At 72.7% G+C, this 102,226-nt stretch carries 87 protein-coding genes and 1 pseudogene (1 of these 88 cut by a window edge); 57 read left to right on the top strand and 31 right to left on the bottom strand.

The features are described 5' to 3' along the window. The 6 genes from ACIA6C_RS08820 to ACIA6C_RS08795 all read left to right on the top strand — a co-directional run. Window positions 1-2,293 (top strand): serine/threonine-protein kinase (locus tag ACIA6C_RS08820; protein ID WP_399273887.1); only part of this gene is annotated, 2,293 nt, incomplete at its 5' end. A 117-nt stretch (window positions 2,294-2,410) separates the two neighbouring features. Continuing rightward, the gene (locus ACIA6C_RS08815) at window positions 2,411-4,927 is read left to right on the top strand and encodes a protein kinase (RefSeq protein ID WP_399273885.1); all 2,517 of its coding nucleotides are present in this window, start codon (window positions 2,411-2,413) and stop codon (window positions 4,925-4,927) included. Between the two features lie 125 nt (window positions 4,928-5,052). After that, window positions 5,053-6,669, top strand: a complete 1,617-nt coding sequence (locus tag ACIA6C_RS08810; protein ID WP_399273883.1) for a serine/threonine-protein kinase — start codon at window positions 5,053-5,055, stop codon at window positions 6,667-6,669. A gap of 213 nt (window positions 6,670-6,882) precedes the next feature. Then, entirely contained in the window at window positions 6,883-8,514 is a 1,632-nt protein-coding gene (locus ACIA6C_RS08805; RefSeq protein WP_399273881.1) for a succinic semialdehyde dehydrogenase, read from the top strand. Window positions 8,515-8,556: 42 nt separating this feature from the next. Further along, window positions 8,557-10,338: a GMC oxidoreductase gene (locus tag ACIA6C_RS08800; RefSeq protein ID WP_399273879.1), complete on the top strand. Its 1,782-nt coding sequence runs from the start codon at window positions 8,557-8,559 to the stop codon at window positions 10,336-10,338. Window positions 10,339-10,527: 189 nt separating this feature from the next. Further along, window positions 10,528-12,168: a hypothetical protein gene (locus tag ACIA6C_RS08795; protein ID WP_399273877.1), complete on the top strand. Its 1,641-nt coding sequence runs from the start codon at window positions 10,528-10,530 to the stop codon at window positions 12,166-12,168. A 279-nt stretch (window positions 12,169-12,447) separates the two neighbouring features. Here ACIA6C_RS08795 and ACIA6C_RS08790 read toward each other — a convergent pair whose 3' ends face one another. Further along, entirely contained in the window at window positions 12,448-12,711 is a 264-nt protein-coding gene (locus tag ACIA6C_RS08790; protein WP_361129692.1) for a chorismate mutase, read from the bottom strand. A gap of 371 nt (window positions 12,712-13,082) precedes the next feature. Here ACIA6C_RS08790 and guaA point away from each other — a divergent pair, with 371 nt between their 5' ends. From guaA to ACIA6C_RS08770, 4 genes are all read left to right on the top strand, one after another. Further along, window positions 13,083-14,675 carry a glutamine-hydrolyzing GMP synthase gene (guaA, locus tag ACIA6C_RS08785; protein WP_399273875.1) on the top strand — a complete coding sequence of 531 codons (1,593 nt, stop codon included), beginning with the start codon at window positions 13,083-13,085 and terminating at the stop codon, window positions 14,673-14,675. A 157-nt stretch (window positions 14,676-14,832) separates the two neighbouring features. Then, complete coding sequence (locus tag ACIA6C_RS08780; protein ID WP_399273873.1) at window positions 14,833-15,648, top strand: class II aldolase/adducin family protein; 816 nt, start codon at window positions 14,833-14,835, stop codon at window positions 15,646-15,648. 94 nt (window positions 15,649-15,742) lie between these two features. Continuing rightward, window positions 15,743-17,008 (top strand): hypothetical protein, encoded by a 1,266-nt coding sequence (locus tag ACIA6C_RS08775; RefSeq protein ID WP_361129685.1) that lies wholly within the window; start codon window positions 15,743-15,745, stop codon window positions 17,006-17,008. Window positions 17,009-17,026: 18 nt separating this feature from the next. Continuing rightward, a complete protein-coding gene (locus ACIA6C_RS08770; RefSeq protein ID WP_399273871.1) occupies window positions 17,027-17,530 on the top strand; it encodes a DoxX family protein in 504 nt (167 codons plus the stop codon). On the opposite strand, the gene ACIA6C_RS08765 is transcribed toward ACIA6C_RS08770, so the two are convergent. Together ACIA6C_RS08765 and ACIA6C_RS08760 are read right to left on the bottom strand one after the other, a co-directional pair. Beyond that, window positions 17,476-17,700 (bottom strand): hypothetical protein, encoded by a 225-nt coding sequence (locus ACIA6C_RS08765; RefSeq protein ID WP_399273869.1) that lies wholly within the window; start codon window positions 17,698-17,700, stop codon window positions 17,476-17,478. The genes ACIA6C_RS08770 and ACIA6C_RS08765 overlap by 55 nt on opposite strands. Next, window positions 17,687-18,997 carry a PspC domain-containing protein gene (locus tag ACIA6C_RS08760; RefSeq protein WP_399273867.1) on the bottom strand — a complete coding sequence of 437 codons (1,311 nt, stop codon included), beginning with the start codon at window positions 18,995-18,997 and terminating at the stop codon, window positions 17,687-17,689. Before ACIA6C_RS08760 ends, ACIA6C_RS08765 begins: the two co-directional genes overlap by 14 nt. 131 nt (window positions 18,998-19,128) lie before the next feature. On the opposite strand from ACIA6C_RS08760, the gene ACIA6C_RS08755 reads away from it, so the two are divergent. From ACIA6C_RS08755 to ACIA6C_RS08745, 3 genes are all read left to right on the top strand, one after another. Beyond that, window positions 19,129-20,418, top strand: a complete 1,290-nt coding sequence (locus ACIA6C_RS08755) for a PspC domain-containing protein (protein ID WP_399273865.1) — start codon at window positions 19,129-19,131, stop codon at window positions 20,416-20,418. Then, complete coding sequence (locus ACIA6C_RS08750; RefSeq protein ID WP_399273863.1) at window positions 20,415-21,104, top strand: LuxR C-terminal-related transcriptional regulator; 690 nt, start codon at window positions 20,415-20,417, stop codon at window positions 21,102-21,104. The genes ACIA6C_RS08755 and ACIA6C_RS08750 overlap by 4 nt, the downstream gene beginning before the upstream one ends. Window positions 21,105-21,235: 131 nt before the next feature. Further along, window positions 21,236-22,339: an alpha/beta hydrolase-fold protein gene (locus ACIA6C_RS08745; protein ID WP_361129667.1), complete on the top strand. Its 1,104-nt coding sequence runs from the start codon at window positions 21,236-21,238 to the stop codon at window positions 22,337-22,339. Between the two features lie 15 nt (window positions 22,340-22,354). Here ACIA6C_RS08745 and ACIA6C_RS08740 read toward each other — a convergent pair whose 3' ends face one another. Both ACIA6C_RS08740 and ACIA6C_RS08735 read right to left on the bottom strand, forming a co-directional pair. Then, entirely contained in the window at window positions 22,355-23,392 is a 1,038-nt protein-coding gene (locus tag ACIA6C_RS08740) for an NlpC/P60 family protein (protein ID WP_399273860.1), read from the bottom strand. A 98-nt stretch (window positions 23,393-23,490) separates the two neighbouring features. Next, entirely contained in the window at window positions 23,491-23,844 is a 354-nt protein-coding gene (locus ACIA6C_RS08735) for a hypothetical protein (protein WP_399273858.1), read from the bottom strand. A 182-nt stretch (window positions 23,845-24,026) separates the two neighbouring features. On the opposite strand from ACIA6C_RS08735, the gene ACIA6C_RS08730 reads away from it, so the two are divergent. Next, on the top strand, window positions 24,027-24,374 hold the full coding sequence (locus tag ACIA6C_RS08730; protein ID WP_399273856.1) for an ArsR/SmtB family transcription factor: 348 nt from the start codon (window positions 24,027-24,029) through the stop codon (window positions 24,372-24,374). Continuing rightward, on the top strand, window positions 24,358-26,853 hold the full coding sequence (gene pcrA, locus ACIA6C_RS08725; RefSeq protein ID WP_399273854.1) for a DNA helicase PcrA: 2,496 nt from the start codon (window positions 24,358-24,360) through the stop codon (window positions 26,851-26,853). The genes ACIA6C_RS08730 and pcrA overlap by 17 nt, the downstream gene beginning before the upstream one ends. A gap of 57 nt (window positions 26,854-26,910) precedes the next feature. Here the strand turns inward: pcrA and ACIA6C_RS08720 are convergent, their stop codons facing one another. From ACIA6C_RS08720 to ACIA6C_RS08710, 3 genes are all read right to left on the bottom strand, one after another. Further along, window positions 26,911-27,993, bottom strand: coding sequence for a MerR family transcriptional regulator (locus ACIA6C_RS08720; RefSeq protein ID WP_399273852.1), 1,083 nt, complete (start codon window positions 27,991-27,993; stop codon window positions 26,911-26,913). Between the two features lie 115 nt (window positions 27,994-28,108). Continuing rightward, on the bottom strand, window positions 28,109-29,746 hold the full coding sequence (locus ACIA6C_RS08715) for a peptidoglycan DD-metalloendopeptidase family protein (protein ID WP_399273850.1): 1,638 nt from the start codon (window positions 29,744-29,746) through the stop codon (window positions 28,109-28,111). A gap of 229 nt (window positions 29,747-29,975) precedes the next feature. Continuing rightward, on the bottom strand, window positions 29,976-30,803 hold the full coding sequence (locus ACIA6C_RS08710; protein ID WP_399273848.1) for an esterase/lipase family protein: 828 nt from the start codon (window positions 30,801-30,803) through the stop codon (window positions 29,976-29,978). A gap of 258 nt (window positions 30,804-31,061) precedes the next feature. Here ACIA6C_RS08710 and ACIA6C_RS08705 point away from each other — a divergent pair, with 258 nt between their 5' ends. Next, window positions 31,062-31,466 (top strand): cobalamin B12-binding domain-containing protein, encoded by a 405-nt coding sequence (locus ACIA6C_RS08705; protein ID WP_361129643.1) that lies wholly within the window; start codon window positions 31,062-31,064, stop codon window positions 31,464-31,466. A 350-nt stretch (window positions 31,467-31,816) separates the two neighbouring features. On the opposite strand, the gene ACIA6C_RS08700 is transcribed toward ACIA6C_RS08705, so the two are convergent. Both ACIA6C_RS08700 and ACIA6C_RS08695 read right to left on the bottom strand, forming a co-directional pair. Further along, window positions 31,817-33,427 (bottom strand): DUF5691 domain-containing protein, encoded by a 1,611-nt coding sequence (locus ACIA6C_RS08700; RefSeq protein ID WP_399273846.1) that lies wholly within the window; start codon window positions 33,425-33,427, stop codon window positions 31,817-31,819. 242 nt (window positions 33,428-33,669) lie between these two features. Beyond that, on the bottom strand, window positions 33,670-35,007 hold the full coding sequence (locus tag ACIA6C_RS08695) for an SWIM zinc finger family protein (protein WP_399273844.1): 1,338 nt from the start codon (window positions 35,005-35,007) through the stop codon (window positions 33,670-33,672). A 134-nt stretch (window positions 35,008-35,141) separates the two neighbouring features. On the opposite strand from ACIA6C_RS08695, the gene ACIA6C_RS08690 reads away from it, so the two are divergent. The 5 genes from ACIA6C_RS08690 (at window position 35,142) to sucD (ending at window position 42,183) form a co-directional block, all read left to right on the top strand. Beyond that, window positions 35,142-36,248 (top strand): AAA family ATPase, encoded by a 1,107-nt coding sequence (locus ACIA6C_RS08690; protein WP_399273842.1) that lies wholly within the window; start codon window positions 35,142-35,144, stop codon window positions 36,246-36,248. Then, window positions 36,245-38,539, top strand: a complete 2,295-nt coding sequence (locus tag ACIA6C_RS08685; protein ID WP_399273840.1) for a DUF5682 family protein — start codon at window positions 36,245-36,247, stop codon at window positions 38,537-38,539. Before ACIA6C_RS08690 ends, ACIA6C_RS08685 begins: the two co-directional genes overlap by 4 nt. 144 nt (window positions 38,540-38,683) lie before the next feature. Continuing rightward, window positions 38,684-39,793, top strand: coding sequence for a VWA domain-containing protein (locus ACIA6C_RS08680; protein ID WP_399274542.1), 1,110 nt, complete (start codon window positions 38,684-38,686; stop codon window positions 39,791-39,793). A 299-nt stretch (window positions 39,794-40,092) separates the two neighbouring features. Beyond that, the gene (sucC, locus tag ACIA6C_RS08675; RefSeq protein WP_190183066.1) at window positions 40,093-41,271 is read left to right on the top strand and encodes an ADP-forming succinate--CoA ligase subunit beta; all 1,179 of its coding nucleotides are present in this window, start codon (window positions 40,093-40,095) and stop codon (window positions 41,269-41,271) included. A 21-nt stretch (window positions 41,272-41,292) separates the two neighbouring features. Next, complete coding sequence (gene sucD / locus ACIA6C_RS08670) at window positions 41,293-42,183, top strand: succinate--CoA ligase subunit alpha (RefSeq protein ID WP_136213293.1); 891 nt, start codon at window positions 41,293-41,295, stop codon at window positions 42,181-42,183. A gap of 88 nt (window positions 42,184-42,271) precedes the next feature. On the opposite strand, the gene ACIA6C_RS08665 is transcribed toward sucD, so the two are convergent. Then, window positions 42,272-43,834, bottom strand: coding sequence for a helix-turn-helix domain-containing protein (locus tag ACIA6C_RS08665; protein WP_399273838.1), 1,563 nt, complete (start codon window positions 43,832-43,834; stop codon window positions 42,272-42,274). Between the two features lie 119 nt (window positions 43,835-43,953). Here ACIA6C_RS08665 and ACIA6C_RS08660 point away from each other — a divergent pair, with 119 nt between their 5' ends. Continuing rightward, complete coding sequence (locus ACIA6C_RS08660; protein WP_399273836.1) at window positions 43,954-45,540, top strand: DUF6350 family protein; 1,587 nt, start codon at window positions 43,954-43,956, stop codon at window positions 45,538-45,540. A 486-nt stretch (window positions 45,541-46,026) separates the two neighbouring features. Here ACIA6C_RS08660 and ACIA6C_RS08655 read toward each other — a convergent pair whose 3' ends face one another. Then, the gene (locus ACIA6C_RS08655; protein ID WP_399273834.1) at window positions 46,027-46,584 is read right to left on the bottom strand and encodes a hypothetical protein; all 558 of its coding nucleotides are present in this window, start codon (window positions 46,582-46,584) and stop codon (window positions 46,027-46,029) included. 231 nt (window positions 46,585-46,815) lie between these two features. Here ACIA6C_RS08655 and purN point away from each other — a divergent pair, with 231 nt between their 5' ends. Both purN and purH read left to right on the top strand, forming a co-directional pair. Further along, window positions 46,816-47,439 (top strand): phosphoribosylglycinamide formyltransferase, encoded by a 624-nt coding sequence (gene purN / locus ACIA6C_RS08650; protein WP_361129621.1) that lies wholly within the window; start codon window positions 46,816-46,818, stop codon window positions 47,437-47,439. Then, window positions 47,436-49,031: a bifunctional phosphoribosylaminoimidazolecarboxamide formyltransferase/IMP cyclohydrolase gene (purH, locus tag ACIA6C_RS08645; RefSeq protein ID WP_361129618.1), complete on the top strand. Its 1,596-nt coding sequence runs from the start codon at window positions 47,436-47,438 to the stop codon at window positions 49,029-49,031. The genes purN and purH overlap by 4 nt, the downstream gene beginning before the upstream one ends. Before the next feature lie 74 nt (window positions 49,032-49,105). On the opposite strand, the gene ACIA6C_RS08640 is transcribed toward purH, so the two are convergent. Next, a complete protein-coding gene (locus ACIA6C_RS08640; protein ID WP_399273831.1) occupies window positions 49,106-49,858 on the bottom strand; it encodes an RDD family protein in 753 nt (250 codons plus the stop codon). Window positions 49,859-50,128: 270 nt separating this feature from the next. Between ACIA6C_RS08640 and ACIA6C_RS08635 the strand changes: the two genes are divergently transcribed. From ACIA6C_RS08635 to ACIA6C_RS08610, 6 genes are all read left to right on the top strand, one after another. Further along, window positions 50,129-50,989, top strand: coding sequence for a bifunctional methylenetetrahydrofolate dehydrogenase/methenyltetrahydrofolate cyclohydrolase (locus ACIA6C_RS08635; RefSeq protein WP_399273829.1), 861 nt, complete (start codon window positions 50,129-50,131; stop codon window positions 50,987-50,989). Then, window positions 50,979-51,428: a DUF3017 domain-containing protein gene (locus tag ACIA6C_RS08630; protein ID WP_361129609.1), complete on the top strand. Its 450-nt coding sequence runs from the start codon at window positions 50,979-50,981 to the stop codon at window positions 51,426-51,428. The genes ACIA6C_RS08635 and ACIA6C_RS08630 overlap by 11 nt, the downstream gene beginning before the upstream one ends. A 242-nt stretch (window positions 51,429-51,670) precedes the next feature. Continuing rightward, window positions 51,671-52,660: a malate dehydrogenase gene (locus ACIA6C_RS08625; RefSeq protein WP_399273827.1), complete on the top strand. Its 990-nt coding sequence runs from the start codon at window positions 51,671-51,673 to the stop codon at window positions 52,658-52,660. A 152-nt stretch (window positions 52,661-52,812) separates the two neighbouring features. Continuing rightward, window positions 52,813-54,543 (top strand): hypothetical protein, encoded by a 1,731-nt coding sequence (locus ACIA6C_RS08620; RefSeq protein WP_399273825.1) that lies wholly within the window; start codon window positions 52,813-52,815, stop codon window positions 54,541-54,543. After that, window positions 54,533-54,934 (top strand): hypothetical protein, encoded by a 402-nt coding sequence (locus tag ACIA6C_RS08615; RefSeq protein WP_399273823.1) that lies wholly within the window; start codon window positions 54,533-54,535, stop codon window positions 54,932-54,934. The genes ACIA6C_RS08620 and ACIA6C_RS08615 overlap by 11 nt, the downstream gene beginning before the upstream one ends. A 3-nt stretch (window positions 54,935-54,937) precedes the next feature. Then, a complete protein-coding gene (locus ACIA6C_RS08610) occupies window positions 54,938-55,975 on the top strand; it encodes a hypothetical protein (RefSeq protein ID WP_399273821.1) in 1,038 nt (345 codons plus the stop codon). A gap of 36 nt (window positions 55,976-56,011) precedes the next feature. On the opposite strand, the gene ACIA6C_RS08605 is transcribed toward ACIA6C_RS08610, so the two are convergent. Then, window positions 56,012-56,515, bottom strand: a complete 504-nt coding sequence (locus ACIA6C_RS08605; RefSeq protein ID WP_399273819.1) for a carboxymuconolactone decarboxylase family protein — start codon at window positions 56,513-56,515, stop codon at window positions 56,012-56,014. A 46-nt stretch (window positions 56,516-56,561) separates the two neighbouring features. Here ACIA6C_RS08605 and ACIA6C_RS08600 point away from each other — a divergent pair, with 46 nt between their 5' ends. Continuing rightward, window positions 56,562-57,974, top strand: coding sequence for a PLP-dependent aminotransferase family protein (locus ACIA6C_RS08600; protein ID WP_399273817.1), 1,413 nt, complete (start codon window positions 56,562-56,564; stop codon window positions 57,972-57,974). Window positions 57,975-58,172: 198 nt separating this feature from the next. Here ACIA6C_RS08600 and ACIA6C_RS08595 read toward each other — a convergent pair whose 3' ends face one another. Beyond that, window positions 58,173-58,973: a hypothetical protein gene (locus ACIA6C_RS08595; RefSeq protein ID WP_399274540.1), complete on the bottom strand. Its 801-nt coding sequence runs from the start codon at window positions 58,971-58,973 to the stop codon at window positions 58,173-58,175. A 125-nt stretch (window positions 58,974-59,098) separates the two neighbouring features. Here ACIA6C_RS08595 and ACIA6C_RS08590 point away from each other — a divergent pair, with 125 nt between their 5' ends. Continuing rightward, complete coding sequence (locus tag ACIA6C_RS08590; RefSeq protein ID WP_361129591.1) at window positions 59,099-59,395, top strand: hypothetical protein; 297 nt, start codon at window positions 59,099-59,101, stop codon at window positions 59,393-59,395. A 16-nt stretch (window positions 59,396-59,411) separates the two neighbouring features. Beyond that, the gene (locus ACIA6C_RS08585; protein WP_399273815.1) at window positions 59,412-60,602 is read left to right on the top strand and encodes a glutathionylspermidine synthase family protein; all 1,191 of its coding nucleotides are present in this window, start codon (window positions 59,412-59,414) and stop codon (window positions 60,600-60,602) included. Window positions 60,603-60,621: 19 nt separating this feature from the next. Here the strand turns inward: ACIA6C_RS08585 and rocD are convergent, their stop codons facing one another. Then, a complete protein-coding gene (gene rocD / locus ACIA6C_RS08580) occupies window positions 60,622-61,827 on the bottom strand; it encodes an ornithine--oxo-acid transaminase (RefSeq protein ID WP_399273813.1) in 1,206 nt (401 codons plus the stop codon). A gap of 234 nt (window positions 61,828-62,061) precedes the next feature. On the opposite strand from rocD, the gene glyA reads away from it, so the two are divergent. The 4 genes from glyA (at window position 62,062) to ACIA6C_RS08560 (ending at window position 66,372) form a co-directional block, all read left to right on the top strand. Next, complete coding sequence (glyA, locus tag ACIA6C_RS08575; RefSeq protein ID WP_399273811.1) at window positions 62,062-63,330, top strand: serine hydroxymethyltransferase; 1,269 nt, start codon at window positions 62,062-62,064, stop codon at window positions 63,328-63,330. Window positions 63,331-63,591: 261 nt separating this feature from the next. After that, complete coding sequence (trpS, locus tag ACIA6C_RS08570; RefSeq protein WP_361129581.1) at window positions 63,592-64,605, top strand: tryptophan--tRNA ligase; 1,014 nt, start codon at window positions 63,592-63,594, stop codon at window positions 64,603-64,605. 98 nt (window positions 64,606-64,703) lie between these two features. Further along, the gene (locus ACIA6C_RS08565) at window positions 64,704-65,300 is read left to right on the top strand and encodes a 2'-5' RNA ligase family protein (RefSeq protein WP_399273808.1); all 597 of its coding nucleotides are present in this window, start codon (window positions 64,704-64,706) and stop codon (window positions 65,298-65,300) included. 166 nt (window positions 65,301-65,466) lie between these two features. Continuing rightward, window positions 65,467-66,372 (top strand): YihY/virulence factor BrkB family protein, encoded by a 906-nt coding sequence (locus tag ACIA6C_RS08560; protein ID WP_366082707.1) that lies wholly within the window; start codon window positions 65,467-65,469, stop codon window positions 66,370-66,372. Between the two features lie 105 nt (window positions 66,373-66,477). Here the strand turns inward: ACIA6C_RS08560 and ACIA6C_RS08555 are convergent, their stop codons facing one another. Beyond that, window positions 66,478-67,737, bottom strand: coding sequence for a D-alanyl-D-alanine carboxypeptidase family protein (locus ACIA6C_RS08555; protein WP_399273806.1), 1,260 nt, complete (start codon window positions 67,735-67,737; stop codon window positions 66,478-66,480). A 121-nt stretch (window positions 67,738-67,858) separates the two neighbouring features. Here ACIA6C_RS08555 and ACIA6C_RS08550 point away from each other — a divergent pair, with 121 nt between their 5' ends. From ACIA6C_RS08550 to ACIA6C_RS08540, 3 genes are all read left to right on the top strand, one after another. Next, a complete protein-coding gene (locus ACIA6C_RS08550) occupies window positions 67,859-68,104 on the top strand; it encodes an SCO4848 family membrane protein (RefSeq protein ID WP_399273804.1) in 246 nt (81 codons plus the stop codon). Further along, entirely contained in the window at window positions 68,101-69,420 is a 1,320-nt protein-coding gene (locus ACIA6C_RS08545) for a metallophosphoesterase (protein WP_399273802.1), read from the top strand. Before ACIA6C_RS08550 ends, ACIA6C_RS08545 begins: the two co-directional genes overlap by 4 nt. Before the next feature lie 88 nt (window positions 69,421-69,508). After that, window positions 69,509-71,065, top strand: coding sequence for an ABC transporter substrate-binding protein (locus ACIA6C_RS08540; RefSeq protein WP_399273800.1), 1,557 nt, complete (start codon window positions 69,509-69,511; stop codon window positions 71,063-71,065). A 30-nt stretch (window positions 71,066-71,095) separates the two neighbouring features. Here ACIA6C_RS08540 and ACIA6C_RS08535 read toward each other — a convergent pair whose 3' ends face one another. The 8 genes from ACIA6C_RS08535 to ACIA6C_RS08500 all read right to left on the bottom strand — a co-directional run bounded on the left by ACIA6C_RS08535 (window position 71,096) and on the right by ACIA6C_RS08500 (window position 77,266). Next, the gene (locus tag ACIA6C_RS08535; RefSeq protein ID WP_361129562.1) at window positions 71,096-71,830 is read right to left on the bottom strand and encodes a TetR family transcriptional regulator; all 735 of its coding nucleotides are present in this window, start codon (window positions 71,828-71,830) and stop codon (window positions 71,096-71,098) included. An 11-nt stretch (window positions 71,831-71,841) separates the two neighbouring features. After that, the gene (locus ACIA6C_RS08530; protein ID WP_399273798.1) at window positions 71,842-72,273 is read right to left on the bottom strand and encodes a thiol-disulfide oxidoreductase DCC family protein; all 432 of its coding nucleotides are present in this window, start codon (window positions 72,271-72,273) and stop codon (window positions 71,842-71,844) included. Between the two features lie 7 nt (window positions 72,274-72,280). After that, entirely contained in the window at window positions 72,281-72,685 is a 405-nt protein-coding gene (locus ACIA6C_RS08525) for a hypothetical protein (protein WP_366082566.1), read from the bottom strand. 318 nt (window positions 72,686-73,003) lie between these two features. Further along, the gene (locus ACIA6C_RS08520) at window positions 73,004-73,771 is read right to left on the bottom strand and encodes a succinate dehydrogenase iron-sulfur subunit (protein WP_190183098.1); all 768 of its coding nucleotides are present in this window, start codon (window positions 73,769-73,771) and stop codon (window positions 73,004-73,006) included. Beyond that, window positions 73,771-75,525 (bottom strand): succinate dehydrogenase flavoprotein subunit, encoded by a 1,755-nt coding sequence (gene sdhA, locus ACIA6C_RS08515; protein ID WP_366082567.1) that lies wholly within the window; start codon window positions 75,523-75,525, stop codon window positions 73,771-73,773. Before sdhA ends, ACIA6C_RS08520 begins: the two co-directional genes overlap by 1 nt. A gap of 24 nt (window positions 75,526-75,549) precedes the next feature. Continuing rightward, on the bottom strand, window positions 75,550-76,032 hold the full coding sequence (locus ACIA6C_RS08510) for a succinate dehydrogenase hydrophobic membrane anchor subunit (RefSeq protein ID WP_190183100.1): 483 nt from the start codon (window positions 76,030-76,032) through the stop codon (window positions 75,550-75,552). A gap of 5 nt (window positions 76,033-76,037) precedes the next feature. Continuing rightward, window positions 76,038-76,418 carry a succinate dehydrogenase, cytochrome b556 subunit gene (gene sdhC, locus ACIA6C_RS08505; protein WP_329197694.1) on the bottom strand — a complete coding sequence of 127 codons (381 nt, stop codon included), beginning with the start codon at window positions 76,416-76,418 and terminating at the stop codon, window positions 76,038-76,040. Window positions 76,419-76,570: 152 nt separating this feature from the next. Beyond that, window positions 76,571-77,266, bottom strand: coding sequence for a 2-oxo-4-hydroxy-4-carboxy-5-ureidoimidazoline decarboxylase (locus tag ACIA6C_RS08500; RefSeq protein ID WP_399273794.1), 696 nt, complete (start codon window positions 77,264-77,266; stop codon window positions 76,571-76,573). Between the two features lie 329 nt (window positions 77,267-77,595). Here ACIA6C_RS08500 and ACIA6C_RS08495 point away from each other — a divergent pair, with 329 nt between their 5' ends. Together ACIA6C_RS08495 and ACIA6C_RS08490 are read left to right on the top strand one after the other, a co-directional pair. Next, window positions 77,596-78,363, top strand: a complete 768-nt coding sequence (locus tag ACIA6C_RS08495) for an RNA polymerase sigma factor (RefSeq protein WP_399274538.1) — start codon at window positions 77,596-77,598, stop codon at window positions 78,361-78,363. Further along, window positions 78,363-79,385, top strand: coding sequence for a hypothetical protein (locus ACIA6C_RS08490; protein WP_399273792.1), 1,023 nt, complete (start codon window positions 78,363-78,365; stop codon window positions 79,383-79,385). The genes ACIA6C_RS08495 and ACIA6C_RS08490 overlap by 1 nt, the downstream gene beginning before the upstream one ends. Window positions 79,386-79,598: 213 nt before the next feature. On the opposite strand, the gene ACIA6C_RS08485 is transcribed toward ACIA6C_RS08490, so the two are convergent. Next, on the bottom strand, window positions 79,599-80,477 hold the full coding sequence (locus tag ACIA6C_RS08485) for a peptidoglycan-binding protein (RefSeq protein ID WP_399273790.1): 879 nt from the start codon (window positions 80,475-80,477) through the stop codon (window positions 79,599-79,601). Between the two features lie 158 nt (window positions 80,478-80,635). On the opposite strand from ACIA6C_RS08485, the gene ACIA6C_RS08480 reads away from it, so the two are divergent. Further along, the gene (locus ACIA6C_RS08480; protein WP_399273788.1) at window positions 80,636-82,228 is read left to right on the top strand and encodes a methylmalonyl-CoA mutase; all 1,593 of its coding nucleotides are present in this window, start codon (window positions 80,636-80,638) and stop codon (window positions 82,226-82,228) included. 97 nt (window positions 82,229-82,325) lie between these two features. Further along, on the top strand, window positions 82,326-82,970 hold the full coding sequence (leuE, locus tag ACIA6C_RS08475) for a leucine efflux protein LeuE (RefSeq protein ID WP_366082572.1): 645 nt from the start codon (window positions 82,326-82,328) through the stop codon (window positions 82,968-82,970). An 88-nt stretch (window positions 82,971-83,058) separates the two neighbouring features. On the opposite strand, the gene ACIA6C_RS08470 is transcribed toward leuE, so the two are convergent. Further along, window positions 83,059-84,366, bottom strand: a complete 1,308-nt coding sequence (locus ACIA6C_RS08470) for a polysialyltransferase family glycosyltransferase (protein ID WP_399273786.1) — start codon at window positions 84,364-84,366, stop codon at window positions 83,059-83,061. Then, window positions 84,363-85,340 carry a glycosyltransferase family 2 protein gene (locus ACIA6C_RS08465; RefSeq protein WP_399273784.1) on the bottom strand — a complete coding sequence of 326 codons (978 nt, stop codon included), beginning with the start codon at window positions 85,338-85,340 and terminating at the stop codon, window positions 84,363-84,365. Before ACIA6C_RS08465 ends, ACIA6C_RS08470 begins: the two co-directional genes overlap by 4 nt. Window positions 85,341-85,516: 176 nt before the next feature. On the opposite strand from ACIA6C_RS08465, the gene ACIA6C_RS08460 reads away from it, so the two are divergent. The 12 genes and pseudogenes from ACIA6C_RS08460 (at window position 85,517) to ACIA6C_RS08405 (ending at window position 98,862) form a co-directional block, all read left to right on the top strand. Continuing rightward, complete coding sequence (locus tag ACIA6C_RS08460; protein ID WP_399273782.1) at window positions 85,517-86,848, top strand: DUF6716 putative glycosyltransferase; 1,332 nt, start codon at window positions 85,517-85,519, stop codon at window positions 86,846-86,848. Further along, window positions 86,845-87,288: pseudogene (locus ACIA6C_RS08455) on the top strand (cytidylyltransferase domain-containing protein); the annotation flags it as partial. The gene ACIA6C_RS08460 and the pseudogene ACIA6C_RS08455, both read left to right, overlap by 4 nt. 366 nt (window positions 87,289-87,654) lie before the next feature. Further along, complete coding sequence (locus ACIA6C_RS08450) at window positions 87,655-88,560, top strand: N-acetylneuraminate synthase family protein (protein ID WP_399274536.1); 906 nt, start codon at window positions 87,655-87,657, stop codon at window positions 88,558-88,560. A 29-nt stretch (window positions 88,561-88,589) separates the two neighbouring features. Continuing rightward, window positions 88,590-89,735 (top strand): hypothetical protein, encoded by a 1,146-nt coding sequence (locus ACIA6C_RS08445; RefSeq protein WP_399274535.1) that lies wholly within the window; start codon window positions 88,590-88,592, stop codon window positions 89,733-89,735. Window positions 89,736-89,872: 137 nt separating this feature from the next. Continuing rightward, a complete protein-coding gene (locus ACIA6C_RS08440) occupies window positions 89,873-91,117 on the top strand; it encodes an amidohydrolase (protein ID WP_366082488.1) in 1,245 nt (414 codons plus the stop codon). Window positions 91,118-91,346: 229 nt separating this feature from the next. After that, window positions 91,347-92,408 carry a BMP family ABC transporter substrate-binding protein gene (locus ACIA6C_RS08435; RefSeq protein ID WP_366082482.1) on the top strand — a complete coding sequence of 354 codons (1,062 nt, stop codon included), beginning with the start codon at window positions 91,347-91,349 and terminating at the stop codon, window positions 92,406-92,408. Between the two features lie 235 nt (window positions 92,409-92,643). After that, complete coding sequence (locus tag ACIA6C_RS08430; RefSeq protein WP_399274533.1) at window positions 92,644-94,215, top strand: ABC transporter ATP-binding protein; 1,572 nt, start codon at window positions 92,644-92,646, stop codon at window positions 94,213-94,215. Beyond that, window positions 94,212-95,327 carry an ABC transporter permease gene (locus ACIA6C_RS08425; RefSeq protein ID WP_366082483.1) on the top strand — a complete coding sequence of 372 codons (1,116 nt, stop codon included), beginning with the start codon at window positions 94,212-94,214 and terminating at the stop codon, window positions 95,325-95,327. Before ACIA6C_RS08430 ends, ACIA6C_RS08425 begins: the two co-directional genes overlap by 4 nt. Beyond that, on the top strand, window positions 95,324-96,589 hold the full coding sequence (locus ACIA6C_RS08420) for an ABC transporter permease (RefSeq protein WP_399273779.1): 1,266 nt from the start codon (window positions 95,324-95,326) through the stop codon (window positions 96,587-96,589). The genes ACIA6C_RS08425 and ACIA6C_RS08420 overlap by 4 nt, the downstream gene beginning before the upstream one ends. Beyond that, a complete protein-coding gene (locus tag ACIA6C_RS08415) occupies window positions 96,586-96,984 on the top strand; it encodes a cytidine deaminase (RefSeq protein WP_366082485.1) in 399 nt (132 codons plus the stop codon). The genes ACIA6C_RS08420 and ACIA6C_RS08415 overlap by 4 nt, the downstream gene beginning before the upstream one ends. Before the next feature lie 101 nt (window positions 96,985-97,085). Further along, window positions 97,086-98,363 carry a thymidine phosphorylase gene (locus ACIA6C_RS08410; protein WP_399273777.1) on the top strand — a complete coding sequence of 426 codons (1,278 nt, stop codon included), beginning with the start codon at window positions 97,086-97,088 and terminating at the stop codon, window positions 98,361-98,363. A 130-nt stretch (window positions 98,364-98,493) separates the two neighbouring features. Further along, entirely contained in the window at window positions 98,494-98,862 is a 369-nt protein-coding gene (locus ACIA6C_RS08405) for a hypothetical protein (RefSeq protein ID WP_399273775.1), read from the top strand. Here ACIA6C_RS08405 and ACIA6C_RS08400 read toward each other — a convergent pair. From ACIA6C_RS08400 to ACIA6C_RS08390, 3 genes are all read right to left on the bottom strand, one after another. Next, a complete protein-coding gene (locus tag ACIA6C_RS08400) occupies window positions 98,749-99,756 on the bottom strand; it encodes a sigma-70 family RNA polymerase sigma factor (protein WP_399273772.1) in 1,008 nt (335 codons plus the stop codon). The genes ACIA6C_RS08405 and ACIA6C_RS08400 overlap by 114 nt on opposite strands. A gap of 116 nt (window positions 99,757-99,872) precedes the next feature. After that, window positions 99,873-100,532, bottom strand: coding sequence for a L,D-transpeptidase family protein (locus ACIA6C_RS08395; protein WP_399274531.1), 660 nt, complete (start codon window positions 100,530-100,532; stop codon window positions 99,873-99,875). A 180-nt stretch (window positions 100,533-100,712) separates the two neighbouring features. Continuing rightward, window positions 100,713-101,993 (bottom strand): MFS transporter, encoded by a 1,281-nt coding sequence (locus ACIA6C_RS08390; RefSeq protein ID WP_361129499.1) that lies wholly within the window; start codon window positions 101,991-101,993, stop codon window positions 100,713-100,715. 99 nt (window positions 101,994-102,092) lie between these two features. On the opposite strand from ACIA6C_RS08390, the gene ACIA6C_RS08385 reads away from it, so the two are divergent. Then, on the top strand, window positions 102,093-102,226 hold the start of the coding sequence (locus ACIA6C_RS08385; RefSeq protein WP_361129496.1) for a LysR family transcriptional regulator. The gene runs 793 nt beyond the window's last position; the window shows 134 of its 927 coding nt (coding positions 1-134); it begins with the start codon at window positions 102,093-102,095; its stop codon lies off the right edge, out of view.

Below are 102,226 nucleotides of genomic sequence, written 5' to 3'. Positions count from 1 at the left end.
GGCGAAGCCGGGCGTTGGTGGGGCGGCTGAGGCCGACCTGAGCAAGGCGGCCGCAGGGGCGGGCAAGGCGGCGGCCGGGAAGTCGGCTGACGCCGAGTCGGCGGAGGCCGGGGCCAAGCAGGCTGCGCCTGAGGACGCTGTGGCGAAGCCGGGCGTTGGTGGGGCGGCTGAGGCCGACCTGAGCAAGGCGGCCGCAGGGGCGGGCAAGGCGGCGGCCGGGAAGTCGGCTGACGCCGACTCGGCGGAGGCCGGGGCCAAGCAGGCTGCGCCTGAGGACGCTGTGGCGAAGCCGGGCGCTGGTGGGGCGGCTAAGGCCGACCTGGGCAAGGTGGCGCCCGCGGCCGGGAAGCCGGCTGACGCCGAGTCGGGGCGGGCGAAGCCGGGCGTTGGTGGGGTGGCGAAGGTCGATTCGAGCAAGGAGGCGGGCGACCGGGGGCGGTTGTTGGCCGGGCGGTACCGGCTGGGGGCCGTGCTCGGGAAGGGCGGGATGGGGACCGTGTGGCGCGCCGAGGACGAGGTCCTCGGCCGGACGGTCGCCGTCAAGGAACTCCGCTTCGGCAACGGCGTCGACGAGGACGAGAAGCGCCGCCTCATCACCCGCACCCTCCGCGAGGCAAAGGCCATCGCCCGCATCCGCAGCGGCGGCGCCGTCACCGTCTACGACGTCGTGGACGAGGACGCCCGCCCGTGGATCGTCATGGAGCTCATCGAGGGACCCTCGCTCGCGGAGTTCATACGCGAGCACGGCACCCTGACCCCGCGTCGCGCGGCCGAGGTCGGGCTCGCCGTGCTCGACGTGCTGCGCGCCGCCCACCGCCAGGGCATCCTGCACCGCGACGTGAAGCCCTCCAACGTGCTCATGGCGGCCAACGGCCGCGTCGTCCTCACCGACTTCGGCATCGCCCAGGTCGAGGGCGACCCGTCCATCACCTCCACCGGTATGCTCGTCGGCGCCCCCTCCTACATCTCCCCCGAGCGCGCACGCGGCTACAAGCCCGGGCCGCCCGCCGACATGTGGTCGCTCGGCGGTCTGCTGTACGCCTGCGTCGAGGGAGTGCCCCCGTACGACAAGGGCTCCGCGCTCGCCACCCTCACCGCCGTGATGACCGAGCAGGTCGACCCGCCGAAGAACGCCGGGCCGCTGACCGAGGTGATCTACGGACTGCTGGCCAAGGACCCCGCCCAGCGGCTGGACGACGCCGGGGCGCGCGCCATGCTCACCGCCGTCATCAACGCCCCGGATCCCGCGCCCGTCGCGGAGGCGCTGCCCCCGGCCGTCGAGCGGACGCGCGCCATATCCCTGGCCGACACCAAGGTCGCGGCGGAGAAGGCGGACAAGGCCGCCGCCGAGAAGGCGGAGAGGGCGGCGAAGGCGGAGAAGAAGGAACGCGAGCGCGAGCAGCGCGAGCGGGCCCGCGCCGCGCTGAGGTCCGCCCGCAAGGCGGCTGCGGCCGCCGCGGCCGCCGAGGCGCCGCCGGCCCGGCCCGCGAAGGCCGTGGCGCCGCTGACCGATGTGATGCCGCGCCGCACCATAGCCCTGGCGATAGCCGGGCTGGTGGTGGTGCTGGCACTGGTCGGCTCCCTCATCGCCTACGCGTTCAGCGGTGACGACGCGGCCGCGCACAAGAACGAGGGCAAGGGCGGTCCCCAGCCGTCGGCGTCCAAGTCCCCCTCGCCCCACGGCTCCGCCAACGGTTCTGCGGCCACCAGCCCGTCCCCGGCGCCCACCCCGACGCCCACCCCGACCCCCACTCCGAGTGCTCCCGCGAACAACCCGGGCCAGGGTCAGGGTCAGGGCCAGGGGGCCACCCCGGGATCGCCGGGCGGCGGCACCCTCCCGGCCGGCTACGCGCAGGTGACGGACGTCCGGTTCCACTTCTCCATGGCCATGCCCGACGGCTTCCACCAGACCGGTATCGCGGGCGAGGACTCCGGCGTCATCTACAGCCGCGACGGCGGCTTCCCGCGCGTCCAGGTCGACTTCACCAACCGCCCCGGCAAGGACGCCCGCGCCGCCTGGGTCGAGATGGCTTCCGGCGTCGCGTCCAGCAGCAAGGGCTACCGCATGCTGCGCCTCGAAACCGTCGACTACCGCGGCTACCCGACCGTCGCCGACTACGAGTTCGAACGGGAGCAGCAGGGCACGCGGGTCCGCGTGCTCGACCGGGGTTTCCGGGCCGACGCCAACCACGGCTTCGCCATCATGATCAGCTGCGCCGCCGACCAGTGGGACGGGCCGGAGTGCACCCAGCTGCGCAACACGGCGTTCCAGACCTTCCAGGCTCTGGGCTGACCCCGGGCGTTCCCCCGGCGGGGGCGGGCCTCGTCAGGCCCGGGACGCGGGCGGCTCGGGCGACGTATCGTGTCCACGGGTACCAAAGGGGCCCGGTGCGCACTCGGGGGAGGCGGAGTGGAGGACTACGCGGGGCGGATCCTGGCCGACCGCTACCGTCTGCCGCTACCGCCGTCGGACGAGTACGAGCTGGTCGAGACGCGGGCCTTCGACACGCGCAGCGGACAGGAAGTCCTCGTACGGCAGGTGCCGTTGCCGGAGGTCGTGGACGCGGAACTGCTCGACGGGACGCGCGGGCCGGTGGCCGGCCGGCGCCCGTCGGGAGAACTGCCCGCCGTGCGCCGAGCGATCGCGGCGGCGCAGGCGGCGGCCTCGGTGCCGGACCATCCGCGGCTGGACCAGGTCTTCGACGTGTTCGCGGAGGACGGGTCGCTGTGGATAGTGAGCGAGCTGGTCCCGGCGAGGCCGCTGGCCGCGCTGATCGCCGATGAGCCGCTGAGCCCGTACAGGGCGGCGGAGGTGGCCTCCGACGTGCTGACCGCCCTGCGGGTGCTGCACGCCCACGGCTGGACCCACCGGAACATCACCGTGCGGACCGTGTTGATATGCGAGGACGGCCGGGTCGTCCTGACGGGCCTGGCGGCCGGCGCCGCCGAGGAGGCCCTGTGCGGCTACGACCCGGTACCGGAGGATCCGGGCGGCGGCGTCGCGGAGTGGGAGGCCCCGGGCGCCGGGGCACCCGCCGACGAGCCGTACGCGCCCGGGGCGGAGCCGTACGCGCCCGCGACCGGGGGCGAGCCGTACGCCTTCGAGACCGAGACCGAGACCGAGGCCGAGACCGGGGCCGGGGCCGAGACAGGGGCCGAGCCGTACGCGGCCGCCCAAGGAGCCGAGCCGTACGCGCCCGTCTACGCGCCGCTGGTGGCGCCTGGGTACGACACCGGGCCGCGGTACTCCGACCACATCCGCCCCGGCGCCCGGACCCGGGACGGGGACGACCGGGAGGCCGCCGCGCGGGCCGGGACCATCGCCGCCTACCGGGCCGGGGCGCGGGCCGCCGCCGCCCGGGTCGTCGAGGAACGCCGCGCCGCGGCCGCGGGCCTGCCCGAAGCGCTGCCGGAAGCCCGGCCGGAGGACCCGGCCGAGGCCCCGCCCGAGGGGTCGAGCCTGCCGCAGGGGTACTCGTACCCGTACGGCGGCCCGGACACCGCCACCGCGTCCTGGCACGGCGCCACCCCGCGCGCCGCCGGCCCCCGGCCGGGTCCCGCCGAGCTGTCCGCGCCCCGGCCCACGCCCGCGCTGCCCGCGCAACTCGCCCTGCCGCAGGGCTACCGCCAGGCCGAAGCCTCCGACCCCGACCTCCGCCCCGACCACCGGCCCGACCACCGGCCCGACCTCCGCCCCGAGGCCGCCCCCGCCCCGCGGGCCGCCGCCAACGGCTGGGCCGGCGGCCCCCGCACCGGCCTCGACGCCGAGCGCGCGCGGCAGACCCGGATGGCCGTCGTGGGGGCCGTCACCGAGCGGTGGGCGCCCGAACAGGCCGGCCCCGTGCACGGACACTGGCAGCTCGCCCCGCCCGTCGGCCCCGCCACCGACCTGTGGGCGCTCGGCGCGCTGCTGTACCGCGCCGTCCAGGGCCACGCCCCGTACCCCGAGGACAGCGTCGCCGAGCTGGTCGAGATGGTGTGCGCGGAGCCGCCCGCCTTCGCCGAGGAGTGCGGCCCGCTGCGGCCCGTCGTGGAGTCTCTGCTGCGCCAGGACCCCACCGAGCGGCCCGACTTCGAGGAGCTGCGCGGCTGGCTGCGTTCCCTGATCCGCTCCGCCCCCGAGCCCGACGCCGGTTTCGGGGTGCTGCCGATGGCGGAGCCGGATCCGGCGCGGCTGCCCGTCGTACGCAGGCGCGGTGACCTGCACGGCCGCCACCGCAGCGCGGACACCTCGCGTGCGCCGCGCTCCCTCGGTCGGACCCTGCTGGTCGGGATCCTCGCCCTCCTCGCCGCGGCGGTGGCGTACGCGATGCTGTTCATGCCGCGCTCCGCCGATCCGGGGGCGGCCAAGCCCCCGCAGGCCGCCACCGACGCGCCCACGACGGCCCCGCCGGGCCAGGCCCCGCCCGCGGCGAGCGCCGGCACGCCCTCGGGAAGCCCGGAGTCCAAGCCGGCTCCGCAGACCAACGCCCCGGCTCCGCCCGGGTACACGACGCAGCAGGATCCCGAGCACTTCCAGATCGCCGTCCCCGAGGGCTGGGAGCGGCGCGGCATCAACGAGGCGGGCCAGGTCCGCTACACCGACGGCCAGTTCACGCTGACCGTCGTGCCGGGCCGGGACAAGGTGGAGGGCAGTCCCGACCCGGCGACGTACCAGAAGGACAAGGAGCCCGAGCTGTCCCCGTACCGCTCCTCCACCTGGGCGAGCGGCGGCGACGTCAAGACCACCAGGGTCGGCAACCAGCTGCGCGCCACCGGCCGGTACACGTGGATCGACGCCACCGGCAGGTCCGTCGTCGCGCGCAACTTCGTCGTCGCGCTCGGCGGCAGCTACCACGTGGTGCTGGTGACGGGCCCGCAGGACGAAGAGGGCAAGGTGACCGAGGTCTTCGACAAGGCCACGGCGAGTTACCGTACCGGCGGTTGACCGGTGATTGACGGACAGTCAGTACGGCGATTGCGTCACAGTGCTGTCTCACCGCCCCCGCGTGGTGGGAGCATCGGCCGGGTGCTCCGTAATCTGGCCCGAGGTGCACAGAGTGGCGGGGTTTCGTGGAACAGCAGACAGGTGCGGGCGCGGTGCTCGCGAGTCGGTACCGGCTCGTCGAGCCGATCGGCAGCGGCGGCATGGGCAAGGTGTGGCGCGCGCATGACGAGCTGCTGCACCGGACGGTGGCCGTCAAGGAACTGACGGCCGGTCTGTACGTCGCGCAGGCGGACCGCGAGGTCCTGCACGCGCGGACGCAGAAGGAGGCCCGGGCGGCGGCCCGGATCCAGCATCCGGCGGTGGTCACCGTCCATGACGTGCTGGAGCACGACGACCGGCCCTGGATCGTCATGGAGTACATCGACGGCCCCTCGCTGGCCGACGCCGCCAAGGCGGCGGGCCGGATCGAGCCCCGTGAGGCGGCCCGGATCGGGCTGCACGTGCTGGGCGCACTGCGCGCCGCGCACGCGGTCGGCGTGCTGCACCGGGACGTGAAGCCGGGCAACGTGCTGCTCGCCAAGGACGGCCGGGTGCTGCTCACCGACTTCGGGATCGCGGCCATCGAGGGGGACACCTCGATCACCCGCACCGGCGAACTGGTCGGCTCCATCGACTACCTGGCCCCCGAGCGGGTCACGGGCGGGGCCCCGGACCCGGCGTCCGACCTGTGGTCGCTGGGCGCGACCTTGTACACGGCCGTCGAGGCCCGTTCGCCGTTCCGCCGCACGTCGCCGATCTCCAGTCTCCAGGCCGTCGTCAACGACGAGCCGCCCGCGCTGCGCCAGGCCGGCGCGCTGGGCCCGGTCATCACCGCCCTGCTGCGCAAGGACCCCGCCGAGCGGCCCTCGGCCCAGGAGGCCGAGCGGATGCTGCTGGAGGCGATGGAGGGCCGGGAGCCGAAGGCGGCGCAGGCGTACGTACCCACCCGCGCGCTCTCCTCCGAGGAGCTCGCCCCGGCGCAGGAGGCGCGCACGGAGCGGGCGCCCGAGACGCGGACGGCCCAGCTCGACGAACAGCCGGGTCCGGCCCCGCTGCCCGCGAACCCGGCGGGCGGCCGGGTCCGGCGTGCCGCGATCGTCGCCCTGGTGGCGGCGCTGCTCGGCGGCGGCGGGGTCTTCGGCGTGCTCAAGCTCACGGGGGACACCCAGGAGGGCGGCGGCTCCGACAAGAACGTGAGCGCTCCGGACGGGCAGCCGGAGACGGGTGACAACGATGCCGTCGTCCCGCCGTCCGGCTGGAAGAAGGCCGTCGATCCGGTCGGCTTCTCGCTGTTCGTACCGAACGACTGGTCGCGCCGGATGGACGGCGACCAGATCGACTACACGCCGGACGGCGGCAAGCACTTCATCCGGATCGCCGTCGACAAGAGCCCCGGCTTCGACAACCCGTACATGCACCTGCTCGACCTGGAGAAGCAGCTGAGCCAGCGGACCGACTACAAGCGCCACGACCTGCACGGGAACACCTTCCGGAACACGACGCAGGCGGCCCTGTGGGAGTTCAGCTGGACCGAGAAGGGCGCCCAGGCCGGGCCGCGCCGGGCCATCGAGCAGATGTACCGGACGCCTGACAACACCGAATACGCGGTGTACATGTCGGGGCCCGCGGCCGACTGGGCGACGACCCGCCAGCAGTTCGACACGGTCCTCAGCGGCTGGCAGCCCGCCCCGGACGGGGGCTGAACCCGCACCGGCCGGGGGCTGAACCCGCCCCGGACGGGGGCTGAACCCGCACCGGCCGGTCGTCGGCCCCGGCACCGGCCGGTCGTCGGGCCGCGACGGGAGGTCGCCGGAGGGGCGTCGGCCGGTCATCCTGCCAGCGGACACTGGCATACATGGCAAAATCCGGTTACCCACGGGTACCCAAAGCCCCCGGGGCGGCATACGCTCACCGCCATGACGGACTCGCAGGCCCCCGCCGCCCCCCTCCGCTCCGCACCCCAGCCCACCAACCCGGTGGCCGCCGCCCCGGCCGGCGCCCGCACCGCGGCCGACGTGGTGACCCCCGACCTGGTCGTCCGGCTGACCCGTGGCGTGATCGGCTCCGGCCGTACCGCCAACCACTCGCCCTTCACCGGGGCCGAGCTCGCGGACCTGCCCGAGGCCACCCCCGAGGACGTGGCCACGGCCTTCGAGCGGGCCCGGGCCGCACAGGGCGCCTGGGCGGCCGTCCCCGTACGCCGGCGCGCGGCCGTCCTGCTCCGCTTCCACGACCTGGTCCTGGAGCGGCAGGCCGAGGTGCTCGACCTGATCCAGCTGGAGACCGGCAAGGCCCGTCTGCACGCGCACGAAGAGGTCCAAGCCGTCGCCGTCGGTGCCCGCCACTACGGCCGCAAGGCCGCCTCCTACCTGCGGCCCAAGGGCCACACGGGGGCGATGCCCACGCTGACCAAGGTCACCGAGCTGCGCCAGCCGCGCGGTGTCGTCGGCCAGATAGCCCCGTGGAACTACCCCCTCGAACTGTCCGTCGGCGACGCGCTGCCCGCCTTCGTCGCCGGCAACGCGGTCGTGATGAAGCCCGACACGGAGACCGCGCTCACCGCCCTGTGGGCCCGTGACCTGCTGATCGAGGCGGGACTGCCCGCCGAGGTGTTCCAGATCGTGCTCGGCGAGGGCCCCGTCGTCGGCCCGGAGGTGGTCCGGCACGCCGACTACGTCTCCTTCACCGGCTCGACCCGTACCGGCCGCGAGGTCGCCCAAGGGGCGGCCGCCCGCCTGGTCGGCGTCAGCCTGGAGCTCGGCGGCAAGAACGCCATGCTCGTCCTGCACGACGCCGACGTGGAGAAGGCCGCCGCGGGCGCCGTCCGCGCCTGCTTCTCCTCCGCGGGCCAGCTGTGCATCTCCATCGAGCGGATCTACGTCCACGCCTCCGTCGCGGACGCGTTCGTCGAGCGCTTCGCCGCCCGCACGAAGGCCATGCGGCTCGGCAACTCCCTCGCCTACGGGGCCGACATGGGCTCCCTGGTCGGCGAGCGCCAGCTGGAGACCGTACGGCGGCACGTGGACGAGGCGGTCGCCAAGGGCGCCACCCTGGTCGCGGGCGGCGTCGCCCGCCCCGACATCGGCCCGCTCTTCTACGAGCCGACCATCCTCGACGGCGTCGACGCCCCGATGGCGGTGTGCGGGGAGGAGACCTTCGGACCCGTCGTCTCCGTCTACCGGTTCACCGACGAGGACGAGGCCGTCGCCCTGGCCAACGCGACCCCGTACGGGCTCAACTCCAGCGTGTGGACCAAGGACGCCCGCCGCGGCCACGCCGTCGCCGCGCGCCTGCGCACCGGCACCGTCAACATCAACGAGGGTTACGCGCCGGCCTACGGCAGCGCCCAGTCGCCGATGGGCGGCATGAAGGAGTCCGGTCTCGGCCGCAGGCACGGCTCCGAGGGCATCCTCAAGTACACCGAGGCGCAGACCGTCGCCCACCAGCGGCTGCTGCCGATGGCGCCCTCGCTGGGCATGGACGACGAGAAGTACGCCGCGTTCATGACCCGCAGCCTCAAGGTCATGAAGGCCCTCCGCCTCCGCTAGAGGCTCCGTCCGCACGGGCACCACCGACTGGGAGGCACGGCAGTGTCGTACGACTACGACGTCATCGTCATCGGATCGGGCTTCGGGGGGTCGGTCTCGGCACTGCGGCTCACCGAGAAGGGGTACCGGGTCGGCGTCCTGGAGGCAGGACGCCGCTTCACCCGCGAGAGCCTGCCCCGCACCAGCTGGGACCTGCGCAACTACCTGTGGGCCCCGGCGCTCGGGCTGTACGGGATCCAGCGCATCCACCTGCTCGGCAACGTGATGGTGCTCGCGGGCGCCGGGGTGGGCGGCGGCTCCCTCAACTACGCCAACACCCTGTACGTGCCGCCCACCGCCTTCTTCGAGGACCGGCAGTGGGCTGCCATCACCGACTGGCGCGAGGAACTCGCCCCGTACTACGACCAGGCCAAGCGGATGCTCGGCGTACGGCTCAACCCGACGATGACCCCCTCCGACGTCCACCTCAAGGCCGTCGCGGAGAAGATGGGCGTCGGGGACTCCTTCCACATGGCCCCGGTCGGCGTCTTCTTCGGGGACGGCGAGGACGCCGGCGGGCACCGCAAGGCCCGGCCCGGCGAGGAGGTGCCCGACCCGTACTTCGGCGGCGCCGGGCCCGCCCGCAAAGCCTGTACCGAATGCGGCGAGTGCATGACCGGCTGCCGGCACGGCGCCAAGAACACCCTCGCCGAGAACTACCTCCACCTCGCGGAACGCGCGGGAGCCGTCATCCACCCCATGACCACCGTCACCGCCCTGTCCGAACACCCCGACGGCGGCCACCGCGTGCGCACCGTGCCCACCGGCAACCGGCGCAGGGGTGCGGCCAAGGTGCTCCGCGCCCGGTACGTGGTCGTCGCCGCGGGTACGTACGGCACCCAGACCCTGCTGCACGCGATGAAGGACCGCGGCGAACTGCCCCGCATCTCGGACCGGCTCGGCGACCTCACCCGCACCAACTCCGAGGGCCTGGTCGGAGCCCAGACCGACGACCGCCGCTACCGCAGGCGGCACGGCGCCGCCGCCCGGGCCGACTTCACCAAAGGCGTGGCCATCACCTCGTCGGTGCACCCCAACGCGGACACCCACATCGAGCCCGTCCGCTACGGCAAGGGCTCCAACGCCATGGGGTTCCTGACCATCCTCCAAGTCCCGCACCACAAGCACCGGGTCCGGGCCTGGTTCGCCCGGACCGCCACCCACCCGGTGCAGTTGCTGCGCTCGCTCTCCAACCGCCGCTGGTCGGAGCGGACCATCATCGGCCTCGTCATGCAGTCGCTGGACAACTCCCTGACGACGTACCGCAAGCCCGGTGGCCTGGGCAAGGGCCTGCTGACCGCCCGCCAGGGCCACGGCGCCCCCAACCCGGTGCAGATCGCGGAGGCCACCCAAGCCGCCACCCTGCTCGCCGAGGAGATCAACGGCTTCCCCGGCAGCAACGTGGGCGAGCTGATGGGCACCCCGCTGACCGCGCACTTCCTCGGCGGCTGCCCGATCGGCGCCTCCCGCGAGGAAGGCGTCGTGGACCCCTACCACCGGCTGTACGGGCACCCGGGCATCTCGGTGGTCGACGGTGCGGCCGTCTCCGCGAACCTCGGGGTCAATCCGTCGCTGACGATCACGGCGCAGGCGGAGCGGGCGATGTCGTACTGGCCCAACAACGGCGAGCCCGACCCGCGCCCCGAGCAGGGCGCCGGATACGTCCGTCTCGCCGCGGTGGAACCGGTCGCCCCGGCCGTCCCGAAGGAGGCCTTCGGCGCGTTGCGGCTGCCGTTCCTCGCTGTACCGCAGGTTCCGCCGCGGCAAACGGAACCGGGGAACTGACGCCTCGGGGACCCCGGTACGGCAGCGGCGGGTACCGCGCTCCCCCTCCGAGCGCGGTACCCGCCGATCACACATGAGTGACCGGTGGCCGACGTAGAAGGTTGTAGCGGAATCCCCACGAGGGGGCTGTGGTGTCCATCACACGGTGGGGCGGGCAACTGGACCGGACGTTCGGGGGTCAAGGGGGACATGAGAAAGCGCATCTCCCTGCTGGCCGCGTGCGGCCTGGTGGCCGTGGGGACGGCCACCATTCCCGCGAACGCCGCGGACTCCGTCTTTCCCCTCGTCGGTCCCTCCGCCCTGGAACTCCCGCTGCCCGTGGACGGCGCCGGCGCCAGGGAGCAGCGGCTGAGCATCACCCTGGACCACCCCGCCACCGGCGCCCCGTTCGCCGGACTGTTCACGGTCGACCTGCGCAAGGTGGCCGGCGTCGCGACCGTCAGGGACCACGCGAGTGACTCCTCGCACCAGTGCGACGAGAAGGACGGCGAGCTGGTCTGCGCGTACAAGGGCCTGCCGGTCAGCCTCGAACTGGACGTCGCCGCCGCCAAGGGGGCGGCGAAGGGCGCGACGGGCGAGATCACGGTGACGGGCAAGGTCCCCGGCGCCACCGTAACCCCCCTCACCACCAAGGTCAGCGTCGGCGGCCCCGACCTGGTGATGCGGGAGATGAACCTCAAGAAGGACCTCAAGCCGGGCGAAAGCCAGCCCCTGCCCCTCGTGTTCGCGAACGTGGGCACGCAGGCGGCGAAGGGCGTCGTCCTGGAGCTGGGCACCACGCGCGGCATGGAGCTCGTCGAGACGTACGACAACTGCCGCACCCGCACCGCCGGTGACCTGACCACCGTCCTGTGCACCGTCGAGGGCGACTTCGTCCCCGGCGCGGTCTACGAGCTGGCCGGCGACAGCCCGCTCCACGTCAAGGCAACGCAGCGCGCCTACGACGACGTCCTGCGGTACGGCATCTACCCGGCCGGCGACGAGCCGAAGGCCGCGGCGTCGAGCAGCAAGGCCCGGGCGGGCCGGAAGCTGGGCGTGAGCCCCGTCAAGAGCGCCCCGGCAGCGCCCGCGCTGCGCGCCTTGGACCTGAACCCCGGGGACAACCGGCGCGAGTTCGCCTTCCACACCGAGAACACCGCCGACTTCACGACGAGCCCGGTGTCCCTCAAGGGCAAGGCCGGCGACGCCCTCTCCACCGCGTTCGTGTTCGAGAACAAGGGGCCGGCCTGGATCCACGCCGCGGACCCGGCCGGCTCGCTGGCCCGTACGGTCGTCGTCGTCCCCGAGGGCGCGAAGGTCACCGCGAAGCCGCAGGAGTGCCTCGCCGTCGACGCGGACGGCACCAAGCGCGCCGAGCAGCTCGGCGCGCCGCGCTACGAGTGCGCGCTCGGCAACCGGGTGGGTGAGAACGAGAAGGTGGTCTACCCCTTCGACTTGAAGATCGAGAAGGTGGTGGAGGACGCGAAGGGCTCCGTCACCGTCGGCGACTGGGGTACGGGCGCGCCGCGCCCGCACGCCTTCGACCCGAACGCGGCGGACAACACGGCGGCCGTCGTCATCAACGCCAAGGGCGGCACGGGCACCGGCCCGAGCCCCAGCCCCTCGACGAGCACCAGCCCGTCCCCGACGCCCAGCGCGAGCGTGAGCGCGTCGGCGAGCGCTTCGCCCACGGCGAAGGCGTCCTCCACCGGTACGGGAACCACCGCGCAGGGCGGCAACCTGGCCTCCACCGGCAGCACGGTCGGCCCGATCGCGGTCGGCGCCGCGGCGCTGGTCGCGGCGGGCGGCGCGCTGTACGTGGCCGTCCGCCGGCGGGGCGTGCGCGGCTAGTGCTGTGACATGAGAGCGGCCGGTCCGGGGCGTCCCCCGGGCCGGCCGTCCTTTACGGGTGACCGGGCTGCTGTCCCCTGCCGTCCGGTCACGCGCGGGAGCGAGGTCCCACGACGCACGCCCGCCGGGCGGTGCGTCTCATCGCTCCCGTGGAGCCACGCGTGGTGGTGCCGACCCGCGCCTGGCTGGCGCGGTCACCGGCATCAACGAAGACCCGCGGGGCCGGTCACGCGCCGGACGGGTGAAGAACAGCCGCCCACCGGGCCGCCGACCGGGGCCTCAGACGCGGCCGCGGCACAGCTCCAGCAGGGTCATGGCGAGCGAGGTGCCGGGCTTCCCGAGGGCGTCGCTCCAATGGGAGAGCACCTCCATCTCGCGCGACAGGTGCACCCGTCGGCCGCCGGAGGCGATCCGTGCCTCCTGGATGACCGTCGAGACGGCCATCCGCTCCTGGATCAGGCCGATGATCCGGTCGTCGATCGCGTCGATGCGCTCGCGGGAGTCGGCGATCAGCTGCTCGGGGGTGGTGGTGATCGTGGTCATGGCGGTTCTCCTGGGGTGTGGGTCGAGCCGACAGGAGCGGAAACGCGGAGCGCCCCGGTCCTGTCGGACCGGGGCGCTCTGGGAAGTCAGCGGCTCAAGCGAGCATCACGAGGACCCATGGCGACCGGACCGGCCGGTGCCATAGGTAAAGAGGAAGCTCAGCTGCTTGCGCATGGGACGGATTATTACCCTCCGTACCACTCGCGGCCAACCCGGCCCGGATGGTGAGACGACTTCGCGCCGCTTTCGGTGACCGGGAAGTCGCCGTACGTCACGGCCGCGGGCCTTCGGACGGTACGACGAACCAGGGGGTGCCACCGCCGTTAGAATCGACAAAACAGCCACCTCTTCTCCGCCGGAAGGCCGCCCCCGTGCCAGAAGCACCCTCCGCCGCCCACGACAACGCCCCGGACACCGTTCTCGTCGTCGACTTCGGCGCGCAGTACGCCCAGCTCATCGCCCGCCGCGTCCGCGAGGCACGGGTCTACAGCGAGATCGTGCCCAGCACCATGCCCGTGGCCGAGATGCTGGCCAAGGACCCCAAGGCGATCATCCTCTCCGGCGGCCCGTCGTCCGTGTACGAAGAGGGCGCCCCGCAGCTCGACCGCGCCATCTTCGAGGCCGGCGTCCCCGTCTTCGGCATGTGCTACGGCTTCCAGCTGATGGCGACCACCCTCGGCGGGCAGGTCGACAACACCGGCGCCCGCGAGTACGGCCGCACCCCGCTCGCCGTCTCCAAGTCCGGCTCCACCCTCTTCGAGGGCACCCCCGAGAACCAGTCGGTGTGGATGTCGCACGGTGACGCCTGCTCCGCCGCGCCCGAGGGCTTCGCCGTCACCGCCTCGACCGACGTCGTGCCCGTCGCCGCGTTCGAGAACGACGAGAAGAAGCTGTACGGCGTGCAGTACCACCCCGAGGTCATGCACTCCACGCACGGCCAGCAGGTGCTGGAGCACTTCCTCTACCGCGGCGCGAACCTCAAGCCCACCTGGACCACCGGCAACATCGTCGAGGAGCAGGTCGAGGCGATCCGCGAGCAGGTCGGCGACAAGCGCGCCATCTGCGGCCTCTCCGGCGGCGTGGACTCGGCCGTCGCCGCGGCCCTCGTCCAGAAGGCCATCGGCTCGCAGCTGACCTGCGTGTACGTCGACCACGGCCTGATGCGCAAGGGTGAGACCGAGCAGGTCGAGAAGGACTTCGTCGCCGCGACCGGCGTCCAGCTCAAGGTCGTCGACGCGCAGGAGCGCTTCCTGAACGCGCTCGCCGGCGTCTCCGACCCGGAGACCAAGCGGAAGATCATCGGCCGCGAGTTCATCCGCGTCTTCGAGCAGGCCCAGGCCGAGATCATCGCGGAGGCCGAGGGAGGCCCGGCCGTGGCCTTCCTGGTCCAGGGCACCCTGTACCCGGACGTCGTGGAGTCCGGCGGCGGCACCGGCACCGCCAACATCAAGTCCCACCACAACGTGGGCGGCCTCCCCGACGACATCGAGTTCGAGCTCGTCGAGCCGCTCCGCCAGCTGTTCAAGGACGAGGTCCGGATGGTCGGCCAGGAGCTCGGCCTGCCGGACGAGATCGTCCACCGCCAGCCCTTCCCGGGCCCCGGCCTCGGCATCCGCATCGTCGGCGAGGTCACCAAGGAGCGCCTGGACCTGCTGCGCGAGGCCGACGCCATCGCCCGCGAGGAGCTCACCGCGGCCGGCCTGGACCGGGAGATCTGGCAGTGCCCGGTCGTCCTGCTCGCCGACGTGCGCAGCGTGGGCGTCCAGGGTGACGGCCGCACCTACGGCCACCCGATCGTGCTGCGCCCCGTTTCGTCCGAGGACGCGATGACCGCGGACTGGACGCGCATGCCGTACGAGGTACTCGCGAAGATCTCCACCCGCATCACCAACGAGGTGGCGGACGTGAACCGCGTGGTCCTGGACTGCACCAGCAAGCCGCCGGGCACCATCGAGTGGGAGTAAGCCCGCCACCGGGCGGGAGCAGCCCCTGCGGCGGCCCCTCCCGAAGCGCCTGACGAAGCCGCCGTTCCCTCCCGGGAGCGGCGGCTTCGCCGCGTGTATGGCCTCTTCGGGCGGGCGCCGGTACCTTGCGCCGCGATCCCGAGACGAAGGAGGGGCCGTGGCCGAACGCCCCGTACCCGTGCCCGCGGAGCGGCTCGGCTTCGCGATGCCGCCCGTCTTCGACACCGCCGCGGAGACCCGGGCGCACCGCAAGGAGCGGCTCGCCGAAGGGCTGCGGCTGCTGGGGCGGCTGGGGTACGAGGACGCGGTGGCCGGTCAGGTCTCCGTACGGGACCCGGAGTTCGAGGACTGCTACTGGGTGAACCCCTTCGGGCGGGCCTTCGGCGCGCTCACCCCGGACGAACTGCTGCTGGTCGACGGGGAGGGCCGGGTACTGCGGGGGGAGCGGCGCGTGAACCAGCTGGCCTTCGCCGTGCACGCCGCCGTCCACCGGGAGCGGCCCGGCGTGGTGGCCGTCGTGCGCACGCAGGGCCCGTACGGCAGGGCGCTGGCCTGCCTCGGTGAACTGCTCGCCCCGGTCACCGAGGAGGCCTGTGCCTTCTACGAGGACCACGCGCTGCTGGACGCGTTCGCGGGCGCGGACGACCCGGCGCGGATCGGGCGCGCGCTCGGCCCGTACAAGGCGCTGATCCTGCGCAACCGGGGCCTGCTGACGGTCGGGGACTCGGTGGAGGCGGCCCTGTGGTGGTTCGTCGCCGCCGAGCGGGCAGCGCAGGTGCAGCTGATCGCGCGGGCGGCCGGGAAACCGGTGCCCATCGACCACCGCGCGGCAGTGGCGACGCGGGAGCGGTTCGGGACGGACCTGGCCGCCTGGGTGAGCTACCAGCCGCTGCGCCAGACGGTCGCGGACGGGCCCCGGCCGCAGGGCGCGGAGGGCAGCCGGACGGGTGACGTCAACATCATGAACGGTTAATCACCTGCTCTGACATCGTGCGCAATCCGGAGCACTGCCGCAGTGGTGCACAATTCGCTGGCATTGCACCGAAGTTCAGAGAGGCGGCAGGCACGTGGCTGTCCAAGAGATCCCCCGAAGCACCCACGGCGGCACCTGCACCTGCGACGACTGCCCGCACGGAGCACGGGAGGGCCACCGCCGCGCGGTGGCCGCGTTCCTGGAGAAGCGGGAGGAGTTCGCCGCCGGACAGGGCCTGCCGGCCGCGGTGGCCCGCTCCGCCGGGGCGTCGCGGCAGTGGGTCTCCGACGAGCTGACCCTGTCCGCGCGCACCGTCGCCGACCGGGGCCGCGAGGCCGGCCACTCCTGGCTGTACCTGCTCTCCAGGCGGGCCGTCCTCACCCTGTGGATCGCCGCCGGAGTGCTGCTGGTGGTCCAGATCGGCACCGCGCTCGGCACCGGCTGGTCCACCGCCCGCACCGCCGGGCTGCTGGCGGCGCTGGTGCTGGCCGGGCTCCTGACCGTCGCCGCACGCGCGCAGTCGCTGCGCGGCGGGCTGCTCGCCCCGCTGGTCGGCGAGGACAACCGGCTGTCCACCTCGAAGGCGGTCCCGGTCGCCTGGCTGGTGCTGACCGCCTTCGCCGCACTGCTGCCCGCGCTGCGCCTGGCAGCCTCCCCGCCGGGACCGGAACGCCAGGCCCTGTACGAGGGGCTGGCGCTCGGGCGGGCGCTGCCGCTGCTGGCGGTGCTCGCGCTGACCTCCGGCGTGGCGGTGCTGGTGCGCCGGGTGGTGTGCGTACGCATCATGGGCCAGCGGCTCCAGAAGCTGCCCGCGGACCAGCCCAGCGGCGCCGACCTGCTGACCGACGACGCCGGGCGGGGCAGCTTCCCCGACGCCCAGTACGTGCTGGTCTCCACGGTGGTGCTGGCCTTCGCGGCCGTGTCGCTGGCCCGCTTCCCCGACCGGCTGCCCCGGCTGCCCTGGGCGCTGACCGTGCTGGTGGCGCTGTCGGCGGCGGTTTACCTCGCGGCGAAGTACGCGGAGGGCAGCCGTCCGCTGGTGCTGTCGGTGGTGCGCAGACGGGAGCCCGGGGACCTGGACGCGGCCGTCCGGCCCGGCGACGACATCGAGATCCGGGGCGTGGGATTCGTGCCGCCCGGGGCGCAGACACCGCAGATGCTGGCCCGGCTGGTGGTGCGGATCGGGGCCGTGCACGTACACGTGCCGCTGGTACCGGTGGCGGGCGGCTTCGCCAACCCGTCGGACACGGTCCTCACCGTGCCGGTCCCCGCGGAAGTGGAACCCGGGCGCATCGAGGTCCAAGTGGTCACCGCCGCCGGAGTGGAATCCAACCGTTGCACCATCGACGTGGCCGAGTGAAGCGGGTACACATGGGGCGTGACCCGAACTGATGTTGCTCCCGCGGCCCCTGCCGGCCTGCGGGACCGCGCCGCCCGGTACGCGCTCCTCCCGCTGCGGATCTTCCTCGGCGCGACCTTCGTCTACGCGGGTCTGGACAAGCTGACCGACTCCGCGTTCCTGTCCGCCTCCGGCCCCGGTTCCATCGGCGAGCTGATGCACGGCGTACGGGACACCTCCGCGGTCCCCGCCCTGGTGGACCTGGCCCTCACGGCCCCCGTCGGCTTCGCCGCGGCCATCGGCGTCGGCGAACTGCTCGTCGGCCTCGGCGTCCTCGCGGGCCTGCTGACCCGGCTCGCGGCCACCGGCGGCGCGCTGATCTCGCTCAGCCTCTGGCTCACGGTCTCCTGGGCCGTCTCCCCGTACTACTACGGCAACGACCTGGCCTACCTGATGGCCTGGCTGCCCCTGGTCCTCGCCGGGGCGCCCTACTGGTCGCTGGACGCGCTGCTGCGGTCGCGCCGGTCGCGGCGCACGGCGTAGGTCACCAGCCCGGCCAGGGCCGCGAGGACGAAACCGCCGATCGTCAGCGGGACGACGGCGTACCAGGGCGCGTCGGTCTTGCCGGTCGCGTCGAGCAGGTAGAGCACACCGCCCGCGAGCAGCACCAGGCCCGCGATCAGCCGTCCCGGCTGGAACTCATGACGCCGCACGGGCCACCTCCACCTGTCCCACACCCGCATCCAGGTGCAGCTCGATCGTCCCGCCGGCCTCGGTGCCGGCGGCCGGCGGCAGGGTCGCCTGCCGTGTCTCCCCACCGCTCTTGATCCGCACGTCCCGGCTCGTCTCGCCGGGCAGCTGGATGTCGCCCACCCGGATCGAGATGTCGGTCTTCGCGGTGACCTCGCGCGGCACGACCACCTTCAGCCGGCCGGCCTCGATCGACGCCCGGATGCTGAGGGTGCTGCCCTTCGCCACGTCCAGGCGGCTCAGGTCCAAGGTGGCGAGCCCGGTCCCCGAGGAGTACTCCGGCCGGACGTCGGCCACCGCGGCCGGCCGCCAGTGCACGTCGTGCCAGTCCGTACCGACGTCGCGGGGCAGCGCGGCCGCCCCCGCCAGCAGCCCGGCGGTGATCAAGGACAGCAGGATCGTGCCGAACCCGGTGCGGCCCTTGAGGGAGCTCACCGCGAGGCCCAGCCCGAAGACGGCCAGCGCCGCGGCCAGCCCGACCTGGAGGGCGTGCGAGAGGGTGCTGCCCTGCCACACCGCCGCGCAGGAACTCCCGCCCGCCAGCACCGCCAGGAGGAAGATCCTGCCGCCGATCCCGCCCGAGGGGAGCGCCGCCCGGGGTGCGGGCGCGGCAGCCGCCGGGGCCGGGCCGCCCGCGGCGGCGCTGTCGTCCGGCCCCCACAGGTAGCCCGTGGAGCCGACGGGGCCGGTGGTGCCGTCCTTCACCAGCGGATCCCGCCACCAGGAAGGACTGCCGGGCACGGGCGGCGCCTGGGTCTCGGGCGGCGGAACCGGCCGGTGCGCGGCCGCCGACCGCTGGGCCTCGGGCGTCGCCGGCTCCGGCGCGGCGGAGGAGCGGTGGCGCCGTGACCAGTAGGCGGCTCCGCCGAGCGCCAGCACCACCAGGATCGAGAAGATCCCGAGGCCGCCGTTGTCCAGCATCGACAGGAACAGCGCACACCCCACCAGCGCCGCGAACAGAGCCGCGAGCGTCGCCCCTTCGACCCGGCCCGTGAGCAGCTTCTTCGCCTCGGAGTCCTCCTCGCCGTCCAGCGGGAGGAGCAGCCAGGCGAACCCGTAGAAGATCAGGCCGACGCCTCCGGTGACCGCGAGCACACCGAGCACGATGCGGAAGACCACCGGGTCCAGGTCGAAATACCGGCCGAGACCGCCGCACACGCCCGCGAGGACCTTGTCGCGTTTGCTGCGGCGCAGCGCGGGACGCCCGTCGGGGGCGGCGGCCCCGGCATCCCGCGTCGAGGAGTCGTGTACTTCGGTCATGGGTCCATGGTGACGGGCCGCCGCGGGCCCCGACATCCGGTCCGACCCTGGGACAACCCTGATATCCCCCGGGTTGAACTGGGGGAATGCCCTGATGACCCCGGGCCCCCGGGCATGTGACCATCGGTGACATGCCCGTAGCCGCCGCCCCCCGCATCCCGAACGCGCCGAAGGACCCCGAGGACGCCCCGCACCGCAAGCTCTACCGCAGCGCCGACGGCCGGATGCTCGGTGGGGTCGCGCGCGGACTCGCCGGACACCTCGGACTGCCCGTGATCTGGGTCCGGCTCGTGTTCCTCGCCATGTTCATGTGGGGGGACGGCCTCGGCGTGCTGCTGTACGCCGCGTTCTGGGTCTTCGTACCGCTCGGCGTGGGCGGCCGCACTGGCCACCGCTCCTACTTCGAGATCCTCCCCGACGGCACCCGGCGGCTGCGCAAGCCCGACAAGGGCCAGGTCACCGCCCTGGTCGCGCTGTGCGCCGGAGCCGGAATCTACTTCTCCCAGCTGCGGGTCGGCGGCTCCAACGGCCGCTACATCTGGCCGACGCTGCTGGTCGGCGCTGGGGTCGTGCTGGTGTGGCGGCAGGCCGACAACGCCCGCCGCGCCCACTGGAGCGCCGCCGAGGGCCGCCAGAAGCGCCTGCTCCAGGCCGGCCGGGCGCTCGCTGGGGTCGCGCTGGTCGGAGTGGGCCTGACCGTCTTCATCGTCGTCCGGGGCTCCGCCGCTCAGCTGGGCAACGTACTCACCGCCACGCTCGCCGTCCTCGTCGGGGTGGCCCTGCTCGCCGGGCCCTGGCTGATACGGATGACCCAGGACCTCTCCGAGGAGCGCCTGATGCGCATCCGCGCCCAGGAACGCGCCGAAGTCGCCGCCCACGTCCACGACTCGGTGCTGCACACCCTCACGCTGATCCAGCGCAACGCCGAGGACGTCGGCGAGGTGCGCCGCCTCGCCCGCGCCCAGGAACGAGAGCTGCGGAACTGGCTGTACAAGCCCGAGGGCACCGGCAAGGAAGAGGCCGAGGAACCCGCCACCCTCGCGGAGGCCGTGAAGAAGACCGCCGCCGAGGTGGAGGACCACCACGGCGTCCCCATCGAGGTCGTCGTCGTCGGCGACTGCCCGCTCGACGAGAAGCTGGCCGCCCAGATCCAGGCCGCGCGCGAGGCGATGGTCAACGCCGCCAAGTACGGTGGCGAGGGCGGGCCGGTACAGGTCTACGCGGAAGTCGAGGGCCGCACGGTGTTCGTTTCCGTACGCGACCGGGGACCGGGCTTCGACGTCGACGCGGTACCGGACGACCGCATGGGCGTACGAGAATCGATCATCGGCCGGATGCGGCGCAACGGCGGGACCGCACGGCTGCGGTCCGCGCCCGACGGCGGCACGGAAGTCGAGCTGGAGATGGAGAGGGCGGCATGACCGAGGACAGCGGGGCGCAGCAGACCAGGAACGTCCGGGTGGTGCTCGTCGACGACCACCGGATGTTCCGCACCGGCGTACAGGCCGAGATCGGCGACACCGCGCGGACCGGCGTCGAGGTCGTCGGCGAGGCGGCCGACGTGGACCAGGCCGTCACCGTCATCACCGCCACCCGCCCCGAGGTGGTGCTCCTCGACGTGCACCTGCCCGGCGGCGGCGGAGTGGAGGTGCTGCGGCGCTGCGCCCCGCTGATGGCGGCCGCCGAGAACCCGGTGCGGTTCCTGGCGCTGTCCGTGTCGGACGCCGCCGAGGACGTCATCGGGGTCATCCGCGGCGGTGCTCGCGGCTACGTCACCAAGACCATCACCGGCACCGACCTGATCGAGTCCGTCTTCCGTGTGCAGGACGGCGACGCGGTGTTCTCGCCTCGCCTGGCCGGCTTCGTGCTCGACGCGTTCGCCTCGACGGACGCCCCGCCGGTGGACGAGGACCTGGACCGGCTCACCCAGCGCGAGCGCGAGGTGCTGCGGCTGATCGCGCGCGGCTACGCGTACAAGGAGATCGCCAAGCAGCTGTTCATCTCCGTCAAGACGGTCGAATCGCACGTCTCCGCGGTCCTGCGCAAACTCCAGCTCTCCAACCGGCACGAGCTGACGCGCTGGGCGACGGCCCGCCGCCTGGTGTGAGGGTCTTCCCGCCGGGCAGCCTCCCGCCGAGGGGCTTCCCGCCGGGCGGCCTCCCGCCGCGGCGGCTGTGATCGACGACGCACCGGGGAACGGGAACCCCGGTGCGTCCCCCGCGCCTCTTGGCAGGCGTGATGAGCTTGACCGGAACCCCCCTGTTCGCCACGGCGATCGCCCTGACCGTGCTCGCCGTGCTGCTGCCGCTGCTGCTGTGGAGCAGGGCGCGCGGGCCGGTCGTCGTACGCGTCGCGACGCGCTGCCTGATGGTGGCCTTCGCCCAGGTCACCGCCGTCGCGCTGGTGTTCGTCGCGGTGAACCGGCAGGAGACCTTCTACGCCTCCTGGAGCGACCTGCTGGGCACCGGCAGCTACGTCACCGCCGCCCCCGACCTCGGTTCGGACGGGCTCGGCGGCAAGAAGGTCGAGGCGGAGCCGAAGGTGCGCCAGGACTTCCAGCCGGTCGAGGGCCTCGGCGGCCGCGTCAGGAAGACCGAGCTCGACGGCAAGGTCTCCGGGGTCAAGGGCGACGTGATGGTGTGGCTGCCGCCCCAGTACGACGACCCCGCCTTCAAGGACAAGAAGTTCCCCGTGGTCGAGCTGATCCCGGGCATACCGGGAACGGGCAAGTCCTGGTTCCAGGGCCTCAAGGCCCACGAGGTGCTGGAACCGCTGATGAAGAGCGGCAAGGTGCAGCCGTTCGTCCTGGTCTCGCCGCGCGCCATGCTGCTCGGGAACGCCGACACCGGCTGCGCGAACATCCCAGGCAAGGTCAACGCCGACAGCTGGTTCAGCGTCGACGTCCGCAAGATGGTCACCGACAACTTCCGGGTGTCGGCGGAGGCCCGCACCTGGGGCGTCGCCGGGTACTCGGCCGGCGCGTACTGCGCCGCCAAGCTGGCGATCAACCACCCCGACCGGTACAGCGCGGCCGTCTCCCTGTCCGGCTACAACGACCCCGGCCAGGAGCCGTCGTCGCTGGTCGCCAAGGACCCGGAGCTGCGCCGCACCCACAACCTCAAGAACGTTCTGACGGCCGCGCCCGCGCCGCCGGCGGTCTCGCTGTGGATGTCGGGGGCCGAGCAGGACGGCTACCTGTCCGGCATGGACCTCAAGGCGATCGCGAAGAGCCCGACCACCGTGCACGCGGAGAGGGTGACCGGGGGCCACAACCTCGAATCGTGGTCCAAGCAGATCCCGCAGACCTTCGACTGGCTGAGCAAGACGGTCAAGGCGCCGTAGGGCCCGGCCGTCCGGCTACGCGGGGCGGGCCGCGCCGGCCCAGGGCATCGAGTCGACGGGGGCGACACGGACCGTCGCGCCGGGGTGCGGGGCGTGGATCATCTTGCCGTCGCCCACGTACAGCCCCACGTGCGTGATCCCGGAGTAGAAGAACACCAGGTCGCCGGGGGCCAGCCGGTCGCGGGAGACGCGCTGCCCGGCGTTGATCTGCGTGTAGGTGGTGCGGGGCAGCGAGACCCCGGCCGCGCCCCAGGCCGCCTGGGTCAGGCCCGAGCAGTCGAAGGAAGCCGGTCCGATGGCGCCCCACACGTACGGCTTGCCGATGGCCCCGTACGCGTACGCCACCGCGCGGGCGGCGCGGCTCCCGTCGCCCACCGGGACGGACAACGGGGCCTGCGGGCCGGCGGCGGGCGCGGACTGCGCCTCGTAGGCGGCCCGTTCCTCGGCGGTGAGCCTGTCCAGCAGCTGCTTGGCGGCGTTCAGCTTGCCCTCGACGGCGGTCTTGGCCGCGGCCAGCTCGCCCTGGCGCGCCCGCAGGTCCGCGAGCCGCGTGGCCGCCTGGTCGCGCAACCGGTCGGCCTCGTCCATCCCGCGGCGTACCGAGGCCACCTCCGCGGCGGTGCGGTCCCCGGTCCGGGTGAGGAAAGCGGCCCGGTCGAGGTACTCCTGCGGATTCCCGGACATCGCCAGCTGGACGGTGGGCCCGAGGCCTCCGCTGCGATACTGGCCCGCGGCGAGCGCGCCGAGCGCCCTGCGGGCCGCGTTCAGGCGGTCGGCCTTGCGGGCGGCCTCGTCGCGCAGGCCGGACAGTGCCCGCTCGGCCTCGTCGGCCTTCACCTTCGCCCCGTTGTACTGCTCGGTGGCCGCTTCGGCGTCCTGGTAGAGCCGGTCCACTTCCGCCTTGACCTGGGTGGGCGTCTGGCGGGGGTCGGCCTGCGAGGTGCCTTCGAAGGCGGTGGCGGTGGCAGCGCCCGCGAGGGCGAGGGTGGTGGCCGCGGTCCGTACGGGGCCGCCGGAGAGCGGGCGCTGCCTGGGCTTTCGATGACTGGCCACGGGGGCGTCACGTCCTTCCGTTGGTCTTGGGGGAGGACGCTAAGCCCGGAGGTAACGGAGGGATGACGGGATGCTCCGAACTGACCGTTGTTGAACGGTCAGTGCCAGAGGACGGCGATAAAGATATTGGCCATGGTCAGACCGCCGACCGCGCCGAACAGCGCCTTCTCCACCCGCTCCTCGTCGCGCTTGACGTAGACCAGCGCCAGGACGACGAACAGGACCGCCAGCTTCACACCTATCTTGATGTTGTCGACGGTGCCGCCGTCCATCTCGTGCAGGCCCACCAGCAGCACGCCGGTGACCAGCATCGTCAGCGCGCCGTGCAGCATGGCGGGCACGAAGCGGGCGGTGCCCGCGCCCATCGCCTTCATCTGGGTGAGGAAACCGCCGAGGAGCGAGGCGATGCCGATGATGTGCAGACCGAGGAAAACGCTGATCAGTACGTCCATGGCAGTCGAGCGTACGGGGGCTGCCGGTCACCCCCGGAAGCGGGTCGGCTCCTCTTCCACGGCCGCGGTGGCCGCGGTGGCCGCGGTGGATGCGGCGGTCGAGGTGGCCGCGGTGGAGGCGGCAGTACGAGACGTCCGTACGGTCCGGCGATGTCCTTACGAGATCTGCGTACAGTTGCGGTATGGCTGCCGCTGACGAGCTGACCCACCCCGCCGCCGAGGACCTCGAACTCGCCGAGGTCCTGGCGGCCCTCGGGCACCCCGTCCGGCTGGAGATCGTCCGCATGCTCGCCTCCGGCGGGGAGGCGTCCTGCGGCGAGGTGGCCCCCGACCTGCCCCGGTCGAGCGTCACGCACCACCTCAAGACGCTCCGCGAGAGCGGCGTGATCTGCCGGCGCGCGCAGGGCCGCAAGCTCTACCTCGCGCTGCGCCGGGCGGATCTGGACCTGCGTTTCCCCGGTCTGCTGGAACTCGTACTGGCCTGTCGGTCCCGGCCTCTAGACTCGGAAAGCGATGAGCAGCCTCTTTGACGACAGTTTCCTGGCGGACCTCACCCCCTCCGACGAGGTCCCCCCGCCACCCGAGGACCACCCCGCCCCCGAGCCGGGCGCGGACGACCTCTTCGGGGGCCGGTTCGACGTACCCATGACCGGGGACGCCTACTACCGCAACGGGGCGCCCAAGCCGGTCATCGACCCGGCGGCGCTGCTGGAGGGGCTGAACGCGGAGCAGCGCGCCGCCGTGGTGCACGCGGGCTCCCCGCTGCTCATCGTGGCCGGCGCCGGCTCCGGCAAGACCCGGGTGCTGACCCACCGCATCGGGCACCTGCTGGCCGCCCGCGGCGTCCACCCCGGCCAGATCCTGGCGATCACCTTCACCAACAAGGCCGCCGGCGAGATGAAGGAGCGCGTCGAAGGCCTCGTCGGCCCCCGCGCGAACGCCATGTGGGTCTCCACCTTCCACAGCGCGTGCGTGCGCATCCTGCGCCGCGAGTCGAAGCGGCTCGGCTTCACCTCCTCGTTCTCGATCTACGACGCGGCCGACTCCAAGCGCCTGATGGCGCTCGTCTGCCGGGACCTGGACCTCGACCCGAAGAAGTTCCCGCCGAAGGCGTTCAACGCCAAGGTCTCGAACCTGAAGAACGAGCTCATCGACGAAGAGGCCTTCGCCGACCAGGCGACCGACGGTTTCGAGAAGACCCTCGCCCAGGCGTACGCGATGTACCAGGGGCGGCTGCGCGAGGCCAACGCGCTCGACTTCGACGACATCATCATGACCACCGTCCACCTCCTCCAGGCGTTCCCGGACGTCGCCGAGCACTACCGGCGCCGATTCCGCCACGTGCTGGTGGACGAGTACCAGGACACCAACCACGCCCAGTACACGCTGGTGCGCGAGCTGGTGGGCACCGGATACCCGGACCTGCCGCCCGCCGAGCTGTGCGTCGTGGGTGACGCCGACCAGTCGATCTACGCCTTCCGCGGCGCGACCATCCGCAACATCCTCCAGTTCGAGGAGGACTACCCGAACGCGACGACGATCCTGCTGGAGCAGAACTACCGCTCCACCCAGACGATCCTCTCCGCCGCCAACGCGGTCATCGAACGCAACGAGAACCGCCGGGCGAAGAACCTGTGGACCGAGGCCGGCACCGGCGCCGTGATCACCGGCTACGTCGCGGACACCGAGCACGACGAGGCCCAGTTCGTCGCCGACGAGATCGACCGGCTGACGGACGCGGGCGATGCCAAGGCGGGCGACGTCGCGATCTTCTACCGGACCAACGCGCAGTCCCGTGTGTTCGAGGAGATCTTCATCCGCGTCGGCCTCCCCTACAAGGTCGTCGGCGGCGTCCGCTTCTACGAGCGCAAGGAGGTCCGCGACGTCCTCGCGTACCTGCGCGTGCTGGCGAACCCCGAGGACAACGTCCCGCTCCGCCGCATCCTCAACGTCCCCAAGCGCGGCATCGGCGAGCGGGCGGAGGCGATGATCGACGCCCTCGCGATGCGCGAGAAGATCACCTTCCCGCAGGCGCTGCGGCGGGTGGACGAGGCCTTCGGCATGGCCGCGCGCTCCACCAACGCCGTCAAGCGGTTCAACGCGCTGATGGAGGAACTGCGCACGATCGTCGAGTCCGGCGCGGGCCCCGCGGTGGTACTGGAAGCGGTGCTGGAGCGTACGGGCTACCTCGCCGAACTCCAGGCGTCGACCGACCCGCAGGACGAGACGCGGATCGAGAACCTCCAGGAACTGGCGGCGGTGGCACTCGAATTCGAGCAGGCCCGTGAGGGCGACGACACCGCCGGAGCAGCGGCGGCCGGTGCTTCGGGCGGCACGCTCGCCGAGTTCCTGGAGCAGGTCGCGCTCGTCGCCGACTCCGACCAGATCCCGGACGAGGACGAGGACGGTTCGGGCGTCATCACGCTGATGACCCTGCACACGGCGAAGGGCCTGGAGTTCCCGGTGGTCTTCCTGACCGGCATGGAGGACGGGGTCTTCCCGCACATGCGCGCGCTCGGCCAGACCAAGGAACTGGAGGAGGAGCGGCGCCTCGCGTACGTGGGCATCACCCGGGCGCGCGAGCGGCTCTACCTGACCCGCTCCTCGATGCGCAGCGCATGGGGGACGCCCTCGTACAACCCGCCGTCGCGCTTCCTGGAGGAGATCCCGCCCGAGTACCTGCAGTGGAAGCGGACGGGCGCGTCCCAGAAGCCGGCCGGCCCCCTGCGCGGTTCCGGCGGCGGCAAGGCCTCGTTCGGGACCTCGCCCGAGGCGTTCTTGTCCTCGTCGCGTACGAAGGCGGGCCCGTCGGGGTTCGCGACGCGACGCGCCGCCGACAAGCCGGTCATCGCGCTGACCGTCGGAGACCGGGTCACGCACGACCAGTTCGGTCTGGGCACCGTCATGGAGGTCCGGGGAGCGGGCGCCGACGCGCAGGCGACGATCGACTTCGGGGACGACAAGCCGAAGCGACTGCTGCTGCGCTACGCGCCGGTGCAGAAGCTGTAGCGGCCCGGGGGAACCCACCGGGGCCCGGTCCTGCGGGACCGGAACCCGGGGCCCCGGTCAGTTGTCCAGGCGGACGGGCATCAACAGCGAGAACGCGTCCCCGCCGTCGCTCCGGCGGATCGCCAGGGGCGCCGTGGGGCCGCCGAAGTCCAGGACCAGCCGGTCGCGGGCTCCGGCGGCGAGGGCGTCCAGCAGGAACCCTCGGTTGACGGCGACCTGGTCCCCGTCGTCGTCACCGTCCTCGCACACGGTCACCACGCCGTCGGCCGCCACCTTGAGCACGCTGAGGTCACAGGACGCGCCGTCCTGCTCCCGCACCACGCCCGAGCGGACGGGGCCGCTCTCCACCGCCTCCCGGAAGGCCGGCACGTCGACGAGGGCCCGGCGCCCCGCCGGCAGGCGAACGAGGCGACGGTAGTCCGGGAAGCCGTGGCCGAGGCACTGGCCGGCCGCCTCACGGCCCTCCGTCTCCAGGGCCACGCGGTCACCGTCCACGGTGAGCCCGGCGGATGCGACCCCGCCCAGCAGCGCCCTCATCGCGTCGGCGAGCGGGGACGGCACGACGACCTGCGCACGGGGCCCGCCATGGCCGGCGGTGCGGGCCGTCGCGACGGCCATCCGGTACCGGTCGGTGGCCACGACGACGAGTTCGTCGCCCTCGATGTCGAACAGGACACCGCCGAGCACCGGAAGTTCCGGGTCGGTGCCGGCGGCGAACCGGACCGCGTCCAGCGCGGCGGCCAGTTCGGGCGCGGAGACGGTCAGCCGGATCGGGGCGGTGCGGAGCGAAGCCATCGGGTTCTCCCTGTTGTCGAGTAGCGCTCGGATCGTGGAGAACTCGCTGCGGGCGTCGGAAAGCCCCAGTTCGAGACGGCGCAGATGCGCCCGGAGCAGTTGCCGCACCAAGTCGTCGTCCCGGCCGGACCATCCGGCCAGGACGAGCCGGATGTCGGCCAACGGCATGCCGGTGCGCCGCAGTCGGGCCAGCAACCGGGACTCTTCGAGCTGCTCCGGGCCGTACCAGCGGTAGCCGGTCACCGGGTCCACCCGGGCCGGGACCAGTACGCCGGCGCCGTCGTAGAACCGCAGGGCGCTCACGCCCAGTCCGCTGTCCCGGGCCATCTCGCCGATACTGCGCATCTCGTTCTCCACACCTGCAACCCTGGTCCCTCCACCAAGTCGAGGGTCAACAGCGGGCTCGGGAGCGGAGTTGCCCGGGTACAGGGGAGCCGGGGGACGGCCTCGGACCCGGGGCCTACGTCGGGTCGAGGCCGTGGCTGCGCAGCCACGCCTGGGGATCGATCGGGGACCCGGCGCCGGGGCGCACCTCGAAGTGGAGGTGCGGGCCGGTGGAGTTGCCGGAGTTGCCGGAGTACGCGATGACGTCGCCGGCCTTGACCTTGCCGGACCGGATCTTCGTGCTGCTGAGGTGGCAGTACCAGGTCTCGGTGCCGTCGGGCGAGGTCACTATGGCCATGTTCCCGTACGCGCTGTTCCACTGCGTGCGGACGGTGCCGTCGGTGGCGGCCATGACCGGAGTGCCGTAGGAGACCGGGAAGTCGATGCCGGTGTGCACGGACATCCACATGCCGCCGGCCTGACCGAACCCGGCGCTCAGGCCGTGCTGGGTGACGGGAAGGGCGAACTTGGGGCGGGCGGCCTCCTTGGCCGCGGCCTCCTCGGCCCGCTTCTTCTTCTCCTCTTCCTGGCGCTGTCTCAGGTCGAGGCGTTCCTGGGTGCGGCTCGCGCGGTCCGCGAAGTCGCCGGCGTCCGCGCTGAGGGCGGTGAGCTGGGTGTCGAGCTTGTTGTTCGCCGCGACGGGCTTCACCGAGGCCGGGTCGGCCGCGGCCATCGTGGTGGTGTCCTGAGCGGGCTTGTCGGTGCCGGTCAGGCCGCCGACCGAGGCGGCCGCGACTCCCGCGACCCCCATGACGCAGGCCGAGGGAACGGCGACGGTCAGGAGGGCGGAACGCTTCGCCGGGGTGCGGCGACGGCTACTGCCGCCGGCCGCCTTGGCGTTGGCGGACTTCACACCGCCCGTTTTCGCGCCGTTCGTTTTCGTGCCGCCGGTCTTCGCGTTGCCGCTCTTCGCGCTCCCGGCCCGGCGTGAGGCGCGGGACTCCGTCGTCGCGCCGGGTGTGACCGGCATCGTCTGCGTGGCCATGGCGTGCACGGCGGCCGACGGCTCCGGGGCGTCGTCGTCGGAGAGGGCCTCGAAGACGGCGGTCTCGGCGGCGTGGATGTCGAGGGCGTGGATGTCGGGGGCGTGGATGTCGGCGGCGTGGATGTCGGCGGCGTCCGAGGGGAGGTCTTCCGTCATGATCACGGGGACGACGCTGGTCGCCTCGTAGGCGTAGGTCTCGTAGCCGTTGTGCGCCGCGCTGTTCGAGGTGTCGTCGTATCCGCCCTCGTCGTATCCGCTGTCGCCATGGCCGTTGTCGCCGTATCCGCCGTCGCCGTGACCGGTGTTCCAGGCGGTGGCGTCGTACGTGCCGGTGTCCTGCTGCCCGTACGCGGTGAAGGTGTTCCACTGCGCGGTCTGCTCGGGGGACTGCTCGGAGCCCGCCGACTCGTAACCGAAGGAAGTCGGCTGGTATTCGGCGGTGTTCGCGCCGTTCCAGGCAGCGGCGTCCCACTGGCCCGTGGTGTCCTCGGGCACGGCCTGGCCGGGGACGGAGAGGTAACTCTCCTGTCCCGTCCAGGCGGTGGCGTCGTAGGTGCCGGTCGACTGGTACGCGCCGTAGGCGTCATACGCCGCAGAAGCACCGTAGTTGTAGCCCTGGCCCTGCGTTTCGTAGGAAACGTAGGCCTGGTCACCAGCGAAAGTGGTGGTGGAGAGGCCGTCGTACCCGTTTTCGGGGTACTGGCCCGACGAGGGGCGGTCGTTCACCAACTTCTCTTTCGCCTCGGCAGTGGGGGCCTGGGTGGCCGGGGAATGAGAGGTTCCCCGGAGGAGAGCAGTGGCGCGACTGTACCCGGCGGTTACTGGCGACGACAATCTTCGCCGGGTTTCGGCCTCACGGGAACCGGGCATTCGGCTGTCTTTCGGTCGACTGAACACCGAGCCTTGGCCTTGAGTTCGATATCCGTTCGACTGCACGCCGCGGGGTGTTGGCCCTACCTCAGATGGCGATGCGGCGCACTTCGGAGCCGTCGGTGCCGGCCGAAGCGCCGGCGAGCGGGCCGTCCAGGGTGCGCCTGATCGCGTTGATGACCGTGGGGTGGACCGGGAGCGCCAGGTGGCCGATGCCCGTGACCAGCACGTTTTCCGTGATCAGGTCGGGGTGGTCGAGGCGGGCCGTCCCGGGCGGCGACATCAGCCCGTCGAACTCGCTCCAGAAGGCCACGCAGCGGGTCCGGCAGCCCGGAGCCGGCGCGCCCAGCTCCGTCATGACCTCGGAACCCGGCCGCATCTGGCGGACCAGTGGGTGGGCGTCCATGAAGGGCGCCACGATCGTGCCGGCGTGCGGGGTGCCGAGCGTGACGAGGGTGCGCACACGGGCGTCGCCGCCGAGCCGCTGGATGTAGTACCGGGCGACCAGGCCGCCGAGGCTGTGGCCGACCAGGTCGATCCGCTCCTGCCCGGTGCGCTCGCACAGCTCCTCGACGCGACGGGCCAGCTGCCGGGCGGTGTCGCGGAGGTCGCGTGTGAACGGGGAGTAGTTGTACGTCTCCACCCGCCGCAGGCCGTCCGCCGCGAGGGCGCGGCGCAGCAGGACGAAGACGGAGCGGTTGTCGGTGAAGCCGTGCAGCAGCAGCACCGGCGGGCGCTGCCCGGCGGCCCCCGCCGCCGTGTCGGCGGCGAGCCGTTCCGCGAGCACCCCGGTGGGGTACAGGAGCAGGTGCCCGCTCAGCACCACCGCCTCCAGGACTGCTGCCCGAAGGGCCGCCGGCGACCGGAAGGCGGCGAGCGGTAAGGGTACGGATATCGGCGTGATCGACAGCCCCATGGCGGCCTCCGGGCCTCTTGGGTACTGGGCCGTACCGCCGACGGCCCGCCTCCGTGCCGTGCGGCTGTCGGCACGGAGGCGGGACGACGCGGTGCGGCTCCACCGTGGCGTATCCGTCGGCATGAACCGGTTGTGGGGGCGGTGAACCAGTGGCAGTGGCTCCACGCTCCCACGTGTGATTTCCCCCTCCTGCTTGACTGCGAAACGGGCTGGTGCGCGATGCTGTACTTAACGTTCGTTCACTCGGGAGGCAGTGCGATGGGTGTGACCGGTCCGATCCGTGTGGTGGTGGCCAAGCCGGGTCTCGACGGCCACGACCGCGGGGCCAAGGTGATCGCGCGTGCGCTGCGGGACGCGGGTATGGAAGTCATTTACACGGGCCTGCACCAGACCCCCGAGCAGATCGTGGACACCGCGATCCAGGAGGACGCCGACGCGATCGGCCTCTCGATCCTCTCGGGCGCCCACAACACGCTGTTCGTGCGGGTGCTGGAGCTGTTGAAGGAGCGCGACGCCGACGACATCAAGGTCTTCGGCGGCGGGATCATCCCCGAGGACGACATCGCCCCCCTCAAGGAGAAGGGCGTCGCGGAGATCTTCACTCCGGGCGCCACCACCACCGCGATCGTGGACTGGGTCAACGCGAACGTCCGCCAGCACTGACCCCGGCGTCACCGAGCCGACCGCCGCCGGGCTCGTTCTTGGCCACCGCTGGCCCGGGCTGCTGTGGAGCCCACCGCCGTCCGTGCCGGTTCGGTCCTGGGGCGCGGTGGGGCCGATCCGGTTTTGGGCCCGCCGTTGTCGGGGTCGGGGCTGGTCCTGAGCCGCAGTGGCGCCGGGCCGGTCCTGAGCCCGCCGCCGCCAGCCCCGGGTAGCGGTGGGCCGCCTGGTCCTCAGCCCGCGCTGTCGGGGTCGGGGCTGGTCCTGGGGCGCGGTGGGGCCGGGCCGGTGCTGAGCCCGCCGCTGTCCGTGTCGGGCCGGTTCTGAGCCGCGGCGGCCGACCCCGGGTCGGCTCAGGACGGCGGTATGAGCTCCGCCAGCATGGTCGCGCGGAGGTGGAGGGTGGAGGCCAGGCGTTGGAAGGCCTCCTCCCAGTACGCCGCCGCGCCCGGGGAAGCCTCGGCGGGGTCCGCGGGCGCTCTGGTCAGGGCCTCCAGCCGTGCGGCGCCCGCAGGGTCGAGGCAGCGTTCGGCCAGGCCCATCACCCCGCTGAAGCTCCAGGGGTAGCTGCCCGCCTCCCGGGCCGCGTCGAGCGCGTCCACCACGGCCCGGCCCAGCGCCCCCGCCCACGGCACCACACACACCCCGAGCAGCTGGAACGCCTCCGAGAGCCCGTGCGCCCCTACGAACTCCGCCACCCACTCGGCCCGCTCCCCGTCCGGCAGGACCGACAGCAGCTTCGCCCGTTCCGCCAGCGATGCCGTGCCCGGGCCGGCCGCGGGCGGGGCCGAGGCCGAGCCGAGCAGCGCCTTCGACCACTGCGGGTCACGCTGGCGCACCGCCGCCCGGCACCACGCCGCATGCAGTTCCTCCGCCCAGCCGTCGCCCACGGGCAGGGCCACTATCGCCGCCGGGTCGAGCCCCCCGAACCGCTCCCGCCAGCGGGACAGCGGAGCCGCCTCCACCAGCTGGCCCAGCCACCAGGCCTGCTCCCCGCGCCCCGCGGGCGGCCGCTTGACCACGCCGTCCCGCAGCATCCCCGCGTCGCACTCCGCCGGGGGTTCGATCCCCTCCGGCCCCACGCAGGCCAGCGCCCGCTCCGCCATCCGCGCCGCCAGTGCGGAACCCGTCAGCGCCGACAGCAGCTCGGCCGCCGTCGCCCGGACGTTGCGGCTGCGGTCGCCCAGGGCCGCCTCCAGGAACGGCTCGTCGAGGTCGGACAGCCCCACCCTCAGCGAGTCCAGGAACATCAGCCGGTCCTCGGCCCGTTCGGTGGCCCAGGTGGTGGAGAGGAGCGCGGTCGCGGCGACCGGGTCGTGCGCCCGTACGGCGCCCAGGAGAGCCACCCGCTCGGCGAACAGGCCTTCCTGCCACAGCCGTTCGACCCCCTCGCGGTCTTCCGGGCCGGGCAGCTCCGGCGTGCCGGCCGCGCCGCCGCGCAGCGCGAACCGCCAGTCCGGATTCAACCGGGCCAGCCACAGCCCCCGGCTCCCGGCCAGGGCCAGCGCGTGCGGCCGCAGGTCGGTACGGGCCCTGGCCGCCTCCAGCAGCGCCGGGACCAGCGCCGCCGGAGCGCGGTAGCCGTGCCGCACGGCGGCGGTCAGCCACTGCGGCAGCAGCTCCGTCAGATCCGGGGCGGCCCCCCGCCGCCCGCCCGAGCCGCCCGCGCCGCGGCCCGCCAGCAGCTGCGCGAGCCGGCGCCGGGCCGCTTCCGGCGGTTCGGGGCGCGGATCCCGCGGCGCCGGCTCGGGGCGCTCCCACGCCCGCGCGGGCCGCAGCCCGGCCCGGCGCCGCAGTGTCAGGACCGCCGCCTCGTCCAGCAGCGCCCGGGGCGAGCCGCCCCGGCGCCTTTCGGTGCCGAGCAGCGCCGCACCGACCAGCCCGTCCCAGTCGCCGTACGCCCCCTGTCCCTCGTGCCCCGTGTGCGCCGTGCCTCCGGCGCGCTCCGCCCCAGCCGTCTTCATCGGACCCCTCCCTCGTGGTGTGCCGTGCCGTGCTCCGGTCCCGCCCCCTCCGCGGGACCGGAGCGCTATGGTGAAATGTCGGCTCAAATCGCGCGTCAGCTGGCGTGGTTGTCGTTCATCGAAGCCCCCCGGCTCTTCTCGGTCCTGCACGACGGCGCCCCCGCGCCGCCGCTCCCTCCCCGGCGCCGACGCTCCCCCGCGTCGATCGCCTCCTGCCGTTCCCGCGCCCGCCGGCCGGTGCGTCAGACCAGCGCCACCGGTTGCGGCGAATCCGGCTGCCAGACCGTCAGGGGCCTGAACCCCCGGTGGCCGACCTCCCCGAACACCGTCACCGGGCCCCCGCCGGAGACCGCGGCGAGCTGCCACAGTCCCGAGCGGGATCCGCCGCCCGGCCCCGCGAGCGGAACTGGCAGCGCCGACGTCCCTTCCAGGTCCGCCAACTGCCAGCCCGGCTCACCCGGTACGGGAACCACCGGACCCAGCACCACCGGCCACGACTCCAGCCAGGGGTCCTCTCGCAGTGCGGCGCCGTACGCCTCCAGCGCCGCCTGCGCGCTCACCCCGGCCGGTGCCCGCCCGCCCGGCGCCGCCGCCGCGCACCGTTCCCCCAGGTCCGCCCGCAGCCCGGCCGAACCGGGCCGGAAGCGCGCCTCCGCCTCCAGTACCAGCCCGACCGGCAGTGCCAGCCCCGGAGGCCGCCCGGGCGGTCCGAAGTCCAGCACCAGCGCCGGCCGCCCGCTCGCCAGCCCGCGCAGCCATATCCGGCGGGTGGTGAGCCGGCCGTCCGGGGACGCCGTGTCGTACTGCGACAGCACGAGCCAGCGGTCCCGTACGGCGTCGCCCTCCGCCGAAGGCGCGAGCCCCACCCGGGTCCTCACCGTCGCGGCCAGCTGCTCCGGCAGCCCGGTCACCCCCAGCCAGGCCTGGTCGAGCAGGTGCAGCAGCGCGAACTCCTCAAGCATCCGGGCGGGCCAGCCGGGGCCGCAACCGGGTATTGTCCCCAACTCCCGTACCCGGGTGGCCAGTCCGGGGGCCTGAGCGTCGACCATCCGGGCCGCCGTCTCCTCCCACGCCCCGTACCCCGCCTGCTCCTGGCCGGCCAGGCCGCCCCGCAGCAGATCCGCGAGCCGCTGGTCCAGCTCCATCACCCCCGCCCCGATCCGGGCCGCCCTCCGCGCGGCCCGCTTCCTCGCCGCCTCCTCGTCCACGGGCTTGGAGACCGCCGGCCGGGCCGCCTTGGCCGCCCGCTCCGCCAGCCACTCGCCGGCCCACTCCGGCTCCCGTGCCGGATCGCCCACCCCCTCCGCCGCCCAGAGCAACAGCAGTCCGAGCGCGTGCTTGCACGGGAACTTCCGGCTCGGGCACGAGCACTTGTACGCCGGGCCCGTCAGATCCACGACCGTCCGGTAGGGCGTCCTGCCGCTGCCCTTGCACAACCCCCACACCGCACCGGAAGCGGAACCTCCGGTCTGCGACCACGGACCCGCCCCACCCAGCTTGCCCCCCGCCTTGCGCGACGCGTCGTCAGGAGCCAGAGCCAGTACCTGTTCCGCTGTCCAGCGGACCCCCTGCTCAGTCATGTGTCCCACCGTAGAGACCCCCACTGACAATCGCTCTGACCTGCAACAACGCCTCGAACAAGGGTCGTTGTCAGTGGGGTGGTGCACCGTGGTGTCAGCAGCCGGAAGCGGCTGCCGAGCCTTGGAGGGGGACCATGAGCACGCCCGAGACCGAACACCGCGCTGAGGCACTGCGACCGCACGCCGAAGACGCCTTCGCACACGAACTGAAAGCCCTGGCGGCCGCCGACGACCGGCCCCGCCCGACCCGCTGGAAGCTCTCCCCGTGGGCCGTCGCCACCTACCTGCTCGGCGGCACACTGGACGACGGCACCGTGATCACGCCCAAGTACGTCGGACCCCGTCGCATCGTCGAAGTCGCCGTCACCACGCTCGCCACCGACCGCGCGCTGCTCCTGCTCGGGGTCCCCGGCACCGCCAAGACCTGGGTGTCCGAGCACCTCGCCGCCGCCGTCAGCGGGGACTCCACCCTCCTCGTGCAAGGCACCGCCGGCACTCCCGAGGAAGCCATCCGCTACGGCTGGAACTACGCCCGCCTCCTGGCCCACGGCCCGAGCCGCGAAGCCCTCGTCCCCAGCCCCGTCATGCGGGCCATGGCCGACGGCATGACCGCCCGCGTCGAGGAACTCACCCGCATCCCCGCCGACGTCCAGGACACCCTCATCACCATCCTGTCCGAGAAGACGCTCCCCATACCGGAGCTCGGACAGGAGGTGCAGGCCGTGCGCGGCTTCAACCTCATCGCCACCGCCAACGACCGCGACCGCGGGGTCAACGAGCTCTCCAGCGCGCTGCGCCGCCGCTTCAACACCGTGGTGCTGCCCCTGCCCGCCACCGCCGACGCCGAGGTCGACATCGTCGCCCGCCGCGTCGACCAGATGGGCCGCGCCCTGGACCTGCCGGCGGCGCCGGAGGGCCTGGAGGAGATCCGCCGTGTCGTCACCGTCTTCCGCGAGCTGCGCGACGGGGTCACCGGCGACGGCCGTACCAAGGTCAAGTCGCCCAGCGGCACCCTGTCCACCGCCGAGGCCATCTCCGTGGTCACCGGAGGCCTGGCCCTGGCCGCGCACTTCGGAGACGGCGTCCTGCGCCCCTCCGACGTGGCGGCGGGGATCCTCGGCGCCGTCGTCCGCGACCCGGCCGCGGACCGGGTGGTCTGGCAGGAGTACCTCGAAGCCGTCGTCCGCGAGCGGGACGGCTGGAAGGACTTCTACCGCGCCTGCCGGGAGGTGACGGCATGAACCCGCGGAACCCGCGTGCCGGCGGGCCCCTCCTGCTGGGGGTCCGCCACCACGGGCCGGGCTCCGCCCGCGCGGTGCGGGCCGCTCTGGACGAAGCCAGGCCGACGGCGGTGCTCATAGAGGGGCCGCCGGAGGGGGACGCGCTGCTGCCGCTCGCCGCCGACCCGCAGATGCGGCCGCCCGTGGCCCTGCTCGCCCACGCCGCGGACGATCCCGGCCGGGCCGCGTTCTGGCCGATGGCCGGGTTCTCTCCCGAATGGGCCGCCATCCGCTGGGCCCAGGCGCGGGACGTGCCCGTCCGGTTCATCGACCTCCCCGCCGCGCACTCGCTGGCCGTGTCCGAAGACCAGCAGGAGCAGCCCGACTCCGTACGGATCGACCCGCTCGCGGTGCTGGCCGAAAGCGCCGGGTACGACGACCCCGAGCGCTGGTGGGAGGACGTCGTCGAGCACCGGGACGCCGTACGGGAAGACCCGCTGGCCGCGTTCGAGGCCCTCGGCGAAGCAATGGGCGCGCTGCGCGAGGCGTACGGCTGCGGCGGCAACCCGCGCGACCTGGTGCGGGAGGCGTACATGCGCCGGCAGATGCGGGCCGCGCGCCGCGAATTCGGCGACGCCTACGCCGTGGTCTGCGGGGCCTGGCACGTCCCGGCCCTGAGCGCCCCGGCCACGGCTGCCGCCGACAGGGCCCTGCTGACCGGGCTGCCCAAGATCAAGGTGGAGACCACCTGGGTTCCCTGGACCCACCGCCGGCTCGCCCGCGCCGGTGGATACGGCGCCGGCATCACCTCACCCGGCTGGTACGCGCACCTCTTCACCGCCCGGGACCGGCCCGTCGAGCGCTGGCTGACCAAAGTCGCGGGCCTGCTCCGGGAGGAGGACCGGCAGGTCTCCTCCGCCCATGTCATCGAGGCGGTCCGGCTCGCCCGGACCCTCGCCGCCGTGCGGGGGCGGCCGGTCCCCGGGCTCACCGAAACCCTCGAAGCGGTCCGGGCGGTCATGTGCGACGGCTCCGACATACCGCTCGCCCTGATCGAGGACCGCCTGGTGGTCGGGGACGTACTGGGCGAAGTCCCCGACGCGGCGCCCGTCGTACCACTCCAGCGGGACCTCACCCGCAGACAGCGATCCCTGCGCCTCAAGGCGGAGGCGCAGGAGCGCGAGCTGGAACTGGACCTGCGCAAGGACACCGACGCGGCCAAGTCCCTGCTGCTGCACCGGCTGCGGCTGCTCGGCATCGACTGGGGCATACCCACCGCGTCCCGCGGCAGCACCGGCACCTTCCGGGAGACATGGCGGCTGCGCTGGGAGCCCGAGCTGGCGGTGCGGGTCGCGGAGGCGGGCATCTGGGGCACGAACGTCCTGGGTGCGGCCACCGCCCGGGCCGAGGCGCTCGCGGCGGACGCCGCGGAACTGGGCGAGGTCACCGCCCTGGCGGAACGGTGCCTGCTGGCCGGGCTTTCCGAGGCACTGCCCGCCGTACTGCGGGCCCTCGCGGACCGGGCGGCGCTCGACACCGATGTGGCACGCCTCGCCAAGGCACTGCCCGCGCTGGCCCGCTCGCTGCGATACGGGGACGTACGGGGCACCGACGCGCAGGCGCTCGCCACCGTCGCCGCCGGGCTCGCGGAGCGGATATGCGTGGCCCTGCCACCCGCCTGCGCGGCCGGGCTGGACGCCGACGGCGCGGCGGAGCTGCGCGGGCACGTCGACGCCGTCCACGGGGCGATCGCCCTGCTGGCCGACGCCGACGAGGGGCTGCGCGGGCGCTGGGCGGCGGTGCTGCGGACGCTGGCGGGCCGGGACACCGTGCCCGGGCCGATCAGGGGCCGGGCCGCACGGCTGCTCCTGGACGACGGCCGGCTGCCGCCCGAGGAGACGGCGCGGCTGATGGGGCTCGCGCTGTCCCCGGCGGCCGCCCCGGCCGACGCCGCGGGCTGGATCGAGGGCTTCGCCGGCGGCAGCGCGGGCGGCGGCACCCTGCTGGTCCACGACGAGCGGCTGCTCGGCCTGATCGACACCTGGCTGGTGTCGGTGCCGGCGGGCGCCTTCATCGACGTACTGCCCCTGCTGCGGCGGACGTTCGGGGCGTACGAGCCGGGTGTGAAGCGGGCCCTGGGCGAACTGGTCCGGCGTGGGCCGGCCGCCCGGGCGCGCACCTCGGGGCCCGGCCCGGCGCCCGAGGGCTTCGGCCCGGAGCTGGACCCCGTCCGCGCGGACGCGGTGGCGGACGTGGTCCGCATGCTGCTCGCCGGGGCGGCGGGCGCGGGGTTGACGGCGGGCGCGCGCTGACGGGGGGCGCCGCGGACGAGAAGGCGCGGCGAAGGCGCCGCCGGCGAGGGCCGGCGGCTCAGGACACAGGACGAGGGGGACGGACAGGTGGAGATCAGCACGGGACGGCCGGCGGACGCGGGGGAGCGGCTGCGGCGGTGGCGGATGGTGCTCGGCGGCGGCGAGGGCGACGGCACCGGCTGCCCGCTCTCCGGCCGCGACGCGGAGATGGACGCCGCGCTCACCGCGCTGTACGGCCGCAGCGGCGGCGACTCGCGCAAGAGGGCGGGGGAGCGGTCGGCCGGGCTCGGCGGGTCCGCGCCGCAGGTGGCCCGCTGGCTCGGGGACATCAGGACCTACTTCCCCGCCTCCGTGGTGCAGGTCATGCAGCGGGACGCCATCGAGCGGCTCGGCCTGTCCTCCCTGCTGCTGGAGCCGGAGATGCTGGAGGCGGTGGAACCGGACGTCCACCTCGTCGGCACCCTGCTCTCCCTCAACAAGGCCATGCCGGAGACGACCCGCGAGACCGCCCGCGCGGTGGTCGCCAAGGTGGTCCAGCAGTTGGAGAAGCGCCTCGCGAGCCGTACCCGCGCCACCCTGACCGGCGCCCTCGACCGGTCCGCCCGCATCAGCCGCCCCCGCCACCGGGACATCGACTGGGACCGGACGATCCGCGCCAACCTCAAGAACTACCTCCCCGAGTACCGCACCGTCGTCCCGGAGCGGCTGGTCGGATACGGCCGGGCGGCGCAGTCCGTGAAGAAGGAGGTCGTCCTCTGCATCGACCAGTCGGGTTCGATGGCGGCCTCCGTCGTCTACGCCTCCGTCTTCGGGGCGGTGCTCGCCTCGATGCGGGCGATCGCCACCCGGCTGGTGGTGTTCGACACCGCCGTCGTGGACCTCACGGACCAGCTCGACGATCCCGTCGACGTGCTCTTCGGCACGCAGCTCGGCGGTGGCACCGACATCAACCGGGCCCTCGCCTACTGCCAGTCCAAGATCACCCGACCGGCCGACACCGTCGTGGTCCTGATCAGTGATCTCTACGAGGGCGGCATACGCGACGGGATGCTCAAGCGGGTCGCCGCGATGAAGGCCGCCGGAGTGGAGTTCGTGACCCTGCTCGCGCTGTCCGACGAAGGGGCTCCCGCCTACGACCGCGAGCACGCCGCGGCCCTCGCCGCGCTCGGCGCGCCCGCCTTCGCCTGCACCCCCGACCTCTTCCCCGACGTGATGGCCGCCGCGCTGGAGAAGCGGCCGCTGCCCGTCCCCTGAACGGCCCCGCCGCGCCCGGTGTCCGGGCCCCGCGCCCCCTCCCGTCAGTCGGCGGATCGTACGAACGCGCAGCTCAACCGTGAGGCGATCTGTGACAGGTATCACCGCTCCGGTGCGACCTGTGATTTAGGGACCCACGTCCCACGGGGATAACCTGCGAGACGGACATGCCGCGTCCACGGTCACCGTGTGCGCCTTCCTTGTGACAGCGCCGTCACGTTGCCCTCCGCGGCACGCCCACGCAGATAGCAGACAACCGCGAATCACTGCGAATCTTTGAAGACAAGGGACGGACGCGCGTGGACCTGTTCGAGTACCAGGCGAGGGACCTCTTCGCCAAGCACGGTGTACCGGTGCTGGCCGGTGAAGTGATCGACACGCCTGAGGCGGCTCGCGAGGCCACCGAGCGGCTGGGCGGCAAGTCGGTCGTCAAGGCGCAGGTGAAGGTCGGTGGCCGAGGCAAGGCCGGCGGCGTCAAGCTCGCCGCCACCCCGGACGAGGCCGTCGCCCGGGCGACGGACATCCTCGGCATGGACATCAAGGGCCACACGGTCCACAAGGTGATGATCGCCGAGACCGCTCCCGAGATCCTCGAGGAGTACTACGTCTCGTACCTCCTCGACCGCACCAACCGCACCTTCCTGGCCATGGCCTCGGTGCAGGGCGGCATGGACATCGAGGAGGTCGCGGAGAAGACCCCCGAGGCCCTCGCGAAGGTGCCGGTCAACGCCAACGAGGGCGTGACCATCGAGAAGGCCCGCGAGATCGTCGCGCAGGCGAAGTTCCCGGCCGAGGTCGCCGAGAAGGTCGCCGAGGTCCTCGTGACCCTGTGGCAGACCTTCATCGCCGAGGACGCGCTCCTCGTCGAGGTCAACCCGCTCGCGAAGGTCGCCAACGGTGACGTCATCGCGCTCGACGGCAAGGTCTCGCTCGACGAGAACGCCGAGTTCCGCCAGCCGGGCCACGAGGAGTTCGTGGACCACGCGGCCGCGAACCCGCTGGAGGCCGCCGCCAAGGCGAAGAACCTCAACTACGTCAAGCTCGACGGTGAGGTCGGCATCATCGGCAACGGCGCGGGTCTCGTCATGAGCACCCTCGACGTCGTCGCCTACGCCGGTGAGAACCACGGCGGCGTCAAGCCCGCCAACTTCCTGGACATCGGCGGTGGCGCCTCCGCCGCCGTCATGGCCAACGGCCTTGAGATCATCCTCGGCGACCCGGACGTCAAGTCCGTCTTCGTCAACGTCTTCGGTGGCATCACCGCCTGTGACGAGGTCGCCAACGGCATCGTCCAGGCGCTGGCACTGCTGGAGGAGAAGGGCGAGGCGGTCACCAAGCCGCTCGTCGTCCGTCTCGACGGCAACAACGCCGAGCTGGGTCGCAAGATCCTCTCGGACGCCAACCACCCGCTGGTGCAGCGCGTGGACACCATGGACGGCGCGGCCGACAAGGCCGCCGAGCTCGCGGCTGCGAAGTAAGGGCAGAGGTCACAGACTCACATGGCTATCTTCCTCAACAAGGACAGCAAGGTCATCGTCCAGGGCATGACCGGTGCCACGGGCATGAAGCACACCAAGCTGATGCTGGCTGACGGCACCAACATCGTCGGCGGCGTGAACCCGCGCAAGGCCGGCACCACCGTCGACTTCGACGGCACCGAGGTCCCGGTCTTCGGCTCGGTCGCCGAGGCGATGGAGAAGACGGGCGCCAACGTCTCCGTCCTCTTCGTCCCGCCGGCCTTCGCCAAGGCCGCCGTCGTCGAGGCCATCGACGCCGAGATCCCGCTGGCCGTCGTCATCACCGAGGGCATCGCGGTGCACGACTCCGCCGCCTTCTGGGCGTACGCGACCGCCAAGGGCAACAAGACCCGGATCATCGGCCCGAACTGCCCGGGTCTGATCACCCCCGGCCAGTCCAACGCCGGCATCATCCCGGGCGACATCACCAAGCCCGGCCGCATCGGTCTCGTGTCGAAGTCCGGCACGCTGACCTACCAGATGATGTACGAGCTCCGTGACATCGGCTTCTCCTCCGCCGTCGGCATCGGTGGCGACCCGGTCATCGGCACCACGCACATCGACGCCCTCGCGGCGTTCGAGGCGGACCCCGAGACCGACCTCATCGTCATGATCGGCGAGATCGGCGGCGACGCCGAGGAGCGTGCGGCGGACTTCATCGCGAAGAACGTCACCAAGCCGGTCGTCGGCTACGTCGCGGGCTTCACCGCCCCCGAGGGCAAGACCATGGGTCACGCCGGCGCCATCGTCTCCGGTTCTTCTGGCACCGCACAGGCCAAGAAGGAGGCCCTCGAGGCCGCGGGCGTCAAGGTCGGCAAGACGCCGACCGAGACGGCCAAGCTGGCGCGCGAGATCCTGAACGCCGCTCAGTAAGCGGACTCGGCAAGCAGCCGTCGTACGTGCGTACGGGCGTGGCCCGCACCCCTCAGGGGTGCGGGCCACGCCCGTTTCTCGTGCGCGCTCACTCGACCTTCGGGGCGAGGCGGGCCGGGCCGGAAGCCGGGTCGGAGCTGAGCCTGTCGTGCAGCTCCTTGCTCTGCTCGGTGAACCGCTGGGGCCCGCTGAGCGGGGGGACCCCGGAGACGCTCGAACCCGGTGCCAGCGGCGGGACGTACTGGGTGGGCGCCGTGGTCGCCGTGTACGCCGTCGCCACCGCGATCACCGCGGTCAGCCCGAGCGCCGCCCGGCTCAGCGCGCGGGAGCGGCGCTCGCAGGAGGTGCGTACGTCGGCTGCCGGGCGCGGTTCGAGGGAGACGGCCGGACGGACCGAGCCCATGCGTTCGCGCAGCCGGGCGGACCGCTGCGCGGGCGGCAGACCGGCCAGCTCGGGGATCCGGGCGACGAGCGCGGCGTGCGCGTTCAGCAGGCGCAGGCCCGCGGTGGGCGTCGACGCCTCGATCTCGGCGGCCGTGTCGGGGAGGTCGAGGCCGACGCCGTCGTACAGCAGGACCGCGCGGCGGTACGCGGTCGGCAGCGCGAGCAGGGCGTCCATCGTGATCCGGTCGGCGGCTTCGGCCGGGGCCTTGTCGGGGTGGCGGAAGGCCCGGCGGAACCGGTGCCAGGGGGAGAGGGCGTACTCGTACGAGGCCGCGCGCACCCACCCCACCGGGTCCGGGTCGGTGGCGACCTCCGGCCAGCGCGCCCAGGCCTGGAGGAACGCCTTCTCGACGGCCTCCAGGGCGAGGGAGCGGCGGCCGGTGAGGAGGTAGGCCTGGCGGACGAGGGCCGGGGCGGCGTAGGTGTACAGGGCGTCGTACACCTGGGCGGGGGTCAGGGGCCCGTTGTCGACGGGGGCTTCGGGCTCGTCAACGGCGTCGGGCTCCGCCGTGGCGGTGGGCGTGTCGGGCTCGCGGGCGGGGGCGGGCCCCGGTGCGGGGGCGGGGTCGGTCCGGGCCTCCGGCGCGGGGTGCGGCTCGGGGCCGGGCCGGGGCTGCGGGGGCTCCGGGGGGAGCGGGGAGTGGTCGCTTCCGGGAGCCTTGACGGGGGTCTTGGAGTCGTGACGCGCCGCGCCGGTCGGCGGCTTCGGGGCCCGCTTCACCGCCGCCTTGGGCCGTTTGCGGGAGCTGATGGGCCGCGCCGGGGCCGGGTGGACCCGTACGGCACCGGGGCCGCCGGCCTTGGAGGCGTCGGGAGCGCCGGCCGTGAAGGCTTGGGCGCCGGAGGCCGCGGGGGCGGAGGCCTCGGCGGCGGGTGCCGGGGCGGCGGGGGCCTCGGTGCCTGGGGCCGGGGCGGCGGGGGCCTCGGTGCCGGGGGGTGCGGCGTCGGGAGCGGGGGCGTCCGGTCCGGCGGGGGAGGCGGACGTCGCGAGGCGGGTGAGGAACCGGGCGTAGGCCTTGCGTTTTCGGCCGCGCGGCTGTGTCCGTCCGTTCTCCCACGAACGGACCGTGGAGGGGCTGACCCCGATGTCCGCCGCCACCTCACGGTGCGTCAGTTCGGCGGATTCGCGCAGCCTTCGGCGTTCCTGGGGGGAGGGGAGGTCGGCCTCTTCTCCTGAGGCGGAGGTCGTTCCGACGCCTTGTGTCATGCCACTCTCCCCGCGACCCGGTAGCTCTGCGCGAAAAAGTACATAAACGTATATTGAGCGACACCACGGACATTCGCCTGTTACCCACCCATAGCGCGTGTCGTTGGCACCATGGCGGGGTGACCCAAGTGACCGAACGCGGTACCTCGTTGCCGGCGGCCCCGCAGACCGCCGTGCGGCGCCGCTCGCCGGCGGCCGCCGCGTGCGTGCTGGGCGGCGCCGTGGCCGCAGGACTGGGGCTCGGCTTCCTGGCCGTGCTCGTGATCGTCCTGTGGATCAGCTCCCCCTACCCCGACAGCGGCCCCGGCGGCGCGCTGCACCTCGCGGCCGGGTTGTGGCTGCTCGCCCACGGGACCGAACTCGTCCGCTACGAAACCCTGTCGGGGGTGCCCGCACCCGTCGGGGTGACGCCGTTGCTGCTGGTGGCGCTGCCGGTGCTGCTGATGCGGCGGGCCGCGAGGCTGGGCAGCGCCTCGGGCGACGGCCCGGCGGGCGGCCCGGGCGACGACGAGGTGCTGCCGGCCGGTGTCGTGTTCTCGGCGGTGACCTGCGGGTACCTCGGCGTCGGGGCGCTGGCGACGGTCTACGCCTCGGTCGGCCCCATGCCGGCCGACCCGCTGAGCGCGGCGTGGCACGTGCCGCTGGTGGCCGTACTGGCCGCGGCCAGCGGGGTGTGGGCGGCGCGGGGCAGGCCCCTCGGCGAGTTCCCGGGCTGGGTGCCGGGCTGGGTGGCGGGGGGCGTGCGGAGGGCCATCGCGCGCCCCCGTTACGAGCTTGCGCTGCGCTCGGGCGCGGCGGGGGCCCTGGTGCTGGCGGGCGGTGGCGTGCTGCTGGTCGGGGCGTCGCTGGTGTGGCACGGGGCGGAGGTGCGGGGGTCGTTCCTGGGGCTGACCGGGGTGTGGTCGGGGCGGTTCGCGGTGCTGCTGCTGGCGGTGACGCTGATCCCGAACGCGATGGTGTGGGGCGCGGCCTACGGTCTGGGGCCGGGCTTCGCGCTGGGCACGGGGGCGACGGCGACACCGTTCGGCACGGTGGGATCGCATGCGGCGCTGCCGAGGTTCCCGCTGCTGGCGGCGCTGCCGGCGGTTGGGGCGGGGAGCCCGCTGACGTGGGCGGCGTTCGCCGTGCCGGTGGTGGCGGGGCTGGCGGTGGGGTGGTTCGCGGTGCGGCGGGCGCGGGAGGTCTCGTACGGGGAGACGGCGTGGACGGCGGTGCTGGGGGCGCTGGTGTGCGGGGTGCTGATGGCGGGGCTCGCGGCGGTGGCGGCCGGGCCGTTGGGGTCGCGGGAGCTGGTGCGGTTCGGGCCGGTGTGGTGGCAGGTGGGGGGCGCGGCGGTGGTGTGGGCGGTGGTGCTGGCCGTGCCGGTGGCTGTGGCGGTGCACGGGTGGCGGGTGCGGCCGGTGAGGGGGGCGGGAGTGGTGGAAGCGGCCGACGAGTGGCACGACTCGGGGGTGCGGGAGTTGAGGTGGGCGGCGCTGCGGGAAGCGGCCGTGCCGATGGTGGCGCCGGCGGTGGCCGATCCGCCGCCGTCGGCGGTCGAGGGCGGTGACGTGCCGTCGGAAGAGAGCGTGCCGTTGCCGGTTGCGGCGGCGGTCGAGGGCGGTGACGTGCCGTCGGAAGAGAGCGTGCCTTTGCCGGTTGCGGCGGCGGAGTTGGTGCCGGGGGTTTCCGGGGCGCGGGTGCTGTCCCGGCGACCGACGGCCTGACGCCGCCGCCGTTAGCCGGCCCCCGCCCGCGCCTCGAACTCCCCAGACTCCGTCCGGGGGGACCCTCATTGGCGGGGCTGGGTCTGCCCCGGGCCGGGAGGTGCCGCAGGGCAGGGCAGTGCCGATGGGGTGCGGCTGCGCCGGGCTTCCGGGGCCCGCCCCAGACCCCGCGCCTCCAACGCCGGGGGGGCTGGGTCTGCCCCGGGCCGGGAGGTGCCCCCTGCAGGGAAGTGGCGGCGGGGTGCGGCTGCGCCGGGCTCCTGGCGCTTGGCCCGCGCCTCGAACTCCCCAGACTCCATCCGGGGGCCCGTGTGGGGCTGGCTCTGCCCGGGCCGGGAGGTGCCCCCAGGGCGGCACAGTGCCCGCGCGGGGGGCGGCTGCGCCGGGTCTCCCGGGGCTCCGCCCCGGCGCCGCGCCTCAGGCGCCGGCAAGGCAGTGCCCCCCGGCCCAGACTCCGTCCGGGGCGGGGAGGGGTGGGCGCAGGGGTTAGTTGCGGACCTTGAGGACTTTGCCCACCAGGTTGTCCGGGAGGAGGGTGTTGCATTGGAGTTCGGCCGTGCGCGTCAGGGCGTCGTCGCGGCAGACGTAGAAGTCCTTGTACGCCAGCTGGACCGCGTACGAGCTCGCCGCCAGCAGTAGGGCGAGCGTCGCCGTGACCAGGCCGCTGACCGCCGCCGTGCGCTGGGGGCGGGCCGCCGGGCCGAGGTCGGCGACGCCGGCGCGCAGGGCGCTGACGCCCCAGTACAGCGCGAGCGCGCCCAGCAGGAGGCCCACCGACGGGATCCCGAAGACGCCGAAGAAGAACCCCCACATGCCCGCGAACAGCGCGTAGCGGGCGCGGCGCTGGAGCGGGTCGGTCGGGTCCCAGCGGGCCGGGCCCTCGGGGGCCGGCTCCTGACCGGGACCACCGGGACCACCGGGACCACCGGGGCCGGTGTGACCGGGGCCGCCGCGCGGCTGCCACGGCTCGTCGGGCCTGCCCTCGGGGGGCGCCGCGAAGGGGTTGTCGTCGGTCGAAGAGTCGGGCTGACGGCGGTCCGGCATCGAGTGCGTTACTTCCCCTGTGTCGTGGGCGTGGCGTCGGCGCGGCGGCGTGAGCCACGTCGCGTCGCCTCACGCTACCGCCCGGCCGTGCCCCCGTCCCCCGGGGGCGGTCCCGTGTGCCGGTATCGTTGCAGGCGGTCCGCCGCTTCGTATGGTTCCCCGTATATCGGGGACCCGGAGTTTCGTATGACCGTACAAGTGCAAGTGATGCCCCCCAAGAAAGGGCCTCCCATGGCCGCCTCCCGCCTGGTCGTGCTGGTCTCTGGTTCCGGCACCAACCTCCAGGCCCTGCTCGACGCCATCGACGCCCACCCCGACGGCCCCGAGGGCTTCGGCGCCCGGGTCGTCGCCGTCGGCGCCGACCGCGACGGCATCGTCGGCCTGGAGCGCGCGCAGAAGGCGGGGATCCCCACCTTCGTGTGCCCGGTCAAGGCGTACGCCACCCGCGCGGAGTGGGACGCCGCGCTCACCGCGGCCACCGCCGCCCACGAGCCGGACCTGGTGGTCTCCGCCGGGTTCATGAAGATCGTCGGACCGGAGTTCCTGGACCGCTTCGGCGGCCGGTTCATCAACACCCACCCCGCCCTGCTGCCCGCCTTCCCGGGCGCGCACGGCGTCCGCGACGCCCTCGCCTACGGCGCCAAGGTCACCGGCTGCACCGTCCACTTCGTGGACAGCGGCGTGGACACCGGCCCCATCATCGCCCAGGGTGTCGTCGAGATCCGGGACGGGGAAGACGAAGCCGCTCTCCATGAGCGCATCAAGGAAGTCGAGCGCACGCTGCTCGTCGACGTCGTGGGGCGCCTGGCCCGGCACGGCTACCGCATTGAGGGACGAAAGGTAACAATCCAGTGACCGCCGTAGAGACCGCAGACAGCAGCAACGACCCGACCACGACCCAGCGGCCGATCCGTCGTGCGCTGATCAGCGTCTACGACAAGACGGGACTGGAAGAGCTGGCCCGCGGCCTGCACGAGGCGGGCGTCGCGCTCGTCTCCACCGGCTCCACCGCCTCCAAGATCGCCGCGGCCGGGGTGCCCGTCACCAAGGTCGAGGAGCTGACCGGTTTCCCCGAGTGCCTGGACGGCCGGGTCAAGACCCTGCACCCGCGCGTGCACGCGGGCATCCTTGCCGACCTGCGCCTGGAGGACCACCGGCGCCAGCTGGCCGAGCTGGGCGTGGAGCCCTTCGACCTGGTCGTCGTCAACCTCTACCCCTTCCTGGCCACCGTCCAGTCCGGTGCCACGCCCGACGAGTGCGTCGAGCAGATCGACATCGGCGGCCCCTCGATGGTCCGCGCGGCCGCCAAGAACCACCCCTCGGTCGCCGTCGTGACCAGCCCCGAGCGGTACGCCGACGTCCTGACCGCGGCCCGGGGCGGCGGCTTCGACCTGACCGCCCGCAAGCGGCTCGCCGCCGAGGCCTTCCAGCACACCGCCGCCTACGACGTGGCCGTCGCCTCCTGGTTCACCAACGGGTACGCCCCCGAGCCCGAGGCCGTCCTGCCCGAGTTCCTGGCCGGCGCCTGGCAGCGCAAGTCCACCCTCCGTTACGGCGAGAACCCCCACCAGGCGGCCGCCCTCTACACGGACGGGCAGCCGGGCGGGATCGCGAACGCCGAGCAGCTGCACGGCAAGGAGATGTCCTTCAACAACTACGTGGACACCGAGGCGGCCCGCCGCGCCGCCTACGACCACGAAGAGCCCTGTGTCGCGATCATCAAGCACGCCAACCCGTGCGGGATCGCCGTGGGCGCGGACGTCGCCGCCGCCCACCGCAAGGCCCACGCCTGTGACCCGCTCTCGGCGTTCGGCGGCGTCATCGCCGTCAACCGCCCGGTGACCGTCGAGCTCGCCGAGCAGGTCGCGGAGATCTTCACCGAGGTCATCGCCGCCCCGGGCTACGAGGACGGCGCGGTCGAGATCCTGGCCAAGAAGAAGAACATCCGCGTCCTGAAGGTCGACGGCACCCCGCACCAGCCGGGTGACCTCAAGCCCGTCTCGGGCGGCGCGCTGCTCCAGCAGTCGGACGTGTTCCAGGCCGAGGGCGACGACCCGGAGAACTGGACCCTCGCGACCGGCGAGGCCCTGTCCGCCGACGAGCTCGCCGAGCTCGCCTTCGCCTGGAAGGCCTGCCGGGCCGTCAAGTCCAACGCGATCCTGCTCGCCAAGGACGGTGCCTCGGTCGGTGTCGGCATGGGCCAGGTCAACCGGGTCGACTCCGCGAAGCTCGCGGTCGAGCGGGCCGGCGCCGAGCGCGCGCAGGGCTCGTACGCGGCCTCCGACGCCTTCTTCCCGTTCCCGGACGGGCTGGAGATCCTCACGGCGGCCGGCATCAAGGCCGTCGTGCAGCCGGGCGGTTCGGTCCGTGACGAGCTGGTCATCGAGGCCGCGAAGGCGGCGGGCGTGACGATGTACTTCACCGGTACCCGCCACTTCTTCCACTGATCGCACCCCGCACACGGCGAAGGCCGCGCCCCCGTCCGGGGGCGCGGCCTTCGCCGTCTTGCGGGCGGTACCGCTTACTTCTTCACGACGATCGTGCCGGCGGCACGGTCGTGCCAGCCCTGCAGCTTGCCGGAGTTGTCGAAGAAGGGGGAGAGGTAGACCAGGAGCTGGCCGATGCCGCAGAGGAACGCGCCGACCATCGGGATGATCCAGCGGACGAAGCCGCCGCCGATGCCCGGGACCTGGCCCGTGTTCTCCTTGACGACCTTCAGGCCCAGGGCCAGCTTGCCGACCGTCGCGCCCACGAACGCGATCATCAGCCATTCGTAGAGCAGGGTGGCGACGAAGAAGACGAGGATGACGCCGAAGAAGGTGGCGATGATGCCGCCGGCGGCCTCGGCCTGGTCGTTGACGCAGCTCTGGTACGCGGAAGACGCGTAGTCCAGGCCGGTGCAGTCCTGGATGCTCTTCGACGCGCCGAAGGCGCTCGCGACACCGATCGCGCTGAGGATCGAGTACAGGACACCGATGACCAGGCCGTCGATCAGACGGGCGCCGAAGCGGCGGCCCATCGTGGCGACCTCGACGGTGCCGAGGCCGGCCACGTTGATGTAGCCGTTGTTCGCCTGGAGCGTGCCGGGGGCCGGGGGCATCGCGCCGTACGGCGGCTGACCCGGCTGCTGCGGGTAGCCGTAGCCGGGCTGGCCCTGCGGGGGGACGCCCTGCGGCGGGATGCCCTGGGGGGCCTGCTGCGGGTAACCGTAGCCGGGCTGGCCCTGCGGCGGCTGCTGCTGTCCGTACGGGTTGTTCGGGTCGCCGAAGCTCATCTTTGGGTTGTTCCTCCGTGGAAGTGCGGGGACGCACGGCACTTTCGGAGGAAACACTGCGTTTTGCGGTCCACCCCCCGGCACTGCCCGCGGCACTCATTGCCCGTCATCGTGGTCCCGGCGCAGGGGGATTGTCCAGCCGGTTCGCGCGGCGGCCGGGACTTGTTGTGCAAGTGCAATGAAATGACCAAGAGGGTCCGGGGGCGCCGCCGGAGGCCTGCCGGGAGCCTTGAGTGGAACCGGGGCCGCTCCATCCGGGAGGATGGGAGCATGACCGCCCAGATTCTCGATGGCAAGGCCACCGCAGCCGCGATCAAGTCCGAACTGACGGCCCGCGTGTCGGCGCTGAAAGCCCGGGGTGTCACCCCCGGCCTCGGCACCCTGCTGGTCGGTGACGATCCGGGCAGCCGCTGGTACGTCAACGGCAAGCACAAGGACTGCGCGGAGGTCGGCATCGCCTCCATCCAGCGCGAACTCCCGGCCACCGCCTCCCAGGAGGACATCGAGGCGGTCGTGCGGGAACTCAACGAGAACCCGCAGTGCACGGGTTACATCGTGCAACTCCCGCTCCCCAAGGGCATCGACACCAACCGCGTCCTGGAGCTGATGGATCCGCTCAAGGACGCCGACGGGCTGCACCCCATGTCCCTCGGCCGGCTGGTGCTCAACGAGCCCGGCCCGCTGCCCTGCACCCCGTACGGGATCGTGACGCTGCTGCGCCACCACGGCGTGGAGATCAACGGCGCGCACGTGGTGGTCCTGGGCCGCGGGGTCACCGTCGGGCGCTCCATCGGGCTGCTCCTGACCCGCAAGTCCGAGAACGCCACCGTCACCCTGTGCCACACCGGTACCCGCGACCTGCCGCGCCTGCTGCGCCAGGCGGACGTCATCGTCGCGGCCGCCGGGGTCCCGCACCTGGTCAAGCCGGAGGACGTGAAGCCGGGCGCGGCGGTGCTCGACGTCGGCGTCAGCCGCGACGAGAGCGGGAAGATCGTCGGCGACGTGCACCCGGGTGTGGCGGAGGTGGCGGGCTGGCTGTCCCCGAACCCCGGCGGTGTCGGCCCGATGACCCGCGCCCAGCTGCTCGTCAATGTCGTCGAGGCGGCGGAACGGATCACCAGTGCGGGTTGAGCACACCACCGGCCCGGCCGGCGGGGAAGGCGACCGGGGGCCTGCCGAGGCGCCCAAGTCCCGCCGGTTCCCGTCCGTCACCCGGGACACCGCCCGCCCCGAGGGCGGGGGCCGGGCCGCTCCCGGGGACGCCCCGGCGCCCGCCCGGCAGTGGCCGATGCTCAGCGTGCTCGCCGCCACGGCGGCCGGGCTGCTGACGACGGCGACGGGTCACCCCCGGGTGGGCTGCCTGATCATCGGGATCGCCCTGATCGCGGCTGCCGTGATGCGGCGCGTACTGCCCTCGGTGGGGATGCTCGCGGTCCGCTCCCGGTTCACGGACCTCGTGACCTACGGGGTGCTCGGCGTGGCCATCACCTTGCTCGCGCTGGTGATGGAGCCCAAGCCCGTGCTGCACGTCCCCTTCCTGGAGACGGCGGTCCGCTTCACCGTCCGCTAGCCCCTGTCCGCAGGGCCCGGGCGCGTTCCCGGGGCGGGATGGGGGCTCGGGCGGCCGTCCGGCCTTCGAACATCCGGGTCCGTGTGCCACGCACCACACGGGCCTGTGGGTTAGCCGCCCCCGGGGTCGGATAGCCTGACCGCGGATGTCTCTTCACGTCAAGATTTAGAGGACAGGGGAGCGGCGTCCTCCAGCACATGGGGCAGGGACGCCCCACCGCCAGCTGTCTAACGGAGAAGGCCATGACCCGCACTCCCGTGAATGTCACCGTCACCGGCGCCGCCGGCCAGATCGGCTACGCGCTGCTCTTCCGCATCGCGTCCGGTCACCTCCTCGGCGCGGACGTGCCGGTCAAGCTCCGGCTCCTCGAGATCCCCCAGGGCATGAAGGCTGCCGAGGGAACCGCCATGGAGCTCGACGACTGCGCCTTCCCGCTGCTCCGCGGCATCGACATCTTCGACGACCCGAACAAGGGCTTCGAGGGTGCCAACGTCGCGCTGCTCGTCGGCGCCCGCCCGCGCACCAAGGGTATGGAGCGCGGTGACCTGCTCTCCGCCAACGGCGGCATCTTCAAGCCGCAGGGCGCCGCGATCAACGCGCACGCCGCGGACGACATCAAGGTCCTGGTCGTGGGCAACCCGGCCAACACCAACGCGCTCATCGCCCAGGCCGCCGCCCCGGACGTACCGGCCGAGCGGTTCACCGCGATGACCCGCCTGGACCACAACCGCGCGATCTCGCAGCTGGCCGCCCGTACCGGCGCCGCCGTCTCCGACATCAAGCGCCTCACCATCTGGGGCAACCACTCGGCGACCCAGTACCCGGACATCTTCCACGCGGAGATCGCCGGCAAGAACGCCGCCGAGGTCGTCAACGACGAGCAGTGGCTGGCCGAGACCTTCATCCCGACCGTCGCCAAGCGCGGCGCCGCGATCATCGAGGCCCGTGGCGCGTCCTCGGCCGCCTCCGCCGCCAACGCCGCCATCGACCACGTCCACACGTGGGTCAACGGCACCGCCGCCGGCGACTGGACCTCGATGGGTGTCCCGTCGGACGGCTCCTACGGTGTCCCCGAGGGCATCATCTCCTCGTTCCCCGTCACCACCAAGGACGGCAAGTACGAGATCGTCCAGGGCCTGGACATCAACGAGTTCTCCCGTGCGCGCATCGACGCGTCCGTGGCGGAGCTCGTCGAGGAGCGCGACGCGGTCCGTGAGCTCGGGCTGATCTGACCGGTCCGATCCGACCGGCCGGACCGGGCCTCTGAGCGGCCCCGGCCCGTTCGAACCAGTACGAACGACGAAACGCCCCGGCCAAACCTGGTCGGGGCGTTTTGGCGTGATTCGGCCTATCGCCTGATGTAGGGGGAACCTAAGGTCGGTCGGTGACCGAGACCCCGATTCCCCGCCAGCCGACCGGTCCGGCCGACTGGGGCGATCCCCGCGCCGGCCGCCCGCCGGTGCACCCCTCGCTCAGCGAGGCCGGCCGGTTCCTCTGCGCGGGTACCTACCTCGACGCCGGATTCCGCGACCGGGTCATCGACGAGCTCTACGTCCACGAAGAGCGCATCGTCGCCCCCTCCTACGGCTTCGACGCCTCCCGGGTGCTCGCCCACGCCCTGCGCGCCCGCCGCACCGAACTCGGCTGGGCGGCCGGGGTGCTCGGCGCCTGGTTCGTCGGCTCCCTCCTCACCGGCGGCGCCCTCATGCTGCTGCTCTTCCCCTTCCTCCTGCTGAGCTTCGCCGACTGGCTGCGCGGCCGGAACACGCCGCTGCTGCGGGCGCTGGCCGTGATCCTGCGCGTCTACGTCTTCGCGATGCTCGCCCTCACCCTGCTCTTCCTCGCCTTCGGCGGATTCGCCCTGATGAGCCTGCTCGGCGACCCGGGCGGGCCCGGCGCCCTGTTCTTCTCCCCGTCCTTCGGGGACACCGCGGCGGCCACCGCCGTCTTCTGGTGGGTGCCCGTGGTCTTCGCCGCCGTGGTCGCCGTCGTCGGCCTCCAGCGCGGCCACGTCTTCCGGACCATCGCCACCGACCTCAACGAGCGCCGCTACGCGGACCACGCCGGCGACCCCGCCGAAGCGGCCCCGGGCGTGCGCTTCCAGCGCGTCCGCGCCCGCATCCGGGCCGAGCAGCACGCGCCGGTGATCACGTACGACGTCAACGACCCGTTCTGCGGCGCAGGCGACCCCTACCGGCCCTGGCAGCTCTCCGTCGAACTGCGCCCGCGCGAGGACCTCGGCCCCGACCGCAAGCCGACGCCCGTCACCAACGCCCACCTCGTCTCCAGGATCGTGCCGCTGCTGGAGCGGCTGCGGGTGCCTTCGCCGCACGGCTCCCTGGAGGCCGAGGCGGCCGTCGGTGACCGGCTGCGGGAACTGGTCGTCGACGAGTGCGTGTTCCTGCCGGCCAACGGGCTGCCGCACCGGGACGCCGCCCAGGCGATCCACGCCCAGTACGCGCAGCAGCGGGCCGCGGCCATCGAGGAGGGCGGCGAGCGCCGCAGGCACTTCCTGCGCGTGCGGGTGGGCGGATGGGACGAGAACCTCGTCGTCACCGTCTTCGTACGGGTCCACACCCAGGGCGGCATGATGATGCTGGAAGTGGCCCCGCACGTGCTGCTCCCCGTGGCGGTCGCCTTCCACAACGCGGACGCCGACGCCCAGCGCTACCGCAACAACAACGCCTTCGGGAAGGCCGTCTGGGCCCTGCGGCAGACCCCCGGTTCCCTCGCGGCCTCCGCCACCACCCTGGGCCGCGGCCTCGCGAGCTGGTGGCGGATCGTGACCGGCGGCCACGGCGGGGCCCGGCCCGAGGGACCGCGCCTGTCGGTGCGCGAACTGGCCTCCGAGGACAACGGATCGCTGTTCCACCTGATGGATCTCGACCGCTTCCTGAAAACGGTTCAGGACCGCGTCGTCGGCGGCGTTATCGTCGCCTTGCACGAAGCGGGCTGGCACACCGAGGAGTTCGCGAAGCGCGCCGTCAACGTCGCCGAGGGCGGGGTGTTCATCCAGTCGGTGAACGGCAGCGCGTTCAGCGTCGGCGGCAGCAACAACACCAACACCGGTCACCACAACAGCGGCAAGGGCAGGGGGAGCAGCGGTGGCAACTGACGGGAGCAACACGGGCACGGGAGGCGGCGGCCCGGCGGAGCCGTCCGTGACCTTCGGCGACATCACCGGCAGCGCGTTCAGCGTCGGCGGCAGCAACAACACCAACACCGTCCGGCACGGGGGCGCAGCCGTCGAGGCGCCCACGCCGCAGGTGCTGCTCGACGCCGTACTGGAACTGCGCGCCGCCCTCGTCCGGCTGCCGCGGGGCGAGGACCGGTCGGCGCTGGACGCCGAACTGGACGGGGCGGCCGAGGAGCTGGAGACGGCGCGGGAGATCCGGCCCGGGCTCGCCGCCCGGCTGCGCGGCGCGCTGGAGCGCTGGGCCCCGCTGGTGGAGTCCGTCAGTGCGGCGACCGCGCTGGGCGAGTTGCTGATCACGCTGGGGGGCTGAACCGTGGCCCCGCAGCCGCAGGGCGCACCCCGCTGGGACGCGCGGACGCAGCGCTGGGTGTGGGACGCCCCCGCCGACACCCCGGCCCCGGGACCCGCTTCCGGCCCCGCCGCGACGCCGCAGGCACCGCCGGCGTACGACCCGCTGGCGCCGACCGCGCCGCAGGCCTACGACGCGGGTGCGTCGCCCGCGCCGCAGGCCCAAGACGGGAGCCGGCCGCCGCTGTACGACGGGGGGCGGCCGCCGCTGTACGACGGGGGCCTGCCGCCGGTGCCGCCGCCGTACGACCCGCACCTGCCGCCCGGCCCGCCGCCACCCCCGCCCGTACCGCCGGGGCCCCCGCGCCCCGACGGGCCGGGCGGGCGGCGGTGGCTGACGCCGACCACGGCCGGCATCGCGGTGGCCGCCCTCGCGATCGGGGCGGCCGCCGTCTGGTTCGTCGAGCGCGGCTCCGGGCAGCCGTCCCCGCACGCGGGGGCGTCGGCGTCGAGCGCCCCGGTGGACGGCGGCGGGTCCGGGTCGCGGCCGCCGCTCGCAGAGTCGTCCGGGAGTCCCTCCGAGAGCCCCTCGGGGAGCCCGTCCGCGAGCACCGGCCCCAGTACGGACGCGGCGCACGAGACGGTCCGGGACCCGAAGGGGTTCACCATCGCCGTGCCGTCCGGCTGGCTCCGGGAGGAGGCCGAGAGCGGCGTCTTCTACCGCTCACCCGACCGGACTTCCCTGCTCCAGGTCTTCCGGGTCAGCGAAGCGGACCTCAGCCCGCTCGGGGCCGTCCAAGGCGCCTCCGCCGACCTGCGCGCCCGCACCTCGGGCTACGAGGAGATCCGCGTCGGGCAGGTGCCGGGTTCCGCCGACGCAGCGGAGCTGGTCTACGAGTACGACAGCGTGGAGTCCCACGGGCGGCGCCGGGGCGTGGAGCGCGTCTCGCGCACCCAGGACGGCGCCAAGTGGGCCGTCCTGACCGCCGGCCCGGCCGCCGACTGGACGGTCACCCTCGGGCACCACTCGGCGGCGCTGGAGGCCTTCCGGCCGGGCGGCTGAGGCGGTGCTCTTGCGGGACCGCCCCCGACGGGGCGTTCAGTGCGCCAGCGAGCCCGGCTTGTAGTGGCCCGGGACCAGCCGGCAGGTGACGCCGAACCGGTTCCAGGCGTTGATCGTGGTGATCACGGCGATCAGCTGGACCAGCTCGGCGTCCTCGAAGTGCCCGGCCGCGGTCGCGTAGACCTCGTCGGGAACGAAGCCGTCCGTCAGGACGGTCACCGACTCCGTCAGTTCGAGCGCCGCCAGCTCCTTCTCGGTGTAGAAGTGCCGCGACTCGCGCCAGGCGGAGAGCTGGACGAGGCGTTCGACGCGCTCGCCCGCCGCCAGGGCGTCCTTGGCGTGCATGTCCAGGCAGAAGGCGCAGTTGTTGAGCTGCGAGGCCCGGGTCTTGACCAGCTCGACCAGGACCGGGTCGAGGCCCTTCTTGGACGCGATCTCCAGGGCGACCATCGCCTTGTAGACCTCGGGTGCGTGCTTGTACCAGTTCAGGCGGGCCGGCTCTTCGGGGGCGTATCCGGTGGTTTCGTTCGTCGTCGTCATGCCCCTACCGTAGGAGGCGGGCAGCCCGCCGATATGGTCCACATCCATGATGGAATCCTGGGCCACTTTCGGCGCCGACCTGCACCTCGACCTCGCCGGCGGAAAGGGCCTGCGGGCCGGGCTGACCGAGGCCCTGCGCGAGGCGGCGCGCAGCGGGCGGCTGGCCCCCGGGACGCGGCTGCCGTCCTCGCGGTCCCTCGCGGCGGACCTGGCCATCGCCCGCAACACGGTCGCCGAGGCGTACGCGGAACTCGTCGCCGAGGGCTGGCTGACGGCCCGCCAGGGCTCCGGCACCCGGGTCGCGGAGCGGGCCAGAGCGCGCCGCAGCGCTCCGGCGCCCGCCGCCCGGGTGCGTCCCCCCGCGCGCCGGGGGCCCGCGTACAGCCTGCTCTCCGGCTCGCCGGACCTGGCCGGCTTCCCCCGCGCGGCCTGGGCGGCGGCGACCCGGCGGGCGCTCGCCGGCGCCCCGAACGAGGCGTTCGGCTACGCGGTGGACGTACGGGGCCGGGTGGAGTTGCGGGAGGCGCTGGCCGGGTACCTGGCGCGGGCGCGCGGCGTGTACGCGGACCCCGAACGGATCGTGCTGTGCGCGGGGTTCGCGCACGGGCTGATGCTGCTGTCGAAGGTGCTGCGGGGGCGGCGGGTACGGGACGTGGCGGTGGAGGGGTACGGGCTCGGCGTACACCGGGAGCTGCTCACGGAGGCCGGGCTGCGGACGCACCCGCTGCGGCTTGACGGGGCCGGGGCGCGGACGGACGAACTGCCCGGCAAGGCGGTGGGCGCGGTCCTGCTCACCCCGGCGCACCAGTTCCCGACGGGCGTCGCGCTGACGCCCGAGCGGCGGACGGCGGCGATCGACTGGGCGCGCACCACGGGCGGCCTGATCCTGGAGGACGACTACGACGGGGAGTTCCGCTACGACCGCCAGCCGGTCGGCGCCCTCCAGGGGCTGGACCCGGACCGCGTGGTGTATCTGGGGACGGCGAGCAAGTCCCTGGCGCCGGGGCTTCGGATGGGCTGGATGGTGGTGCCGGACGCGCTGCTGGAGGAGGTGCTCGCGGCGAAGGGCCGGATCGACTGGACCTCGGGCGCGGTGGAGCACCTGACGCTGGCCGAGTTCATCCGGTCCGGGGCGTACGACCGGCACGTGCGGGGGATGCGGACGCGGTACCGCAGACGCCGGGACGCGGTGGTCGAGGCGGTGTCCGGCAGGGCGTCGGTGACGGGGGTCGCCGGAATCGCGGCGGGGCTGTACGTGGTCCTGGACCTCGCCCGGGGCACGGAGCGGCCGGTGCTCCAGGCGGCGGCCGGGCAGGGGCTGGCCCTGGAGGGCCTGTCGGCCTTCCGCCACCCCCTGTCCGACCTCCCGCCGAGGGAGGCGGTGGTGGTCGGCTACGGCAACCCGCCGGACAGCGCCTGGTCCCCCACCCTGTCGGCCCTCCTTTCGGCCCTCCCCTGAGGAGCGCCCCGCCGGCCCGGCGAAGCGGTCCCGACTCCGCCCGGCCACCACCCCGCCCCCCGCGGCAACCCCCGCCGACACCGGCGCGCCCCGCCGGGGCGGCGCCGCCGGTCCGGCTGACCCCGGCCGTCCCCTCGGCCCGGGCGGGGGCACCGGGCGGACACCCGGGCGGGCCCGGCGGGTGGAGACGCGGTCGGGTCACGGTTCGCCGAAGCGGGCCAGGGCCAGCGAGCCTGCGACCGCCACCGCGAAGCCGAGGACGGCCAGCCAGGTCAGGCCCTCGCGGGTGCGGTCCCCGAGCCAGGCCACGCCCACCGCCGCCGGGCCGACCGTCTCGCCCAGGACCATCCCCGCCGTCGCCGCCGTCACCGAACCCCGCTGGAGCGCCGACGTGAGCAGCAGGAACGCCGCGCCCCCGCCCAACAGCAGGGCGTACAGCGTCGGGTTGGCGAGGTCCGGGCCGTCGATGAGGCGGACCGCCACCTCCACCACCCCGAAGCCGGTCCCCGCCGCCAGGCCCAGCGCCAGGGCCCGGGCGCGGCCGGGGAGCCGGCCCGCCGCCGCCCCGGCGAGCAGCACCACCGCCGCGACCCCCAGCAGCGCCGGCCTCAGCCCGGGCGGGCCCGTCTCCGTGCCCTCCTCGCCCGAGGCCAGCCCCAGCATCACGAGCCCCCCGCACACCACCGCGACGGCCCCCCACTCCGCCCGGCTCAGCCGTACCCGCAGCAGCCGCGCCGCGACCACCGCCGTCACCGCCAGGCTCGCCGCGAGCGCGGCCCCCACCACGTAGATGGGGATGTGCCGCAGCGCCACGATCTGCAGGACGAACCCGATCGCGTCCAGGCCCAGCCCCGCCACGTACCGCCACTGCCGCACCGCCCGCAGCAGCAGGGCCGCGTCCACCCCCGACCCCGTCCCCGGCTCCGCCGCCCGCGCGGCCACCGCCTGCAGGACCGACGCCGTCCCGAAACAGACCGCCGCACCCAGCGCGCAAACCATCCCAATCAGCACGAACAGACTGTAGGTCACCGTCGTGACCAGCGTGTGACGACGGCCGGATTCCATCCCCCGCCACCCCGCTCTAGGCTGTCGGGCAACGCAACCCAGGGGGAGCGAACCCGTACATGGACACCACCGACGCCACCACCCGCCGCCGCATGCGCTCGGGCGCCGTCGCCCTCGGCGGCATGGGCCTGCTCGCCGCCACCCTCGTGGCCTGCGGCAGCAGCGAGCCCGACAAGCGCTGTGCCGACCGCGCCACCTTGCAGAAGCTGAACGAGAAGGAGTGCAAGAGCGGCGGCCGCGGCGCGTACTACTACGGCGGCACCACCAGCAGCGGCAAGGTCAAGGGCGGCAGCTTCGACAAGTCCGCCGTCACCCGCGGCGGCATCGGCGGCCACAGCGGCTCCAGCGGCGGCTGAGGAAAGGTCCGGCCACGTGAAGCGGCACACTATCGAGCCCCGCCCCGACTGGCAGAGGACCGTCGAGGAACAGGGCCTGATCTACCCCCTGACCCGCTACCCCGACGACTCCCTGCGCCCCTACTGGGACGAGAGCGCGTACTACTCCTTCTCCCTCCCCGAGGTCGAGGCGCTGGAGAACGTCGTCGAGGAACTGCACGCCATGTGCCTCGCCGCGGCCGCCCACATCGTCGAGCACGACCGCTTCGAAGACCTCGGCATCAACGATCCCCGACTCGCCGCCCGCATCGCCGAGTCCTGGCGGCGCCGCGCGGAACAGCCGTCCCTGTACGGCCGTTTCGACCTGCGCTACGACGACTCCGGAGCCCCGGCCAAGCTGCTGGAGTACAACGCGGACACCCCCACCTCCCTGGTCGAGGCGGCGAGCCCGCAGTGGTTCTGGATGGAGGAACGCTTCCCCGGCGCCGACCAGTGGAACTCCCTGCACGAGCGCCTCGTCGAGGCGTGGCGCCGGCAGGCGGAACTGCTGCCGCCCGGGCCCGTCCACTTCGCGCACTCCGAGACCGACGAGCTCGGCGAGGACCTGATGACGGTCGCCTACCTCCAGGAGACCGCCGAGCAGGCGGGTCTGGCCACGCACGCCCTGTCCGTGGAACAGATCGGCTGGGACAGCCTGTCCGGCCGCTTCGTGGACGACCGGCTCCGGTTCATCCGCAGCTGCTTCAAGCTCTACCCGTGGGAGTGGCTGGCCGAGGACGCGTTCGGCCCGCAGGTGCTCGACACGTACGACCACGGCGGCGGCTCCGGCAGCACCTGCTGGATCGAGCCGCTGTGGAAGATGCTCCTCGCCAACAAGGCGCTGCTGGCGATCCTGTGGGAGATGTTCCCCGAGCACCCCAATCTGCTGCCCGCCTATCTCGACGGGCCGCGCGAGCTCGCGGACACCACCGGGTTCGCGGCCAAGCCGCTGCTGGGCCGCGAGGGGGCGGGGGTCACCCTGCACCCGGTGGGCGGGGAGCCGTTCACGCCGGAGGAGGACGAGACGTACGTCTTCCAGGCCCTGTCCCCGCTGCCGGACTTCGACGGCAACCGGGTGGTGCTCGGCGCGTGGGTCGTCGAGGAGGAGGCGGCGGGGCTGGGCATCCGGGAATCGGCGGGGCCGGTCACGGACGAGTACGCCCGCTTCCTGCCCCACGTCATCCTCTAGGCCCTCGCAGACGGTCCCGTCAGACCGCCAGCACCGTCCGCAGCTGGTCCAGGCCCCAGTCCAGGTCCTCCTTGCTGATCACCAGCGGCGGGGCGATCCGGATGGTCGAGCCGTGGGTGTCCTTCACCAGCACCCCCAGCTCCATCAGCTTCTCGGAGATCTCCCGGCCCGTGCCGTGCGCCGGGTCGATGTCGACGCCCGCCCACAGGCCGCGCCCCCGTACGGCCGTCACGGCGCCGCCGCCCACCAGCAGGTTCAGCTCCCGGTGCAGGTGGTCGCCGAGTTCGGTGGCGCGCTGCTGGTACTCGCCGGTCCGCAGCATCGCGATCACCTCCAGGGCGACGGCGCAGGCCAGCGGGTTCCCGCCGAAGGTGGACCCGTGCTCGCCGGGCCGGAACACCCCGAGCACGTCCCGGTCGGCGACCACGGCGGAGACGGGGACGACGCCGCCGCCCAGCGCCTTGCCGAGGATGTACACGTCCGGCACGACCCCCTCGTGCGCGCACGCGAAGGTCTCGCCGGTACGGCCGAGGCCCGACTGGATCTCGTCCGCCATGAACAGGACGTTCCGCTCGCGCGTGAGGTCCCGTACGCCCTGGAGGTAGCCGGCCGGGGGGACGAGGACGCCCGCCTCGCCCTGGACCGGCTCCAGCAGCACGGCCACGGTGTTCGAGGTCAAGGCGTGGGAGAGCGCGGTGAGGTCGCCGTACGGGACGATCTCGAAGCCGGGGGTGTACGGCCCGAAGTGGTCGCGGGCCTCGTGGTCGGTCGAGAAGGACACGATGGTGGTGGTCCGGCCGTGGAAGTTGTCGGCCGCCACGACGATCTTGGCGTGGCCGTCCGGCACGCCCTTGACCTCGTACCCCCACTTGCGGGCCGTCTTGACCGCCGTCTCCACGGCCTCCGCGCCCGTGTTCATCGGCAGCACCATCTCCTTACCGCACAGGGCGGCGAGTTCGGTGCAGAAGTCCGCGAAGCGGTCGTGGTGGAAGGCGCGGGAGGTGAGCGTGACCCGCTCCAGCTGCGCGCGGGCGGCGTCGATCAGACGGCGGTTGCCGTGGCCGAAGTTGAGCGCCGAGTAGCCGGCGAGCATGTCGAGGTACCTGCGGCCCTCCACGTCGGTCATCCACGCGCCCTCCGCCGAGGCGACGACGATCGGGAGCGGGTGGTAGTTGTGCGCGCTGTGCGCGTCGGCGGAGCGGATGGCATCAGCAGTCTTCGACACGGGGTCTCCGATCGTCCGTCAGGCAGTCGACGAGGGTGGCGTCACTTTCCATGTTCGCTCGTATACCGGACGGAGAAACCTTTCTCGTGGCGTGCCCGCTAAGGTGGGCCGTACGCACGGCGACTGGCGCACGGGGAAACGACTCCGGGGGAGTCGTGCGGGCAGGACCGCACACAGGGCCGCTCGCCTGGGCCTCGCGGGGACGAGACCAGACATCGACCCCGGAGGACCGCCATGACAGCGCGCCGCCATCCCGCCCTTTCCGCGACCGACCCCGAGCTGGCGTCGTTCGTCGCGGCCGAGGAGACCCTCCAGGCGGAGACGCTCCGCCTCATCCCGAGCGAGAACTACGTGTCGGCGGCGGTGCTGGAGGCCTCCGGCACCGTCCTGCAGAACAAGTACAGCGAGGGCTACCCGGGCCGCCGCTACTACGAGGGCCAGCAGAACATCGACCGGATCGAGGCCCTCGCGATCGAGCGGGCCAAGGGCCTGTTCGGCGTGGACCACGCGAACGTGCAGCCGTACTCCGGCTCCCCGGCGAACCTGGCCGTGTACCTGGCCTTCGCCCGGCCGGGCGACACGGTGATGGGCATGGCGCTGCCGATGGGCGGGCACCTCACGCACGGCTGGGGCGTCTCGGCGACGGGCTCCTGGTTCCGGGGCGTGCAGTACGGGGTCCGCGCCGACACCGGGCTCATCGACTACGACGCGGTCCGCGACCTCGCCCTCGCCGAGCGGCCGAAGATCATGTTCTGCGGCGGTACCGCACTGCCGCGCACGATCGACTTCGGGGCCTTCGCGTCGATCGCCAAGGAGGCCGGCTCCCTCCTGGTCGCGGACGTGGCGCACATCGCGGGCCTGATCGCGGGAGGGGCGCACCCCAGCCCGGCGGGCCACGTGGACGTCATCTCCACGACCACCCACAAGACCCTGCGCGGGCCGCGCGGCGCGATGCTGATGTGCCGGGAGGAGCACGCGAAGGCCATCGACAAGGCGGTCTTCCCGGGCCTCCAGGGCGGCCCGCACAACCAGACGACCGCGGGCATCGCGGTGGCCCTGCACGAGGCGGCGCAGCCGGCGTTCGTCACGTACGCGCACGCGGTCGTCGCCAACGCGAAGGCGCTGGCCGCGTCGTTGCTGGAGCGGGGCTTCGACCTGGTGTCCGGGGGTACGGACAACCACCTGATCCTGCTGGACCTGACCTCGCGGGGGGTGCCGGGGAAGGTGGCGGCGAAGGCGCTGGACCGGGCGGGGATCGTCGTGAACTACAACACGGTGCCGTTCGATCCGCGCAAGCCGTTCGACCCGTCGGGGATCCGGATCGGGACGCCGTCGCTGACGTCGCGGGGGTTGTCGGTGGAGCACATGCCGGTGGTGGCGGACTGGATCTCCCGGGCGGTGGACGCCGCCGCTCGCGCGGACGAGCGGGCGCTGGCCGCGATCCGTGCGGAGGTCTCGTCCCTCCTGTCCGCCTTCCCGGCCCCGGGCCTGCCCCTCTCCTGACGCCGATCAGCCCGGGGCGCCGCCCCGGACCCCGCGCCTCGAACGCCGACGGGCCCGCAGAGGGACGCCGGGGCCGGTCCGAGGCGGCGGGGGCCGGGAGGCGGCCCAGCGGCGCAAAAGCGGTCGCTCGGCCTGGGCGGGATCCGGTCGGGGCGCTACCGGTCGGTACCGGGGCCGCCCCGGCGGGTGGGAGGTCGCGACCCGGAGGGTTCCGGCCAGCGGCGGGCCCGAGCCCGCCCCCGCACCTGAGAGAATGAACCCATGGCTTCTGATCGTCCTCGCGCGCTCTCCGGCATCCAGCCCACCTCCGGCTCGTTCCACCTCGGGAACTACCTCGGAGCCATCCGCCAGTACGTCGCCCTGCAGGAAACGCACGACGCCTTCTACATGGTCGTCGACCTGCACGCGATCACCATGCCCCAGGATCCGAAGGACCTCCGCGCGAACACCCGGCTCTCCGCCGCGCAGCTGCTCGCCGCCGGCCTGGACCCCGAGCGCTGCACGCTCTTCATCCAGAGCCACGTCCCCGAGCACGCGCAGCTCGGCTGGGTCATGAACTGCATCACCGGCTTCGGCGAGGCCAGCCGGATGACCCAGTTCAAGGACAAGTCCGCCAAGGGCGGCGTCAACAACGCCACCGTCGGCCTGTTCACGTACCCGATCCTCCAGGTCGCCGACATCCTGCTCTACCAGGCCAACGCCGTCCCCGTCGGCGAGGACCAGCGCCAGCACATCGAGCTCACCCGCGACCTGGCCGAGCGCTTCAACCAGCGGTTCGGCCCGACCTTCACGCTGCCCGCCGCGCACATCGTCAAGGAGGTCGCGAAGATCTACGACCTCCAGGACCCGGCCAGCAAGATGTCGAAGTCGGCGTCGTCCCCCAAGGGCCTGATCAACCTCCTCGACGAGCCCAAGGTCACCGAGAAGAAGATCAAGAGCGCGGTCACCGACACCGAGGCCGAGATCCGCTTCGACACGGTGAACAAGCCCGGCGTCAGCAACCTGCTCACGATCTACTCCACCCTCACGGGCGAGTCGATCCCGGCCCTGGAGGCCTCGTACGAGGGCAAGGGCTACGGCGCGCTCAAGACGGACCTCGCCGGCGTGATGGTCGACTTCGTCACACCGTTCCGTCAGCGCACCCAGGAATACCTGGACGACCCGGAGACGCTGGACTCCATCCTGGCCAAGGGTGCGGAGAAGGCCCGCGCGGTCGCCGCCGAGACCCTGGCCCAGGCGTACGACCGGCTCGGTTTCCTGCCCGCCAAGCACTGACCGACGAGAGCCCTGGCGGTCCGGGGGGTGGTGGCGCCACACTGAGGCGGCACCACCCGATCGGGGACAGACAGAAGCGACAGACGGAGGAGACACACGTGGGGACCGTAACGCTCGGCGTTTCGATCGCGGTCCCGGAGCCGTACGGCAGCAGCCTCCAGGAGCTGCGCGCCGGCTTCGGGGACGCCGCCGCGCACGGCATCCCCACGCACGTCACCCTGGTCCCGCCCACCGAGGTCGACGCCGGCCGGCTCCCGGCGATCCGGGCCCACCTCGCCGAGGTCGCGGCGGACTTCCGCGCGTTCGCGATGCGGCTGGAGGGCACGGGAACCTTCCGCCCCCTCTCGCCGGTCGTGTTCGTCAAGGTGGTGGAGGGCGGCTCCGGCTGCACCCGCCTCCAGGGCCGGCTCCGCGACCCCGAGGGGCCGCTGGAGCGCGAGCTGGCGTTCCCGTACCACCCGCACGTCACCGTCGCCCACGGGATCTCCGAGGAAGCGATGGACGTGGCGTTCGCTACGCTCGCCGACTACTGCGCCGAGTGGCTGTGCGAGGGCTTCGCGCTCTACGAGCAGGGCTCGGACGGCGTCTGGCGGAAGCTGCGCGAGTACCCTTTCGGCCCCGGCCCGGCGGGCCTCCCGACGCAGTCGGGTTCCCCGGCGAACGAGGCGGCCGGGGCGGTCATACGGCGCTCCTGACGGAGGGGCCGCAGGGCCTGGAGCGTGCGGAACCTGAGCCTCCGTAGGACCAGGGCGTGAAACGGCCGCCCCATCGAGTGCGCTTGGTGAAAAGTCACAATCGACGACCGTAGTCCCAAAGCAGTGCAATCCCGGCTATTTCCGGCATCCCATTTACGGTGACCCCATGGACTGGCTGACGAAGATCCCGGTGATCGGGCCGCTGGTGGCCGCCTTGATGCGTACGCACGCCTGGCATGCGTACGAGAGGCTCGACCGCGTGCACTGGTCCCGGCTCGCCGCCGCGATCACCTTCATCAGCTTCCTCGCGCTGTTCCCGCTGATCACGGTGGCCGCCGCCATCGGCGCGGGACTCCTCAGCCAGGAGCAGCTGGACCGGCTCCAGAAGAACCTCGCCCACCAGGTCCCCGGCATCTCCGACCAGCTCGACATCAACGGACTCGTCGCCAACGCGGGCACCGTCGGACTCGTGGCGGGCGCCCTGCTGCTCTTCACCGGCATCGGCTGGGTCGGCTCGATGCGCGACTGCCTGCGCGCCGTCTGGGAGAAGGACGACGAGGACCAGGGCAACCCCGTCGTCCGCAAGGGCAAGGACGCTCTGGTGCTGCTCGGCCTCGGCGGCGCCGGCCTGGCCTCGGCCGCCGCCTCGATCGTCGGGGCCAGCGCGGTCGGCAAGTTCGGCGACCTGCTCGGCGTCCCCCAGCACGGCGTGGGCGGCGTGGTCCTGCGTACGGGGGCCTTCCTCGTCGGGGTCCTCGCCGCCTTCCTGCTGCTGCTCTACCTGCTGACGCTGCTCCCCGGCGTGCAACCGCCGCGCGGGCGCCTGATACAGGCGGCCCTCATCGGCGCGGCCGGCTTCGAGCTGCTGAAACTGCTGCTCAGCGGCTACATCCGGGAGGTCGCCGGGAAGAGCATGTACGGGGCCTTCGGCGTGCCGATCGCCCTGCTGCTCTGGATCAACTTCACGGCCAAGCTGCTGCTGTTCTGCGCCGCCTGGACGGCCACCCGGGACGACGAGCGCGCCGGGCAGCCGGGCGGCCCGCGCGACGAGCCCGGGGCGGAGCGGGCCTGAGGGCCCGGCCCCCTGCCCGCGGGCCTGTGGGCCTGTGGGCCTGGGGGCCTGCGACCTGGGTTTATGCCACCCGGGCTGCGACCCGGGCTGCTGCGAACCGGGCCCCTACACCAGGTCCTCGTCCGCCGGCCGGCGCCCGCGCCGGCCGAGCGGCCACCGCCGGTTGAAGGCGAACGCGCCGCCCGCCAGCGCGGCCAGCGCCCCGCCCGTGATGCCCAGCGCGGTACCCAGCCCGCTGTCGCCGGGGTCACCGCCGGCCGCCGCCTGGCTCTGCTGGTGCGACCGGGCGGGCGCCCCCTTCGACTTGGTGTCCGCGCTCTTCGGCGGCACCAGCTCACCGACCGGCTTGACCTTCCCGACCGCCGCGAAGCCCCAGTCGAAGAGGTCCGCGGTCTCCTCGTACACCGAGTTGATCCCACCGGCGCCCGGGTCCATCACCGTGACCAGCAGGCTCTTCTCGCCGCGCTTCGCCATGCCGGTGAAGGTGGAACCGGCCATGCTGGTGTTGCCGTTCTTCACCCCGGCGATGCCCTTGTACGGGGTGATGCCGCCCGCGCCCGTCATCAGCCGGTTGGTGTTCTGGATCTCGAAGGAGTCGCGCGCCTTGCCCAGCTGCCGGCCCCCGGGGAACTGCGCGCTCGCCGTGCCGCAGTACTCCCGGAAGTCCTTCTTCTGGAGTCCCGAGCGGGCGATGAGGGTGAGGTCGTAGGCGCTCGACACCTGGCCGGGGGCGTCGTACCCGTCCGGGGAGACCACATGGGTGTCGAGGGCCTGGAGCTCCTCGGCGTGCGCCTGCATGTCCTTGACGGTCTTCTCGATGCCGCCGTTCATCGCCGACAGCACGTGCACCGCGTCGTTGCCCGAACGGAGGAAGACCCCGAGCCACAGGTCGTGGACGGTGTACTCGGCGTCCTCCTTGACCCCGACGAGGCTGCTGCCCGCGCCGACGTCGGCCATCTCCCCCTCCGTCACCTTGTGCACCTGGTCCTTGGGCAGGGTCGGCAGCACGGTGTCCGCGAACAGCATCTTCATCGTGGAGGCCGGCGGGAGCCGCCAGTGCGCGTTGTGCGCGGCCAGCACCTCGCCGGTGTCGGCGTCCGCCACGATCCAGGACCGCCCCGTGAGGTTCGCCGGCAGGGCCGGCGCCCCGGGCAGCAGGTTCACCTGGGTGCCGGGCTGCCCCAGTGCGGCGCCGCCGACGCTGGACATCGACGAGGGCGGTGCGGCAGATCTGGGAAGCCTGCCCTTCCCGTCCGTCGGCGGCGCCGACGGCACCGCCGGACGGGCGTGCGCGGGGGCCGAGAGCATCGCGGGGACCAGGAGCGCGGCGGAAAGGACCGTCAGCGCGGTCTTCTTGGCAGACACGCAGGTGAAAGTACATCCCGATGGGCTGACGGCAGCCGCGGAGAGGCCGAACCGCCGCAACCGACGCCGGTACAGCCCACCCCGGCGCGTCCGTCCTGGCGACGAAACCGATACTGAGGGCATGAAACTCAGCCGCGCCTCCTCCTGGTTCCTGCTCGCTTTCGGAGTGTGGAGCTGGTTCATCTGGGTGACCTTCGTCCGGAATTTGTGGAAGAACGGAAGCGGCCTGTCCTTCGACGCGGCCGGTGACCCTACGGCGTACTTCTGGGTCCACCTTCTCCTCGCGGTCACGTCCTTTCTCCTGGGGACGGCCGTTGGGGTGATCGGGTTGCGCGGCGTGCGTGCGCTGCGGCGCGCGTCACGATGACCGTATTCGTCTTCGCGGTGGTCGCGCTCGCGGTACTGCTCCTGTTGGCCCTGGTGCACCGGTGGCTGTGGGCCCGGCTGGTCCGTGACACCACCCGGCCGGGCGGTGTCGCGCGCAGGGCGGGGACCGTGCTCGCGTTCGCCCTTCCGGTGCTCGCGGTCGCGGCGCTGGTGGCGGGGCACGCGGGCGCGCCGTTCTGGCTCCAGCGGGCGGTGGCCTGGCCGGGGTTCATGTGGCTGGCGGTGCTGCTGTACCTGACGATGGCGATGCTGGTGGCCGAGCCGGTGCGCCGGCTGTGGCTGCGCCGGATCGCGGCGCGGAAGCCCGCGCCCGCGCCGGAGCCCGTACCGGCCGCCGCTTCCCCGGAGCCGCGGCCCTTCCCCGCCCCGGCACCGGCTCCCGCTCGGGCACCGGCACCGGCACCGGAGCCCGAGCCCGAGCCGGGCCCGGAGCCCAGGGCGGAGCCCGCCCCCGCCCCCGCCCCCGCCGAGATCACCCGGCGGCGGTTCGTCGCCCGAACCGTCGGCGGGGCCGCTGCGGCCGCGGCCCTCGCCACCGTCGGCGCCGGGACGTACGGGGTGCTGCGCGGCCCCCGCGTCAAGCGCGTGCAGGTGCCCCTCGCCAAGCTGCCCCGCGCGGCGCACGGCTTCCGGATCGCGGTCGTGAGCGACGTCCACCTCGGCCCGATCCTCGGCCGGGCCCACACCGCCCGCATCGTGGAGACCGTCAACCGCACCCAGCCCGACCTCATTGCCGTCGTCGGCGACCTCGTGGACGGCACCGTGCACGACCTCGGCCCGGCCGCCGAACCGCTGCGCGGACTCAGGGCCCGGCACGGCTCCTTCTTCGTCACCGGCAACCACGAGTACTTCTCCGGCGCCGAGCAGTGGATCGGCCACGTGCGCGAGCTCGGCCTCCAGCCGCTGGAGAACGCCCGCCGCGCCCTGCCGTACTTCGACCTCGCCGGGGTCAACGACGTCCAGGGCAAGAGCGAGGGCCACGGCCCCGACTTCCAGGCGGCGCTCGGCGACCGCGACCGCAGCCGGACCGCCGTGCTCCTCGCCCACCAGCCGATCGTGATCCACGACGCCGTCCGGCACGGCGTCGACCTCCAGCTCTCCGGCCACACCCACGGGGGCCAGCTCTGGCCGGGCAACTACATCGCCGAACTCGCCAATCCCACCGTCGCCGGACTCGAACGCTACGGGGACACACAGCTGTACGTGTCGCGCGGCGCGGGTGCCTGGGGGCCGCCCGTCCGGGTGGGCGCTCCGTCGGACATCACTGTGGTCGAACTCGCCTCATACCAGGCCTGAGCAGGCATCGCGGGCCTTCCGGTGGCTGATATTCCGTGATTGGGTGACCGATAATCGGAGCGCCTAGTCTGAACAGCGGGGTCAGGGGATGGGGTCTGTCAGACCTAAGATCATCGCGGCCGGTCTCGTCCTCGCGGCGGCCGGCGGCATCGCGGCGTGGCAGCTGCTGCCCGACGGCGAGGGCCGCGGCGCCATCAGGGTCGGTACCAGCGACTCCGTCTCCAGCCTCGACCCGGCCGGGGCGTACGACGCCGGGTCGTGGGCCCTGTTCAGCAACGTCTACCAGTCGCTGCTGACCATCAAGTCCGGCTCGGACACGCCGGTGCCGGATGCGGCCTCCGAGTGCGCGTTCGCCGGGCAGCAACTCACCACGTACCGGTGCCGCCTCCGCCCGGACGTGAAGTTCTCCAACGGGCGCGCCGTCACCGCCGAGGACGTGAAGTACTCCTTCGACCGGATCAAGGCGATCAACGCCGACCAGGGTCCGGCCTCGCTCTTCGACACCCTGGCGTCGGTCAAGGCCGACGGCGCCACCGTCACCTTCACCCTCAAGGCCCCCGACGCCACCTTCCCCTTCAAGATCGCGACGGGCGCCGCCTCGATCGTGGACAAGGACCTGTACCCCGCCAAGGCGCTGCGGGAGGGCGAAAAGGTCGACGGCTCGGGCCCCTTCACCCTCGCCGGCTACGAGGCCGGCACGAGCGCCGAGCTGAGGCCCAACCCGACGTACAAGGGGCAGGCCAAGCCGGCCCTCGCGCCGGTCACCGTCAAGTACTTCAAGGGCGCCGCCGAACTCAACAAGGCCTGGACGGACCGGAAGATCGACGTCGCCCACCGCGACATGCCGCCCGAGGTGCTCGCGGGCCTGGGCCCGGGGCTGCAGGACACCCGCTACCAGGTCTCCGGCGGTACCGAGACCCGCATCATGATCTTCAACGTGCGGCCCGGATCGACCACCGCCCGGCCCGCCGTGCGCCAGGCGATCGCCGCCCTGCTGGACCGCTCGAAGCTGGCCGCCGACGTCCACAAGGGCACGGTCACCCCGCTCTACTCCCTCGTACCGGCCGGAGTCGCGGGACACAGCACGCCGTTCTTCGACACCTACCCCACGCCCGACGAGGCGACGGCCAAGAAGATCCTCAAGGACGCCGGGATCACCACGCCCGTCTCGTTGACCCTGGGGGTCAACGATCGGGGCGCCAACGTCGAGGAAGCCGACGCGATCGCCAAGCAGCTGTCGGCGACCGGCCTGTTCCAGCTGAAGATCAAGGCGGTCGCCGCGTTCCAGGACTACCAGAAGGAGTACGCGGCCGGCGACTTCGACGCCTACACCCTGGGGTGGATCGCCGACTTCCCGGACGCGGACAACTTCCTCGCCCCCCTCGTCGCCACCGGCTCCAGCATGAACAACGGCTACTCCGACAAGGCCGTCGACGACCTGATCGCCCGCACCCGGGGCCACTCGGTCCGGGGCGAGGCGTCCGCCGACTTCCGCGAGCTCCAGAAGCTCGTCTCCCAGCAGGTCCCGATCCTGCCGATCTGGCAGAAGAAGGACTACGTGATGTACCGCGAGGCGGTCGGCGGAGCGCAGTACCTGTCCGACGGCACGGGCGTGTGGCGCCTGTCGGAACTCAACTGGCTCTAGGCGGAGGGGGCCGAGGCCCTGTCCCGCGGGCTAGGACTTCTCCTCGGGGTAGGGGTCGGAGGCGCGCTTCTTGCGGGAGACCGCCGTCTGGGCCATGCCCGGCAGGAAGTCCGCGAACAGTTCGTGCACCTCCCGCACCAGCGGCCGCAGCACCCGGAACCGGGCGAGGACGATGCCCCGCGTCGTCAGCTGCGCGCCGCGCTCGGCGAGCCGGCGGGTCTTCTCGCTGTCCGGCGAGCGGTCGAAGACCCAGTACAGGACCAGCCCCATCTGCGAGAGCCACATCAGCTCGGGCAGTACGTCGGCCAGTTCCTCCGGCACCTTCGTCTTCGCGCCCGCCAGCACCTCGCGGTGCATGTCGATCGCCGCCTTGCGGGCGGGCTCCGATTCGGGCGAGAAGGGGCTGAGCGGGCTCTCCGGGTCGGCGGCGTTCTTGAAGAACTGCGACGCGAACTCGTGGTACGGAGCCGCGATGTCCAGCCAGCTCGTCAGGACGCCCGCCAGCCGCTTCTGCAAGTCGCTCTCGTTGTCCAGGATCGGCCGGACCGCCGCCTGGTGTGCGGCGCCGATCCGGTCGTAGAACCCCTGGACCAGGTGTTCCTTCGAAGCGAAGTAGTAGTACGCGTTGCCGACCGAGACCCCTGCCTCCTTGGCGATGACCCGCATCGTCGTCTTGTCGAACCCGCGCTCCTGGAACAGGCGGAGGGCGGTTTCGAGGATGAGGGTGCGGGTCTGTTCGCTCTTCGGAGCCTTCTGGTCGGTCACGGTATACGACCCTATCGGGGTACGGCGCAGTGGTCGTCACAGGCCGGTTCTTCCTGCATAGGCCCCGCCCCGCCGTCGGTACGGACCGCGGCCCGCCAGGCGGAGGCGGTGTACATCGCGGCGCGGGCGAAGGGGCGGCCGGCGGGGGTGGCCAGCCAGTTGGCCCTCGGCCGGTGTTCGGCCAGGGCCCACAGGCACACGATGAAGGCGTCGGTGTCCGTCCAGACCTGGCCGGTGTCCCCGACCACGGTGATCCGGCGCAGCGTCGCCGCGTGGTCCAGGCCGGGGAACCGCTGCCGTGCCTCGTACGATCCGGCGGGGACCAGCCGCAGCGGCACGAGCCACCGCTGCCCGAGGAGCCAGTGCCGGATGTGGACGCACAGCGGGCAGTTCGCGTCGTAGAGGACGGTCAGGTGCCGGATCGGCGCGGGCGCGGTGGCCACGGTGGCCTCAGACCCCGGCCGGGGCGGTCCACCCCTGGGGGGCGACCGGCGGCGTCTGCTGGCGCTCCATGATCCCGCGGCGGCGCATCTTGTTGAGCACCCACACGTTGCCGAGGTGCATCACGCCGAGCACGAGCAGGACGACGCCGAGCTTCACCGAGAGCGCCTCGAACAGCCCGCGGGCCTCCTGGATGGTGTCGGCCGAGCGTAGGTAGAGGGTCACGAAGCCGATGTTCACCAGGTAGAACCCGACGACCAGCAGGTGGTTCACGGCGTCGGCGAGCTTCTCGTTGCCCTGGAGTACATCGGCGATGAAGATCCGTCCGTTGCGCGTCAGGGTTCGGGCGACCCAGACGGTGAGCCCGATGCTGATGACCAGATAGATGACGTACGCAACCACGGTGAGGTCCATGCCCCAGCCCCTTTGAACGCGTTCAACTGCTGACGTCGATGACTCTAGCCCTCTTTTTGAACAGGTTCAAGCGTTCGGCCCGGGCCGATTTGGCGGCGCAGTCCCAGCCCTCCCGCTCCGGCTCGGCGGCCCGGGGCGCTCCCTCCACCTGATCGGGCGGGGGAGCGTGCGCGCCGGGCTCCGGCAGGGGAAACGGCAAAGGCCCGCACCCCCAAGGGGGTACGGGCCTCGGCCGGGACCGCCGGACGGAGTCCGGCGCGGCACCTCGCAGTCCGCGGGGCCCTCCGGGGCCGAGCGGTGCAAGAGGTGCGGCAAGGACTAGAAGCGGCGCGTGATCAGGGCGCGCTTGACTTCCTGGATGGCCTTCGTGACCTCGATGCCACGCGGGCACGCGTCGGTGCAGTTGAAGGTCGTGCGGCAGCGCCACACGCCGTCCTTGTCGTTCAGGATCTCCAGCCGCTGCTCGCCGGCCTCGTCACGCGAGTCGAAGATGAAGCGGTGCGCGTTGACGATCGCCGCCGGGCCGAAGTACTGGCCGTCGTTCCAGAACACCGGGCACGAGGACGTGCACGCGGCGCACAGGATGCACTTGGTGGTGTCGTCGAAGCGCTCGCGGTCCTCGGCGGACTGCAGGCGCTCGCGCGTCGGCTCGTTGCCCGTCGTGACCAGGAACGGCATCACGTCGCGGTAGGCCTGGAAGAAGGGTTCCATGTCGACCACGAGGTCCTTCATCACCGTGAGGCCCTTGATGGCCTCGATGGTGATGGGCTTCTCCGGGTTGATGTCCTTGATCAGCGTCTTGCAGGCGAGCCTGTTCTTGCCGTTGATCCGCATCGCGTCGGAGCCGCAGATGCCGTGCGCGCACGAGCGGCGGAAGGTCAGCGTGCCGTCCAGGTCCCACTTGATCTTGTGGAGACCGTCGAGCACGCGCTCCTTCGGGTCGATCTCGATCTGGAAGTCCTGCCACTGCGCCTCGTCCGAGATCTCGGGGTTGAAGCGGCGGATCCGGAACGTGACCGTGATGAAGGGCGAGGCCGCGGCCGCGGCCTCCATCGCGTCCGTCTTGGACAGGGTCGGGGTGGCCATCAGTACTTACGCTCCATCGGCTGGTAGCGGGTGACGACGACGGGCTTGTAGTCCAGCCGGACGCTGTCCTTACCGTCGTCGCCGACCTCGCGGTACGCCATGGTGTGGCGCATGAAGTTGACGTCGTCGCGGTTCGGGTAGTCCTCGCGGTAGTGACCGCCGCGGGACTCCTTGCGCGCCAGCGCGGACACGGCCATGACCTCGGCCAGGTCGAGCAGGTTGCCCAGCTCGATGGCTTCCAGCAGGTCCGTGTTGAAGCGCTTGCCCTTGTCCTGGACGGACACGTTCTTGTAGCGCTCGCGCAGCTCCGCGATCTTCTCGACCGCGGTCTTGATGGTCTGCTCCGTACGGAACACCATCACGCACGCGTCCATCGTCTCCTGGAGCTCCAGGCGCAGGTCCGCGACCCGCTCGGTGCCCGTGGAGGAACGCAGCTGCTCGACCAGGTCGACGACCTGCTGCGCCGGGTTCTCGGGCAGCGCGACGTAGTCGTTCGCGTGCGCGTACGCGGCCGCGGCGATGCCGGAGCGCTTGCCGAAGACGTTGATGTCCAGCAGCGAGTTGGTGCCCAGACGGTTCGCGCCGTGCACGGAGACGCAGGCGACCTCGCCGGCCGCGTACAGACCCGGGACGACGGTGGTGTTGTCCGCCAGGACCTCACCCTCGACGTTGGTCGGGATGCCGCCCATGGCGTAGTGCGCGGTGGGCTGGATCGGGATCGGGTCCGTGTAGGGCTCGATGCCGAGGTACGTGCGCGCGAACTCGGTGATGTCCGGGAGCTTCGCGTCGAGCTGCTCCGGCGGAAGGTGCGTCAGGTCCAGGTACACGTGGTCACCGGCCGGACCGCAGCCGCGGCCCTCGCGGATCTCGGTGTAGATGGAGCGCGAGACGACGTCACGGGACGCGAGGTCCTTCATGACCGGCGCGTACTTCTCCATGAAGCGCTCGCCGTCCTTGTTGCGGAGGATGCCGCCCTCACCACGGGCGCCCTCCGTCAGCAGGATGCCCATGCGCCAGATGCCCGTCGGGTGGAACTGGAAGAACTCCATGTCCTCCAGCGGCAGGCCCCGGCGGTAGCAGGCCGCCTGGCCGTCACCCGTCAGGGTGTGCGCGTTGGAGGTCACCTTGAAGAACTTGCCGGTGCCGCCGGAGGCGTAGATGACGGACTTCGCGTGGAACACGTGGATCTCGCCGGTGGCGAGCTCGTACGCGACCACGCCGGCCGACTTCTTGACGCCGTCCTCCTCGACCAGGATCTGGTCCAGGACGTAGAACTCGTTGAAGAACTCCACGCCCTCCTTGACGCAGTTCTGGTACAGCGTCTGGAGGATCATGTGGCCGGTGCGGTCCGCGGCGTAGCAGGACCGGCGGACCGGCGCCTCGCCGTGGTTGCGGGAGTGGCCGCCGAAGCGGCGCTGGTCGATGGTGCCGTCCGGGGTGCGGTTGAACGGCAGGCCCATCTTCTCCAGGTCGAGGACCGCGTCGATGGCCTCCTTCGCCAGGATCTCGGCGGCGTCCTGGTCGACCAGGTAGTCACCGCCCTTGACCGTGTCGAAGGTGTGCCACTCCCAGTTGTCGTCCTCCACGTTGGCGAGCGCGGCGGCCATGCCGCCCTGCGCGGCGCCCGTGTGGGAGCGGGTGGGGTAGAGCTTCGTCAGCACGGCGGTGCGGCTGCGCTTCGTCGCCTCGATGGCGGCGCGCATGCCGGCGCCACCGGCGCCGACGATGACGGTGTCGTACTTGTGGATCTTCATGAGTCGATTCGCCTCAGCCCGTGCCTAGCGGATGTTCGGGTCGAAGGTGAAGATCACCAGCGTGCCCAGAAGGATGGTGAACACCGTGGCGGTGTAGAGCAGGCCCTTCAGCCACAGCCGCGTGCCCGGACGTTCCGCGTAGTCGTTGATGACCGTACGCAGACCGTTCGAGCCGTGCAGCATGGCCAGCCACAGCATCAGCAGGTCCCAGACCTGCCAGAACGGGGACGCCCAGCGGCCCGCGACGAAGGCGAAGCCGATCTTGGTGACGCCGCCGTCCAGCACCAGCTGGATGAGCAGGTGGCCGATGACCAGCACCACCAGGACGATGCCCGACAGGCGCATGAAGAGCCATGCGGCCATCTCGAAGTTGCCGCGGGTCGAGCGCGGCGTCTTGCCGGTGCGCTTGCGCGGGGCCTCGATGTACGGCGCCGGGTTCTCGACGTCGTAGAGGGAGACGCCCTCTACGGCGCCGATGGCCTGGGCGGAAGAAGTGTCAGAAGACATGCGTGTCACTTCCCGAACAGTTCGAGGTAGGCGTGGTGCAGGACCGGGTAGACAGCTCCGGCCATCAGCACGATCCAGATGCCCCCGACCCACCAGAACATCGTCTTCTGGTAACGGGGGCCCTTGGACCAGAAGTCCACGGCGATCACACGCAGACCGTTGAGCGCGTGGAAGAGGATGGCGGCCACGAGGCCGTACTCCAGCAGCGCGACGATCGGAGTCTTGTAGGTAGCCACGACATCGTCGTACGCCTCGGGGGAGACGCGTACGAGAGCGGTGTCGAGGACGTGTACGAACAGGAAGAAGAAGATGAGGACGCCGGTGACTCGATGAGCCACCCAGGACCACATTCCTTCCCGGCCGCGGTACAACGTTCCAGCCGGCACGGAAAACCCTCCGGAAGCGGGGCGGGGGCCAGCCGGCTTCTTTGTCGGTCGGGCCCGGCCGGGTACGGTCCACCGGCCCCGGACATCGTAGCGACGCTTTGTCGGTTCCCTTGCGCCGGGTCCATCGGTGTGATCAAACAGGCACGGACGGGCTATCCCACAGGGGCAAATAGCCCGAAATCGGCCGCCGACGGGCCGTCGGGCGGGAGCGGCCCGGTCATGAGGTCCGGCAGCCGGTCCAGCAGCCGCACGAGCCGGGCCTGCGCGAGGCGCCGCAGCTCGTCCGCCGAGATCGCCCGCTCCTCGTCCGTCTCGTGGGCCATCCGCCGCCGGATCGCCGCCAGCAGGACGTCCGCCCGCTCTTCCGGCGGGTATCCGTCCAGGCAGATCACGAAGGCGTGACCGAAGGTCCGCTCGTACTCCGCCCGCGCCGCGTCCAGCGCGAGGAGCGCGGCGTACGGGGCTCCGTGCGCCAGTTCCGCCGAGCACTCGCGGGCCAGCGCGCCCGTCAGGTCGCTCTGGGACAGGTCGTAGGAGGCCTCGTCCGCCGCGGCCAGCAGCGCGGCGCGGTCGGGATAGGGGCGGTGGGTGGCCAGCCGGTGCGCCCAGCGCCCGCTGCCGCAGCAGTGCAGCAGGGCCGCCCGGGCCGTGTCGTGCGGCAGGGAGTTGAACCGAGCGAGCCCGCAACCGTGGTCGCCGGCGGGTACCGGAACGCCGGAGCTTCCCCGAGACTTCTCCCCCGGGCTCCCTCCGGGAGGGGCCCCCGAGGAGGTGCTCCCTTTGGCCTGTGCCGGAAAGTGGCTGGACAGCGGGGGGCTCCTCGGGGCGCGGCGCGGGTGTACCGCCACGCTAGCGATGCCGGGCAGCCTGTGGCGTGCCGATTCGCGGATTTCACCCGGAAGTGAGCCGAAAGGATGACGCCTGGCATGCATGACCAGGACGAACAGGGGAAGACGACCGAGGCCGCCACCCCCCACAGGAGAGGCCCCGGTCGCCGTCCGACACGGGCTCGTGCGACAAGCCCGTACTCATGTCAGCGCCCCCGATGCGTTTTCTGTCACACCCCGCTCCGCACAGGGTTGGTTGCTGGTTGTACAACGCGTGGACGAGACGTACTTGAAGGCCGTAACGTGCGGATTTGCGCCACACGTACAGGACAGTGAACGGGTTGGGGACTTTGCTGGGGGACGACGCGGAGCTGACCGCCGCGGTGCTCGCGGCACAAGACGGCGACGAGAACGCGTTCCGTACTGTGTACCGCGCCGTGCACCCGCGCCTGCTCGGATACGTACGCACGCTCGTCGGCGACGGCGACGCGGAGGACGTCACGTCCGAGGCCTGGCTGCAGATCGCCCGCGACCTCGACTCCTTCACCGGCGACGCCGACCGGTTCCGGGGCTGGGCCGCCCGGATCGCCCGCAACCGGGCCCTCGACCACATCCGCATGCGCGGCCGCCGCCCCGCGATCGGCGGGGACGACAGCGAGCTCACCGGCCACGCCGCCGACAGCGACACCGCTGTCGCGGCGATGGAGTCGCTCTCCACCAGCTCGACCATGGCGCTGATAGCGCAGCTGCCGCAGGACCAGGCCGAGGCGGTCGTCCTGCGCGTCGTCGTCGGCCTGGACGCGAAGAGCGCCGCCGAGACGCTCGGCAAGCGGCCCGGCGCCGTGCGCACCGCGGCCCATCGGGGACTCAAGAAACTGGCGGAACTGCTGGGCGCGGAACTCGTGGCCGCCGCGGACGGGAGCGGCGGCGGAACCGGCCGGGACACGGCGGACATCGAGGCGGCCCTCCCTCTCGGTCATAATGCCGGGAGCCCGTCACGGGGCGGCGCGGGCGTGCGCGATCTCGACGCCGTACCGGCGCAGCGCGGCCGGGGCGCGGGTCTCGTGGAACAAACCGGTGTGACGCATTCACGTTGGCGGACGCAGAAGGACATGTGATGGCCGACGAGCGCAACAGGTGGCTGGACAGAGCCGCGGCGGAACGACTGCTGCGCGGCGAACCGCCGGTCGGGCCGGACGCCGACCAGCAGACCCGGGCCGACGCCGCACGGCTGCGCGCTGCCCTCGCGGCACTGGCCCCGGCGTCCGCCGGGCGGGAGCTGCCCGGCGAGGCCGCCGCGCTGGCCGCCTTCCGCACGTCCCACGCCACCCCCTCGCGGCTCGCGGAGCCGGACCCGCACGCCGCGGCCGACGCCCGCGAACCCCTCGTCGACCTGTCGCCTGCACCGCTCGTACGGATTCCCGCGCAGCGACGCCGGCCCGCCCCGCTGCGGCTCGGTCTCGCCGCCGCACTGGCGAGCGTCGCGGTCGGCGGCCTGGCGGCGGCGGCCAGCGGCCTGCTGGACGGATCCACCCACGATTCCGCGGCTCCGGGGCCGGCCGTCTCGGTCAGCGCCGACGCGGATCCGACGCCCTCCGGCGACGTTTCCGGCCCCACGCCCGGCCCGCAGCCGCAGCCGACCCCGCTGCGGGAGGGTGAGGGCTACGCACCTTCGCCCGGCGCCTCGCACCTCCCGGGCACGGAGGGGCGCAAGGACCCCGGCGTCCCCGCCTCCACCCTGGGCCCGGCGGGCACCGGCACCGCCGGCACGGGCACGGGCGGCTCCGGCGGCCGCAACGACGTCACCGGCGGTACGGCCGGCTCGCCCGACGGCAGTTCCACCGACGGCGCCGACAAGGACAAGAAGGACGGGGAGCTGCGGCTCCAGGGGAAGGACCTGTGCGGCGACTACCGCGCGGGCCGGCTCACCGGCGACCGCCGGGAGAAGCTGATCAAGCTCGCCAAGACCGTGGCGCAGATCCCGCACTACTGCGCGGACCTGCTCGACGGACCCGCCGGCACCACCAAGAGCGGCTCGGCCGGCCCCGGCGCGGCCACCCCCGGCGGTGACAGGGGAGGCGTCCTCCCGGCCCCGACCCTGCTCCCGGGCGGGGCGCTGCGCTTTCGCACGCCGGCCTGACGGACACCGCACACCCGGCTGTAACACTTTTCGACCCGGCGGCGCAGTACATAACGAGCCGACTGGTCATCGGCCGCGCATGAGCCGGGGTTCCCCCCGTACCCCTGGGCTCTGCGCAACCGGCGCGGGCGGGGCACGTTCCCCCGGCCCCGCCCGCGCCCTCTATCCAGACCCCGGCCGAGGCCGGCCGGCCCCGGCCCGAGCCCGCCGGACTCACCAGTAGACGACGACCTTGTCGCCGACCTGGACCTGGTCGAACAGGGACGACAGCTTCGCCTTGTCCCGGACGTTCACACAGCCGTGCGAGGCCCCGGCGTAACCGCGGGCGGCGAAGTCCGACGAGTAGTGCACCGCCTGGCCCTGGCTGAAGAACATCGAGTAGGGCATCGGCGTGTGGTAGATCGTCGACACCCAGTCCTTGGCCTTCCACTCCACCTTGAACTCGCCCTCGCGCGTCGGAGTGTTCTCCGACCCGAAGCGCACGTCCATCGTGGAGACGATCTTGCCGTCGATCATCCAGGCGAGGGTGCGGCTCTCCTTGCTGATGCACATGACCCGGCCCTGCATGCAGCGCGGGTCCGGCGCGTCGACCTCGTTGGTGGTCGGCGGACGAAGTTCGTCCTCGGTCGGCTTCTTGCTGGCCGCCTCGATCTTCTTCCAGGTCGCCCCGTCCACCGAACCCGTCGCCGGCAGGCCGTGCCCGGACTGGAAGGTACGGACGGCGGCGGTCGTCTTCGAACCGTAGAAGCCGGTCGGCGCCACCGACATCAGCTTGAGCTGGCGCAGCCGTGCCTGGAGTTCGCGGATCTGGTCGCTCTCGTCGCCATTGGCCATGATCGGCTTGACGGCGGGCGACTGCGAGGCCGACGCGGAGGGGGAAGCGGACGTCGAAGAGGAGGCCGACGCCGACGGAGAGGCGGCCTTGCCGTCGTCGGTGGCGGACTGCGTGGGGGAAGCAACCGCCGTGGGCGCGGACGCGGCCGAGGACGGGGAGCCCGAGGCCCCCGACTTCTGCGGCCCGCAAGCGGTCGCGGCGAGCGCGACGGCGGTGGCGATTCCCAGCGTGCGGACTATGACTCTCTGGCGGTTCATGGCTTCCCCCGGTTGTTCTCCGTTGTTATGTAGGTGATGCCTGACGGGCGTGGACAGTTGCGGACGCCCCCGCGATGTTGCGCCATTGTGACCAGCGGCCGTCGCGGCGGGGTCCGGGCGGTGACCCCCGGCCGGCCGGCACCCCTAAGGAGCGGGTCATGGTTCGTCCCCCAGCACGCACCGAAAGCGGCATCCCCATCGAGCCGGTCTACGGCCCCGAGACCCTGGCGGACTGGGATCCGGCCACGAGCCTCGGCGTACCGGGGGACTACCCCTACACCCGAGGGGTCTATCCCACGATGTACACCGGACGGCCCTGGACGATGCGCCAGTACGCGGGCTTCGGCACCGCCGCCGAGTCCAACGCCCGCTACCGCGCCCTGATCGAGGGCGGTGGCACCGGCCTGTCGGTGGCCTTCGACCTGCCGACCCAGATGGGACACGACTCCGACGCACCGCTCGCCCACGGCGAGGTCGGCAAGGTCGGCGTCGCCGTCGACTCCGTCGAGGACATGCGGCTGCTCTTCCACGGGATCCCCCTGGACCGGGTCTCGACCTCCATGACCATCAACGCCCCGGCGGCGCTGCTGCTGCTGATGTACCAGCTCGTGGCCGAAGAGGAGGGCATCGCGGCCGACCGGCTCACCGGGACGATCCAGAACGACGTACTCAAGGAGTACGTCGCGCGCGGGACGTACATCTTCCCGCCCGGCCCCTCCCTGCGGCTGACGGCGGACATCTTCCGTTACTGCCGGGCCGAGATCCCGAAGTGGAACACCATCTCGATCTCGGGCTACCACATGGCGGAGGCCGGGGCCTCGCCCGCGCAGGAGATCGCCTTCACCCTGGCCGACGCGATCGAGTACGTCCGTACCGCCCTGGCCGCGGGCATGCCGGTCGACGACTTCGCCCCCCGGCTGTCCTTCTTCTTCGTCGCCCGGACCACCCTGCTGGAGGAGGTCGCCAAGTTCCGTGCCGCCCGGCGGATCTGGGCACGGGTGATGCGCGAGGAGTTCGGGGCCCGGGATCCGAAGTCGCTGATGCTGCGCTTCCACACCCAGACCGCCGGGGTCCAGCTGACCGCGCAGCAGCCCGAGCTGAACCTCGTGCGGGTGGCCGTCCAGGCGCTGGCCGCGATCCTGGGCGGCACGCAGTCCCTGCACACCAACGCCTTCGACGAGGCGATCGCGCTGCCCACGGAGAAGTCGGCGCGGCTCGCGCTGCGCACCCAGCAGGTGATCGCCCACGAGACGGACGTGCCGCACACGGCGGACCCCTTCGCGGGGTCGTACGCGGTGGAGCGGATGACGGACGAGCTGGAGGCGGCCGTACTCGCGCTCATGCGGCGCGTGGAGGACCTGGGCGGGGCGGTGGCCGCGATCGAGGCCGGGTTCCAGAAGGGCGAGATCGAGCGGAACGCGTACCGCCTCGCGCGGGAGCAGGAGGCGGGCGAACGGGTCGTCGTCGGCGTCAACCGGTTCGCGCTCGCGGAGGAGGAGCGGTACGAGCCGCTGCGGGTCGACCCGGCGATCGAGGCGCGCCAGTGCGAGGCGCTGGCGCGGTTGCGCGCGGAGCGCGACGGGGTGGCGGTGTCGGCGGCGCTGGACGCGCTCCGGGCGGCGGCGTCCGACGCCTCGGCGAACGTGCTCTACCCGATGAAGGAGGCGCTGCGGGCCCGGGCCACGGTGGGGGAGGTGTGCGGAGCGTTGCGCGAGGTGTGGGGCACCTACGTCCCGGCGGACGCCTTCTGACCTGGTGGCCCCGCCCGGTCACCTCGTCCTGTGACCTTGCTTCCAGGGGCCGCAGGACGTGTACCGGCCGGCCGGATGGCGTGAAACACTCCCTCCCATGCTGGGTGTCACCGATCTGCCGACCTATCTCGCCGGCCTCGTCCTCATCGTCCTCCTGCCGGGGCCGAACTCCCTCTACGTGCTGTCCGTCGCCGGGCGCAAGGGGGTCCGCGAGGGGTACAAGGCGGCCTGCGGGGTGTTCACCGGTGACACCGTCCTCATGGTCCTCACCGCCGCCGGGGCGGGGGCGGTGCTCAAGGCCAGCCCGGTGGTGTTCACACTGGTCAAGTTCCTCGGCGCCGGATACCTGGCGTGGCTCGCGTTCGGCATGATGCGGGCGGCGTGGGGCATGTGGCGCGACCGGGCGGCCCGGCAGGCGGAGGCCCTGGCCGAGCCGGAGGTGCCGGGCGAGCGCCCGTACCGCCGGGCGCTGGTGGTGAGCCTGTTCAACCCGAAGGCGATCTTGTTCCTGCTCTCGTTCTTCGTGCAGTTCGTGGACCCGGGGTACGCCTACCCGGCGCTGTCGTTCCTGCTGCTGGGGGCGCTGTCGCAGCTGGCGAGCTTCCTCTACCTGTCGACGCTGATATTCACCGGGACCCGGCTGTCGGCGGCCTTCCGCCGCCGCAAGCGGCTCTCGGCCGGGGCCACCTCGGCGGCGGGCGTCCTCTTCCTCGGCTTCGCCGCCAAGCTCGCCACCGGCTGACGGTCTGAAACGGGGTCCGGGCCCGTTCCTCCCGGGGCCGGTCGCCCCGCACGCCCTCGCCCGGGGCCGGTCGTCCCCGCGACGCCGGTCAGCGCAGGCGGCGCAGCACGCGGTGGGCCGCCCGGCGCAGCCGCGGGCTGCGCGACAGGAAGGCCGGCCGCGCCGGCACACCACCCGGCAGCCCCAGCACCGTCAGACGGCGGCACGTGAAGTACCGCCGGGTCCGCGGGGTCAGGGAGCCCGAGAGGTACGCCCGCGCGTCCTCGCGCCGCGCCGCGAGGACGCGCGGCTGCATCGTGAAGCCGACCGCCGCGACGAGGGCGGCCACGTCCGCCACGGCCGGGGACTCGGCCCCCGACAGCTCCGGCAGCAGCGCGTCCACCAGCGTCAGCGGGATCCGGTTGCTGTTCTGGTACGGCTCCAGGCGGGCCAGCACGGCCTGCGTCCCCGTCCGTGCGACCGGGATCCCGTACAGCGTCGCCGCCGTGAGCAGCGCCGTCGAGAAGCACCCCACCACCAGCGCCGGCCGCAGCCGCTCGTACAGCGTCTCCGCCAGTACCGGCTCCCCGATCACCGTCAGCCGCGCGCCCAGCCGCCGCGCCTCCTCCTGCGCCCGCAGCCAGTACCGCGCCGGGGCGCTCGGATGCGGCTTGAAGACCAGGTCCCGGTGGCCCCGCGCGTGCGCCCCGCGCACCATCTCCACGTGCAGGTCCTCCTCCTCGGCCGCCGACATCAGCTCCAGCGCCGACAGGTACTGCCCGAGCAGCAGCGCCGGGGCCTCGCCGACGGCCGGCACCGGCTGTGCGTACGGGGCGAGTTCGGCCATCACCTTCAAGAAGTGGGCGGTGGGCACCAGTTCCCCGGGGACCCCGAACTCCGTCAGCAGCAGCGGCTCCAGCCCGGGCACCAGGTCCAGGTGCAGCACCCGCCGCACCCGCCTTCCGATCTGCGGGTCGAGCCGGAAGCGCGTGGGCCCGTAGCTCATCAGCCCGTCGGCGTAGACGTCGACGGCGGCGCCGGGGAACAGCCGGCACAGGCTCTGCGCGGGAGGGACCTGCAGTGACTCCACGACGAGTTCGACCCGGTCCTCCCCGAGCCCCCACAGCGCGCGCAACTGCCGCTCCCAGATCGGGACGTCCTCCTCGCGCGGGGCCCAGACGCCCGGGTGCTGCGGCGCGATGACGGCGTTCCAGTCCGTCACCTCGTCGAAGCGGGCGCGCAGCGCGGCGAAGCCGGGCAGGGCGGCGAGCCCCGGGGTGACCTCGGCGGTGGGGGAGTGGTTGCTGGTCAGCAGGATGCGGCGGGCGGCCGGCGGGAAGCGCTCCGCGTCGAGGGCCGCAGCGAGGGTGGCCGTCCCGTAGGGGGTGGAGGCGAGGAAGACCTGGGTGACGCTCACGCGGCGGCCCCCGGTGCTGCGGCGCGGCGCCGCAGCCGCCGCAGCAGGGCCGAGCGGTCGGCGTCCATCGAGTCCAGTGCCTGCTCCAGCAGCGCGCCGGGCATGCGCGTCAGCGCGGCGGCGCTCAGCGAGCGGAGTTTTCGGGCCACGGCCGGTTCGAACCTCTCGATGGATCCGATCTGATGGGCGATGATCGCGCAATACGTTCGGACGGCTTTCGGGAGAAGCAGGGATGATTCCCGGTCCTTGGCCGTTTCCGACAAGACTTGATCGAATGCGCGAATGAAATCGAGCTGACGCTCGTCCCCGATCCGGGTCAGCGAGGTGGGAATGCCGCGCCGGTAGAAGATTCCGGCTTCCCCGACCGCGGCGAAGGATTTCGCCTCCCGGTGCAGCCGCCAGATCCACGGCCGGTCCTCCGCCGTCCGCAGCCCGTCGGTGAAATGCAGCAATCCACCGTCCAGCAACCGCCGGTGGTACATTCCCGCCCAGGCGTACGGATAGTCGACCGCCGTCGCCCGCGAGGCGGGCAGGATCGCCGAGCGCGGGTCGGCCACGACGCCCTGCGGCCCGAACGGCACCCGCTGCACGCTGCGCGCCCGGCCCGTGACCTGCACGTGGTCGGTCCGCACGAAGTCGCAGCCGAACGCCTCGACCGCGGCCAGCGTGCGGGCCAGATGACCCGGCGCGAGCCAGTCGTCCCCGTCCAGGAAGGCGATGTACTCCCCGCGCGCCGCGTCCAGACCGGTGTTGCGCGCCGTGGCGAGCCCCCCGTTCCCCTCCCGCGCGAGGAGTACGGCGCCGGGCAGCCGGTCCGCCGCCCGCTCCAGCAGGGCGGCCGTCCCGTCCGTCGAACAGTCGTCCACGAGCAGGAACTCGAAATCCTCCCGGGCGTTCAGTTCGAGACTCCGCAGGACGTCCGGCGCGTATGTCTGCACGTTGTAGAACGGCACGACGACAGAGAGCTTGGGCACCCGCGTGAGGTTAGGGCGCCGCCCGGCATTCACCGTGGCCCGTACGAGGACTGTGTGTGAACGACGCGGGGCGGTCGTGTTAACCCGTGCGCTTTCGCATGGCTTCGACGGGTTGTTAACCAGCTGTTGTGCGGTCGTTGGGCCGGTCAGCGGAAATGCGGAATAGCTTCTGCCGGGTGCCAGCCACCAGCAATCGTGGCGATCTCCGCATCGCCGTTCTCGCCGATTCCGATACGCGATGGAAATGGGGCGCGCTCACCGCCCGGCGCCTCGCGCCCGACCACCGGCCCACCGGATTCCTGCTGCGCGGCCGAGCCACGCCGACCGCACGCCAGCTCGGCGAGGTCGGCATCGGGACGGGCCCGGCCGGGCCGGCCGAGGTGACCTGCGCGCAGTTCCTGGCCGAGATCGGGCGGGCACGCGGCGCCGAGCGCTACGACGTGATCGTCCTGGCCCTCGTCGGCGGCGCCGTCCAGGCCGTGCTGCACGGCGTGCGCGCCCTGTGGCCCGAGCCGGCGACCCGCCCCGTCCTCGTCACCGGGTACGTCGGCGTGGTCTACGAGAAGCTCACCGACGGGCTGCTGCTGCGGCACGGAGCCGACCTGGTCCTCGCGAACTCCCCCTACGACGCGGCCCGCTTCCGCGCCGTGTACGACGGGGTGGGCGCCGCGTCGGACTCCGTCACCGAGACCGCGCTGCCCTTCCTGGAAGGCGCCCCGCACGAACCGGGCGCGGGCGCACGCACCGTCGTCTTCGCCGTGCAGCCCTCCGTACCCGAGAGCCGCGCCGACCGTACGTACCTGCTCGCGCGGGCCGCCGCCCACGCCCGGCTCCACCCCGGCCGCGAGGTACTGGTCAAGCTGCGCAGCCGGCCCGGGGAACACACCACGCACCTGGAGGAGCACCCGTACCAGCGGCTGGCGGAGCGGCTGCCCGGCGGGCTGCCACCCAACTGCCGGCTGGTGTACGGGAACATGGGCGCGGTACTGGACGGCGCCGACCTGCTGGTCACGGTCTCGTCCACCGCCGCCCTGGAGGCCATGGCCCGGGGCGTCCCGACCGCCGTCCTGACCGACCTCGGCATCCGCGAGGCGCTCGGCAACCACCACTTCCTCGGCTCCGGTTGCCTCGCCTCCTGGGACCGGCTGGACGAGGGCTTCCTGCCCGAGGCCGACCCGGCCTGGCTCGCCCGGCAGGGCGTGACCCCGGCCGGGGAGCCCTTCGCCGCCGCCCGGACCCGCCTCGCGGAGCTGCTCGCGCGGGATCAACTCCCGCCCGTCGCCCCGTACTACACCCTGGCCACCGCGCCCGGATACCTGCCCGGGATCCTCGCCCGCCACCACCTCGCCCCCGACGGGACTCCGCAGCCCGGCGCCATGCGGCGCGGCTCCGGGGAGTCCCGGGCCGGCCGCTGGCTCCGGGGCCGGCTGCGCGAGGCCGCGCGGGGGGCGTACCGGCACGGGGTCCAGCGGGTGGCCCCGGTGATCCGCCGCCTGGGGGAGCTGTGAGCCGCCGCCCGGGGTCCGGGCCGCGGCCCGGGCGGGGGTCCGAACCGCGGCCCGCCGCCCCCGCCGTCCCCCGGGTGCTCGCCGTGATCCCGGCCCGGGGCGGGTCCAAGGGGGTGCCCGGCAAGAACCTCGCCGAGGTCGGGGGGATCCCGCTCGTGGCCCGCGCCGTGCGGGCCTGCCGGGCGGCGCCAGCCGTCACCGACGTGGTCGTCTCCACCGACTCCGAGGCCATCGCCGCCGCCGCCCGGGCCGCCGGGGCGGTCGCCCTGCGCCGGCCCGCCGCCATCGCGGGCGACACCGCGAGCAGCGAAGCCGCCCTGCTCCACGCGCTGGACTCCTTCGAGGAGCTGCGCTCCGTCACCGTCGACGTGGTCCTCCTGGTCCAGTGCACCAGCCCCTTCCTGACCCCGTCGGACGTCGAATCCGTTGCCGCGGCCGTCGCTTCCGGCGCCGCCGACTCCGCCCTGACCGTGGCCCCGTTCCACGGCTTCCTCTGGCGGACGGGGCCCGACGGCGCCGGAGCCGGTGTCAACCACGAGGCCGCGTACCGGCCCCGCCGCCAGGACCGCCCCGAGGACCTGCTGGAGACCGGCGCCGCCTACGCCATGGCCGCCGACGGCTTCCGCGCCGCCCGGCACCGCTTCTTCGGGCGGACCCGTCCCGTCGTCACCGACCCGGCCCGCGTCCTGGAGATCGACGACCCCCACGACCTGGCCCGCGCCCGCCTCCTCGCCCCCCTGCTCGACACCCCCTCGCCCGACACCCCCCTCAGGCTCCCGCCCCCGGTACGAAGGACGTCACCCACCATGAGCCCCACCACCCGTCTGCGCGGTTTCGGCGAGCGCCTCGCCGGCCCCGGTCAGCCCGTCTACGTCGTCGGCGAGATCGGCATCAACCACAACGGCGACCTCGGCAACGCCTTCGCCCTGATCGACGCCGCCGCAGACGCCGGCTGCGACGCCGTGAAGTTCCAAAAGCGCACCCCGGAGATCTGCACCCCCCGCGACCAGTGGCACATAGAGCGCGACACGCCCTGGGGCCGGATGACCTACATCGACTACCGCCACCGCGTCGAGTTCGACGAGGACGCCTACCGCGCCATCGACGCGCACTGTGCCGAGCGCGGCATCGCCTGGTTCGCCTCCCCCTGGGACACCGAGGCGCTCGCCTTCCTGGAGAAGTTCGACCTCCCCGCGCACAAGGTGGCCTCCGCCTGCCTCACCGACGACGAGCTGCTGCGCTCCCTGCGCGCCACCGGCCGGACCGTCGTGCTGTCCACCGGCATGTCCACCCCGAAGCAGATCCGGCACGCCGTCGAGGTGCTCGGCAGCGACAGCATCCTCCTCTGCCACGCCACTTCGACGTACCCCGCCAAGGCGGAGGAGCTCAACCTGCGGGTGATCAACACCCTGCGGGAGGAGTACCCCAACGTCCCGATCGGCTACTCGGGCCACGAGACGGGCCTGCAGACCACGCTGGCCGCCGTCGCCCTCGGCGCCGCGTTCGTCGAGCGGCACATCACCCTCGACCGCGCGATGTGGGGCTCCGACCAGGCCGCCTCCGTGGAGCCCGGCGGCCTCGCCCGCCTGGTGCGCGACATCCGCACCATCGAGACCGCCCTCGGGGACGGCGTCAAGCGCGTCTACGACTCCGAGCTGGCCCCGATGAAGAAGCTCCGCCGCTTCCGCGGCCAGGTGCCCGCCGCCGTCTGATCCCGCCCGCCTCTGAGGAGGAGTACGTGGTGACCCCCTCCCCCGCACCCGCTTCGACCCTGGCCTTCGCAGAGAGCCCGGTCCAGCTGCTCAACGTCCTGGAATGGGCCCACGCCGAGAACAGCCCCGGCGGGGTCCCGCTCCTCGGCGCCGTGCCCCGTCAGCCCACCGCCGCCTCCCGCGGCGCGGCCGGCCGGGCGCACAGCCCGCTGATCACCGTCCTGCCTCCCACCGACCCCATGTCGCGCGGCCAGCTGCGCCGCGTCGCCGCCATGGCCCGCGACGAGGGGTTCGCCGTCCGCTGGCAGGAGGCGCGCGGCGGCGCGGGCGCCCCGCTGCGGGCGCTGGCGGCGCTCGCCGGCGAAGTGCGCCGGGCCGAGCGGATCGTGGTCGGCGACCCCTTCTCCCGCTTCGTCCAGCTCCTGCTCGCCCCGGCGGCCCGCACCGCCGAACTGGTCGTCGTCGACGACGGCACCGCCACCATGGAGTTCGTCGCGCAGCTCGGCCGCGGCGAACGGCTGCGCCGCTGGCACCGCACCGGCGGCGGCGCCGCGTCCCGGGTGCGGGAGCTCGCGTACGCCCCGGTGTCCGGGACGGCGCGGCGCCGCCTCACCCCGGGCGGGCGCCGCCGGGTACGGGTGTTCACCTCGATGCCGGTCACCGCGCTGCCCGGGATGGAGCTGAAGGTCAACGACTTCGCCTGGACCCGCTCCCGCTTCGGCCCGCCCCGGCTGACCAGGAGCACCGACCTGGTCGGCACCTCCCTCGTGGAGACCGGCGTGGTGGACCCGGCCCGCTACCTCGACGCCGTGTGCGCGCTGACCCGGGACCACGGCGCGACGCGGTACTTCGCGCACCGGCGGGAGTCACCGGAGAAGCTGCGGACGCTGAGCGAGGCGGCCGGGCTGGAGATCGTACGGCCGGACCTGCCCCTGGAGCTGATCGCCCGGCGGGGGCCGGTGGGCCGGACCATCGTCAGCTTCCCGTCCACGGTCGTCCACACCCTGCCGTACGCCCTGGCCGGTACGGGCGTCACCGTCGCCGTGTGCGACGTCGAGCCGGCCTGGCTCACGGCGGCCGCATCCCCCCGGGCCCGCGGCTTCCTCGCCGGGGTCACCGACACCGCCCGCGATGTGCGCAGACTCCCCGCCCAGGCGGCTCCCGCGGCCGGATGAGCGCGCGAGTTTACCCTCCGGCGCATCCGGTCATGCGTCCGGAGGTCGGGTTTCTATCCCCTAACGGCATGAACTTTTGGTGATCTCCGGCCAGTTGACCCATCCGTGCGCCTACCCTTCAACGGGTGAACCAGTTGATGTCCCGCGAGTCCCAGACCGCCCTGCCCGGCACGCCCGACCGGCCCGAGCTGCCCGGCACGCTTCCGGACCACCTGCGTGCCGAACTGATCGCCTTCCGCCGGGACCTGCACATGCATCCCGAGCTCGGGCACCAGGAGTTCCGCACCACGGCGGCGATCAAGGCCCGGCTGGAGAAAGCCGGCCTGCGCCCACGGGTGCTGAGCACGGGCACCGGCCTGATCTGTGACGTCGGCACCTGGGACGGCGTACAGCCCGTGCTGGCCCTGCGCGCGGACATCGACGCCCTGCCCATCCCGGACACCAAGACCCACGTCCCCTACCGCTCGACCTTCCCCGACCGGGCGCACGCCTGCGGTCACGACGTCCACACCGTGACCGTGCTCGGCGCCGGCCTGGTGCTGGCCGAGCTCGACCGCCAGGGTCTGCTGCCGCGCCCGGTCCGGCTACTGTTCCAGCCCGCCGAGGAGGTCCTGCCCGGCGGTGCGAGCGACGCCATCGAGGACGGGGTGCTGGACGGCGTCGGCCAGATCATCGCCGTGCACTGCGACCCCCGCGTCGACGCCGGGAAGATCGGGCTGCGCCCCGGCCCCATCACCTCGGCCTGCGACCGGCTGGAGGTCACCCTGGCGGGCCCCGGCGGCCACACCGCCCGCCCCCACCTGACCACCGACCTGGTCACGGCGGCCGCCCGCGTCGCGGTCGACGTGCCGGCCGTGCTGGCCCGGCGGATGGACGCCCGCTCGGGCATGTCGGTCACCTGGGGCCGGATCGAGGCGGGGCACGCCTGCAACGTGATCCCGATGCACGCGGAGCTGTCCGGAACCGTGCGGTGCCTGGACCTGAACGCCTGGCACGGGGCCCCCGACCAGATCCACGCGGCGATCGACGAGGTCGCGTCCCTGCACGGGGCGAAGTCCGAGATCACCTACGTGCGGGGCGTGCCGCCGGTGGTCAACGACCCGGTGGTCACCGAGCTGCTGCGGGAGGCGATGGCGGCACGGCGCGGTCCGGAGGCGATCGAGGACACCGAGCAGAGCCTGGGCGGAGAGGACTTCTCCTGGTACCTGGAGCACGTGCCGGGCGCCATGGCCCGGCTCGGGGTGCACAAGCCCGGTGATCCGGCCAAGCGTGACCTGCACCGCGGCGACTTCGACGTGGACGAGTCGGCGATCACGGTGGGCGTGGAGTTCTTCACGGCCGCCGCCCTGCTCGACGGGCGGCGCGCCAGGCCTTCCCGGTAAAAGCCGGGGCAAAATCTGTACAACATCTGAGCGGCACCCGGCGCACCTGTCCAGCCCTTGATACGCAAGGGCTGGACGGTTGACCAGTTACCGATCGGTCACTGTCCGGTTCGCGACGATCCGATAACGACTCATGAACGGGCTCTTAACTGACATCTACGCGCGTTACGATCGCCGCGAAACCAGCGCCGGTCGTGGCGCTTCGGTCAGGTTTTGAAGGAGCCTCCCCTTGCGCCGGATCACCAGGATCGCCACCGTGGGCCTCGCGTCCGCGGCGCTGGCCCTCTCGGCCACCGCCTGTGGCGGAAAGAAGTCGTCGGACGCCGGTTCGTCCTCCTCCTCCGGGACGAAGGAGGCCAGCGCCGCCATCGCGTACGACGTCGGCGGCCGCGGCGACCAGTCGTTCAACGACGCCGCGTACGCCGGTCTTGAGAAGGCGAAGAGCGAACTCAAGATCAAGACCGCCGAGGCGGAGCCCACCGAGGGCGAGTCCGAGGCCGACAAGGTCCAGCGCCTGACCGAGCTCGCGCGCAAGGGCAACAACCCGGTCATCGGCGTCGGCTTCTCCTACGCGCCGGCCATCAAGAAGGTCGCGGCGAAGTTCCCGGACACCACGTTCGGCATCATCGATGACACCTCGCAGACCGGCAAGAACATCGCGAACCTGGTCTTCAACGAGGAGCAGGGCTCCTACCTGGCCGGCGTCGCCGCCGCCAAGACGTCGAAGACCGGCACGGTCGGCTTCATCGGCGGTGTCGAGGTCCCGCTGATCAAGAAGTTCCAGGCGGGCTTCGAGCAGGGCGTCAAGGACACCAACCCGAACGCCAAGGTGCTGTCCGCCTACCTGACCCAGCCGCCGGACTTCTCGGGCTTCGCCAAGCCCGACCTCGGCAAGGCCGCCGCCAAGGGCCAGCTCGACGGCGGCGCCGACGTGGTCTACGCCGCCGCCGGCCTCGCGGGCTCGGGTGCCATCGAGGCCGCCGCCACCGCCGGCAAGTGGGCCATCGGTGTCGACTCCGACCAGTACAACCAGCCCGGTCTCGCCAAGTACAAGGACCACATCCTGACCTCGGTCACCAAGGACGTCTCCCTCTCGGTGTACGACCTGATCAAGTCCGTGCAGGACGGCAAGCCGGAGTCCGGCGAGGTCCGCTACGGTCTCGACAAGAACGGCGTCGCCCTGGCCGACTCCAACCCGCAGTACAAGGCGATGGCCGACGTCACCGCCGCGGTGGAGAAGGCCAAGGCCGACATCATCGCCAAGAAGATCACCGTCAAGACCGCCCCGTAAGGGACGGCCTGACAGCCGATCGGTTTTCCGGGGTCCGGGTAGCGGCTCTGCCGTCACCCGGGCCCCGACCCGCGTCAAGTGGCCACCTGGTCACGACTTTTCACTTCCGACAGTGCTACGCGCGTAGAGGAACCGTGGACGCGGTACCTTCTCTCCCCGCCCTGTCCCCCTGCCTTCCGCTCCTTCGCGCCAAGGAGAGTGCGTCATCAACGCGTCCAGCCCCCCCGCCGTAGAACTGCACGGCATCACCAAGCGTTTCCCTGGCGTCGTCGCCAACAAGGACATCGCCATCACCGTCCGCAAGGGCACGGTCCACGCCCTCATCGGTGAGAACGGTGCCGGCAAGTCGACCCTGATGAAGATCCTCTACGGCATGCAGAAGCCGGACGAGGGCACCATCGCCGTCGACGGGGAGCAGGTCTCCTTCGCCAACCCGGGCGACGCCATCGCCCGCGGCATCGGCATGGTGCACCAGCACTTCATGCTCGCCGACAACCTCACCGTCCTGGAGAACGTCGTCCTCGGCGGCGAGAAGCTGTACGGGATCGGCGGCAGGGCCCGCAAGAAGATCATGGAGATCTCCGACGCGTACGGCCTCGGGGTCCGCCCCGACGCCCTCGTCGAGGAGCTCGGCGTCGCCGACCGCCAGCGCGTGGAGATCCTCAAGGTCCTCTACCGCGGCGCCCGCACCCTGATCCTCGACGAGCCGACCGCCGTGCTCGTGCCGCAGGAAGTGGACGCGCTCTTCGACAACCTGCGCGAGCTCAAGGCCGAGGGCCTGACCGTCATCTTCATCTCGCACAAGCTGGGTGAAGTGCTCAAGGTCGCCGACGACATCACCGTCATCCGCCGCGGCACCACGGTCGGCACCGCCGACCCCCGCACCGCCACCACCAAGCAGCTCGCCGAGCTGATGGTCGGCAGCGAGCTGCCCTCGCCGGAGACCCGCGAGTCCACGGTGACCGACACCCCGATGCTCCAGGTCCGGGACCTGCGCCTGGCCGCCACCGATCCGGACGGGATCGTCCGCGAGGTGCTCGCCGGCATCGACTTCACCATCCACAAGGGCGAGGTCCTCGGCATCGCCGGTGTGGAGGGCAACGGCCAGACGGAGCTCATCGACGCCCTCATGGGCATGAGCATCCCCGACGGCGGCGTCATCACCCTCGACGGCCGGGACATCTCCACCGCCCCGACGCGGGCCCGCCGCGAGGGCGGCATCGGCTACATCCCCGAGGACCGCCACCGGCACGGGCTGCTGCTGGAGGCCCCGCTGTGGGAGAACCGCATCCTCGGTCACGTCACCGAGGCGCCGAACTCCAAGCGCGGCGTCCTCGACCCGAAGGCCGCCCGCAAGGACACCGAGCGCATCGTGCGCGAGTACGACGTCCGCACCCCGGGCATCGACGTCACCGCGGCCTCGCTGTCCGGCGGCAACCAGCAGAAGCTGATCGTCGGCCGCGAGATGAGCCACAACCCGAAGTTCCTGATCGCCGCCCACCCCACCCGTGGTGTGGACGTCGGTGCGCAGGCGCAGATCTGGGACGCCATCCGCGAGGCCCGGCGCGAGGGCCTGGCCGTGCTGCTCATCTCCGCCGACCTCGACGAGCTGATCGGCCTGTCCGACACCCTGCGCGTCATCTACCGCGGCCGCCTGGTCGCGGACGCCGATCCGGCGACCATCACGCCCGAGGAGCTGGGCACCGCCATGACGGGTGCCGCCACCGGGCACCTGGAAGCGAACAACGACCACGTTGAAGGCTCCGCCGCTGCCGACGGTGACACGACGGAGGACGAGGCCCGATGAAGAAACTCGACAAGGACCGGCTGCTGCTCTCGGTCGCCGGACCGGTGCTCGCGCTGGTCAGCGCCCTGGTGCTGACCGTGATCGTGCTGGCCGCTTCGGGCGTCGACCCGATCGACCCGCTGCGCATCATGATCGAACAGGCCGGTTACGAGGACATCCAGGTCCTGATCATCAACCAGGCCGGCATCTACTACCTGGCAGCCCTGGCCGTCGCCATCGGCTTCCGGATGAACCTCTTCAACATCGGCGTCGACGGCCAGTACCGCCTCGCGGCGATGATGTCCGCGGTGGTCGGCACGGCGGTCTCGCTGCCCGGTCCGCTGCACGTCCTGCTGATCGTGGTCGTGGCCATGCTCACGGGTGCCTTCTGGGCCGGCATCGCGGGCGCCCTCAAGGCGCGCCGCGGCGTGAGCGAGGTCGTCTCCACGATCATGCTCAACGCCATCGCGACCTCGCTGATCGCCTGGCTGATCCTGCCGAAGAACTTCGGCGTCCAGCCGGCCGGTTCCAACGACCTCACCACCGGTGACATCCCGGAGTCCGGCTGGTTCCCGTCGCTCTCCCTGCCCGGCGGCGACATCTACGGCTTCACGTTCGTCGCCTTCGCCCTCGGCATCGTCTACTGGTTCGTGCTGAACCGGACCCGCTTCGGCTTCGACCTGCGCGCCACCGGCGCCAGCGAGACCGCGGCCCAGGCCTCCGGCGTGGACGCCAAGAAGATGATCATGACGTCGATGCTCATCTCGGGCGGGGTCGCCGGCCTGACGGGCATGCCGCTGCTGCTCGGCGAGTCGCACACCTACAACCTGTCCTTCCCGCTGGGCATCGGCTTCACCGGCATCACCATCGCCCTGCTCGGCCGGAACAACCCCCTCGGCATCTTCTTCTCGGCACTCCTGATCGCCTTCATCGACAAGGCCTCCGCCGGTCTCGACCAGAACGGCTACGCCAAGGAGATCGGCACGATCCTGCAGGGCCTGATCGTGATCGCCGTCGTCGTCAGCTACGAGCTCGTCCGCCGCTACGGCATCCGCCGCCAGCAGCAGAAGGTCGGCGAAGAGCTGGCCGCCGGCCACGCCCTCAAGACCGACAACAAGGAGGTCGCGGCGTGAGCACCAGCACCGTTTCCGCGACGAGCGCCGCGCCCAAGAAGGGCGGCGGCCGCCGCAAGCTCACCCTGCCCTGGATCCTGCTGATGATCGCGGGCGGCATCGCCCTGATCTCCCTGGTCAGGGTCATTTCCGGAGCCGACGACCTGACCTCCGTCGGTCAGGTCTCCGGCGCCCTCCAGCTCGCCGTGCCGATCGCCCTCGCGGGCCTCGGCGGCCTGTGGGCCGAGCGGGCGGGCGTCGTCAACATCGGCCTCGAAGGCATGATGATCCTGGGCACCTGGTTCGGCGCCTGGGCCGGCTACCAGTGGGGTCCGTGGACCGGTGTCCTCATGGGCGTCGTCGGCGGCGCCATCGGCGGCCTGCTGCACGCGATCATCACCGTGACGTTCAACGTCAACCACATCGTCTCCGGTGTGGCCGTCAACATCCTGGCGGTCGGCTTCACCCAGTACCTGTCGAACTTCACCTTCGACACCGTCCCGGGCGGCTCCTCCAAGCAGTCCCCGCGCATCGAGCCGATCACCGAGATCACCATCCCGGGGCTCTCGCACTGGCTGTCCACGCTCCAGGGCAAGCACTGGTTCCTGCTCTCGGACGTCGCCGGAGTCCTCGGCGGGCTGGTCACCAACCTCTCGCTGCTGACCGTGCTCGCGGTCCTGCTGGTCCCGGCCACGTGGTGGGTCCTGTGGCGGACCGCCTTCGGCCTGCGCCTGCGCTCCTGCGGTGAGAACCCGATCGCCGCCGAGTCCCTCGGCGTCAACGTCTACAAGTACAAGTACATCGCCGTGGTCGTCTCCGGTGCGATGGCCGGTCTCGGCGGCGCGTTCCTCGCGATCGTCTCCACCGGCATCTATCAGGAGGGCCAGACCGGCGGCCGCGGCTACATCGGTCTCGCCGCGATGATCTTCGGCAACTGGATGCCGGGCGGCACGGCCCTCGGCTCGGGCCTCTTCGGCTTCACCTACAGCCTCCGGCTGCGCGGCGGCTCCGAGAACGTCCACGCCATGCTCCTGCTGCTGGCGATCCTGCTCGTGCTCGTCGTCGCCTGGCAGCTGTACAAGAAGAAGTACGTGCAGGCCGGCATCGCCACCGCCTGCGCCGCCGGCCTCTTCCTCTGGTACGTGCTCACCGACTCCGTCCCGAGCCAGTTCGTGGACGCCGCCCCGTACGTCACGACGCTGCTCGTGCTCGCCCTGTCGGCGCAGCGGCTGCGGATGCCGAAGGCGGACGGCCTGCCGTACCGCAAGGGCCAGGGCAAGTGAGCCCGCACGGGCCCGTGGACTGGGAGGCCCTGCGGGCGGCCGCGCGGGAGGCGATGACGCGGGCGTACGCCCCGTACTCGGGCTTCCCGGTCGGCGTGGCCGCACTGGTCGACGACGGCCGCACGGTCGTGGGCTGCAACGTGGAGAACGCCAGCTACGGGCTGGGCCTGTGCGCCGAATGCGGGCTGGTGTCCGCCCTCCAGGCCACCGGCGGCGGCAGGCTCACGCACTTCACGTGCGTGGACGGCAAGGGCGAGATCCTCGTCCCCTGCGGCCGCTGTCGGCAGCTGCTCTTCGAGTTCGGCGGCCCCGAACTCCAGGTGGAGACGCCGCAAGGCGTCCTGCCGCTCTCGGCGATGCTCCCGCAGGCCTTCGGGCCCGACCACCTGAGATAGCCGCAGCGACGGTCCTCCGCTCCTCCCGGGCGGAGGGCCGTCGTCTTTCTTTCCGTCATATCCTTCCCCCCTCTCTCTATGCGCGTAGAAGGAAGCACTCCATGGACGTCATCTCCGTCATCCGCACCAAGCGCGACCGCGGCGAACTGAGCCCCGAACAGATCGACTGGGTCATCGACGCGTACACGCGCGGCGTCGTCGCCGACGAGCAGATGTCGGCGCTGGCGATGGCCATCCTGCTGAACGGCATGAACCGGGCCGAGATCGCCCGCTGGACCGCCGCGATGATCGCCTCGGGCGAGCGGATGAACTTCGACTCCCTCTCCCGCCCGACCGCCGACAAGCACTCCACGGGCGGTGTCGGCGACAAGATCACCCTGCCGCTCGCCCCGCTCGTCGCCGCCTGCGGCGCGGCCGTGCCGCAGCTCTCCGGCCGGGGCCTCGGCCACACCGGCGGAACCCTGGACAAGCTGGAGTCGATCCCCGGATGGCGCGCGCTGCTCTCCAACGAGGAGATGCTGAACGTCCTCGACACCACCGGCGCGGTCATCTGCGCGGCGGGTGACGGCCTGGCCCCCGCCGACAAGAAGCTGTACGCGCTGCGCGACGTGACCGGCACGGTCGAGGCGATCCCGCTGATCGCCTCCTCGATCATGTCGAAGAAGATCGCCGAGGGCACCGGTTCGCTGGTCCTGGACGTGAAGGTCGGATCCGGCGCCTTCATGAAGAGCATCGAGGACGCGCGCGAGCTCGCCTCCACCATGGTCGCCCTCGGCACCGACAGCGGCGTCAAGACGATCGCCCTCCTCACCGACATGTCCACCCCGCTCGGCCTGACCGCGGGCAACGCCCTGGAGGTCCGCGAGTCGGTCGAGGTCCTCGCCGGCGGCGGTCCCGCCGACGTCGTGGAGCTGACCCTCGCCCTGGCCCGGGAGATGCTGGACGCGGCGGGCATCAAGGACGCCGATCCCGCGAAGGCCCTCGCCGACGGCTCCGCCATGGACGTGTGGCGCCGGATGATCGCGGCCCAGGGCGGCGACCCCGACGCGGCCCTGCCCGTCGCCCGCGAGCACCACGTCGTCACCGCCCCCGCCTCCGGTGTCCTGACCCGGCTGGACGCCTACGCGGTGGGCGTCGGCGCCTGGCGCCTGGGCGCGGGCCGCGCCCGCAAGGAGGACCCGGTCCAGGCCGGCGCGGGCATCGAGCTGCACGCCAAGCCGGGCGAGACGGTCACCGCGGGCCAGCCATTGATGACCCTGCACACCGACACCCCGGAGAAGTTCGAGTACGCGCTGGCCGCTCTGGAAGGCTCGTACGACATCGCCCCGGCGGGCACCGCGTTCACCGCGAACCCGATCGTGCTCGACCGCATCGCCTGACCCGCCCTCCCGAAAGGGGCACTGAACCCCGTCGGCGCGGCTCCCCGTCCGGAGCCGCGCCGACGGCTGTCCGCCCGGCTCCCCGTCCGGAGCCCGACGGCTGTCCGTCCGGCCGGCGGACCCGGGACCGATGAGTTCGGCGGCGGAGCCCGGTCAACCCCTCGTGGAGATCAGAAGACTGGTGCTGCCCGGCCCCGGCGTGACCGGCGAGGACGCCGGGCGGCTCGACGCGCTGTGCCGCGACGGCCCCCGCCCCCTGTGGGTGGTCTGCGCGGCCGGGGCGCTCGCCGCCGCCGGGCTCGCCGAAGTGGACGGCCTCGCCCGCCTCGCGCTCGCCGCCCGCCGGGCCGGGGTCCGCCTCAGCGTGACCGGGGCCGCGCCGCAGCTACGCGCCCTGCTGGACCTCGTAGGACTCGTCGAGCTGCTCGGGGAGCCCGAACAGCGGGAACCACCGGGCGGTGTCGAGGAAGGCGTTCAGGCCGACGATCTTCCCCTCTGAGATCTCCAGCACCTGGAGCGCCCACGGCTCGTGCCCGGGCCGGCCGTCCTGCCGGGGGCGGTACTGCCCGAAGGCCGGCATGCCGTTCGCCGTCGTCGGCACGAGCCGGGACCCCTTGCAGCCGATGCCCTGGTTCAGGTGCCACGCGGCGATGTCCGCGTGCCCCTGGAGCCACAGGTCGAACGGAGGCATCGACAGCACCGCGTCCTCGTGCAGCAGGGCGGTGAGCCGGGAGATGTCGTACGCCTCGAAGGCGCTCAGGTACCGCTCCAGCAGCTTCGCCTGGTCCCCGTCCAGCGGGTCCGCCGGATCGCTCGCGCGGATCCCCCGGCCGGCGAGGGTGGCCCGCGCCCGCTGGAGGGCGCTGTTCACCGACGCCACCGTCGTGTCCAGCAGCGTCGCGACCTCGTCCGCCTTCCAGGCCAGCACCTCGCGCAGGATCAGCACGGCCCGCTGCTTCGCCGGCAGGTGCTGGAGCGCGGCGACGAAGGCGAGACGGACGGACTCCTTGGCCAGCGCCGCCTCAGCGGGATCGGCGGTCTGCGGCAGCACCCGCCCGTCCGGCACCGGCTCCAGCCACGTCACCTCGGGCCGCTCGCTCAGCACGGCCGACGCCTGGTGCTGCGGCGCGCCGAGGTCCATCGGCCGGGCGCGCTTGTTCCCGGCGTTCAGCATGTCCAGGCAGACGTTGGTCGCGATCCGGTACAGCCAGGACCGCAGCGAGGAACGGCCCTCGAACTTGTCGTAGGCGCGCCACGCGCGCAGGTACGTGTCCTGCACCGCGTCCTCGGCGTCGAAGGACGAGCCGAGCATCCGGTAGCAGTAACCGGTGAGCTCGACCCGGTAGCGGTCCATCGCCGAGTCGAGTTCCGGGCTGGTCGCGAGGTCACTCATGGCTGCCGTCCCCCAGTAGTTCCACTACGTCGAAAACTACCGGAGGGGTCTGACAACGGCAGCCCGACCGCCCGGCGCCGCGCGGAGGACGGCCCGGGCGCGCCCGGCCGGACGGCTCAGGTGCCGGGCTTGCGCCCGTACACGAACACGTCGTCACCGCTCCGCAGCAGGTTCCAGTACGCCTTGGCGTCCGCCGGGCGCATGTTGACGCAGCCGCCGGAGCCGGGCGGGCTCCACACGCTCTTCTCGACGGAGTGGAAGGCGATGCCGCCGTCGAAGAACTGCGCGTACGGCATCGCCACGTCGTAGAGCGTCGACCAGAAGTCGATGTCGCGGTAGTAGATCTTCTTCCGGCCGGTCCGCGTCTCGGTCCCGTCCTTGCCCGTGCGCACCGGGACCGGCCCGTACACCAGCTTCCCGCCGTCCTGGACCCAGCTCAGCTGGCGCGTCAGGTCCACGCAGGCGATCCGCCCCAGGTCGACCGGGCACGCACCGTCCCGGTTGGGGGTGTTGCCGGCCGCCCGCTGCGCCAGCATCACGCTCATCGTCTGCCAGGTGAGCGGCCCGGCGTACCCCGCGGCCGGGGTGATGCCGTACGTCGCCTGGAACGACCTGATAGCCGTGCAGTCGGCCGCCGACTGCACCCCGTCCACCGGCCGCCCCAGGAACTGCTCGACCTGCCGCTGGTAGGGCCCGGTGGTCGCGGTGCAGGAAGCGGCCTGCGCCGTCCCGCCCCCGACGACCAGCAGCGGCGCCGCCAGCGCCACCGCCGCCAGTGCCGCCGTCCGGCCCCTCGTACGCGTTCGTCGATTCCGTGTGGATGTCACATGCGCCTCCCCACCGCATTCCTTCCCTGCCCGGGGGCCGAACGTGCCGGAGCCCGGAGCGTGATGGGCTCCGGGCTCCGTAAATCCCCTGGTACCGATGTCGTAGGGGCGCGTGCGCACACCGTCGTATCAGCGCATCGCGGCCAGTGAGGCGGGGCGGCGCTCGGCGCGCGCCACGCGCGACCCGTACAGGGTGATCGACGCGACGCCCACCACCGCCACCAGCGCGATCCCGACCGTGGCCGCCCACCCGGAGGCGTGGTAGGCCAGCGCACCGAGCGTGCCGCCCGCGCTCGAACCGAGGTAGTACGCCGACTGGTAGAGCGCCGACGCCTGCGCGCGACCCGAAGCCGCCGTCCGGCTCACCGCCGCCGAGGCCACCGCGTGGCCCGCGAAGAACCCGGCCGTGATCAGCACCAGGCCCGCCAGCACTGCGGCCAGCGCGTCCGCCAGCGAGAGCAGCAGCCCGAGCGCGGTCGTGGTCACCGCCAGGTAGAGCGCCCCGCGCCGGCCGATCCGGGCCACCAGCTGCCCGGCGGCCGCCGAGGAGACCGTACCGACCAGGTAGACCAGGAACACCGACCCGACGACGCCCTGCCCCAGCGAGAACGGCTCGTCCACCAGGCGGTATCCGATGACCGTGTACACCGCCCCGAACACCGTCATGAACAGCGCGCCGATCCCGTAGAGCCGCAGCAGCAGCGGATCCCTCAGGTGCCCGGCGACGGTACGTCCCACCGCGCGCGGGTTCAGCGACGCCGGCCGGAAGAACCGCGCCCGGGGCAGCAGCACCGCGAACGCCGCCGCGCACACCAGAGCCATCAGCCCGACCGTCAGCAGCCCGGCCCGCCAGCCCCACAGCTGCGCCGCCCAGCCGGTGACGATGCGGCCGCTCATCCCGCCGATCGAGTTGCCCGCCACGAACAGGCCGATCGCGCCGACCAGCGCCTTCGGCCTGACCTCCTCGGCCAGGTACGCCATCGCGGAGGCGGGGATCCCGGCGATCGCCGCGCCCTGCACCGCGCGCAGCGCCACCAGCCACTCCAGGTTCGGGGCGAACGGGACGAGCAGGCCGACCCCGACGGCGAGGGCCATCGCGCAGGTCATCATCCGGGTCCGCCCGAAGCGCTCGGACAGGGCGCTCAGCGGAAGGACGAACAGCGCGAGCGCGCCGGTGGCGGCGGACACCGTCCAGCTCGCCTGGCCGGCCGTCACGCCGAAGTCGCCGGAGATCGCGGGCAGTAGCGCCTGCGTGGAGTAGAGGAGGGCGAAGGTCGCCAGTCCCGCGGCGAAGAGCGCGAAGCTCATCCGGCGGTAGCCGGGGCGGCCGGGGGAGAGGGGCTGCGGTGCGGGGGACGACGGAGTGGAGGCACCCGGGATGACGGGTGCCCCGGTATGAGCGGGAGGCATGCAACGACCGTAGACCCGGGCCGTTTCATGCGTCCAATGCACAGAATCGCGATAATCGATCCACTCATGCATCAACCCAGCTCAGAGAGGTGCATGTCAATGAGTCGTTACGAAGAAGACATCCCCGTGACAAGTCTGCTGGCCCCCCGGCTCGCGTATTTCGTCGCGGTCGCCCGGCACGAGCACGTCACCCGCGCCGCACACGAGCTGGGAGTGCCGCAGTCCACCCTGTC

It is taken from the genome of Streptomyces sp. NPDC051578, from assembly GCF_044454045.1.
Lineage (GTDB): Bacteria > Actinomycetota > Actinomycetes > Streptomycetales > Streptomycetaceae > Streptomyces.
This window is presented reverse-complemented; position numbering and strand designations above follow the sequence as displayed.

Bases quoted from the DNA above. Each gene is read 5' to 3' on its own strand.
- ACIA6C_RS08805 (WP_399273881.1), top strand. From the start codon at position 6,883: ATGACGGACTCGCAGGCCCCCGCCGCCCCCCTCCGCTCCGCACCCCAG.
- ACIA6C_RS08795 (WP_399273877.1), top strand. From the start codon at position 10,528: ATGAGAAAGCGCATCTCCCTGCTGGCCGCGTGCGGCCTGGTGGCCGTG.
- ACIA6C_RS08790 (WP_361129692.1), bottom strand. From the start codon at position 12,711: ATGACCACGATCACCACCACCCCCGAGCAGCTGATCGCCGACTCCCGC.
- ACIA6C_RS08760 (WP_399273867.1), bottom strand. From the start codon at position 18,997: ATGACCGAAGTACACGACTCCTCGACGCGGGATGCCGGGGCCGCCGCC.
- ACIA6C_RS08755 (WP_399273865.1), top strand. From the start codon at position 19,129: ATGCCCGTAGCCGCCGCCCCCCGCATCCCGAACGCGCCGAAGGACCCC.
- ACIA6C_RS08750 (WP_399273863.1), top strand. From the start codon at position 20,415: ATGACCGAGGACAGCGGGGCGCAGCAGACCAGGAACGTCCGGGTGGTG.
- ACIA6C_RS08745 (WP_361129667.1), top strand. From the start codon at position 21,236: ATGAGCTTGACCGGAACCCCCCTGTTCGCCACGGCGATCGCCCTGACC.
- ACIA6C_RS08735 (WP_399273858.1), bottom strand. From the start codon at position 23,844: ATGGACGTACTGATCAGCGTTTTCCTCGGTCTGCACATCATCGGCATC.
- ACIA6C_RS08730 (WP_399273856.1), top strand. From the start codon at position 24,027: ATGGCTGCCGCTGACGAGCTGACCCACCCCGCCGCCGAGGACCTCGAA.
- pcrA (WP_399273854.1), top strand. From the start codon at position 24,358: ATGAGCAGCCTCTTTGACGACAGTTTCCTGGCGGACCTCACCCCCTCC.
- ACIA6C_RS08720 (WP_399273852.1), bottom strand. From the start codon at position 27,993: ATGCGCAGTATCGGCGAGATGGCCCGGGACAGCGGACTGGGCGTGAGC.
- ACIA6C_RS08710 (WP_399273848.1), bottom strand. From the start codon at position 30,803: ATGGGGCTGTCGATCACGCCGATATCCGTACCCTTACCGCTCGCCGCC.
- ACIA6C_RS08705 (WP_361129643.1), top strand. From the start codon at position 31,062: ATGGGTGTGACCGGTCCGATCCGTGTGGTGGTGGCCAAGCCGGGTCTC.
- ACIA6C_RS08700 (WP_399273846.1), bottom strand. From the start codon at position 33,427: ATGAAGACGGCTGGGGCGGAGCGCGCCGGAGGCACGGCGCACACGGGG.
- ACIA6C_RS08695 (WP_399273844.1), bottom strand. From the start codon at position 35,007: ATGACTGAGCAGGGGGTCCGCTGGACAGCGGAACAGGTACTGGCTCTG.
- ACIA6C_RS08690 (WP_399273842.1), top strand. From the start codon at position 35,142: ATGAGCACGCCCGAGACCGAACACCGCGCTGAGGCACTGCGACCGCAC.
- ACIA6C_RS08685 (WP_399273840.1), top strand. From the start codon at position 36,245: ATGAACCCGCGGAACCCGCGTGCCGGCGGGCCCCTCCTGCTGGGGGTC.
- ACIA6C_RS08680 (WP_399274542.1), top strand. From the start codon at position 38,684: ATGGTGCTCGGCGGCGGCGAGGGCGACGGCACCGGCTGCCCGCTCTCC.
- sucD (WP_136213293.1), top strand. From the start codon at position 41,293: ATGGCTATCTTCCTCAACAAGGACAGCAAGGTCATCGTCCAGGGCATG.
- ACIA6C_RS08665 (WP_399273838.1), bottom strand. From the start codon at position 43,834: ATGACACAAGGCGTCGGAACGACCTCCGCCTCAGGAGAAGAGGCCGAC.
- ACIA6C_RS08655 (WP_399273834.1), bottom strand. From the start codon at position 46,584: ATGCCGGACCGCCGTCAGCCCGACTCTTCGACCGACGACAACCCCTTC.
- purN (WP_361129621.1), top strand. From the start codon at position 46,816: ATGGCCGCCTCCCGCCTGGTCGTGCTGGTCTCTGGTTCCGGCACCAAC.
- ACIA6C_RS08640 (WP_399273831.1), bottom strand. From the start codon at position 49,858: ATGAGCTTCGGCGACCCGAACAACCCGTACGGACAGCAGCAGCCGCCG.
- ACIA6C_RS08635 (WP_399273829.1), top strand. From the start codon at position 50,129: ATGACCGCCCAGATTCTCGATGGCAAGGCCACCGCAGCCGCGATCAAG.
- ACIA6C_RS08625 (WP_399273827.1), top strand. From the start codon at position 51,671: ATGACCCGCACTCCCGTGAATGTCACCGTCACCGGCGCCGCCGGCCAG.
- ACIA6C_RS08605 (WP_399273819.1), bottom strand. From the start codon at position 56,515: ATGACGACGACGAACGAAACCACCGGATACGCCCCCGAAGAGCCGGCC.
- ACIA6C_RS08600 (WP_399273817.1), top strand. From the start codon at position 56,562: ATGATGGAATCCTGGGCCACTTTCGGCGCCGACCTGCACCTCGACCTC.
- ACIA6C_RS08595 (WP_399274540.1), bottom strand. From the start codon at position 58,973: ATGGTTTGCGCGCTGGGTGCGGCGGTCTGTTTCGGGACGGCGTCGGTC.
- ACIA6C_RS08590 (WP_361129591.1), top strand. From the start codon at position 59,099: ATGGACACCACCGACGCCACCACCCGCCGCCGCATGCGCTCGGGCGCC.
- glyA (WP_399273811.1), top strand. From the start codon at position 62,062: ATGACAGCGCGCCGCCATCCCGCCCTTTCCGCGACCGACCCCGAGCTG.
- trpS (WP_361129581.1), top strand. From the start codon at position 63,592: ATGGCTTCTGATCGTCCTCGCGCGCTCTCCGGCATCCAGCCCACCTCC.
- ACIA6C_RS08560 (WP_366082707.1), top strand. From the start codon at position 65,467: ATGGACTGGCTGACGAAGATCCCGGTGATCGGGCCGCTGGTGGCCGCC.
- ACIA6C_RS08550 (WP_399273804.1), top strand. From the start codon at position 67,859: ATGAAACTCAGCCGCGCCTCCTCCTGGTTCCTGCTCGCTTTCGGAGTG.
- ACIA6C_RS08545 (WP_399273802.1), top strand. From the start codon at position 68,101: ATGACCGTATTCGTCTTCGCGGTGGTCGCGCTCGCGGTACTGCTCCTG.
- ACIA6C_RS08540 (WP_399273800.1), top strand. From the start codon at position 69,509: ATGGGGTCTGTCAGACCTAAGATCATCGCGGCCGGTCTCGTCCTCGCG.
- ACIA6C_RS08525 (WP_366082566.1), bottom strand. From the start codon at position 72,685: ATGGACCTCACCGTGGTTGCGTACGTCATCTATCTGGTCATCAGCATC.
- ACIA6C_RS08520 (WP_190183098.1), bottom strand. From the start codon at position 73,771: ATGGCCACCCCGACCCTGTCCAAGACGGACGCGATGGAGGCCGCGGCC.
- sdhA (WP_366082567.1), bottom strand. From the start codon at position 75,525: ATGAAGATCCACAAGTACGACACCGTCATCGTCGGCGCCGGTGGCGCC.
- ACIA6C_RS08510 (WP_190183100.1), bottom strand. From the start codon at position 76,032: ATGTCTTCTGACACTTCTTCCGCCCAGGCCATCGGCGCCGTAGAGGGC.
- ACIA6C_RS08490 (WP_399273792.1), top strand. From the start codon at position 78,363: ATGGCCGACGAGCGCAACAGGTGGCTGGACAGAGCCGCGGCGGAACGA.
- ACIA6C_RS08485 (WP_399273790.1), bottom strand. From the start codon at position 80,477: ATGAACCGCCAGAGAGTCATAGTCCGCACGCTGGGAATCGCCACCGCC.
- ACIA6C_RS08480 (WP_399273788.1), top strand. From the start codon at position 80,636: ATGGTTCGTCCCCCAGCACGCACCGAAAGCGGCATCCCCATCGAGCCG.
- leuE (WP_366082572.1), top strand. From the start codon at position 82,326: ATGCTGGGTGTCACCGATCTGCCGACCTATCTCGCCGGCCTCGTCCTC.
- ACIA6C_RS08450 (WP_399274536.1), top strand. From the start codon at position 87,655: ATGAGCCCCACCACCCGTCTGCGCGGTTTCGGCGAGCGCCTCGCCGGC.
- ACIA6C_RS08440 (WP_366082488.1), top strand. From the start codon at position 89,873: ATGTCCCGCGAGTCCCAGACCGCCCTGCCCGGCACGCCCGACCGGCCC.
- ACIA6C_RS08425 (WP_366082483.1), top strand. From the start codon at position 94,212: ATGAAGAAACTCGACAAGGACCGGCTGCTGCTCTCGGTCGCCGGACCG.
- ACIA6C_RS08410 (WP_399273777.1), top strand. From the start codon at position 97,086: ATGGACGTCATCTCCGTCATCCGCACCAAGCGCGACCGCGGCGAACTG.
- ACIA6C_RS08405 (WP_399273775.1), top strand. From the start codon at position 98,494: ATGAGTTCGGCGGCGGAGCCCGGTCAACCCCTCGTGGAGATCAGAAGA.
- ACIA6C_RS08400 (WP_399273772.1), bottom strand. From the start codon at position 99,756: ATGAGTGACCTCGCGACCAGCCCGGAACTCGACTCGGCGATGGACCGC.
- ACIA6C_RS08390 (WP_361129499.1), bottom strand. From the start codon at position 101,993: ATGCCTCCCGCTCATACCGGGGCACCCGTCATCCCGGGTGCCTCCACT.